This window comes from Intestinimonas massiliensis (ex Afouda et al. 2020), assembly GCF_001244995.1.
Lineage (GTDB): Bacteria > Bacillota > Clostridia > Oscillospirales > Oscillospiraceae > Intestinimonas > Intestinimonas massiliensis.
This window is the reverse complement of the sequence record NZ_LN869528.1, coordinates 415097-527635: the sequence shown is the minus strand read 5'-3', so window position 1 is coordinate 527635 and position 112539 is coordinate 415097. Positions and strand designations below refer to the sequence as shown.

Below are 112539 nucleotides of genomic sequence, written 5' to 3'. Positions count from 1 at the left end.
TCGGCGGTCTACGCCGTGCTGGGCCGGGATCTGGCCCTGGGGCTCCTGCCCGTCCGGGGCAGCGGCGAGGAGGGCGTGCGCGTGGAGGGCTTCGTCTCCCTGCCCGCCTGCTGCCGGGCCTCCCGCAACTACCAGTTCTTCTTCGTCAACGGCCGCTTTGTCAAGTCCCGCACCATGATGGCGGCCCTGGAGCAGGCCTATGCCAACCAGAAGATGGTGGGCAAATTCCCCGGCTGCGTCCTCCACATCACCACCCGGCCCAACGCCGTGGACGTGAACGTCCACCCGGCCAAGACCGAGGTGAAATTCGTCTCGGACAAGCGGGTGTTCGACGGGGTGTACCACACCGTGCTGGGGGGGCTCGACGCCGGCACCCAGCGGCCGGCAGCGGTGATAACCGCGGTCAAAACGCCTGCCGTGGCGCCCCACGACACCGTCACCCCCAACCAGACCCGGCTGGAGCCGGTTCCCCCCGCCCGGACGCAGGAGCTCCCCCCCGCTCCGGCTCCCGCATCCCGGGCGGAGCCCCGCCCGGAACCGCCTGCCCAGCCGGTGGTGCGGCCCAGTTCCCGCATCCCCGTCCGCACCAATTACCTGCGCTCGGCCCTGCTGGACCGATCAGGCAGCCTGCCCCTGAGCGACTTTGCAAAGCCCCGGGCCGCCGCGCCGGCTCCCGCTCCCGAGGCCAAGCCGGTCCCGCCCCCGCCGGTCTCTGCGCCCCCGGCGCCCGAGCCGGAGGCCGCCCCCGAGGCCGAGCCCTGGGCCGTCCGGGGGGAGCTGTTCCACACCTATATTCTGGTGGAGCAGGGGGAGCGGGCCTATTTCATTGACAAGCACGCCGCCCACGAGCGGATGAACTTTGACCGGCTCAAGGCTGGCGGGTATACCCCCATGGTCCAGCGGCTGCTGGCCCCGGTGGTGTTTACCCCGGCCCCGGAGGAGGGGGCGGCGCTGCTCCAGAACCGGGAGCTGCTGGGCCGCTTCGGCTTTGAGGCGGAGGACTTTGGCGGCGGGGCCGTTATTGTGCGCCAGGCCCCCGACTACGTGGATGCCGGGGACGTGGAGGCCACTCTGATCGAGCTGGCCGCCGGGCTGCTGAAGGAGGACCGGGCCGACCCGGAGGGAGCCCGAGACCATCTGATGGCCACCATGGCCTGCAAGGCGGCCATCAAGGGGGGGCAGAAGAACGGCCCCGCCGAGCTCCAGCGGGTGGCTGAGGCCGTCATGAGCGGGCAGGTGAAATACTGCCCGCACGGGCGGCCGGTGGCCATCGAATGGACCCGGGGACAGTTGGAGAAGCTATTCAGGCGAGCATAGCCAGCAGCAGGCGCAGCGAGGCCCCAAAGCCCTGCCGGAAAGCTTCGCGGAGCCCCTCGTCCATTGTCTCGTCGAAGAGGGCCCACAGGTTGTCGGCCAGGTCCGGGCCGGCGGCGGAGGCCAGGTCGGCGTGGATCGTCCGGCGGAGCCGCTGGAGGGAGTCGGAGGCTTGGATCTCCGGCATCTCATTCCAAAGAGCTTCCAGAAGAGGGTCCATGTTGCACCTCCCGTATCGTTTTTACCTATAAGTAGAGTATATTCTACTGAGAGGTAAATGTCAAGGAGGTACTATGGAATATCTGCAGATTTTTTCCCAGCGGGTCTATGAACTCCGAAAAAAGCGGGGATTAAGTCAGAAGGAGTTGGGGGAGGCCGTGGGCCTGTCGCATAAGGCGATTAGTACCATTGAAAGCGGGGCCCGGTCCACCACCATAGAAAAACTGATCGCCCTTGCAGACTTTTTTGGTGTTACAATTGATTATCTGATTGGAAGGGAACCGCCCTCCGGGGGGCCATCCTGTCCCACTCCAACCGACAGGCGGTGATCGTGTGCCGAATAAAATAGTCGTGGTCTGCGGCCCCACGGCCTCGGGCAAAACGGCCCTGGGCGTGGAGCTGGCCCTTCTCGCCGGGGGCGAGGTGGTCTCCGCCGACTCCATGCAGATCTACCGCGGCATGGACATCGGCACCGCCAAGCCCACCCCGGCGGAGATGCGGGGGGTCCCCCACCACATGCTGGACGTGGCGGACCCGGCCGAGGACTACTCCGTGGCCCGGTATGTAGCCGACGCCTCCGCCTGTGTGGAGGACATCCTGGCCCGGGGCAGGCTGCCCATCCTGGTAGGGGGCACGGGGCTGTATATCGACCACCTGGTCGCCGGACGGGAGTTTGCCCCCTTCTCCGGCCGCTGGCGGGAAAAGCTCCAGGCCCGGGCGGCGGCCCAGGGCGTCGCACCCCTCTATGACGAGCTCCGGCGGGTGGACCCCCAGCGGGCGGAAAAGCTCCACCCCAACGACGAGCGGCGCATCCTCCGGGCCCTGGAGGTCTGGTACGAGACCGGCGAGACCATCACCGCCCACGATCTCCGCACCGCCGCCCTGCCCCCCCGGTATGCGGCGGTGCGCATCGGGCTGAGCTTTGCCCGGCGCGCCGATCTGTGGGAGCGCATCGACCGGCGGGTGGACCAGATGGCGGCGGACGGTCTGACGGAAGAGGTGCGGGGGCTTCTGGCCTCCGGCGTGCCCCGGAGCTGCACCGCCATGCAGGCCATCGGCTATAAGGAGCTGGCCGCCGCCCTGGACGCAGGGGCTCCGGTGGACGGGGCCCTGGAGGAGATCAAGCTGCGCTCCCGGCAGTACGCCAAGCGCCAGCTCACCTGGTTCCGCCGGAACCCGGCGGTGAAGTGGCTTCTCTGGGAAAAAACGCCCGATCTTTCGCGGGCACGACGGGATGCGACAGCATATTTGGAAGAAAATGGATTACTATAAGTACACTTTACGGGGCCTGCGCCCCATAGAAAGAGGAGTGTACTTATGATGCAGAGACAGACAAGCCTACAGGATACCTTTTTGACCCGGGCCCGGAGGGCCAAAAGTCCGGTGACCGTTTTTCTGATGAACGGCTACCAGCTCCGGGGGATCATCACCGGGTTCGATTCCTTTGCCGTAGTCCTGGTGTCGGACGGCAAGCAGCAATTTATCTACAAGCACGCCATCTCTACCATCGCGCCCCTACAGCCTGTGCCGCTGGAGGGCGAGGAGGAGGGCTGACGGGAAACGAGGCGTGGCATGAAGCAGCCCACAATCATTACAAAAGTCGTCATGCTGGTGATCTTTCTGGCCAGTGTGGTCTACCTGGTGGGGGCCGCCTGGCAGATTTTCACCGACCCCTTTTCCACCATCATGACCTACGAGTATACGGTGGACGACGCGGCGGAGGCCACGGGCTGGCTGGTGCGCACCGAGCAGGTGATCCCCGGCCAGGGCTCCATTGTGGACGTGCTTCCCGACCAGGGGGAGAAGGTGGGGGCGGGCCAGACGGTGGCGGTGGTCTACCGGGACGAGACCGCCCTGGACCGCAGCCGCCAGCGCCGGGCCCTGGAGCTGAAGCTGCAGCAGCTCAACTACACCCTGCTGCGGGGGGAGGCCTCCTGGGACAACCAGCGGCTGGACCAGTCCATCACCGACGCCATGGCCCGCCTGCGCGCCTCGGCGGCGGCGGGGGACCTGACCGGCCTGGAGGAGCAGGCCCTGACGCTGAAGAGCCTGGTGCTCCAGCGGGAGGCCACCTATGACGGGGCGGCCTCCATTGACGCCCAGATTCAGGCCGTCCAGGCCCAGATCAACGCGTTGGACCAGGCCTCCGGCGCCGATACCACCGCGGTGAGGGCGCCGGTGGCGGGGACCTTCTCCGCCCTGGCCGATGGCTACGAGTCGGTGCTCACCCCCGCCGCGCTGAACAACCTGACCCCCCTGTCCCTGGAGACGCTCACCGCCCAGCCGGTCGCCGCGCCGGAGGGGGCGGTGGGCAAGCTCATCACGAAGGCCACCTGGTATTTCGCCGTCACCGTGCCGGAGGAGGTGGCCGCGCGGCTGGTGGAGGGCTGGTCGGTGCGCATCCGGTTTTCCCGGGACTGGTCGGGAGAGGTCGCCATGAAGACCGAGTCCATCAGCGCTCCCCAGGACGGGCGGACGGCGGTGGTCTTTTCCTCCGACCGGCATCTGGCTGACACCTCCCTGCTCCGCCGCCAGACGGTGGATCTCATCTTTGACAGCACCACCGGCATCCGGGTGCCCAAAAAGGCCATCCGCACCATCGACGTGACCCGGACCGACCCGGACACCGGCGAAAAGGTCCCCACCGGGGAGAAACAGGTGGGGCTGTATGTGCTGACCGGCGTCCAGGCGGAGTGGCGGCCGGTGGAGATCCTGGCGGACGACGGGGACTACTGCCTGGTGCAGAGCGTCCTGTCGGACAACCCCACCGCCACCGAACAGAAAAAGATGCTGCGGGCGGGGGACGAGGTGATTGTGGCCGCCGAGGATCTGTTTGACGGAAAAGTGGTGCGATAGCGTCGTCGCAAAGTCCGCTATGCTCCATTTCCGCCTAACGGCGAAAGCTGTGCCAGCTCCCTTGCTCCTCCTTTCCCCGGCGAACCCGCTTCGCTGGGCTTCGTCGGGGAGTGCCGGGCGGTGGGGGGTGAGCGCTTTTTATCAGTCCAGGTATGGAGGTGCTTACATATGTCGCTGTTGGAAAACATCGCAAAGGTAAAGAAGAACATTGCCGCCGCCGCCCGGTCGGCGGGCCGGGGCCCGGATGAGGTCACGCTGGTGGCCGCCACCAAGGTCCAGAGCTCGGACACCATCCGGGCGGCCATCGCCGCCGGGATCACCGTCTGCGGGGAGAACCGGGTCCAGGAGCTCACCGCCCATCTGGCCGACTACGCCTACGATGGGGCCCGGGTCCACTTCATCGGTCACCTCCAGACCAACAAGGTCAAGTATGTGGTGGGCCGGGTGGATCTGATCGAGTCGGTGGACTCCCCCCGCCTGCTGGAGGCCATCGACCGGCAGGCGGCCAAGCTGGGCATCGTGCAGGACATCCTGCTGGAGGTGAACATCGCCGGCGAGGAGAGTAAGGGCGGCTGTCCGGCGTCAGAGCTGCCCACTCTGGCCCGCCTGGCCCGGTCGGCGGGGCACGTGCGGCTGCGGGGATTGATGTGTATTCCGCCCGTTGCCGCCGCTCCGGGGGATAATTGTATGTTTTTCCGCAAAACCCGGCAGCTTTTTGTTGACATAAGAATGGAAATGGGCGATAATGATTCTGATATCGACTGTCTCTCCATGGGGATGAGCGGCGACTACGAGGACGCGGTTCGCGAAGGGGCCACTCTGGTGCGGGTGGGCACGGCCCTGTTCGGGCCCCGGCCGCCTGTGCACGCCGGAACGGTCTGACCGGCCGGGAGACGGAAAGGAAGTACATCTATGGGATTCATTGATGAATTGAAGCGTCTGGCCCGCCCCTATGAGGACGAGGAAGAGGACGAAGAGGCATTTGACGACTTTGAGCCCGTCTCCCGGGTGGAGCGCAAGGAGAAGCCCCGGGAGGCCACCGGCGCGCTGTACGCCGTGGACCCGGAGCCCCGCCGCAGCAATAAGGTGGTCAACATCCACACCACCACCCAGCTCCAGGTGGTGCTGGTGAAGCCCGACCGCTTCGAGAACGCCGCCGAGATCGCCGACCACCTGCGGGAGAAGCGCACGGTGGTGCTCAACCTGGAGTCCACCAACAAGGACATCGCCCGCCGCCTGCTGGATTTCCTGTCCGGCGTGGCTTACGCCAACGAGGGCAAGATCAAGAAGGTGGCCATCTCCACCTATATCATCACGCCCTACAACGTGGATATTTTAGGAGATCTGATCGACGAGCTGGAAAACAACGGGCTGTACTTCTAGGGCCGGGCGCACAGAACCGGTCCGTACAGAGAGAATGCCGCGGGCGGAGACGGCTCCGCCCTCTTGGGCTGAGAAACGGGGGAATGGCGTATGATGACTCCGCAGGAGGTCTCCCAGCACGCCTTTGCCAAGGCGTCCTTCGGGGGCTACAACATGGCGATGGTGGATGAGTTCTTGGATGTGCTCACCGAGGACTACTCCGCCCTTTACAAGGAAAACGCGGTCCTGAAGAGCAAGATGAAGGTGCTGGTGGAAAAGGTGGAGGAATACCGCTCCACCGAGGACGCCATGCGTAAGGCCCTGCTCACCGCCCAGCGGATGGCCGACGAGATGGTTCAGGATGCCCAGCGCAAGCAGGCCGAGCTGCTGGCCCAGGCGGAGGCCGAGGCCCGGAAGAAGGTAGAGGCCCTGCGGCAGGAGGTGGAGAACGAACAGCTCCGCCTGACCGCCGCCCAGAGCTCCACCGCCGCCTATGTGGGCAAGCTGAAGGAGCTCTACCAGCACGAGATGGAGTACCTGGGCGGTCTGTCCCAGCTCTCCGCCCCCGCTCCGGCCGCCGATCCGGTGGACGCCGCCGTCAGCGACATCGACGCCTCCATCCACAAGCTGATGGAGGAGAAGCCGGCGGAGGACCTGGAGGACACCAAGGAGCTGGAGCCCGTTACCACGCACGCCGGCGGCGAGAGCGGCGGGCTGTACGGGGATCTGACCGGCTATTCCGCCGCCCAGGCGGAGGCCGAGATGCCCGGCGAGAAGTCCGGCGCGCCGGAGGAGCCCGCCGCCCAGCGGGAGGAGGCCCCCGCCCGTCATCTCGACTTTAAGGGCCTGGAGCACCACTTCGGCAAGGACTACGAGATCAAGTGAGAAGGATTGGGCCTTGACAAAGGGCCTGGAAACGGATAAAATGCTTTGGCAATAGGTAAAACGCGTGGAAGAGGACGAGTAGCGCCCCCGGACCGCTCAGAGAGCCGCCGTTTTGGTGCGAGGCGGACGGGAGAGGGACGCGAAGGATCACCTCAGAGCGGCCCGGCTGAACCGAGTAAGCCGGGACGGGCGGCGGCCGTTATCCGTCTTTGAGCGGCCGCGGCATCCCCGCGGCAAGAAGAGTGGTACCGCAGAGGTTTCAGCGCCTTTGTCTCTTAGGGAGACAAAGGCGCTTTTTATCTTCCAGACAGGCAAAATGATTGATGATATAGAAGGAGAAACGCACCCATGGACTACAACCAGACCATCCATCTGCCCCAGACCGACTTCCCCATGCGGGCGGGTCTGCCCAAGCGGGAGCCCGAGATGCTCCAGGCCATGTACGACAAGGACCTCTACCACAAGATGGTGGGCCGCAACGACGGCAAGCCCCTCTTCGTCCTCCACGACGGCCCCCCCTATGCCAACGGCAGCATCCACATCGGCACGGCCCTGAACAAGATCCTCAAGGACATCATTGTCAAAGAGAAGAACATGACGGGCTACTGCTCCCCCTACGTGCCCGGCTGGGACACCCACGGCCTGCCCATCGAGTCCGCCATCCTGAAGGACAAGAAGGTGAAGCGGGACGAGCTGACCACCAGCGAGTTCCGGGAGAAATGCAAGGAGTACGCCCTGAGCTTCGTGGACAAGCAGCGGGAGCAGTTCAAGCGCCTGGGCGTGCTGGGCGAGTGGGACGACCCCTACCTGACCCTGAAGCCCGCCTTTGAGGCCAAGCAGGTGGAGATCTTTGGCAAGATGGCGGAAAAGGGCTTTATCTATAAGGGCATGAAGCCGGTGTACTGGTGCCCCCATGACCAGACCGCCCTGGCCGAGGCCGAGATTGAATACCAGGACGACCCCTGCACCACCCTGTTCGTCAAGTTCCCCGTCCGGGACGACCAGGGCAAGCTGGGCCGGTACGCCGACCTGAGCAAGACCTACTTCGTCATCTGGACCACGACGCCCTGGACCATCCCGGGCAACATGGCCATCTGCCTCAACGCCGAGTATGACTACGTGCTCCTCCAGGCCCCCAACGGCGAGGTCTATATCCTGGCCAAGGACCTGGCCGAGTCGGTCTGCAAGGCCGCCCACATTGACTTTGAGGCCTCCAAGGTGCTGGCCGTCCTCAAGGGCAGTGCGTTTGAACGGATGACCGCCAAGCACCCCATGTTCGACCGGGATTCCGTCATCCTCAACGGCGACCACGTCACGTTGGACGCCGGCACCGGCTGCGTCCACACCGCCCCCGGCTTCGGCGCCGACGACTTCAATATCTGCCGCCAGTACGACGCCGCCGGGCTGACCCATATCGGCACCCCCGTGCCGGTGAACGCCAAGGGCGTCATGACCGACGAGCGGTACAACGGCCAGTTCTACGCCAAGGCCAACGACATGGTGGTAGAGGATCTGGAGGCCGAGGGTTTCCTCCTGGCCAAGGAGGAGATCACCCACTCCTACCCCCACTGCTGGCGGTGCAAGCACCCCATCATCTACCGGGCCACCGAGCAGTGGTTTTGCTCCGTGGACGCCATCAAGGACGCTGCCGTGGCGGCCTGCGACGGCATCCGGTGGAAGCCGGACTGGGGCAAGGACCGCATGACGGGCATGATTACCGAGCGCAACGACTGGTGCATCAGCCGCCAGCGGGTGTGGGGCGTGCCCATCCCCATCTTCTACTGCGATTCCTGCGGGGCGGATATCGTCACCCCCGAGACCATCCGGCATGTGGCCGCCCTCTTCCGGGAGCACGGCTCCAACGTCTGGTTCGACCGGGAGGCCGATCGGCTGGTGCCCGCCGGGTTCCGCTGCCCCAAGTGCGGCCACACCCACTTCACCAAGGAGTCCGACATCATGGACGTGTGGTTCGACTCCGGCTCCACCCACGCCGCAGTGCTGGATGAGCGGCCCTACCTCCATTTCCCCGCCGATGTCTATCTGGAGGGCGGCGACCAGTACCGGGGCTGGTTCCAGTCCTCCATGCTGACCAGCATCGCCGCCAAGGGCGTGGCCCCCTATAAGCAGATCATCACCCACGGCTGGACCGTGGACGGCGAGGGCAAGGCCATGCACAAGTCCCTGGGCAATGCCGTGGGCCCCGAGGAGGTCATCAAGGACTACGGCGCCGACATGCTGCGCCTGTGGGTGGCCTCGGCCGACTATACCCAGGATATGCGCATCTCCAAGGACATCATGAAGCAGCTCTCCCAGGCCTATCTGAAGATCCGTAACACCGCCCGGTACATGCTGGGCAACCTGTGCGATTTCAACCCCGACGCCGACCAGACGCCCCTGGACCGGATGGAGGCGCTGGACCGCTTCGCCCTGGCCTCCTTCAACGACCTGGTCAAGACCGTCCGCGAGGCCTATGTCCGCTATGAGTTCCACGCCGTCTACCGGGCGGTGTACAACTTCTGCGTGGTGGATATGTCCAACTTCTACCTGGACATCATCAAGGACCGGCTGTATTGCGGGGACGCCCACGGCCGCCGCTCCGCCCAGACCGCCCTGTATACCATCCTGGACGGCATGACCCGGCTCATCGCCCCCATCCTGGCCTTCACCAGCGACGAGATCTGGAGCGCCATGCCCCACACCGCCGACGTGAACACTGAGAGCGTCCTGCTCAACGACATGCCCGGCTACGACGAGGCTCTGGCCCTGTCCGAGGCGGACCAGGTCCGCTGGGATAAGCTGATCTCGGTCCGCGACGCGGTGAACAAGGCCCTGGAGAACGCCCGGGCCGCCGGGGTCTTTAAAAAGGCCCAGGACACCGAGGTCACCCTCTCCGTGGCCGAGCAGAAGGACGCGGACTTCCTGTCCGGCGTGGACCTGGCCACCCTGTGCATCGTCTCCAGGGTCACCGTCACCACCGGGGCGGTGGAGGGGGAAAAGATGGCCGACTGCCTCATCCCCTGCACCATCGCGGTCAAGCTGTCCGAGGCCCCTAAGTGCGTGCGCTGCTGGAACCATAACGAGCACGTGGGGGAGGACCACGACCACCCCGAGCTGTGCCCCCGTTGCGCCGGGGTCGTGCGCGCCGAAGCATAAGCAGACAAGCTGAGCCCCCGCGGCCATACGTTGTATGGCCGCGGGGGCTTTTTTGTTCTACGTTTCCCGAGGCGCCCAGTGCGGGCAGGTCTGGTCCTTGGTGCGCTTTTTGATCCGGGGGTACTTGCAGTGCCCGCAGTCCACCTCGTGGTATCCCTTGCCCCACTTCCGGTAGTGCTGGGCAAAGTATTTGCAGGTCCCGCAGATTTTTTCCTGTTCCATATAAATCACCTCGCAATATTGATATCATATAGATATCAAATTGTCAATATCTATATGATATCTTTTTGTATCGTTGCGGCGATAATATCATACTGATATAATCTTGATATCAAACAGAGAGAGGTGGGTCACATGGGACAACAGGAGAATCCCTATCCGCTTCGTTTGGAACGGGAAGTCATGTCAAAATTACGAGTGGTAGCCAAAGAAAATGGCCGCTCGATCAACAAAGAGATTGAGATTTGTCTCAAAAGGTATTTGGAAGCCTACGAAAAAGAACACGGCGCCATCGCCGTCCCCAAGGAGTAACCGCTCATGCTCTATGCCATCCTCATCCTCGCGCTGGTGGTTCTGGATCAGGTCGTCAAGTTTCTGGTCCGCGCCCACATCCCCCTGGGAGGTTCCCTCCCCTTCCTGCCCCACATTCTGGAGCTCACCTATGTCCAGAACACCGGGGCGGCCTTTTCCATGCTCTCCCAGCATACCTGGCTGCTCACCATCGTCTCCGCCGTGGTGGCGGTGGTCATCGCCGCCGCCCTGGTCAAAAAAGTGGTGAAGCACCCCTTTGGGGTCCTGTCCCTGTCGGTGGTCCTGGCCGGGGCGGTGGGTAACCTCATCGACCGGCTGTTCCTGGGCTTTGTCACCGATATGTTCCAGACCCTGTTTATGCGCTTTGCCGTCTTTAACGTGGCCGACATCTGCGTGGTCTGCGGCGGCATCGCCTTCGTCGTCTACATCCTCTTCTTTGCCGAGAAGCTGGAGAAAAAGGAGTCCGGCCATGACACCCATCCGGCTGACGGCTGACCGGGCTGGGGAGCGGCTGGACCAGTTTCTGGCCCGCTCGGTGGAGGGGCTGACCCGCTCGGCGGCCCAGCGGCTGCTGGAGGAGGGGGCGGTGACCCGGTCGGGCCGCCCGGCCCGGAAAAACGACAAGACCTCCCCCGGCGACGTGCTGGAGGTGGTCCTGCCCGACCCCGCTCCGGTGGACCTCCTCCCCCAGAACATCCCGCTGGACGTGGTATACGAGGACGGCGACGTCATCGTGGTCAACAAGCCGGTGGGCATGGTGGTCCACCCCGCCCCCGGCCATCCCGACGGCACGCTGGTCAACGCGCTGTTATATCACTGCGGAAATAGCCTTTCAGGAATCAACGGAGCGCTGCGCCCCGGCATCGTCCACCGCATCGACCGGGACACCTCGGGGCTCATCATCGCCGCCAAGAACGACGCCGCCCATCTGGCCCTGGCCGAGCAGCTCCAGGACCACTCCCTGTACCGGGAATACGAGGCGGTGTGCGCGGGCAGCCTGAGGGAAGACGCCGGCACGGTGGACGCTCCCATCGGCCGCCACCCCGCGGACCGGAAAAGGATGGCCATCGACCGGAAAAACGGCCGCCGGGCGGTGACCCACTGGGCCGTACTGGGACGGTATCCCGGCTGCACCCACATTCAATGCCGTCTGGAGACCGGCCGCACCCACCAGATCCGGGTCCACCTGGCCTCCATCGGCCATCCCATTCTGGGGGACACGGTGTATGGGGCCAAAAAGCCCTATCCCGGCCTGGTCGGCCAGTGCCTCCACGCCCGGCGGCTGTCCTTCCTCCACCCGCGCACCGGGGAACGGGTGACCGTGGAGTGTCCCCTGCCGGACTACTTCACCGCGTTGCTTGACAAGCTGTCCAGGCTGAGATAAAATAGGACCCGACCGCAGGACAAATCGAATACAGGGGCGCTGGACGCAAGTCCGGCTGAGATGCGAGGCGTATGGCCGCCTCCGGTCCCTTGAACCTGATCCGGGTAATGCCGGCGTAGGAAGCTGATTCGACACCGTGTCGTTTCTCCTGTACCGCTTGCGCTAGCTCCGGTTTGCGCTGCGGTACATTTTTTAAAAGGAGAAATGATCGATGACCTCTGCAAAACCGACCCGCTCCGCCGTGTCCGGCCGCACCCGCACCCGCATGCTGTGCGAAGGCGCCATTATGGTGGCCCTGGCCCAGATCCTGAGCTATATCAAGATCATGGAGCTGCCCAACGGCGGCTCCCTCACCCCAGCCATGTTCCCCATCCTGCTCTTCGCCGTGCGTTGGGGCCTGAAGGACGGCCTGCTGGCCGGCTTTGTATTCGGCCTTTTACAGCTCATCTTCGACGGCGCATATGCCTGGGGCTGGCAGTCCATGCTGCTGGATTATCTGGTGGCCTTTCCCCCGTTGGGTCTGGCGGGCCTATTCAAAGGGAAAAAGTGGGGCATTTTTGCCGGCACCGTCCTGGGTTGCCTGGGGCGCTTTATCGTCCACTTCATCAGCGGCATTACCATTTACCGTATCTACGCTCCCACCGAAATTCTGGGCACGGTGTTCGACGAGCCCAATCTCTACTCGCTCGTGTATAACGGCTCCTACATGCTCCCCAACACCATTCTGGCCCTGGCCATCGCCGGGCTGCTCTACGCGCCTCTGAAGAAATTCTATGTGGGGGAGGATATTCCGAAATAAGAAGGTGTGATTGGATTGGGCAAATTTGAGGGCGTTCTCCTGGCCAGTGACTTTGACGATACCCTGGTGGGCGGAAGCTGCGAGCTGTCCCCGGGCAACCGGGCGGCGCTGGCGTATTTCATCCGCGAGGGCGGCCGCTTTACCGTGGCCACCGGCCGGGCCCGCCGCACCTTTGCCCCCTATGCGCACACCATTCCCCTCAACGCCCCCGTGATTTTGTCCAACGGCGCGCTGCTCTACGACTTTGCTGCCGGGCGCACGGTGGTGGACCTGCCCCTGCCCGAAACGGCGGCGGCCGACCTGGGGCAGCTCTGCGCCGTCATGCCCCAGATCGGAGTGGAGACCTACCACGGCGACGACGTGTATATCTTTCAGCCCAACGCCTTCACCCAGCGGCATGTGGAGCGGGTCAGGACCACCTGGACCCAGCGGGACCTGCCGGACATGCCCCAGCCCTGGAGTAAGGCGGTGATCCAGGCCGATTACCAAAGCCTGCTGACTGCCCAGAAGTACCTGCTGGACCGCTGGCCGGACCGCTATGAGGTCATCTTCTCCAACGCGGTGCTGCTGGAGTGCACCGCCAAGACCGCCACCAAGGGCGGCATGGTGCTGAAGCTGGCCCAGCGGCTGGGCGTCGGCCGGGAACACATCTACTGCGTGGGGGACAATCAGAACGACATCCCCATGCTGGCGGTGTCTGCCGTGCCCTTTGCCCCCGCCAACTGTGCCCAGGCGGTCCGGGACTGGGGCGCCGTCCTCCTGTCTTCCTGCGAGGAGGACTGCGTGGCCCAGGTGATCCAGACGCTGGACCGGCGCTATTAAAAAGTTACGAAACACCCCGGAACGCACATCGTTCCGGGGTGTTTTGTGTCGGAAGAAATTACTCTGACTTTATAAATCGTGCTTCTCAAGGCCGGTCAGGTCTGCTATAATAGAGGCAGAAACCAGTTCATGCTAATATTTCCCAGAGAGGGGGGCCGACATGGAACGGACGCAGGCGGTGGAGTTTATCATCCGACTGGAGCAGACCTATCTGGAGCAGCGTGACATGAAGGCCCTTCTGGCGGCGATGGCGCCCGGGGTCACCTGGATCGGCAGCGGCCGGGGCGAGGTCTGCTGCGGAAAGCAGGAGGCGCGCCGCCTGCTGGAGCAAGACCTGGCCGAATACGGAGGAGCGTTCTCCATCACCGAGCGCTGGCAGGAGGCGGAGCCCCTGCCCGGCGAAGGCTGGCTGATCTATGGCGGATTCCGCGCCGAGCCCGGCGACCCGTCTGCCGGACTGGCAGAGCTGGACCTGCGGTTCAGCGCGGTCTGCACGGAAACGGAGGACGGCCTCCAACTCTGCCACATCCACCTCTCCCAGCCGGACTTTGATCAGCGGCCGGGACGGCTCTATGTCCTGCAGGACAGCCGGGCCCGGACGGAGGAATTCCGCCAGCGGGCGGCGGAGAGCCAGCGTGAGCTGCTGGATGTGATGGAAAATCTGCCCGGAGGGGTGCTCCGCTGCCGCGATGACAGAGGTTTTACCATCCTGCAGATGAGCAGCGGCTTTCTGGATATGGTGGGCTATCGCCAGACGGAGCTGGAGGAGCAGTACCACAACCGCCTGATTGATCTGATCCACCCCGACGACCGGGAAAATGTGCGGAAGAATTTCCGCGCGCCGGTGATAAACTCCACGGTGGAACAGGAGTACCGCCTGATCTGCCGCGACGGCCACCCGCTCTGGGTGCTGGATCGGTCCCGCCTGGTGCGCAGCCCCGGCGGCGCGCCGGTGTTCAACACCATGCTGATGGACATCACCGAGCGTAAGCAGGCCCAGGAGGCCCTGCGCCTGTCGCTGGAGCGCCATCAGATCATCATGGATCAGACCAACGACATCATTTTCGAGTGGAATATCGTACAGGATACCCTGAGTTTTTCGAACAACTGGCAGAAAAAATTTGGCTACGCCCCCATCCGGCGGGAGATCAGTACCCGCATCCCCAGCTCCAAGGACGTCCACCCTGACGACATGCCCGCCTTCCGCCAGCTCCTGAAGGCCGCGTCGGCGGGGGCACCCTATTCATCGGCAGAGTTCCGCATCCGTAGCTGGGACGGCCGCTATCTCTGGTGCCGTATCCGGGCCACCACACAGTTCGACAGCGAGGGCAGGCCCATCAAGGCGGTGGGGGTCATCACCGACATCGACGCCGAGAAGAAACACGAACAGCGGCTGCTGGAGCAGGCCCAGAAGGATTCCCTTACCGGTCTGCTGAACCAGAGCGCGGCACGATCCCGGGCCGCCGAGCTGATCGAGGGGCGGCGGCCGGAGGAGATTCAGGCCCTGATGATTCTGGACCTGGACAACTTCAAGAACGTCAACGACCAGTACGGCCATCTGTGCGGAGACGCGGTGCTCACCGACCTGGCGGCCTGTCTGAAGCGGCAGTTCCGGGGCTCCGATGTCATCGGCCGCATTGGCGGGGATGAATTCGCGGTATTCCTGTCCAGTCTGAGCCAGGCGTCGGATGCCGGGGTCAAGGCCGGGGAAATCCTGGCCGCCATAGCCGCCCTGCCGCTGGAGGGCGCCCCCGACCTGCAGCTCTCCTGCAGCGTGGGCATCGCCCTGTGCCCGGCCGACGGCGCCGACTACCAGCGCTTGTACCAGTGCGCCGATTTGGCCCTCTACCAGGCCAAGAGCCAGGGGAAGGCGTGCTTTGCCTATTACAGCCAGGAGCTGAAGGACGGTCCCGGCCGCAGCGGCAGGAGCCGCTCCGCCGTCAGCTCCCCCATCGACTCCGACTCGGTGTGCGACGTCACCGAACAGCTTGCCCGGTACGCCTTCCGGATGCTCTACGACGCCGGCACCACCGAGGCCGCCATCGGCCAGATGCTGGAGGTCGTAGGCCGGGCCTATGACGTGAGCCGGGTCTATATCTTTGAAAACAGCGCGGACGACACCCTGTGCTATAACACCTTTGAGTGGTGCGGCGAGGGGGTCTCGTCGGAACGGGAGAACCTCCAGGGCCTGTCCTACCAGGAGGACCTGGGGGATTACCAGTCCAACTTCGACGCCAACGGCATCTTCTACTGCCGGGACATCTCCACCCTCCACCCCGACCTCTATGCGGTGCTGGCCCCCCAGGGGATCTGCTCCATGCTCCAGTGTGCGATTCTGGACGACGGGCGGTTCAAGGGCTATGTGGGCTTTGACGAGTGCCGGGCCAACCGCTACTGGACCCAGGAGCAGATCGAATCCCTGACCCTGGTGGCCCGGGTGTTGTCCACCTTCCTGATGAAGCAGCGGCTCAGGGAGCATGTGCAGGCGCTGGAGCAGCGCCTGGCGCAGGAGAAGGAGCAATGAAAACCAAACCGCGGGACAGCCATTCGGCTGTCCCGCGGTTTTTCTTGCCTCAGGAGGCTCGCCCCATGAAGGCATAGAGCATGACCGCGGCCTCGCCCCGGGTGGCGGTGCGGTTGGGATTCAGGCGGCCGGAGCCGTCCCCCCGAACCATGCCCAGCCCCTGGGCCAGGGCGGCGTATCCCAGCAGTCCGTCGGGAATGTCGGCCTGGTCGGAGAAGGCAGTGTGGTAGATCCCCTGGAGCCGCGCCGCCGGGCCATAGCCTCCGGCGTCCAGCAGCAGCTTGGCCGTCTCTAGACGGGTGAGCGGCCTGCCGTCCTCCCGCTCCGCCCGGGTGAGCAACCCCATGCCGTAGGCGGTGCGGTACAGGTCGTCGGCCCCGGCGTCGTCCAGAGCCCCGGGGTCCACCCGGTAGCCCCGGGTGCTGACCAGCAGGGCCACCAGGTCCCGCTGGGTCAGGGCCTGGGTGGGCGCGAAGGAATCCCCGGCGTAGCCGACGCCGTATCGGGCCAGGGCCTCCACGGCGGGCTTGGCCCAGGGAGCGTCGTCCAGGTCGCCGTACTGGACGGCGGCCTCCTCATAGCGGTGGACCACAGGTTCGCCGGTCTTGGCGTCGATGCCCAGGACGGGGTCGCCGCCGCTGACCAGGGTGTAGCCCAGTTTCAGCGTCGAGAGATAGGAGAACCCCATCTCGGCCAGCGGGCCGTAGTCGGGGTTGGACAGGTCCAGCTTCTCCGGCACGGCCACATAGCCGCCCTGTAGCTGGAAGGTGGCCAGATAGGCCTCCAGCGCAGCCTGGGGACCGATGATGCCTTCAGGGCTTTCAAAGGGGATCCCCTCAGTCCAGGCCTGGTAGAAGCCGGACACCGAACCGTCGGAGGAGTCGATCTCCGCGTAGAGGCAGTTGTCCGGGAAGAAATAGCCGTTGACCTGCTGCGCGTAGACGAAGGACCAGCTCTCGGGCTCGGCGTCATCCGGGGTGCGCCAGGCCGCCGGGCCGGAATCCCGTTCATAGGCTGCGCTCTCCCCGAAGAGCTCGCCCCGGTACTTGGACAGGAAGGCCTCCGCCTTCTTCCGGGCCTCGGCCTCGGAGACCGCCGCCCGGCAGTCCTCCCGCCAGGGCATGGAGCTGGATACGCTCTCCAACCCACCGGTCTTGGCGTCCAGGGTGACGTACCGCCGCCAGACGCCCTGGTCGGTCTGCCGGGCGTAGGTGAGCTGGGCGGTGACCTTGGCGTCCGCGGGAAGGGCGTCCTCGTCCGCGCCGGCCCGCTCCACCTGATAGGACGCGGCGGCCAGAGCGTAGGCGGTCAGACCCAGCTCCGATACCGCCCGGGCCCGCTGGTCCAGCTCTTCTTTGCTCAGCGCGCCGGTCAGCTTCTCCACCCCGGTCTGCTCCGCCTGGGTGAGGCTTTTGGCAATGTCCATGGCCGCCGCCGACTCGGCGGGGGCTGCGCTGTTCCCGTCCCCCAGCAGGGCGCCGCCCCGGCCCAGCTCCCGGTAGAGCGCGGTCAGGTCCACCAGTTGCCCGGAGACGTCATCCACATAGTATTCGTCGGTGGGGTTGGGCAGATAGCGCAGCACTGCGGCAGTCCCGTCCTCGGAGCGCACATACTCCAGCCGCAGCGAGAGGGTGTCCCGCAGCAGGGCCTTGGCGGCCTCCGCGCCGGTGCGGAACCGGGCGGCGGGGATGTCCCCCAGGTACGCGCCCTCCAGGCTGTCCCGGTAGAACCAGGTGACGGTGTTGTCGCTGCACCGCACGGAGAGGGAGAAGGACAGCGGAGAGGGCAGGCCGTTGAGCCGCAGGGCGCCGCGGCAGCGGTACTGGGTCCTCCCCAGCCAGCCGCCGGAGTCGAAGGGCTCCAGCTCCGCCGACTCCTCCTCGCCCAGCACCCGGTCCAGGAAGGCCTGGGCCGCCGCCTGGGCCTGGACCGGGTCTCCCTCGGGTAGGGACAGGGTGTCCCGGCGGTTGGAGACGTCCTCGTCGTAGCGGTCGTAGCGCAGAATCTTGCCGTCCTCGGTGGCGGTGACCTCCAGGGAGCCGGCCTCGCCGCTCCAGGACAGGTACCACGCCGGGGCCAGCTCGTTTTCCGTCAGGTCGCCGTAGAACTGGTCATAGACCTGGGTGTCGATGCCCAGCGTCTCCTTTACCCGCAGGGTGACGGCGGCCAGCCGGGCGTCGCTGTCCTCCTCCGCCGCCGCGGGCAGGGCCAGAGCACCCAGCAGGGCCAGGGTCAGCACGAGAGACAAAAGCCGTTTCATTACAAAACCTCCATTCGATCTGAAATGGTTCGCTCTGGTATCACTATACCTCTTAGACGTAAATTTTCCCATCCGGTTCCCCAAATTTTCCTTGACTTTTATCGAACATCCGTTGTATAATTTGATCGAACAAAAGTTCCCTAAACGTTGGGAGAAAAAAGACGTCCATATGTAAGAGCGGGCGGAGAAAAAGTCCGGTTTTTAGGACAGTACCTCTGGTAGACTGGCCACATCGACAGCGGGAGGGATCGGCATGCAGACCATTTACTATCAGACCAGCAGCTTTATTCGCCATGAGGGCAACGTGGTGGACCTGGGGGCATACCGCCGAAAGCTCTCGGCCGTGTCCGGCGGCGACTGGGAGGACGTGCCGGTCCAGGAGCCCGCGCCCACTCAGCCGGAGGCCGCCGCGCCCCTGCTGCGGCTGGTGCCGCCGGAGTCCCCCAAGGTCCGCGCCGCCCGCCGCCGGCGGAACGTGCGCCGGGTGGGCCTTGCCCTGGACCTGCTGGCCAGCCTGGCCGTGGTGGCCGTAACGGTGACGGCAATGGTGCAGTTCGTGCGTCTTGCCTGACCATACGTGGTATCCCCCATTCCGTGGGCCGCAAGATGTTGCGGCCCACGGAAATTTTGTTTGGAAAGGGGATTTTTTTCTTTACACAGGTGTTAAAATATGATAGTCTATTAAGGCACGTAAAGTGCCCATACCGGCCCTGGCGCTTCGTTTCGGGACACAGCCCGCTGTTCTGCGGGGGTCTCACCCGCCCGCTACGCAGCTCCATGGGCAATTGAAACAGAAAGGTGGACATCCCCATGATCCGTAAGGACGAAAAGACGGCCGTGATCGAGGCCAACCGCACGCACCCCACTGACACCGGCTCCCCCGAGGTGCAGATCGCCATCCTCACCGCCCGCATCAACGGGCTCACCGAGCATCTGCGGATGCACAAGCATGATAACCACAGCCGCCGCGGCCTGTATAAGATGATCGGCAAGCGCCGCAAGCTGCTGGACTACCTGGCCAACAAGGACGTAGAGCGTTACCGCGCCCTGATCGCGAAGCTCGGCATCCGTAAGTAAGAACCTGAATGAGGGGTGGCGCGGAACACCGTGCCGCCCCTTCTTCCCATGTACCAAAAATAGACGCCCACCAGAGCCCATCCACTTTTTTAGCAATTGAACCTGCCCTCGTCCCTGCCGCAGAGGAGGGCGCGTTCAAGTGCTAAAAGGGCTGAAGGCTCTGATGTGCGCCGATCAATGAAGGAGGACGCACATGTCAACCGTTATCACACACAAGCAGTTCCCCAACTACAAGGTCTTTGAGATGGATCTCTGCGGCCGGCCCCTGAAGATCGAGGTGGGCAAGGTGGCCGAGCTGGCCAACGCCTCGGCCATGGTCCACTACGGCGATACCACCGTGCTGGTGGCGGTCACCGCCTCCGCCCGGCCCCGGGACGGCATCGACTTCTTCCCCCTGAGCGTGGACTTTGAGGAGAAGCTGTACGCCGTGGGCCGCATCCCCGGCTCCTTCCTGCGCCGGGAGGGCCAGCCCTCCCTGCCCGCCGTGCTGGCCAGCCGGGTCATTGACCGGTCCATCCGGCCTCTGTTCCCCTACGATTTCCGCAACGACGTGGTGGTCACCGCCACCGTCATGAGCGTGGATTACGACTGCTCCCCCGAGGTCACCGCCATGATCGGCGTGTCGGCCTGCCTGGCCTACTCCAACATCCCCTGGGCCGGCCCCATCGGCTGCCTGGAGGTGGGCTATGTGGACGGCCAGATCGTGCTCAACCCCAATCAGGAGCAGAAGCACGCCTCCCAGCTCGACCTGACTGTGGCCGCCACCGAGGGCAAGGTCATCATGATCGAGGCCGGCGCCAAGGAGCTGCCTGACGACAAGATGTACGACGCCATCGTGACCGCCCATGAGGAGATCAAAAAGCAGGTGGCCCTCATCCATGCCATGGTCGCCGAGATCGGTCGGGAGAAGATGACCTACGACCACGCCGACTTCGACCAGGTGCTCTTCGACAAGATTGTGGAGGCCACTCTGGACGAGGCCAAGGCCGCCATGGACACCGACGACAAGAACGTGCGCGAGGAGCGCTGGAACAAGCTCATCGACCACTGGCACGAGCTCTTCCTGGAGGACTTCCCCGAGATGGACAAGTACCTGGAGGAGATCACCTACAAGTTCCAGAAGAAGATCGTTAAGGCCTGGCTGCTGGAGGGCCACCGGGTGGACGGCCGGGCCAAGAACGAGATCCGTCCCCTGTCCGCCGAGGTGGGGGTCCTGCCCAAGGTCCACGGCTCCGGCCTGTTCACCCGCGGCCAGACCCAGGTCCTGTCGGTCTGCACCCTGAACACCCTCTCCGCCTGCCAGAAGCTGGACACCATCTGGGAGGAAGAGGAGAAGCGGTATATGCACCACTATAACTTCCCCTCCTACTCCGTGGGCGAGGCCCGCGCCGCCCGCAGCGTCAACCGCCGCGAAAAGGGCCACGGCGCCCTGGCCGAGCGGGCCCTGGAGCCCGTCATCCCCAGCCAGGAGGATTTCCCCTACGCCATCCGCGTGGTCTCTGAGGTCCTGAGCTCCAACGGCTCCACCTCTCAGGGCTCCATCTGCGGCTCCACCCTGGCTCTGATGGACGCCGGCGTGCCCATCTCCGCCCCTGTGGCTGGCATCTCCTGCGGCCTCATCCAGGACGACGACGGCTCCTTCACCACCTTTATCGACATCCAGGGCGTGGAGGACTTCCACGGCGAGATGGACTTTAAGGTGGCCGGCACGAAGAAGGGCATCACCGCCATTCAGATGGACATCAAGAATGACGGCCTGAGCCACGCCATCATCCAGGAGGCCCTGGCCATCACCAAGGACGCCCGCTTTGCGATCCTGGACGAGGTCATGCTGCCCTGCATCGCCCAGCCCCGCCCCGACGTGGCCGACACCGCCCCCAAGATGGTGAAGATGAAGATCGACGTAGACAAGATCCGCGAGGTCATCGGCTCCGGCGGCAAGGTCATCCAGAAGATCTGCGCCGACACCGGCGCCAAGATCGACATCGAGGACGACGGCACCATCTATATCGCCGGCGTGGACAAGGCCTCCTGCGACGCCGCCAAGAAGACCATCGAGACCATCGTCTTTGTGCCCGAGGTGGGGCAACTGTATTACGGCAAGGTGGTCCGCATCCTGCCCTTCGGCGCTTTCGTAGAGCTGGCCCCCGGCAAGGACGGCATGGTGCACATCTCCAAGCTGGCCAACCGTCGGGTGGAGAAGGTGGAGGATGTGGTCAACATCGGCGACATGATTTGGGTGAAGGTCACCGAGATTGACGAGAAGGGCCGCGTGAACCTGAGCTACAAGGACGCCCTGAAGGAGCTGGAGAACAACCCCGGCCTGAAGAAGTAAGAAATATGAACGCATGGTTTGAGGCCGCTGGAGCGGCGGCGTGGGGCGCCGTCGGCTTCGGCGGCCTCTCCCGCTGGATGGACCCGCCTGCCCGGGCTCGGGCGGAGAGGCTGTGCCCCTCCCCGACCGGGGTCTTTGTGGCCGCCTTTCCCTATTACGCGGGGGATGATCCCGGCAACCTGTCCCGGTATGCCCGGGGAGAGGACTATCACGCCGCAGTGGTTCTGCGGCTGGAGCAGGTGTGCGCGCGGCTGCGGGCCCGTTGGCCGGAGCACATCTTCCGGCCCTCCGCCGACAGCAGCCCCATTCCCGAGCGGGCCGCCGCCCTGTGCGCCGGGCTGGGGGTGCTGGGGGACAACGGCCTGGTGCTGCTGGACAAATGGGGCTCCTGGATCTTTCTGGGGACCATCCTGACCAATCTGACCGGCTATCCCTGGCCGGAGCCCGTCCCCCTGCGCCGGTGCGTCCACTGCGGGGCCTGCGCCGCCGCCTGCCCCGGCGGGGCATTGGAGGCAGACGGGGTCCGGACGGACCGCTGCCTGTCCCATCTGACCCAGAAAACGGGGGAGCTGACGCCGGAGGAGGCCGCCCTTTTGTCGGCCCACCCGCTGATCTGGGGCTGCGACGTGTGCCAGCAGGTCTGCCCCTATAACCGGGCTGCGCCGGTCACCCCCCTGCCGGAATTCCGGGACGATCTGGTGCCCGCCCTGACGCTGCCGGACGTGGCGGGGCAAACCCGCAGACAGTTTTTGGAGCGCTACCCGGGGCGGGCCTTTACCTGGCGGGGACCGGGGCCGCTCCAGCGCAATCTGGAGCTGAAGGACGGGGAATAAAACGGCCGCCTTTCGCGGAAACTAACCGTGAAAGGCGGTGTATTTATGCAAGTACGCGATTTGATGAATCAGAGCGTGGTGTCCATCGACCCGTCCGAGTCGGCGGCCCTGGCGGCCCGGCTGCTGGCCCGGCATAACCTGGGCTCCCTGCCGGTGTGCGGCACGGACGGAGGCCTGCGGGGCATCGTCACCGACCGGGATATCGTGACCCGGTGTGTGGCGGCGCAGGAGGACCCCAGCAAGGTGCCGGTGCGGGACATCATGACCCGAAACTGCGCCGTGGTGGCCCCCGACGACGACGCTCACGAGGCGGCCCGCAGAATGGCGGCCCAGCAGGTCCGGCGTCTGCCGGTCATGGAGGGGGACAAGGTGGTGGGGATGCTCTCCCTGGGGGACCTGGCCTGTTGCCAGCAGTACGACATGGAGGCGGGCGCGGCCCTCAGCGAGATTTCCGACAACGTCCACCGGGTCCGCAGCATGGAGCATGTTCCTCAGAGCATCAAGCGCCACGCGGAAGAGGAGTAAAACGGGCCCCCGGCCAATGGACCGGGGGCCCGCTTCTCACTCCGGGACGTCGGCGTCCCGCTGGGCCGGGCCGTCCAGCAGACGCCCGCGGTAGTCGAACCGGGAGCCGTGGCAGGGGCAGTCCCAGCTCTTCTCATCCGGGTTCCACTCCAACTGGCAGCCCAGATGGGGGCAGCGGACCGAGACGCAGAAGACCTCCCCGCCGTCATCTTTGTAGACCCCCAGCTTTTCCCCGCGGTACTCCACCACGCCGCCATGGCCCCTGGGCAGGGCCTCCACCTCTGCCCTGGGGGGCGTGAACAGCCGTCGCCCCAGCCCCTTGGCGGCCTGGGCGCTCTCCTGGAGGAGGGCCTTCCCGGCGGCGGGGGGCTGGAAGCGCTGGGGGGTAAAGACCTCCTCCCAGGGGCTGGCGCCGGTTGTGATGAGGTCGGTGAGCAGCCGGGCGGCCACCATGGAGGAGGTCATCCCCCACTTCTGGAAGCCGGTGGCCACATACCAATTGGGTGTGGTGGCGGAGAACCGACCGATATAGGGCACACCGTCCAGGGGCATCCCGTCCTGAGCGCTCCAGGCGGCCATCTCCCGGCTCTCAGGCCAGAAGCTCCGGGCGGCCTGCCGCAGCTTCTGGTACTGCCCGCCCGCCGAATTTTCCCCGGTGCGGTGGCCCCCGCCGCCCAGCAGGAGCAGGTCTCCCTGGGGCCGGAAGGAGAGGCCGTCGCCGTCGGTGCCGAAGTACATCCCCTCCAGCCCGGCGGCGTTTTCCAGGGCCAGCACGTAGCTGCGCTCCTGGTGCATCCGGAGAAAATAGTATCCCGGGACGTTGCGGAAGGGGTAGTGACAGGCGAACACGACGTGCTCCGCCGTCACCGTCCCCCGGTCGGTGATCACCCGGTTTCCCTCCACGTCCCGTACCCGGGTCTGCTCATAGAGCTCCAGCGGCTCCGCCACGGCGTCCAGGAAGCGCAGCGGGTGGAACCGGGCTTGATTCCCGAACCGCAGGGCGGCGGCCACGGGGAAGGGCAGCTCGGTGTCGGCCGTGCAGGCCGCGTCGATGCCCAGGCTGTGGGCGGCCTCCGCCTCCCGGTGGATGGGCCAGGGGTCCCCGGTGGCGTAGAGGTAGGCCGGGCAGTCGGTAAAGTCGCAGTCGATGCCCCCCTCCCGGACCATACGGCGGTATTCCGCCACGGCCCACTGGTTAGCCTGGGCGTAGAGCACGGCCTTTTCCCGGCCGAGCTGGTCGATGAGCCGCTCGTAGATGAGGCCGTGCTGGGCGGTGATCTTGGCGGTGGTGCGCCCGGTCTGGCCACTTCCGGCCCGGGCGGCCTCCAGCACCACCGTCTCCAGCCCCGCCGCCCGGAGAAAATGGGCGGTGAGGATGCCGGCCAGCCCGCCGCCGATGACGGCGGCGTCTACCTTCCGGTCCCCCGACAGGGGCTCCCGAGGCCGCAGGGAGGCGGTCCTGTTCCAAATGGATTCCTGCATGGCATATCCCACCTTTGGGCGGGGGAGGGCCCCGCCGTTCTCGATGGTCTAGCATGCGCGATATTTTGGAAAATATGCGCCGTTCAGCCCTGAGCCTGCCAGAGAGGCTCCCAACTGGCGGAGTTTTCCCCCACCGAGACGTTCCGCTTGCGGGGCTGGGCCCCAAGGGTTTGCCGGTTCAGTCGGGAATATACTCCCGGATGCGCAGCACGGCCCCCAGCCCCTCGGCCAGGGCCCGGCAGGCGGCGATCTCGGCCGGGCTCTTGTCCTTGTTGACGATGGTCATCACCACCGTGGGCACATACCCTGCCGCCCGGCGGGTAAAGTCCAGCATGGCCTGCCAGGCCGCTTCCCCGTCCCGGGGATGGGTGACGGCGCAGTACTCCTCCGCCGTGGAACCGTTGAGGGAGATGGACAGCACGTCGATGCGGCCCTTTAGATCGGGGGTCACGTCCCGGCCCAGGATCAGATTGGCGTGGCCGTTGGTGTTGATGCGCACCGGCGGCAGGGCGGGAACGGCCTGTTTCAGCGCATCCACCAGCCAGCAGATGTCGTCGGTGCGGAACATGGGCTCCCCAAAGCCACAGAACACCAGCTCCCGGTAGCAGGAGAAGTCCCGGGAGAGCAGGTCGGCCAGGGCCTCCTCCCGGGTGGGCTCGTGGTCCAGCCACAGGTCATCGGCGTAGATACTGCCATTGTGGCCGTTGTGCCGCAGGCAGAACACGCAGGCGCAGTCGCACCGGTTGGTCAGGTTAACGTACAGCGCCCCTTCATACGCATAGGAAATGGTCTCCATACGGTTGTACCTCCTCACAGAATGTTGAAAAACCGTTTGCCGTTTTCCAGGGTGGCCCGGAGGACTTCTCCGGTCTCCAGCCCCTTGAGCTGGGCCACACGGGCGGCGGTCAGGGGGAGGAAGGAAGAGTCGCACCGCTCCCCCCGGTGGGGCTCGGGCGCCATGTAGGGGGCGTCGGTCTCCAGCATGAGCCGGTCCAGCGGGACCCAGCGCACCACCTCCGGAGCCCGCCTGGCGTTGGAGAAGGTGATGTTCCCGGTGAAGGAGAGCATCCAGCCCCGGTCCACCGCCACCTTGGCGTCCTCCAGGCTGAGGGCGCAGCAGTGGAACACGCCCCGGGCGTTGGGGTGGGAGCGGACGATATCCAGGCAGTCCTTGTGGGCGTCCCGGTCGTGGACGATGGCAGGCAGGTCCAGCTCCTCCGCCAGGGAGAGCTGGGCGTCGAAGAAGTCCCGGGAGAAGGCCCGGGCCTCGGGGGTCTTGACCCAGTAGTAGTCCAGGCCGATCTCCCCAATGGCCCTGACCCTGGGGTGGGCGGCCAGGGCGCGGACTTGGTCCAGGTCGGCCAGGGCGGCTCCCTCCAGGTTCTCCGGGTGGAAGCCCACAGCGGCGTAGAGGAAGTCGTACCGCTCGGCCAGGGCCACCGAGGCGGCGGAGGACGCCAGATCACAGCCGGGGCAGACCGCCAGCGCCAGTCCCCGGGCGGGCAGAGCGGCCAGCAGTGCGTCCCGGTCGGGCTCAAAGGCGCCGTCGTAATAGTGGGCATGGGTGTCGAAATACATGGTCTACAGCTCCTGTTGTCGGTTTGTTCCATGATACAATGTTTTTTGGCAGAAAGCAAGGCGGGCCCTGACGAAGGTCAGGGCCCGCCGTTGTTCGGAGGGTCAGAGAAGGGCCAGGGCCCGGCGGCAGGCGGGGCAGACGTTTTTGCCTCGGAAGAGAATCACGTCGGCGGTCTCGCCACAGAAGACGCAGGAGGGCTGGTATTTGGTCAGGAGGATGCACCCCTCGTCCACGGAGATCTCCAGCGGGTCTTTATCCTGGATGCCCATGGTCCTGCGGAGCTCGATGGGCAGGACGATGCGGCCCAATTCGTCTACGGTCCTTACGATTCCGGTTGCTTTCATAGCGGGAGGTCTCCTTCCATTTTTAAAATCCAAGTATTTTTGGAAACTGTAACCATTCTACAATGAGTTACAAATTATGTCAATCTTTTTTCGGTAAAAATTATTGGAAATTAGGTCAAAACATCAAAAGCCCCCCCACCTGGATATAATGCAATCATACAAAGGGGGCGATCCAGATGACATTTGGGGAAAAGTTGCAAGAACTGCTGGACTGGCGCGGCAAAAGTCAGTCCAAGGTGGCGGAGCTAGCAGAGGTCTCCCAAAGTGCAATCAGTGATTATGTCAACGGCAGGAGCACCCCTTCGATTGACGCCGCCCGGAGGATTGCCAAGGCGCTGGACGTCTCCCTCTGGACACTGCTCAACGGCGAAGCCCTGGCCGTTGTTTCCATGGACCTGACCGAGCGAGAGCGCCGGCTGGTCAGCGGCTACCGCCGCCTGAACGACGAACAGCGGGCGGCGGTGGACCAGTTGCTCCAGGCCATGGGTCCCGATCCCAAATAACAAAAGAGCCCGCCCCGGTCGGGGGCGAGCTCTTTCGTTGTCCGGTCAGCACAGCTCAAAGCCGGCGGGCACCTTGTCGTCCAGCATCAGCAGGTGGAGCTGCTCCTTGCCGTCGATCTCCTTCACGGCGGAAATGAGCATCCCGTTGGACTCCAGGCCCATCATCTTTCGGGGGGCCAGATTGACGCAGGCCACCAGGGTCTTGCCCACCAGGTCCTCGGGCTCGTAATACTCGTGGATGCCGGAGAGGATTTGCCGGGTCTGGCCCTCGCCGCAGTCCAGGGTGAAGCGGAGCAGCTTCTTGGACTTCTTCACCGCGTCGCACTCCAGCACCTTGCAGGTCAGGAACTTCACCTTGGCAAAGTCGTCGATGGTGATATACTCTGGCTCCTTGGCGTCCTGGGCTGCCTGCTTGGCCGCCTCAGACGCTTTCTCCAGCTCCTCCAGCTCCTTCTTCACGTCGATGCGGGGGAAGAGGTTGTCCCCCCGGCTGACCTGGGCGTCGGCAGGCAGCCGGCCCCAGGCGCCGGCGCTCTCCCAGGTCTGAAGAGAGGCGTCCGCCCCGATCTGGGCAAAGATCTTCTCACAGGTCTGGGGCATAAAGGGGGTGAGCAGCACGGCGGATATGCGGATGGACTCCAGCAGGTTATACATCACCCGGGCCAGACGGGGGCCGTTGGCCTCCAGGTCCTTGGCCAGCACCCAGGGCTTGTTCTCGTCGATATACTTGTTGGCCCGGCCGATGACGGTAAAGACCTCTATCAGGGCATTCTGGAAGGCGTATTTTTCCATCTGGGCCTCGTATTTCTCCCGCAGGCCGGCCCCCAGGGCCGCCAGCTCGTCGTCCAGAGGATCGGCGGTCTGGGCGGCGGGCAGCTTGCCGCCTGGGAAGTACTTGCCCACCATGGACACCGTGCGGGAGACCAGGTTGCCCAGGTCGTTGGCCAGGTCGGTATTGATGCGGGTGATAAGGGCCTCGTTGGAGAAGTTGCCGTCGGAGCCGAAGGGGAACTCCCGCAGCAGGAAGTACCGCAGGGCGTCCACGCCATAGCGCTCGGCCAGCAGGTAGGGGTCCACCACGTTGCCCTTGGACTTGCTCATTTTGCCGCCGTCCAGCAGCAGCCAGCCGTGGCCGTACACCTTCTTGGGCAGGGGCAGGTCCAGAGCCATCAGGATGGCGGGCCAGATGATGGAGTGAAAGCGGACGATCTCCTTGCCCACGAAGTGCACGTCGGCGGGCCAGAACTGGTCAAAGTCGTGGTACTTCTCATTGTCGTAGCCCAGGGCGTTGATGTAGTTCGACAGGGCGTCGATCCAGACGTACACCACGTGGCCCGGGTCGAAATCCACGGGCACGCCCCAGGAAAAGCTGGTCCGGGAGACGCAAAGGTCCTCCAGGCCGGGCTTGATGAAGTTGTTGACCATCTCGTTGACCCGGCTGCGGGGCTCGAGGAAGTCGGTATCCTCCAGCAGGTGCTGGATGCGGTCGGCGTACTTGGACAGCTTGAAGAAGTAAGCCTCCTCCTCGGCGTCCACCACCTCCCGGCCGCAGTCGGGGCACTTGCCGTCCACGAGCTGGGTCTCGGTCCAGAAGGACTCGCAGGGCTTGCAGTATTTGCCCACGTATTTGCCCTTGTAGATGTCCCCCTGCTCATAGAGCTGCTTAAAAATCTTCTGCACCGACTCCATGTGATAGTCGTCGGTGGTGCGGATAAAGCGGTCGTTGCTGATGTTCATCAGCTTCCACAGGTCCAGCACCCCACGGGGGCCCTCCACGATGTTGTCCACGAAGGCCTTGGGGGCCAGACCGGCCTCCCGGGCCTTGTCCTCGATCTTCTGGCCATGCTCGTCGGTGCCGGTGAGGAACATGACCTCGTATCCCTGCAGGCGTTTGTAGCGGGCCATGGCGTCGGTGGCCACGGTGCAGTAGGTGTGGCCGATGTGGAGCTTGTCGGACGGGTAATAGATGGGCGTGGTGATATAAAAGGTGTTTTTATCCTTCATCCGGGGTTCCCTCCCTATTGATTTCAGTCTCTCCGGTATCTTCCGGTTGCAGCCGGCGGGGCATTCGCGGGCCCTCCGGCCGGGCGGCGTTGTACTGCAGAAGGACGGTGGTGGCCAGCAGGTAGAGGGCGAAGGCCACAAACAGCAGCAGCATGGACACATCATGGCGGTCGGCCAGGGTCACCAGGCAGAAGTAGACGCCCAGCAGCGAGAAGAAGGAGGCCCGAAAGACCTTGGCGCGCTCAAAGGCAAAGCCCGCCGTAAAGTAGGTGCCCAGCACCGCGGCGATGACGGCAAAGAGCTGGTAGACGTAGTCCAGGATCACCGGGTCGGCGGAGCGGGCCTGATAGGCCGAGATGAGCCACAGACAGCAGGTGTAGGACGGCAGAAGCAGGGCGGCGCTGTACTTGCCGCGGCCCTCCATGCGGTAGTTGTTTTTGCCCACCACGAACAGGCACGCGGCGGATACCAGACTCATCAGGGCCAGCAGCACCCGGGAGAAGGCCGTCACGTCGTGCCGCAGGTAGAGCAGGAAGGTGAGCAGGCCGGAGGCGGCCATCAAAAAGGCGGCGGCCACCAGGACCGTCAGATACAGGGCGTTGTTGGGGGCGCCGAAGGCCTCGTCATAGCCGCCGGGGAAGACCCGATGGGTGCCCCGGCACAGCACGGCCAGCACGGCGGCCACCACCACGGTCAGGGCGATGAGGGCCCAGGTGGCGGGGGCTCCGGCCACGGGCAGGCCGGTGTCCGGCTCGAAGGCGGTGGAGAGCTCCCAACGGCGCAGGAGAAAGCCCGCCGCTCCGCCCGCCACGGCCACGCCGGGAAGCAGGATATCTTTCCGCATGTGTTCAAGTCCTCTCTGAAAAAAGAGTTCAGATCAGTATACCACGTTTTGGGAGGATGGAAAAGAGGTCCGGCCGACAAGGCGGTCCGGGGCCGCGTCGGAGTGTCCGCCGGGGCCATGGGCCCTGCGCCCGACGCGGGAGGCCCTCAGCCCTGCGCCTCCTGTGCCACCCGCTCCAGATACTCGTCGTAGGTCATCAGACGGTCGATGAGCCGGCCGTCGGCGGTGAAGTCAAAGATGCGGTTGGCCACGGTCTGGACCATCTGGTGGTCGTGGGAGGAGAAGAGCACGTTGCACTTCACCGCCTCCAGCCCGTTGTTGACGGCGGCGATGGACTCCAGGTCCAGGTGGTTGGTGGGCTGGTCCAGCAGCAGCACGTTGGCCCCGGAGAGCATCATCCGGGAGAGCATGCACCGCACCTTCTCGCCGCCGGACAGGACCTTGACGGGCTTGTACACCTCGTCGCCGGAGAAGAGCATCCGGCCCAGGAAGCCCCGCAGATAGGCTTCGTGCTTGTCCTCGGAGAACTGGCGCAGCCACTCCACCAGATTGTCCCCGCAGTCCTGGAAGAACTCGGTGTTATCCTTGGGGAAGTAGGAGAAGGTGGCCGTCTGGCCCCACTTCACGGTGCCCTCGTCGGGCTCCCACTCGCCGGTGAGGATCTTGAACAGGGCGGTGTGGGCGTTTTCGTTCTCGCCCACGAAGGCGATCTTGTCGCCGTGATTTACCGTAAAGGAGACGTGGTCCAGCAGCTTCACGCCGTCCACCGTCTTGCTCACGTCGGTGACGAACAGAATGTCCTTGCCCACCTCCCGGTCGGGGGAGAAGGCCACCCAGGGGTAGCGGCGGGAGGAGGCGGGGATCTCCTCCAGGGTGATCTTCTCCAGCAGCTTCCGGCGGGCGGTGGCCTGCTTGCTCTTGGACTTGTTGGCGGAGAACCGGGAGATGAACTCCTTGAGCTCCTGGGCCTTCTCCTCATTCTTCTTGCTCTGGTTCTTCATCAGGTTCTGCATGAGCTGGGAGGCGTCATACCAGAAGTCGTAGTTGCCCACGTACATTTTGATCTTGTTGTAGTCGATGTCCACGATGTGGGTGCAGATGGTGTTGAGGAAGTGCCGGTCGTGGCTGACCACGATGACGGTGCCCTCGAAGTCCAGCAAAAAGTCCTCCAGCCAGTTGATGGCGTTGATGTCCAGGTTGTTGGTGGGCTCGTCCAGCAGCAGGATATCCGGATTGCCGAACAGCGCCTGGGCCAGCAGCACCTTCACCTTCAGCCGGCCGTCCACGTTCTCCATCACGTCATAGTGCATGGACACCGGGATGCCCAGGCCCTGGAGGATACGGCTGGCGTCGGACTCGCTCTCCCAGCCGCCCAGCTCGGCGTATTCCTCCTCCAGCTCGCAGGCGCGGATACCGTCTTCCTCCGTCATGTCCTCCTTGGCGTAGAGGGCCTCCTTCTCCTTGCCGATGTCGTACAGGCGCTGGTTGCCCATGATGACCGTGTCCATGACGGTATAGGCGTTGTAGGCGTTCTGGTCCTGCTTGAGCACCGACATGCGGGTCTTGGGCAGAATGGACACCTCGCCGGAGGTGGGCTCCAGCTCGCCGGAAAGGATCTTCAAAAAGGTGGATTTCCCCGCGCCGTTGGCGCCGATGATGCCGTAGCAGTTCCCCTTGACGAACTGCAGGTCCACGTGGGAAAAGAGGGGCTGGCCGCTGTATTGGAGGCCCAGATCGGAAACAGTGATCATGTCGTACTCCTTTTTATATAGAAATCATCATTCGAAGAGGTATTATATCATAACGGCGGAGGAAATCCTAGAGAAAAATTGGACAAGTTCCGGGGATTGTGGTATATCTGAAAGCAGCTTTTTGAGAAAAGGAGGGGGGCATATGGAGAGCCTGTTCCGCTGCCCCGTCTGCGCCGCTCCCCTGGACCGGGGGGAGCGGGCCTACACCTGCCCCAACGGGCACAGCTACGACATCGCCCGGGAGGGATACGTGCACCTCCTCCCCGCCAACCGGAAGCACGCCCGGGCCCCCGGTGACGACAGGGATATGGCCGCCGCCCGGAACCGTTTTTTGTCCGGGGGGTGGTACGCTCCCCTGCGGCGGACCCTGTGTGAGCTGGCGCTGGAGTGCCTGGGGGAGACGGCGGCTCCGGCGGTGCTGGACTCCGGCTGCGGCGAGGGGTATTACACCGCCGGGGTGTACCGGGCCCTGATGGAGACCGGCCGTCCGGTCCGGATGGCGGGGGTGGACCTGTCGAAGCCCTCCCTGCGCTGGGCGGCCCGGCGGGAGAAGAACGCCGAGTTTGCCGTGGCGTCGGTGTACCATCTGCCGGTGGCGGACGCCTCGGCGGACCTGCTGCTCAACTGCTTCTCCCCCCTGGCTCTGGAGGAGTTTCGGCGGGTGCTGCGGCCCGGCGGGACCTACCTCTATGTGGTGCCCGCCGCCCGGCACCTGTGGGAGCTCAAGCAGGTGCTGTACGACGCACCCTATCGGAACCGGGAGGCCGAGACGCCCTATGAGGGCTTGGAATATCTCGACATCGTGCCCGTGACGGCGGCGCTGGACCTGCCCGACCGGGAGACTCTGGCGGACCTGTTTCGCATGACCCCCTACTACTGGAAGACCCCCAGGGCGGGAGCGGAACGCCTGGCCGTCCTGGACGGCCTGCGGGTGACGGCAGACTTCCGGGTCCACGTGTTCCGGCGGAGGAAAGAGGCCGGCCGTCGGTCCGGAGCCGGGCTTGCGCAACAGGCCGGACTGTGATATAGTGGTCGCGCGAACTGCGCCGGGCCGGGCCCGGCAGTTGGATTTGAGGTCGCGCCCCGGAGCGCGGGCGTTTGGGTACGAAAGGGAGTTTCGATGCCTGTGGGAGACCTTGAATCAGGCAAATCGAAATGGAAAGGACTTTTGCACCCATGGAAATCAACGGTGAGCAGGTCAACGAGGTCGTGCGCTACGACCAACTGGAGCTATCCCCCGAACTGATGAGGGCCATTGAAAAGAAGGGCTACGTCCAGGCCACCCCCGTCCAGGGCGGGGCCATCCCCTATTTTATGGAGTGGAGGGACGTGATCGCCAAGGCCCCTACCGGCACCGGCAAGACCTTTGCCTTCGGCATCCCCATGGTAGAGCACGTGGACCCGGCGTCGGACGCGGTTCAGGGCCTGGTGCTGGCCCCCACCCGGGAGCTGGCCATCCAGATTATGGAGGAGCTGCGGGACCTGTGTGAATTCAAGGAGGGGGTCCGGGCCGTGGTGCTCTATGGCGGACAGCCCATCGAAAAGCAGATCACCCAGCTCAAGAAAAAGCCCCAGATCGTGGTGGCCACCCCCGGCCGCCTGATGGACCACATGAAGCGCCGCACCGTCCGGCTGGATCAGGTCCAGACCGTGGTGCTGGACGAGGCCGACCGGATGCTGGATATGGGCTTCATCCACGACGTGACCCGCATCCTGGACCAGATCAAGTCCCGGAAGAACCTGGGCATGTTTTCCGCCACCATCTCCCGGGAGGTGATGGATATCTCCTGGGTATACCAGAGGGACCCGGTGGAGATCGTGGTCCGGGCCGACGAGCAGAACAAGCCGGACATCCAGCAGTACCGCATCGCCGTGGACCGGGGGGAGAAGGTGGACATCACCGTCAAGCTGCTGGAGGCGGGCAGCTACGAGCGGGCCATCGCCTTCTGCAACACCAAGAATATGACCGACCGGCTGGCCGGCCTGATGAAGATGAAGGGCATCTCCGCCGAGGCCATCCACGGTGACATCCAGCAGCGGGTCCGGGAGCAGACCCTGAACAAGTTCCGCAGGGGAGAGCTTCGGGTGCTGGTGGCCACCGACGTGGCCGCCCGGGGCCTGGACATTGACGACGTGGACGTGGTGTTCAACTACGACGTGCCGGACGAGAACGAGTATTACGTCCACCGCATCGGCCGCACCGGCCGGGCCAAGCGTCACGGCGTGGCCTACACCCTGGTGTCCACCATCACCGAAGAGATGCGCATGGACGACATCCAGAAGACCACCAAAAACGAGGTGGCCCGCCTGAAGTATGAAAAGGGCGTTCTGCTGGAGGTCGAGGGGAAATAGGGCTGGATTTTAAGGATTTTTAATCTTTTCTCTCTGGTTTTTTTCATCCTTGGGCCGTATACTGAATACAAATGAAGGAGGGGTTGCTATGAACGAACCGAAAAAGCTCTATCGCCTGGACCATGGGATGCTGGCCGGCGTCTGCGGCGGCGTGGCCGAATATTTTAACATGGACCCCAGCCTGGTGCGGCTGTTGTGGGTGGTGCTCACCGTCGTCAGCTTCTCGCTGGGCTTCTGGGTCTACCTCATCGCCGCCATCATCCTGCCCAGAAAGAGCGACGTCTACCCCGGCTATTGAGCGCCGGGGCCGGCTCCGGGCGCTGCATGCCAGCGCCCGGAGCTTTTTGCGCCCGGCCTGGTTTTTCACGGGCCAAACGTGTTATACTAATTTTCTATCGGACTGGAGCATGATGCGGAAGAAGGGAGCTGTCCTCAAAAGGGACGGGAGGAGGCCGGACGGTGAGCTATTATGACAAGGTATATGCCCTGGTGCGGCAGATTCCGCCCGGCCGGGCGGCCACCTACGGCCAGCTCGCCCTGATGACGGGCAGCCCCCGGGCCTCCCGGGCGGTGGGCTACGCCATGGCGGCCTGTACCGACTCCGCCATTCCCTGCCACCGGGTGATGGCCCGGGACGGCGTCATCCGGGAGCACGCCTTTGGCCCTGGGGTCCAGCGGGCCATGCTGGAGGCGGAGGGAGTCCCCTTCACCCCCGACGGGCGGGTGGATTTGGCCCGCTGCCGCTGGGACGGTCGGTGACCGGGTGAAATGCCGGGCAAAATCGGCGGGTTTTCCTTGCGTTGGGGAGGACTTCGTGATAGAATTTCGTATTAGAAAGCATTGCCAAGGAGAATGAAACCGATATGATCGACTTCCGAACGCCGCAGCCCTCGGACAAAGCCTGGGTGGACGCCCTGCTGGCCCAGGCGGACTACCGGGGCTGCGACTATAATTTTACCAATCTGTTTGTCTGGAGCCGGGCCTATGGCCAGGAGATCGCCCAGGTGGACGGGTTTCTGGTCACTCATCTGTGCGGACGGATGGGGTGCAGCTACATGTATCCGGCGGGCAGCGGCGACTTGGCCGCCGCCATCGACATCCTGGCCCGGGAGGCCGACGAGCGGCGGCAGCCCCTGCGGCTGGTCTGCCTCACCACCCGGCAGATGGAGGAGCTGGACCGGCTCATGCCCGGCCGCTTTGCCTATGAGGCCGACCGGGACGGCTTCGATTACCTCTACGACATCGACCGCCTGGCCGATCTGACCGGCAAAAAGCTCCACGCCAAGCGCAACCACATCAACCGCTTTATGGACAATAACCCCTCCTGGGTCTATGAGGAAATCACCCCCCAAACCCTGCCCGAGTGCCTGGAAATGGATCAGGAGTGGTATCGGCGCAGCATGGTCCGGGAGGGCGCCGCCGAAGAGCGGGACCTGGGCGACGAGGGCATCGCCCTGCGCACCGCCATGGACCATTACCACGCTCTGGGCCTGGAGGGGGGGCTCATCCGGGTGTACGGGGAGGTAGTGGCCTTTACCATGGGGGACCGCCTCAACTCCGACACCTACGACGTCCACTTTGAGAAGGCCTACGGCGAGCTCCAGGGGGCCTACGCCATGATCAACCGGGAATTTGCCCGGTGGGTCCGGGCCAAGCACCCCAACGTCCGGTACCTCAACCGGGAGGACGACATGGGGGTGGAGGGCCTGCGCAAGGCCAAGGAATCCTACTACCCCGACCGGATGGTGGAAAAATACGCCGCGACCCAGCGGTAGAGCGCGGCAGAGAAAGAAGGTGACCCCATGATCGAGATCAGACCCGCCCGCCCCGGGGAGGAGACCCGGCAAAAGGAGCTGTGGAAGCTGTCCTTTGGGGACGACGACGCCTATATCGACTATTTCTATACCCACCGGCCAGCCGGTGTGGAGACCCTGGTGCTGCTGGAGGACGGGGCCCTGGAGACCATGGTGGCCCTCTTCCCCGTCACCCTGTCTCTGCCGGACGGAGCCCAGGCCAGCTCGGCGTACATCTATGCTCTGGCCACCCACCCCGGGGCCCGGAAGAAGGGCTTCGGCCGGTTTATCCTCAACTATGTAGATTTTTACCTCCAGGAGAAAAAGCTGGACTGCGTCACCATCGTTCCCGCCGAGGCCAGCCTCCACCGCTTCTTCGCCGCCGCCGGCTTCTCCGAGTGCTTTGCCACCCGGAAGGTGGAGCTGCTACAGTACATGGCCCGGCGGAACTGCGCGGGGGACACCCTCGCCCCCGCCGATCCGGAGACGTATAACCGGGTGCGGGAGCGGCTGTTGGAGGGGACCTTCCGGGTCTCCTATGCCGACGGCGCCATCGGCTACCAGGAGGGGTTGTCCCGGATGGCCAACAGCGGACTTTATCTGCTGAACGTGAACGGCACGCAGGGCTGCGCCGCCGCCGAATACCTCAACGAGGACTCGGTGCTGGTCAAGGAGCTGATTATCCCAGCTCCCGCCATGGCCGGGGCGGCCGCCCTGTTGGCCCGGGAGCTGCCCGCCGTCCGCTATCATCTGCGCACGCCTCCCTTCTGGGATGGGCTGCCCGGCAGCTATTTGCAGGCGTTTGGCATGGTCAAGTGGTACAACCCGGAGCTGGAGGCCGCTTGGCGCAACGAGCGGAAGGGCTATATGGGCCTGGGATTCGACTGAGAGGCCCCCGGCGGCCGGAAACGGGCATACGGACGGAAGGGCAGCGGCGGACCGACGCAAGGGCGTAGGTCCGCCGCTTTTGCAATGTAAAGCGTCAAAAAATGCGCTGCCCTCAAAAGTGCCTCTGACACGAGGACAGAAGACTGGTTTTGTGTTTTCAAACAGAAAACCATTGCAGGACATGAAGGATTTAGCATCAATTTGAAAAGCACAACACCTTGACGGAGAAGTAAGAATAGTATAAAATATGAAAATCGGAAACACTTTGACAGCCGCCCGCGGACCCCTGCCCAGACGTCCGGTGCGCGGCTGTCCGCTTGTGGAGGCATGGGCGCGGAGCGTCCAAACAGAAAGAACGAATTGTAGGAAGTGAAAAAATGGCAAAATATCTGGTGAAACGGGTATTGATGGCGCTGCTGACGGTATTTCTGGTGGCGACGCTGACCTTTTTCCTGATGAACGCGGCGCCGGGTAATCCGTGGCTGGCGGAGAAAACGCCGCCGCAAAGCGTCATCGACGCGCTGAACGAGAAATACGGGCTGGATAAGCCGCTGCCGGAGCAGTACATCCGGTACATGAGCAACCTGCTGCAGGGAGACTTCGGCACGTCGATCAAGATGTCGAAGAACCGGCCGGTGCTGGAGATGATTATGGAGAAGTTCCCCATCTCCGCCAAACTGGGCATCGTGGCGGTGGCCTGGGCCACGCTGGTGGGGGTGCCGTTGGGGTGCCTGGCGGCGTACCGGCGGGGGAAGCTGACGGACAGCATCCTGCGGGTGGTGTGCACGCTGGGCGTGTCGCTGCCGGCCTTTGTGGTGGCCAGTACGCTGATGGTGGTGTTCTGCGGGGGTGTGGAGGCGCTGCACTTCTTCCCGAACACCTTCTCGGAGGCCAACGGCATCCGGGGCTATATCCTGCCGTGCCTGTGCCTGGGGCTGTATCCCATGTGCTACATTGCGCGGCTGACCCGGTCGTCCATGCTGGACGCCATCAACCAGGAGTATATCAAGACAGCGCGGGCCAAGGGCCTGAAGACGGCGCCCATTATCTTCAAGCACGCGCTGCGCAACGCGCTGATCCCAGTCATTACTTACCTGGGCCCCCTGACCGCCTTTACTCTGTGCGGCGGCTTCGTGGTGGAGAAAGTGTTCAACATCCCCGGTCTGGGCCGGTCCTTCGTGCAGTCGATCACGGCGCTGGACTACCCGATGATTATGGGGACGGTCATTTTCCTGGCGACCTTTATCGTACTGATGAATCTGGCGGTGGACATCCTTTATAAGGTGGTAGACCCGCGTATCAATCTGGCCAAGGGGGTAGACTGACCAATGGCGGACCATAAAAACAAGCCTCGCTTTGGCTCTCTGCAGCCCGACGTGGAGGATATCCTGCACTGGAACGACCTGACCGACTCTGACTTCTCCAAGGCCAGCGCGGCGGAGAAGGAGGACTTCATTCAGCAGCGCAAAAGCGTGTCGTACTGGGCGGACGCGTGGCGGCGGCTGCGGAAGAACACGGTGGCCATGGTGGCGCTGTGCGTGCTGGTGGCCATCATGCTGTTCGCCTTTGTTGGCCCGATGGTGGTGCCCTACGGCTATGACCAGTTCAACAAGGGCGCGGAAAACCTGCACCCGTGGCATACGAGCCTGGAGGACCAGGCCAAGCTGGCGGAGGCGCTGAACACCAAGGACCCGGAGCAGGCCGTGGAAGAGGCCCGGGCCAAGGCGGAGGCGGAGGGCAGGCCCTTTACCGCGGTGGACGCGGCGGTGGTGCGCGCCAACGCCAAGGCGTCCAGCACCTACACGGACGAGGAGGGCAATGTGCTGTCCGGAGACGAGCTGGAGTCTTATCTGCGGCATGAGCTGGGAATCAAGACCCACCTGTTCGGCTACTCCAACAAGGAGCTGGAGCGGAAGGCGGCGGGGGAGTCGGTGTTCCCCCACGTGTTCGGCACGGATAAATTCGGGCGGGACATCATGGTGCGCGTGATGGTAGGCACCCGGGTGTCCATGCTGGTGGGTGTGTGCGCGGCGCTGCTGGTGCTCATCATCGGGGCGACGTACGGGTCCATTTCGGGCTACTTCGGCGGCAAGGTGGACGCGGTGATGCAGCGGATCGTGGAGGTCATCTACTCGGTCCCCGAGGTGCTGGTTATCCTGCTGCTGTCGGCCATGCTGGGCGAGGCCATCAAGGCCTACAGCGGGCCGGGCTCGGCCTTTGTGGCCACCATGGGGGCCAACCTGATCTCCATGTTTATGGCCTTCGGCATGCTGTACTGGGTGGGCATGAGCCGCATCATCCGCGGCCAGGTCCTCCAGGTGAAGCAGCAGGAGTACGTCACCGCCGCCCGGGCCCTGGGCGCCTCCAGCGGCCGGATCATCAAGCGGCACCTGCTGCCCAACTGCATCGGGCAGTTGGTGGTGACCACCTGCCTGCAAATTCCCTCCGCTATCTTCCTGGAGTCCTTCCTGTCCTTCCTGGGCGTGGGCGTTTCGGCGCCCATGACCAGCCTGGGGTCCATGGCATCGGAGGCGCTTCAGGGCATGTATTCCTATCCATACCGGCTGTTTTTCCCGGCCATCATCCTCAGCGTCATGATCCTCTCCTTCAACCTGTTCGGAGACGGCCTGCGGGACGCTCTGGACCCGAGACTGAAGAAATAAGGAAGGAGGAGACGACATGGAATCGAATATCAATACAACGCAGGAGCAGAAGTCCGGCAAGCTGCTGGAGGTCCAGGACCTGCGGGTCTCCTTCTTCACGCCTGCGGGCGAAGTGAAGGCGGTCGGCGGGATCAGCTATGATCTGAACTATGACGAGGTCATGGGCATTGTGGGCGAGTCAGGCTCGGGCAAGAGTGTGGAGGCGTACTCCATCATTGGCCTTCTGCAGTCCCCGGGCAAGGTGATCGGCGGGTCCATCACCTTCGAGGGCCAGGATGTGCTGGCCAAGACGAAGGAGGAGATGACGGACTTCCGGGGCCGGGAGGTGGCCATGATCTTCCAGAACCCCATGACCTGCCTGAACCCGGTGTATACGGTGGGCAACCAGCTCATCGAGGCGCTGCGGGCCCACGACAAGAGCATCTCCAAGGAGGACGCGTCGAAGCGCGCCATGGAGATGCTGGAGCTGGTGGGGATCAACAACGTGGCCAAGCGGATGAAGCAGTACCCCCACGAGTTTTCCGGCGGCATGCGGCAGCGGGTGATGATCGCCATGGGGCTGATCTGCCACCCCAAGCTGCTGATCGCGGACGAGCCGACGACGGCGCTGGACGTGACCATCCAGGCACAGATCCTGGAGTTGATGAAGGACCTGCAGAAGAAGACCCACATGGGGATCATCTTCATCACCCATAACCTGGGCGTGGTGGCGGAGATCTGCGACAAGGTGAGCGTGATGTACGCCGGCAAGATCGTGGAGCAGGGTCCGGTGGACGACATCTTCTACCGGCCCAGCCATCCGTATACGGTAGGGCTGCTGCGGTCCATGCCCCGTGTGGACGCGGAGAGCTACGAGCGGCTGATCCCCATCGAGGGCACGCCGGTGGACATGCTGAACCCGCCGGAGGGGTGTCCGTTCGCGCCGCGGTGCGAGCACTGCATGAAGATCTGCCTGAAGCAGATGCCTCCCTATGTGGAGATCGGGGAGGACCACCGGTCGGCCTGCTGGCTGCGGGTGCAGGAGCGCAAGAAGGGTGAAAAGCTGGGCGCCGAGGGCGGCGCGCTGGATAAGACGGCCCCCGATACCAAGGCAGAGGAGGGCACGGACCATGAGTGAGAACAAGATCCTTCTGGAGGTCCAGGACCTCAAGAAGTATTTCCCGGTGAAGGGGACGAAGGGCCCCGGGGTACAGGCGGTGGAGAGCGTGTCGCTGTTTATTCACCGCGGTGAGACGCTGGGCTTGGTGGGCGAGTCGGGCTGCGGCAAGACGACCCTGGGCCGCACCATCCTGCGGCTGCATGAGCCCACGTCGGGCAAGATCATCTACGATGGGGAGACCATCTTTGAGCGGACGCTGGACGCTGCCGGCAAGCCGGTGGGACAGAAGGTGGCGGTGAACATGCTGCCCTACCGGCGGAAGATGCAGATCATCTTCCAGGACCCGTCGGCCTCCCTGGACCCCCGCATGACGGTGGGAGAGATCATCGGCGAGGCCCTGGATATCCACAAGCTCTACGGCAGCAAGCAGGAGCGGACCGACCGGATCAAGGAGCTGCTGGGGCAGGTGGGCCTGAACACGGAGCACGCCAACCGCTACCCCCACGAATTCTCCGGAGGCCAGCAGCAGCGGGTGGGCATCGCCCGCGCGCTGGCGGTGAAGCCGGAGTTCATCGTGTGCGACGAGCCCATCTCGGCGCTGGACGTTTCGATCCAGTCCCAGGTGGTGAACATGCTGGAGGACATGCAGCAGGACCTGGGCCTGACGTATCTCTTCATCGCCCACGACCTGAGCGTGGTGCGGCACATCTCCAACCGGATCGGCGTGATGTATCTGGGCTGTCTGGTGGAGCTGGCGGAGAGCTATGAGCTGAACCGGCACCCCCTGCACCCGTATACCAAGACGCTGCTGTCTGCGGTGCCGGTGCCGGACCCGGAGGTCTCCCGGTCGCGGCAGCGGATCGTGCTGGAGGGCGACATCCCGTCTCCCATGAACCCGCCTACGGGCTGCCGGTTCCATACCCGGTGCCCGTATGCCACGGACAAGTGCAAGCAGGCCGTTCCCGAATTCAAAGAGCACGCGCCGGGCCATTGGGCGGCCTGCCATCTGCTGGGGTAAAGCGGCGGGAGCTCCTGCGGACAACCTCCATGTAACACTTTTGAAACATTTGCTTTACAAGTGCGTCACATGTGTGCTATAATGCCAATACTCCCGGGAGTCTGATTTTTCCAGGAGTCAATGGCGTATACGCCATTTTTCTGTCCTGTCAGACAGGACAGAAGCCCTTTCCCCGCGGTATCACGCCTGCATAGGCTTATAGATGATACAAAATCAATCAGGAGGTATTGAAATGAAGAACCGTAAGAGACTGCTTGCCCTGGCTCTGGTAGGCGTCATGTCTCTGGGCATGCTGCTGTCCGGCTGCGGCGGCACCAGCGCTCAGAGCCCCTCGCCCTCTCCGTCCGCCTCGGCTCCCGCCGAGAGCACCCCGGCCGAGGGCTTCGACATGGCGGTGTGCATCGCGTCCGAGCCCCAGACCATCGACCCCGCTCTGAACTCCGCCGTGGACGGCGCCATCATGACCCAGCATATGTTTGAGGGCCTGATGAAGTGGGTCGACAGCGGCAACCCCGTCAACGAAAAGGGTAACATGAACTACGCCGCGCTGGCGGCCGGCCAGGCCGAGAGCTATGAGAAGACCGACAACGGCGACGGCACGGTGACCTACACCTTCAAGATTCGCTCCGACGCCAAGTGGTCCGACGGCCAGCCCGTCACCGCCAACGACTTCGTGTACTCCTGGCAGCGCCTGGCCAACCCCCTGACCGCCGCCGATTACTGCTACATGATCGACATGGTGCAGGGCTACGCCGCGGTCAACGCCGGTGAGGCCGACCCCACCACCCTGGGCGTCTCCGCTCCCGACGAGAGCACCTTCGTGGTCAACCTGACCTACGACTGCCCCTACTTCCTGGAGATCTGCGCCTTCCCCGCCGCCTTCCCTGTCCGTCAGGACATCATTGAGGCCTATGGCGATACCTGGACCACCGACGACAACTCCAGCCACTATATCTCCAACGGCCCCTGGAAGCTGGCCGAGTGGGTTCATGATTCCTACATCAAGATGGTGCCCAACGAGTACCACTATGATGCCGCTAACCTGGGCCCCAACTCTCTGACCTTCCAGCTCATGGAGGATCAGAACTCCATGCTGGCCGCCTACCGTTCCGGCGACCTGCAGTTCATCGAGGATATGCCCGTGGATGAGATCGCTGGACTGCTGGCTTCCGGCGAGCTGAACATCGTGGATTATATTGGCACCTACTATGTCTGCTATCAGACCCAGGCCGCGCCCTTTGACAACGCCCTGGTCCGCCAGGCCTTTACTCTGGCCATCGACTCCAAGTATATTGTGGAGCAGGTGACCCAGACCGGCCAGGTGCCCGCCACCGGCTTCGTGCCCGCCGGCATCTATGACGCCGATCCCAACGGCGATGACTTCCGCACCGTGGGCGGCGACTACTGGGACGCCCCTGTGGACGACGCCACCTACCAGGCCAACTGTGAGAAGGCCCGCCAGTTGCTGGCTGAGGCCGGCTATCCCAACGGCGAGGGCTTCCCCACCGTGACCTACCTGTATAACACCTCCGACGCCCACAAGGCCGTGGGCGAGGCCCTGCAGCAGATGTGGCAGGAGGAGCTGGGCGTCACCGTGCAGCTCCAGAACCAGGAGTGGAACGCCTTCCTGGAGACCCGTAAGAAGGGCGAGTACCAGATCGCCCGCAACGGCTGGATCGCCGACTACAACGATCCCTGCTCCTTCCTGGATATGTGGTACACCGGCGGCGGCAACAACGACGCCCAGTACTCCAACCCCGAGTACGACGCCATGATCGACGCGGCCAAGGCCACGTCTGATCCCGCCGAGCGCATGAGCTACTTCCACAAGGCCGAGGACATCATCATCGGTCAGGATTGGGCGCTGGGCCCCATCTACTTCTACACCCAGAAGTATATGATGGCCGACGACATCAGCGGCGCCTTCTACACCCCCCTGGGCTACTTCATCTACGGCTACTGCACCAAGGGCTGAGCCTTTACCGACAAAACGAGACCGCGCCGAACGGCGCGGTCTCGTTTTGCCTTTATGCAGGGTGACCATTTTATACGGACATTCATGCATATTCCTTTGCATTTGCATAAAATTGCAGTAATATGAAAAAAGGCTTGAATATTTGCGAGAGATGCTGTATAATCATCCGCATAGGAAAAGCCAAAGGCTGAAAGGAAGAGGATAGGAATGAAACAGATGAAAAAGGTGCTCTGCCTGGCTCTGGGCCTGGCTATGAGCCTGTCTCTGCTGGCCGCCTGCTCCGGCGGCGGCAGCGCATCTCCCTCCCCCAGCGCCAGCGCCCCCGCACCCTCCGCCAGCGCTCCCGCCGAGAGCGGCTTGACCACCGTGGAGGCCGGCAAGCTTCACATGTCCACCAACGCCGCCTTCCCTCCCTATGAGATGGTGAAGGACGACGGTACCTTCGAGGGCATTGATGTTGAGGTGGCAGGCGCCATTGCCGAGAAGCTGGGCCTGGAGCTGGTGGTGGACGACATGGGGTTTGACGCCGCCCTGCTGGCCGCTCAGAACGGCCAGAGCGATATCGTCATGGCCGGCGTCTCCGTTACTCCGGACCGTCAGGAGGTCATGGACTTCTCCGACAGCTACGCCACCGGCATTCAGGTGGTCATTGTCAAGGAGGGCTCCGACGTGACCATGGACAATCTGGGCGAGAAGATGATCGGCTGCCAGAAGGCCACCACCGGTTACCTCTACGCCTCCGATACCCCGGAGAACGGCGGCTACGGTGAGGACCACGTCATCGCCTATGAGACGGGCGCTCTGGCCGTGGAGGCCCTGAAGAACGGCCAGGTGGACTGCGTCATCATCGACAACGAGCCCGCCAAGGCCTATGTGGCCGCCAACGAGGGCCTGACCATCCTGGAGACCCCCTGGGTGGAGGAGGACTACGCCATCGGCATGAAGAAGGGCAACACCGCCCTGCTGGAGGCGGTGAACGCCGCCATGACTGAGCTGAAGGCGGATGGTACCTTCCAGGCCATCGTGGATCGGTATATCACTGCGGACTAAAAGGGAACGTTGAGGCGGCGACTCCCGGGCTGCGTTCCGGGAGCCGCCTTTCTCACGTTTCTTCCACTGCTGAGGAAGAGAAAGGAGAGCGTCTATGGGTACTCGGTTCATAGAGTTCCTGGACTGGTTCAGCAGGGGGTTCAGCCGGGCCTTCCTTGAAGGGGACCGCTGGAAGCTCTATCTTAAGGGAATGGGAATCACCCTGGAACTTACCATTACCGCCCTGGTTATCGGCGTCATTCTGGGCGTGCTGGTGGCGGTGATCCGTACCGCCCACGACCAGCAGCGCGTGGGCAGCAAGAATCTGGCGCTGGGGATTTTGAACGCTTTGTGCAAAGTGTATACCACTGTCATTCGGGGCACCCCCATGATGGTCCAACTGCTCATTTGGGGCTTTGTCATTTTCAAGACCAGCCGGAACCACACCATGGTGGGGATTCTGGGTCTGGGGATCAACTCGGGGGCCTATGTGGCGGAGATCGTCCGGGGCGGCCTCATGTCCGTGGACGTGGGGCAGAGCGAGGCGAGCCGATCTTTGGGGCTGGGATACGTTGACACCATGCGCTTTATCGTCATCCCCCAGGCGTTCAAGAACATTCTGCCTGCCCTGGGCAACGAGCTGATCACCCTCTTTAAGGATACCTCCTTGGTCTCGGCTATCGGCGGCACCGAACTGGTCTACTTTGCCGAGGCGGTGGGCGCAAAGACCTATGAGTACATGTTTCCCTATGTGGGCATTGCGGCGATGTATCTGATCATCGTGATGCTTCTGACCTGGCTCCAGGGCAAGCTGGAAAGGAGGCTGCGTCAAAGTGATCGACGTTAAACACCTCTCCAAGTCCTTTGGGGCCAACCTGGTCCTGGACGATATTTCCGAGCACATCTATCCCGGGGAAAAGGTGGTGGTCATTGGACCCTCCGGCTCGGGAAAATCCACCTTCCTGCGCTGCCTCAACCTGCTGGAAGAGCCTACGGCCGGGACCATCACCTTTGACGGCACCGACATCACCGACCCCAAGGTGGACATCAACGCGGTCCGGCGTCAGATGGGGATGGTGTTCCAGCACTTCAACCTGTTTCCCAACATGACCATCCGAAAGAACATCACCCTGGCCCCGGTGCGGACCGGCCTGATGAAGCAGGAAGAGGCCGATTGCGAGGCGGTTAAGCTCCTGCGCCGGGTAGGCCTGGAGGAAAAGGCGGACGCCTACCCTGCTCAGCTCTCCGGCGGCCAGAAGCAGCGGATTGCCATCGTGCGGGCCCTGGCCATGAAGCCCAAGCTGATGCTCTTTGACGAGCCCACCTCCGCCCTGGACCCCGAGATGGTGGGCGAGGTGCTGGACGTCATGAAGGAGCTGGCCCGGGAGGGCATGACCATGGTGGTGGTCACCCATGAGATGGGCTTTGCCCGGGAGGTGGGCTCCCGGGTGCTGTTTATGGATGGCGGGCACATCCTGGAGCAGAACACCCCCGCGGAGTTCTTTGCCAGCCCCAAGGAACCGCGTACCATCGAGTTTTTGTCGAAGGTGCTGTAAGAAACAAAAAGGCCGCATGTCGTACGACATGCGGCCTTTTTTCCACAATTTGCGGTTAATACGCCACGCCCCAGTAGATCATATGCTTGGCGGGCTTGCCGCAGATGGGGCATACGTCGCTCAGGTGCTCCTGCTCAAAGGGGATGCAGCGGGAGGACATGCCGGCCTCCTCCTTCATCTTCAGCTCGCATTCCAGATCGCCGCACCACATGGTCTTGATGAAGCCGCCCTTCTCCTCCTGAATGGCCTTGGCCTCCGCCAGAGAGTAGGCGGGATAGGTGTTTTCCTCCAGATTCTTCCTGGCCTTGGCGTACAGCCCGTCGTGGATGGCGTCCAGTGTGCCGGCCACGGTCTGCTCAATGCCGTCCAGGGAGACGAACACCTTCTCGCCGGAGTCCCGGCGGACCAGCACGCACTGGTTCTTCTCCAGGTCCTTGGGGCCCAGCTCCAGGCGCAGGGGCACGCCCTTCATCTCGTACTCGGCGAACTTCCAGCCGGGGGACTGCTCGGAAGCATCCATCTTTACCCGGAAGCCCGCCTTTACCAGCCGGTCCATCACGGCGGCGTTGGCCTCGAGGACGCCAGGCTTGTGCTGGGCCACGGGGATGATGACCACCTGGATGGGAGCTACCCGGGGGGGCAGCACCAGGCCGTTGTTGTCGCCGTGGGTCATGATGATGCCGCCGATCATGCGGGTGGATACGCCCCAGGAGGTCTGGTGGGGGAAATGGGGCTGGTTGTCCTTGCCGGTGAAGGTGATGCCGAAGGCGCGGGCAAAGCCGTCGCCGAAGTAGTGACTGGTGCCGCCCTGGAGAGCCTTCTTGTCGTGCATCATGCACTCCACGGTGTAGGTGGCCTCGGCGCCGGAAAACTTCTCCTTGTCGGTCTTGCGGCCCTTGACCACGGGCATGGCCAGTACGTTTTCCATAAAGTCGGCGTAGATGTTCAGCATCTGCTCGGTCTCGGCCACGGCCTCCTCGGCGGTGGCGTGCATGGTGTGGCCCTCCTGCCACAGGAACTCCCGGTGGCGGAGGAAGGGGCGGGAGGTCTTTTCCCAGCGCAGGACGGAGCACCACTGGTTGTAGAGCTTGGGCAGGTCCCGCCAGGAGTGGATGATGTTGGCGTAATGCTCGCAGAACAGGGTCTCGGAGGTGGGGCGGATGCAGTAGCGCTCCTCCAGCTTGTCGGCCCCGCCGCAGGTCACCCAGGCGCACTCAGGGGCAAAGCCCTCCACGTGGTCCTTCTCCTTCTGAAGCAGAGACTCGGGGATGAGCATGGGCAGGTACACGTTCTCATGGCCGGTCTTCTTGAACTCCGCGTCCAGGATGTGCTGGATGTTTTCCCAGATGGCGTAGCCATAGGGCCGGTAGATGAACATGCCCTTGATGCTGGAATAGTCGATGAGCTCGGCCTTTTTGCACACGTCGGTGAACCACTTGGCGAAGTCCACCTCCATGTCGGTGATCTGCTCCACCTGCTTCTTGTCCTGTGCCATAGTCACTCTCAATCCTTTACGAAGTAAATTCATCGTTCATTTTATGATTTCAGGCGGAAAAAGTCAAGGGGAAGCGGGGTCCCACGCCCGGAAAACCGGAGCTTTTTGCATATTCCGGTGGGGAATACCGCAAACTGTAGCAAAGGAGTGAGGCTTTGTGGTGCAAATTGGCGTCTGGGAGCGGGAAGAGGGCGTGGCCGGGGCCGTGGAAGCCGCGCTGGCGGCGGCGGGCCGGGCGGGGCTTCGGCTGCTGACCGGGGCCCACCCGGCGGCTCTGGCGGGGGAGGCGCTCTCCCTGCTCACCGTTTCACCGGGAGCGGTAGGCTGGGCAGGGGCCGGCGCCATCGCTTGCCGCACGGTGCTGTTGCCCGGCTCCGCCGGACCCCTGGCCCGGCATTTGAAGGCCGACCGGGCGGTGAGCTACGGCCCCTCCCCCAAAGACAGCATTACCCTGTCCAGCCTGGAGGGGGATCAGATCTGCGTGGCCCTTCAGCGGGAGTTGGTGACGGTGACCGGCCGGGTGCTGGAGCGGCAGGAGCTGGTGCTTCCCTTCCCAACAGGGCGGGACCCCCTGCCCTGGCTGGCGGTGACGGGGACTCTGCTGCTGCTGGACGTGCCGCCGGAGGAGCTCTGGCGGGGGTAGGGGAAAAAGCATGGGCCCGCCGGGATGTCCCGGCGGGCCCATGCTGTGGGAACCATGGAAAGGAGGGGCGGGCCGGACTGGAACACGGCCCGCCCTGCGGGGGAGGAGGGAGTGAAATATGCGGTGGGCTTATGGTGATTTAGTGAACCTAAGAGATGGCCTCTTGCCTATTTGTTATTTTTTGAGATGCTTCCATGCTGAAACAGCCATACTTATTTCAGTAACGACAAAGAGGATAACTCCGAGGATAAATAATGCTTTGGGGATAGGTGCGGACAACATATTTACGTAACACAAAGAAGTTACAGTCGCCGCAATGATACAGATTCCACCTAGGACTCGACCCAAGATGCGCCACTTCAGAGCATTCATAATAGTATCGTCCTTATTTCCGCACCCTAACGAACGACCAGCGAAATTGTTGACAAAGATATGTTGCCTAAAGAGACGGTAGAGGAAACTCCGCCATTGGAATTATAGGAAACTAGAGTAACGAGTATGATTCTGCATGGGAATCCGTCCTCCTCTGTATTTGGCCCATCTGTGGAGGCCTCCTGCTCTCATTACGAACGAGCACAGGATTTTGAAAAACTTTTAAAAAGAGCGGGCCCACGCTGTGGGAACCATGGAAGGGAGGGGCGGGCCGGACCGGAACACGGCCCGCCCTGCGGGGGAAGCAGTAAGGATGGTCACGATGCGGGGAAGGGCGCCCAGACGTCGCGCAGGCCCGCGAGCAGGAGCCCCGCTGACGCGTCGTGCCCGGCGGAGCTGAAATGATAGCAGATATCCCGGACCACATTGACGCGCAGGGGTTCCGCCGCGTCCGGCGCGTAGAAAATCAGCGCAAGGGAGGACCCGCCGTAGCGTACCAGGGTGGGGCGCACCTTGACGCCGGAGAACCAGTCCAGGATGTCATTGATTTCCTCCGGCGCGGTAATTTCGCGCTGTGGATCGCCGGAGCCAGGGCGTGGGATTAACACCACCCGGTGAACGCCGTGGGCGGCGTAATCATCCAGCCCGGTGGCCTGGGCGGCAGAGGGCAGAAACAGCCAGAGCCCGGCGAGCAGGGCGAACAAGCCTAGGAGTAGACACAAAATAATTTTGCACCTTTTCATAGCCTCACTACTCCAATTTTTTTGTCAGGGCTCAAAAAGTCCCCACGCATATTCTGCAAAGCCGCTAGAGTCTAAAGAAATATAGCAATCTCCGTCACCCACATGTGTAGTATGGACAATGATATAATCTCCATCAACATCGGAAAACATATAACCGACACCGGTCATAACATGATCTCCAAAGCCACCCGTATATCCCTCTTCTGATCCGTCGGTAGCATTGTATACAGATACTAATACAGGATTGCCAGCATCAATATATGAACCGTACTTGCTTTTTGTATTATACGTGGCACCCATTCGTGGATCTCCCAAAAAGGTTTTGCTTGCCCATTGGCAGGTAGTTGGTGTTATCCCACGTTCTTCAACGAGATAATCATAAGCGCCTACCATGGTGGATCTACTTGTGGTAAAACCGTGCGAGTCTGTACTCATATATTCAGCAAGACCTGATAAGATAGACGACTTGCTTCCCCCATAATGATAGCTGATAATCATGCCCATGGAGGTTGGGGCGCAGCCGTATGTCCATTGCCAGTTCGGAACACTGGTCAAATTACGCTCCCGTCTGACAGAACGTAGGTTATCATTTGGGAAAGTTCCATCTATATACATTTGCCGAATCGTCGAAAAATCTTCTCCGTTGTCAAGAAGTTCAGCACTATTGGATATAACATCTGACGGTAATTCTGATTTTTCAATGGAATTACCGTTAACTAAAGAAGTGTAATGACTACCGGTATCAATATAAAAATCTCCGGCAGACAAAAAAACGGCTATATTTTCTGTAGACATGTCATAATAAGGTGATACACCTTGAGGAGAGTACATGATGATAGGAAAATCATCATTGGATAGGGAAACAACGATGTATGCGGTTTGTTCGGTTGCCTGGTTTTTTAGGTCAAAGCAAAAGGCATACAACGACTCATTGACATCATAAAGAGGAGTTTCTTTTGCAATGATTATATCATTTTCGTCCCAATCATCGGTGGGAGAAAAACGAGCAGGAGCGTGTAGTGCAATGGCCCTGGCATCTACAACACCAGTATTAGCTGTGGCATTGGTGGCGAGAATAGTTATTAAAGAAATTAGGCATAAAACAATAGATATCACACATGTCTTTTTCATAAAAAACCTCCAATTCTTAAAAACTAGAAAACATGAAGGGTTTAAGGCATAGGGCTCACCCGCAGTACGCCGACGCCGATTTGGTGATGTAGTCGCTGCCGCTGTCGCCTACCACAGTGACATCAACCTCCAGCAGATAGTCGTACCCCGGGAGCAGGACACCGTGTCGGAGAACGCCAGGGAGGTGGCGCCGCTTTCACTCCAGGAGGCCACCTCGATCTGCCGGGAGCCGTTGAGGCGGTACAGGGTGAGGTCGGCCTCGATGGACGCGCCGGCCTGGGCCTTTACAACTAAGCTGGCGGTGGCGGTGGTCCCGGAGAAGGTAAGGCGGGGCGTACACTCCCGGGTAACGTTGTACCGGGCGAAGGCCGCCGTGGCGAGCGCCAGGGCCAGGACCAGGGACAGCACGGTGCATCTTGCCGTTTTTCTCTTCATGGGAATCAATCCTCCTTCGTATGGGGGCCCTCTGCGGGGCCTCCTACTTTCATAACGAACGAGCACATGATTTTCATACAGGATTTTGAAAAACTTTTAAAAAGCGCGGGCCCGCCGGGTGACCGGCAGGCCCGCGCTGTGGGAACCATGGAAAGGAGGGGCGGGCCGGACCGGAACACGGCCCGCCCTGCCTCATTGCTGTATCTGCGCCCGCACGGCGTCCAGCATACGCAGGCCCTCCGCGATGCTGAAACGCATCCGATAGAGTTTTTGCGTCATGATGCGTGAAAAGCTGCTGTCGCCTTTCAAATCATTAAAATGCGCCGCTCCGCGCTCGACGGAGGAGATGAATTCATTCGTACCATAGGTTCGCAGGTCCTGCGCGTTGGTGAGGATGGCCCGATACTGAGCGATCATAAATGCCGCCTCCGGCTGAGGCAGTTGGGCGAAGTCGTCCGCATAGTTGCCGATCCTGCGCAGACGGGCAATACAATCGTCATCGCTCAGGCTCTCACAGGCCAGAAGTTCCCTCAGATCGTTGACAGGACCCTCGTACATCAGCCGCTCAGCCTCGTCGAGGAACGCCTGCGCCCCGTCCAGTTGAGCCGTTGTCGGCTTGTCGTACAGGAAGATCTTTGCGGCGCGGCCATCGGAGAGGACCGGCTCAAAGAGCAGGGGGAAATCGGTCACGGAGCCTCCCTCGACGCCCGGCGAGGCGGGCTTGCTGGGAAGATAGGTGATCTCCTTCCCGCACATCTGGGCCGCGCCGCGCACCGGAAGAAGGAGTACGCCGCGGGACGCTGCCGGGGGGATACGGTTCCCGGCAGCGTCGGTAAATGTCTGCTTTTCTCCATCCAGATAGATTTGGATGTCGGGCCGCAGCTCCATCTCTACGCCCTCCGCCTTGTCGGCGTCACATTGGGCGAGCTCTTCCTCCGTCCATGGAGCGGGCTGGTCCAGCGTGTAGTGGCGGTAATAGGGATCTCCGGTCTTGGTCAGGGTCACGGTATTGGCGGTCTCATCCCAGTCGAACCGGGCTCCCAGCCAATCGCTGACCGTTTGGAGCGGGATATAGACGGAGCCGTTGTAGGCCAGCGGATATTGGAAGCGGTCGTACTCGTTGACCGTGCAGATGGGGGTTTCGTCCACGGTGATAGGCCACGCATCCCACAGCGTGGCGCGGACCGTTTGGACTTCCGCCCCGGAGGCCAGGCAGACAGAGCCGGAGAGAATGGCCAGAGACAAGAGCAGGGCCGGAACGCCCTGGCGGATCACTTTCATGGTTTGCCTCCCTCTTACATATCATATTGGCTGGCGAGAAACGTGCACACTCCCACGTCGATCGCCCCGGAATCCAGCGTGGCCTCGTCAACCTTAGTCGCAGTTGCTGCATTTACTGGGACACATTGTATCGTATCGTACCCGTGACCGCACGAGTACCATTATTTTTTACATATACCCTGTAGTCCCCATCGGGAAGATGGTAAGAACTGATGTCGAAGTCTGAAACTTCACCGCCTGTAAATCGGACGAAGTAGTCCACACCGGTATCTATATTATACCAGCCGACCAAAAGCTCCTGGGCGCCAAAATCCCATGTCATGGATGTGATAGTAAGGGTTGCATCCTCGTCTTGGATATTGTAAGTCTCGCTGGATTGCTTCATCTCGTTCGCAGCAAGTTGAAAGGAAAAACTGGTGGCGCGGCGTTGGACCCCATCATTATCTGCTGAGGTTGTATCCACCGATGCGGGCTGAAAGGCAAAGGCTGTGGTGAGGGAGCACATCAGGGCAACGGACAAGGCAAAGCCGAAAAACCTCTTGGACTTCTTCATAAAAACGCACACCTTTCATAAGTAAAATGAGTTGTTGGTTGGTTAGCTACAGTACGCCGACGCCGACTGGGTGATGTAGTCGCTGCCGCCGTCGCCTACCACAGTGACATCAACCTCCAGCAGATAGTCGTACCCCCGGGAGCAGGACACCGTGTCGGAGAACGCCAGGGAGGTGGCGCCGCTTTCACTCCAGGAGGCCACCTCGATCTGCCGGGAGCCATTGAGGCGGTACAGGGTGAGGTCGGCCTCGATGGACGCGCCGGCCTGGGCCTTTACAACTAAGCCGGCGGTGGCGGTGGTCCCGGAGAAGGTAAGGCGGGGCGTACACTCCCGGGTAACGTTGTACCGGGCGAAGGCCGCCGTGGCGAGTGCCAGGGCCAGGAGCAGGGACAGCGCGGTGCATCTTGCCGTTTTTCTCTTCATGGGAATCATTCCTCCTTCGTATGGGGCCCCTCTGCGGGGCCTACTACCCTCGTAACGAACGAGCACATGATTTTCATACAGGATTTTCAAAACTTTTTCGAAAAAGTTTTGGGTATCAGCGGACAGGCACACTCTCCGCGATTTGCAGCAGAAGGTCCGGGTCTGCCTCCCCGTCCAGCATGAAAAGGACATCCCCCGCCTCGCTGAACCACAGCAGGGTACTGGGCCAGCCTTCGGTGTTTGAGCGGAAAAGCTGACCGCCCAAGTTCCCGATCATCACATATTCCCGCTTGCTGTGCTCGTTGTCCAGCATCAGGACCATACCGCTGTGCAGCACTTCATAGTTAAGCTCCAGCCGCTCACCGGCTGCATTTTGATAGGTGATGTGCCATCTGTGGCCCAAGTCATTGGCCGAGGTCTCGACATATCCCTCCGGCAGCCAGCCGGGCCGCATATATGACAGTTCGGGGTTCCCTTTGCGGAAGAAGGTAAATTCCACATGGTCGTCGTACCACACCTCCGTTACGTCGGCGCTCCAGATCGCGCGGGCCCGCACGGTGGGGCTGGAGGTATACAGACCCCACAGGGTAAGGGAACACAGCAGCGCCAGGCAGGCGGCGGCCAGAAAGCGCTGCCACCGGGGACGGCTGTGCCGTTTGGCCCGGCGGAAGGGGTCGGCCAGCAGTCGGGCCATCCGGCGCTCCCGCTCCGGCGTCCAGACCAGCTCCGGCCCGTCCTCCAGGGCGAGGGTCCAGCGCTTCGCGGCCGACTCCAGGAGGGCGGCGCGGAGCATTGGGTCAAAATCATGTTCTGTCATAATCGTATCCCTCCTCCTTCAGCCGATGGATCAGCATGGCCCGCCCCCGGGAGATGCGGGTGTTGACCGCCCCCACAGAGAGGCCCAGGGTCCGGGCGATCTCCTTGCTGGACCACTCCAGCACAAAGCGCAGGGTCAGGACCTCCCGGTAGGTCTCCGGCATGGAGTCCACGAGGGCCACCAGGCGGCGGTAGCCCGCCTCGTCCTCGGCGCCGGAGGGGGCGGGGATGTCCCAGTCCTCGTCCCAGTCCAGACGCCGCTTTTCCTTGCGCAGGATCTCGATACAGCGGTTTTCTACTATAGTAACGATGTAGGAGCCCATTTCCATACAGGAAAGCGCAGAAATTTTTTGAAAATGCAGAGCAATTTTTACAAAGGCGTCGTGGACCGCATCCTGGGCCCGGCCCTCGTCCTTCAAATAACGCAGCGCCGTCCGGTACATGGGGCCCCGGTATTGTTCGTAGAGCTGCTGGAAGCGGGCCTTGTCGGCATCCTCCTCCAGCAGCATGAGATACGTCAGCACAGGGCGCACCCCCTTCCCGCTCCAGTATAGCAAAAAAGACGCGGCGCGGGAAGAAGTTCCCATGGTTCCGCAAGCGGGAAAGAGCGCGGGCCCGCCGGTGCGTCCCGGCGGGCCCGCGCTGTGGGCACCATGGAAAGGAGGGGCGGACCGGACCGGAACACGGCCCGCCCTGCGGGGGAAAATGCGAAAAGCGGGTCAATTTTGGACGGAATCCCTGCGCTCAAACAAATAGCGGTAGGCGAACAGGGCACTGCCACAGCATAGGATTGCGCCAAAGATGCGGATACCCGAGGCAGCGGCCTCAAAATACGGATGAATCAATTTGGAATTCATGCCTTCACGGAGCCTGGATGAGAGGTAGAACTCCCCAAGCTGAGGGGAAGTGAGCAGAAGCGCCGTACCCAAACAGAATGTTAGTGCGAGGATAAAAAGAACCTGTCTGGACCACTTTTTCTGAAACATAAGAGTACCCTCCCACTCAATTTTGCGGTTTATCGACCCTCTCAATAACGAATAGGCTCATCTTTCAGCGTAGATAAAAATGCAGCATGAGTTTGCCAAACGCCAACGGATCTCTTGGTGCTATCTGCACTGTTCATATAAATCTTTCCGTTACTGTCAATGCAGGCACGAGTCACATATGGTGTGAGGCTGGCGGTATTGCCATCCACGACGATTTGCACGTGATGCGATCGCACAGCACCTGTTGAATGATCATACAAATCCCACCCATTTCTTACACACGAAGGGACGGTTCTTTTGCGTTTACAATCACCCTCCGTCGAAAAAACAGGGTGCTTCCATTCACCAAACTTCACAGCTAACCGGATAGCCGTTCGGAATCGTACGAAGCGGATAACACATAAGAACCGTCCCTGCGTGCTGTAGGCATCGTATTTGAGATTTCTCGCTTTATTTTAGGTAACTTTGTCCCCTTTTCACTGTGAATACACGTTGTTTTGAGAATTTTTGCACGCACACAGCAATATGATACAATGGACTTATCGCTATTAGTACCGAAATACTCTGATAGTGTTGCAAAGGCTTTCGCGCCATTGTCTGTTTGCAAATAACTGTCCAAATCATCTAAATAGAGCCACAGATCACCGGAAAAATCCACCTTTAAAAAAGGGCCTGTGCACATATCAAACAATTCAACATCCTCAAGCACATCAACAAGAATAAATCTATATAAATCCTCAAGATATAAAAGGCTTGGCCGAATATGATCCAATGATTCGCATTGGTAAATATCTTGAGCGTGTTCTCTACTTTGATTCATGTGGTTTGCAGTATTTTTAGGTGAAAAATGTAGGAAGTCACGGCCCGCGTGCATATCATTGTGTGTGCGTAGCAGGGATTGCTGACATATGTATATATATTGCCCAAATTCGGCAATTGCCCTGTGCCGTTCAATACCTGTATATATAGCCATCGTAATAAGCGAACTGATAATTGCCGATACAATAGCAAAAATAATCTTTGTGCGTATTGTCTTATTCAGCATATATTTCCTCATCTCCCGTTGCTTTGTATTCGGATAAAGCCACGGCTGACGGCCGTGGCTTTATCCTTCTTGGTGCATTCCTTAATTTACTGAAAAATCTACAATTTCAAAGAATTCCGCTAATAGAGTTCTTTCGTTTTTGTCGGGACGCTACACCATCAGGGGACTTTTTTGCTTCTTTTTTCCTGCTTGCTTCCTGTTTTGCATTCGACTCTGTAGCTTCCATTTGTTGATTAATCTACATTTGTCACACTAATATAAACTTCTGCAGTTTCAGTAGGAATGTAAAACACCGTGTCATATACATCTGCCACATAGGTAAGAGAGGCATAGCCAATTCCGGTAAAGGTTTTGGGTGATGTTGAGGAGTTGGCAAGTTGGAATTCAATGGGGAGGGGGGCATCATCCAAGTTAATTTCACTCCATGTACCACCATCGACCCGTATTCTTTGATGATCAAAACGGTCTAAGTACTCAAATGTAGCGGGAGACGATAGTTGCAAAATACTAAGGATAATACTCGCTCCTGCATTATATGGCGGCGGTAACAATCCAAGCAAGGTATCTGCTGTACTAAATACAAAATCTAAATCAGCAGTGTCTCCATCACCCGGAATCTCAACATCCCTAATTCCGCTGATATAACACGCGCTTGATGTTTGTTCCAATCCGATTTCAAAATCCTGAACATAAGCAGAGAGAAAAGTGCCCATGGAGAAACTCGAACGATCAAAACGGTGACAGTAGGATGATAGTGTAAGAATAACTCTTTTGTTCTCATTATCTACAAATCCACCGAGCCTATTTCCGTCTCCACTCAACGAAGTTTGATTTGTAGGCCCGATAGCTCCGTAATCAGAACCAATGTACACATAATCACTACTTGCTCTGGTGTCCGTAGGGGAAGCATTTGCATCAGACATATCGCCCAGAGCAGTTGCATGCTGGGAGCGATACTCAGTCCAAGCAGTGTGGACATCTTCAGTCATGACGAACATCCCAAAGCTGTACATCTTCTGATATGTAAAATCGGTTGATGTAATGACCAAGCCAATATTTACGTCGTCACTTCCCTCTAATTTGGTAAAACTGGCAGAGAAGCTATATTCCATATCATTAGACATAAATGTTCCATACAGCGGACCTCGTAGCATAACAGTGGTATCATTCAGTTCCATACGTGCTACGTCACCATCAGTGGAAAAACTATAAGCCAGCGCATCCTCACCAACTGTAAAATGCAGATCAACACCTACCCGAGAAGTATCATTTTCATAATAAGTCAGTTGATAAGTGTATTGTACAGGAGTATTGTCTGCGAAGTCAAGTGATTCAGAGGCAAGCGGCATAGCTTTATTCTCAGAATCTTCTGGTGAATAATTCGTAATTTGGGATTGGCCAGATACAGCCGCACACGGAAATTCAGTGTCTTCCGCAACAGCAAGAGCTGTCAATGGAAGGCAAGTGAGTAGTAGACATAAAACTGAAAACAGCGCAAATGCTTTTTCCTTCATAGTTTAAGTCCTTTCTTTGTGATATTATTAAAAAATTAACGTATTTGCCACTACAACTCAATACTGTGAAACAATAAGTCATCAATAAGGGATAATGATTTCGATGCCAAAGGACAAGTTTATATGATTTCGAATTCTTATATACTTGTTACTGCACCGAACTCACTCCTTTCGAATTGTACAGAAGGGGGGCGGCTCTGTAAACTTTGCAACAGGTCACCGTTATCTCATTCTCACTATGGCCTTCTCCGAACCCCCAATTTTTTACCCTATTCCTCCCCATGGGACTCACCCTTTCCCCACCATCATTCTGCAAGTGTGTGCAGTCAACCAGATAGTGTTTACACGAAACACACGGAACCGGCCCCGTGTGTCATGTAATAAGGAGGATGCCTGATACGCTACGAGGGTTTCATGATGTATACCTTCGCTTTCAAAACAGAAAAATTAAAGGTTATACACAACTTGCGGTTACCGACTTGGTGATGTAGTCGCTGCCGCTGTCACCCACCACAGTGACATCAACCTCCAGCAGGTAGTCGTACCCCCGGGAGCAGGACACCGTGTCGGAGAACGCCAGAGAGGTGGCGCCGCTTTCACTCCAGGAGGCCACCTCGATCTGCCGGGAGCCATTGAGGCGGTACAGGGTGAGGTCGGCCTCGATGGACGCGCCGGCCTGGGCCTTTACAACTAAGCTGGCGGTGGCGGTGGTCCCGGAGAAGGTAAGGCGGGGCGTACACTCCCGGGTAACGTTGTACCGGGCGAAGGCCGCCGTGGCGAGCGCCAGGGCCAGGAGCAGGGACAGCGCGGTGCATCTTGCCGTTTTTCTTTTCATGGGAATCATCCTCCTTCGTATGGGGGCCTCTGCGGGGCCTTCTACCCTCGTAACGAACGAGCACATGATTTTCATACAGGATTCTCAAAACTTGTTCGAAAAAGTTTTATCCGTCCTCTGGCCCGGCGCGGAACGGCAAAAAGAGGCGGCGCGGGAAGAAGTTCCCGCGCCGCGCGCTCTGCTTCTATTCGCTCAGGTCCCGAATTTCCTCTGCGGTGTACCCCAGGCCGGTCAGCACCGCTTCGGTGTGCCAGCCCTCCGGGTACCCCGCGTGACGGTACGCGGCGGGACAGTCGGACAGCTTGATGGGGCAGCCGAGCTGCCGCACGGTCCGGCCCTCCGCCAGGGGCAGAGGGACGTCGGGCACCAGTCCGCGGGCGTTGATGTGCGCGTCCGCCGCCGCCTCCGCCAGCGTCAGCACCGGCTCCACGCAGGCGTCGTAATGGGAGAAGAGCTCCGTCCACTCGTCCCGGCTCTTGGTCCGGAAGATGTCCCGGAAGGTCTCTTTTACCAGGGGCAGGTCGGCCTTCCGAATCCGCCCATCGGCCCACTCAGGACGGCCCAGCCCCCGGCACAGGTCGGCAAAAAACTTGGGCTCCAGGGAGCCTACGCTCATGTAGCCGCCGTCGGAGGTCTCATAAAAGTCGTAGACCTCCCCGCCGTTGAGCATCTGGCTCTCCCGCTCCGGGGCGGGGGCGCCGGCCAGGAAGCAGGCGCCGTCCATGGAGTTGAAGGGCACCATGCCGTCCAGCATGGCCACGTCGATGTACTGGCCCCGGCCGGTGACGTCCCGGTGGTGGACCGCCGCCAGGATGCCCACCACGCTGTTCATGGAGCCCACAGCCACATCAGCCACCTGCATGTTGGTGAGCACCGGGCCGGTGGCCTTCCGGCCCGCCGAGGCCATGACCCCCGAGCGGGACATGTAGTTGATGTCGTGCCCGGCCCGGGGGCTCAGGGGGCCGGTCTGTCCGTACCCGGTGAGGGAGCAGTAGATGAGCCGCGGGTTGACCCCCCTGAGAGTCTCATAGTCCAGGCCCAGCTTGGCCATGACGCCGGGGCGGAACTGCTCCACCAGGATGTCATACTCCAGAATGAGCCGCTTTACCGCCTCTACGGCGGAGGGCTTCTTCAAATTCAAAAAGATGGTCTTTTTGTTGCGACCCAGCCAGGCCGCCGCCGCGGTGGTGCCGGAGCCCTCGATCTCCGGGGGCCAGTGGACCACCAGGTCGTATTTGTCCCGGCCGCTGACCTTGAGGACCTCGGCTCCCAGGTCCGCCAGCAGCAGGGTGGCGTAGGGGCCGGGGAGAAGTGTGGAAAAGTCCAGAATCTTGAGTCCGTCCAGAGCACCCATAAAAAAGCCTCCCTTTTCTTGATGCTTCCAGTATACGAAAAGTTTCAGCCCGCGTCAATCCGGCGGAGCAAAAGAAAAGAGGACAGCCCCCCATCAAAGCCCAGTGCAGCGGGTTTGATGGGGGGAGGAGGAACGGAAGGAGGAAGCGACAAATTTTCAATAAAAAAGTCGCCGTGGACAATGGAAAGTCCGCGGCGACGTGGAGCAGGTGACGAGGCTCGAACTCGCTACCTCCACCTTGGCAAGGTGGCGCTCTACCAGATGAGCTACACCTGCAAGCGACGTGATATATTATAAGAAAATACGCCGCAATTGTCAAGGGGTAAATTCAATTTTTTTCGCCGCAGGCGGGGTAATCCTCTGCGCTCCACTCGGCCCCGGAGAGGGCCAGGTAATCCTGGTCGGTCAGATAGAAGCCGTCCCGGCCCAGTGAGGCGTCCACATGGCGGTGGCTTCCGTCCACGGTGACGATGTTCCAGAAGTGCTCCTGTCCGTCCAGAGTGCCCCGGACCACGGTGCATTCGGCCCCCGCTGTGTCGCACAGCAGTTGGAAGGCCAGGGCAAGCGCCTCGCTGTCCGGGGCGCCCTCCACCAGGGCGGCGTAGGGCCAGGAGGACGGGACAAGGGAGCCGCTCTCCTCCGGCGCGGCGGCTTCCAGGGCAGCCCGGTGGTCCAATAGAGCTCCAAACAGGGCAGAGAGCAGCAGCCGGCCCCGGAAATTCCGGCTGACGGCGGGCTGGGCCACCTCCCGGGCGGCCTCTTGGAGCTGGGCGCTTTTAAGGCGCAGGGCCTCCACCGGCTCGGCGTAGGTAAAGGAAATCTCCACAATACGCTGGTAGCCCGCGTCCGGGTAGATGGCCACGGACAGCTCCGGCATGCCGAAGGCGGCCGCCGGGGTGTCATAATAGGCCTGGAGGGCCAGGGCGCGGATGTAGTCCTCGTCCTCATTGAAGTAAGTCACCCGCAGTACCGCCTCCGGCTGAAATTGGGCCAGGGCCCCCTGGACCTCGCTGCGGATGGCGCTGGAGCCGGTGACGGGGACGACGCTGCGGATCTGCTCCAGGGTACGGCGGTAGCCGATGGTGATGGTGGCCTGATAGTAGGTGAGGATGCGAGAGAATTCGTGCTTGATGTAGTCCACCGCATAGGCTCCCAGTGGGTCCTCATGGCTTACCTCCAGACAGGCGGCGGTCAGGTCGGCCTCCACATCCCGGGTGTTGTAGTTGCTGAGCTGGATGACGCCCTGCTCCTGACAGGCGGAGACCAGGCTGAGGATGCCACTGACCAGCTCCTGGTAGTTCTCCACCCGGATGACCGAGGAGTCGTCCTCGGCGGCGGAGAGCATGCTGTGGGGCTCCACCGTCAGGTACTCCCCGTGGAGCATGGCCTCGCAGCCCGTCAACAGCAGAGACAGGCAGAGTGCCAGGGCCAATATCCGCGTTTTCAAGGGCTCTGCCTCCTCTTATGTATCGGGTGGGCCCGGGCCTCAGTAGCCCAGGGGCTCGTCCACCAGCACAACCTCAAAATCCATGGACGTGGGCTTTTTCCAATAGACCACCAGGGCCGCGCAGATGCGCTCCGGGCTGGAGCAGTTGTAGCACCGGTCTCCCTTGGCGGCGCAGGGGGTCTTGCGCTGCAGGCGCTGGGCATTCTTGGGGGCGGCAATGTTCCGTGCCCGCCACAGGGCCGATTCGTAGTCCGGAGCCACCTTGTTGACGCCGATGATAAAGTAGACCTTCTCGTGCCCGTACAGTCCGGAGGAGACCCGGTTGCCGTTGCCGTCGATGTTGATGAGCTCGCCGGTCTCCGCCGCGCCGTTCACCGAGGACAGGTATACCTGGCAGGTGGCGGCGGCGGCCTGGTCGCCGTCCCCAGTCCAGTGCCAGTGCAGGGTATTGTGGGTGCGCAGCCGCTCGGCCAGGCCCATCTCCAGCACGGTGATGGAGCCGCCCACGCCCACCGTCTTGCCGTCGATCTGGTCGTCCAGATAGTCGGCGGCCTGGGCGGCGGTGGCGAAGTGGGTCACTTCAAAGCCGTTTTTCTGCAGGTTCTGCTTCAGTTTTTCCAGATCAGCCATAGTCATGTTCCTCCTGGATTAAGATCAGATGTCGTTTTGCTTGTAGTCCCGAAAGCCGTCGCCCAGGACCTCGTGGGCCTCGCACACGATGATGAAGGCGGCGGGGTCCAGCTCCTTCACCAGCCGCTTGATGGCCACGATCTGCCGCTGCTTGAAGGCCACCAGCAGCACCTTCTTCTCCGCCCCGGAATAGGCGCCCTCCCCGTGCAGGATGGTGACGCCCCGGTCGATGTCCCGGATGATGGCGTCGGAGATCTCCCGGTGGCGGTCACTGATGATGTAGGCCACCTTGGCGTTGTCCAGCCCGTAGAGCACCATATCCATGACCAGCGTGGAGATATACAGGGCCACCAGGCCGTACAGGGCGCTGTTCAGGTTGCCGAAGGCGACGGCCACCGCCACGATGACCACCAGGTCGATGACCATCAGCAGCTTGCCCATGGGCAGCCAGGCCAGACGGAGCTTCAGGAGGCGGGCGATGAGATCGGTGCCCCCGGTGGTAGCCCCCTGAAGGAACACCACACCCAGGGAAGCGCCCATGAGCACGCCGCCGTAGATGCAGGCCAGCAGGGGCTCCATGGGTCGGAAGGGACCCGCCAGAGCGGTCATGCCGTCGATCATCAGGGAGGAGACAAACATGGCGTACAGGCTGGTCACCAGCAGGTGGCCGCCGATGAACCGCCAGCCCAGCAGGAACAGGGGGATGTTCAGCAGGATAACCACCGTGCCGATGGGGGCCCAGGGCAGAGCCGAATGGATGATCTGAGCCACGCCGGTGATGCCGCCGAAGCCGATGAGGTTGGGGGCATAGCACCAGTTGAAGCCCAGCGCGTAGACCGCGCTGGCCAGGGTGAGCCAGAGATAGGCGGTGAAAGTCTTGTATACACGCTGCTTCATGGGTTACCTCGGTTCTGAATGTGTTACAGCAGGGTCATCTGCTCCTCGCCCCGGTCCTCCTCCTTCAGCAGGGCTCCCGCCACCGGGAGGGAGCGGGCCCGGTAGCGGGCGGCGTTGACGATGGGCGTGTCGGCCAGGGGGCGGGCGTCAGCCACCTGATACTTGGGCTTGAGGGTCATCACGTTGACCCCCTGGGTGGCGCGGGTGGATTTGGGCGCCAGGGAGGCGGTGTGGAAGATGAGGCACCGGCCCTCCGTGGAGGTAACGGCCATCTCCAGATCCTCCTTGAGCAGCAGGGCGGTGACCAGAGGGCTCTTGTCGGAGTAGGCCCCCGTCAGCTTTTTTCGCTTGGTCTGGGTCTGATAGGCGGACAGCTCCACCCGGGCCGCCTTGCCGTTTTCGAAGAAGAAGAGGATGTGGCCGGCGAAGTCGCCGGTGACCACCGCCCACAGGGGACTCTCCCCCTCGTCAAAGCCCAGCTTGGTGGGCAGGTAGTCCCCCAGTACGCTGGCCTTGGCGTCGTCAAAGTCGGACAGCCACGCCTTGTAGCACTGCTGGCGGTCGGTAAAGACCAGCAGCTCGTCCCGGTTGCTCCCTTCCCACTGGAGGAAGGGGCCGTCCCCCTCCTTGTACTTCTGCTCCGAGGACATGCGCAGGGAGGCGGGGGTGATCTTTTTAAAGTAGCCCTCCCGGGAGAGAAAGATGTGGACGGGGTAATCGGGCACGTCGGCCTCCGGCTCCGCCGTCTCGGACTCGTGCTCGTAGACGATCCCGGTCCGGCGGGGCTGGGCGTACTTCTTCTTGACGGCCTCCAGTTCCCCGATGATGACCTGTTTGATGCGGCCCGGGTCGTTGACCAGGTCCCGCAGGTCGGCGATCTCGTCCTCCAAGGAAGAGGTTTCCTCGGTCCGCCGCAGGATATACTCCTTGTTGATGTTGCGCAGGCGGATATCCGCCACGTATTCGGCCTGGACCTGGTCAATGCCGAAGCCGATCATCAGGTTGGGGACGACCTCGGCGTCCTCCTCGGTCTCCCGGATGATCCGGATGGCCCGGTCGATATCCAGCAGGATCTTTTGCAGGCCCTGGAGCAGGTGGAGCTTTTCCTCCCGCTTTTTCAGGACGAAATAGGTCCGGCGGCGCACGCCCTCCATGCGCCAGGCGGTCCACTCTTCCAAGATCTCTCGCACCCCCATGACCCGGGGCATCCCGGCGATGAGAATGTTGAAGTTGCAGGAGAAGGAGTCCCGCAGGGGGGTCATGCGGTAGAGCTTCTGCATCAGCTTGTCCGGATCGGTGCCGCGCTTGAGATCAATGGTCAGCTTCAGACCGTTCAGGTCGGTCTCATCCCGCATATCGGCGATTTCCCGCAGCTTGCCCGTCTTGACCAGCTCGGCCACCTTGTCCATGATGGCCTCGGCTGTGGTGGAGTAGGGGATCTCGTAGATCTCGATGAGATTCTCATCCTTCACATACCGCCACTTGGCCCGGACCTTGAAGGACCCCCGCCCGGTGCGGTAGATGGCGGACAGCTCGTCTGCGTCGTAGAGCAGCTCGCCGCCGGTGGGGAAATCGGGGGCCTTCAGGGTGGACATGAGGTCGTGGCCGGGGTTTTTCAGGTAGGCCACGGTGGTGTCACACACCTCGCCCAGGTTGAAGCCGCAGATGTTGGAGGCCATGCCCACGGCGATGCCCATGTTGGAGGACACCAGCAGGTTGGGAAAGGTGGTGGGCAGCAGGGTGGGCTCCATCAGGGAGCCGTCGTAGTTGGGAGTGAAGTCCACCGTGTCCTGGTCGATGTCCCGGAACAGCTCGGCGCAGATGGGGTCCAGCCGGGCCTCGGTGTACCGGCTGGCGGCCCAGGCCATGTCCCGGGAGTAGACCTTGCCGAAGTTGCCCTTGGAGTCCACCAGAGGGTGCAGCAGGGCCCCGTAGCCCCGGCTGAGGCGGACCATGGTGTCGTAGATGGCGGCGTCGCCGTGGGGGTTGAGCTTCATGGTCTGGCCCACGATGTTGGCGCTCTTGGTCCGGGCGCCCCCCAGCAGCTTCATGGTGTACATGGTGTACAGCAGCTTGCGGTGGGAGGGCTTGAAGCCGTCGATCTCCGGGATGGCCCGGGAGACGATGACGCTCATGGCGTAGGGCATGTAGTTGATTTCCAGGGTCTCGGTGATGGGCTGCTCCAGCACCTCGGGATGCAGGCCCATCACATTGGGATCGGCCGGGCGGTGCTTGACCTCGTCGTCCGGCTTCTTTTTCTTAGCCATTGGTATCAATTCCTCGTTCGGTGGATTTCCGGGCGCGCGGGGGCCGGAGGCTCACTCCAGGTTCCACAGGTCCTCCGCCGGGAGGACGGCGGCGCCCTCGGGCGGGGTGACGGCGGGCGCGGCGGAGGTGGTCTTGGTGGAAGCGGTGACGGTCAGGCGGAGCACGCCCTCATTCTTGACGTGGTACTCCAGCTCGATCTCACTGCCGGAGAGGGCCAGGGACCAGCCCGCGGTGATGCGGCCCTCGGTGGAATAAGCGGAGTAGGGCTCGGGGCGGTAGACCAGACTGCCGGTGACGGTGCCATCGGCTTTCACGGTGAGAGTGAGGGCAAACTCCCGGATATCCTCCGCGGTGGAATAGGAGCCGCTCTCCGCCAGCAGGTCGCCCAGGTCCTCCTTGCTCAGGGTGAGCACGGAGTCCCGGCCCTTCTGTACAAAGCGGTCGTCGCCCACCAGGGCGGCCAGGGTGTCGGCGGCCTCGGTCAGATACTGGTAGCTGCGGGCATAGGAGTACCCGTTGGCGTCGGGGCCGCTCAGCAGGTAGAGATAACCGCCCACGGTGGGGGTAACGTCCGGACTCAGGTCCAGATAGCCCTCCAGGGACTGGGAGATCCACACGTCCTTGGGGTACGGCTTGCCCAGGATGGAGAACAGGGAGGAGAACAGGGACATACGCAGATAGAGCATCTCGTTCTCCTGGTCCAGCCGGGCGCCGAAGTCCCCCTTCAGCAGGGCGCTGTACTGCCCCGGTAGGGCGTCGTCCGTGGATTGGGTGAGAGAGGGATTGGCGGCCTTCAGAATGTCCATCAGAGAGGACAGGTCATAGGAGCCGCTGAGCTCCACGCCGGCGGCACCGGACAGGGCGGTGAGCGCGGCGCTCATGGTCCAGGTCTGGTCCCCGTCCAGGGAGTTGAACTTGGTATATCCGGCGGTGATGTCCACGGCGGACTGATAGTTCTTCCCATCCTCCGGGGCCCAGGCGGCCAGGGCGCGGTTCAGAACGGTAAAGCGGGCGTCGGTCTCCGCGATAAAGCCTGCCCGATCAAGGAGGACCACGGTCTGATAGGCGTCGTCCCAGAACACCTCGTAGCCCGCGGCCACGGCCGCGTCGCGCAGGGGGACATACCCGTCCGCGCCGCCGCTTGCCGACGAGCCGATGGCGGCGTTCAGCGCGTCGGCGTAGACGTAAGTGACGCCGTCCACCGCATAGGGCGGTTTGTCCTGAGGGAAGGAGAGGTAAGTACCGTCCACCATGACGCCCAACTGGCCGGGCACCCCGCCCATGGCGAGGATCTCCTCGTTGCGGGTGTCCTCCCAGGACTGGCTCCAGGCCATGCTGTAGATCATATCGTCCAGCATATCCTGCCGGAAGTCCTCTTCGGCGGCCAGGTCCATCCAGCGCATGTAGTCCTCCTTGCCGCCGGACCACCAGCTATAATTTTCCTCAAAATAGGCGTCGGCATCGAAGGCGGCGATGACGCCGGGATGGGCGGCCTCGAATTCGTCCAGCATGGCCTGGCGCTCCTCCTGGGCGATGAGGGTGTCCACGTAGTCGTCCAGCATGAAGTCCTTGAAGGCTTCCTGGGTCTCCAGTCCCCACTCCGCCATGAACGCCTGCTTCGGGTCCTCATAGTAGTGTGCCTGGAACCAGGCGTCGGGGTCAAAGGCGCTGAGGGCGCCGGGATGGGCGGATTCGTACTGGTCCATCCAGGTCTGACGCGCCTCGTCGGCCTGCATACCGGCCAGCCAGTCGTCCCGCATGAAATCGCAGAAATCCTGCTCGGTCTCCAGACCCCAATCGGACATAAACTCCTCCTTGGAGGAGTACCACCAGTCGGACAGGTACTCGTTTTCAAAATAGGCGTCGGCATCGAAGGCGGCCGCCTCCTCAGGGTGAGCGGCCAGCCACTGGGTCTTCCAGGCCACCCATTCCGGGTCGGTGTTTTCGCCCTCGTAAGCCAGGGCGGGCACGGCCAGGGAGAGGGTCAGGGACAGGGCCAGCAGCAGGGACAGGAATGTTTTTTTCATAAGTAAGCCTCCTTTGTTAAAATGAGACGGCCGGAGCTGCCGCTTTCAGCGGCCCGATTTCCATGGATGACCGCTATCTTCATCCGGGGAGGGGGACGACGCCGGCCTGGAACAGATTGTCGTCCAGAAGGCGGGCCATATCCGGGGTGGTGCGCATTTCCCGATAAAGCAGGCCGCGGCTGGTCTGCCACACGTCGGCGGCGTCCTGACCGCTCCAGGCACACCAGCCCTCCAGATAATTTTCATAGGCCGCTTCCCAGGCAGAGAACTGGTCGCACAGGGCCTGCGCGGCGGGCTCCACCAGCTCCAGGGCTTCATAATAGGTCACGTAACCGGCCAGATAGCCCCACTGTGCCAGATGGCTTACCCGGAACAGGTCCCAGGCGGGGTAGGTCTGGTCGAGCGACTGGACCAGGGTCCCGACGGCAGCGATCAGGGCCTCCCGGTCGGTGATGCCCCAGCTATCGGCCAGGATCCGCCGGCCAAAGTCGGGCCCGGTGGTCTCCAGCCGGTTGGATACCACGCCCCCCACGGGGTTGGCGCCAAAGCGGCGCTTGCCGCCGAAAAGGTGCGCCTCCTGGGGGTTATTTTCATAGTTGAGCAGCGCACCCATGGCCAGGGCCCAGGCCTCCAGATTCGAGTCGCCTGCCACAGACTTGTCCTCCTGTATGACCACATGCTGCTGGCCGCCGTTCCACTCCACGCTCTGGCCGAAACATTCGGCGATATACCGGATGGGGATGTATGTGCGGTTGTTCTCGGCGTAGGGAGCCACATCCATCTGGAAGGGCTCGCCGTTGCGCAGGGCCTCCGTGCGGTCCAGGGTCATGACGAAGGTGTCGGCGGCCCGCCGAATGGTGATCTGCCGGGAGCTGGCGTCATAGTCCACTGTGGCTCCCATGAGCTCGGCCAGGCGACGAATCGGGACCATGGTGCGCTGGTTCCGGGTCTGGGCGGTGGTGGTGTCCACAGCGTCGGCGCTGATGCGGACGGAACGGGGATGGACCAGGTCGCCGTCCAGGGTGACGAAAAGGAGGCTTTTGGCATAGGCCAGTCGCTCGGCGGACACGCCGTTGGCCTGCCCCCAGTTCAGGATCTGGTCCATGGTGAATGATTCGTAGGGGAAGAGATATGCCACCGAGGCCGCATAATGGCCAAGGGCTCCTTCCAGCCCGGTGGTCAGGTCATGGGTCCACAGCTTGGACCGGGCGTTCCAGAGGTAGGCCAGATAGCAGGCGGGCTCATCTCCCTTGCCGTAGTAGGCGGCCATCTCGAAATCGGAGGAGATCCCGACGGCCTTCCCCTGGGCTGCGGCGTTGAGGGCGTACTTCACGTCGATGAGCCCCAGCTCGAAGCGCACGCCGGGGTCGTTGGATTTTTTCAGCTCCCTCTGGCGGTTGTACAGCACGGTGCTGGAGCTGCTGGTGGGAGCCAGATTGCCCGCCGCCGCGTCCTCCCGCAGGGAGAGGATCTTGCTCCAGGTATCCCCTTTGTAGGCCTGGCTGTTTGCAAACACCGCATATTCCTCTGCCGGACACCAGGTGGGGGGCGTCGGGCCGGCGGCTCCTGCGGCAAAGGAGGGAATGGCCAGGGAGAGGGACAGAGCCAGCAGCAGGGACAAAAATCGCTTTTTCATGGGGTGCCTCCTTATGGATCGTGATCGTAGGGACGGAAGCGGTGCGGGGGTTCAGGAAATATCGGCCAGCTCCAGGTATTTGTAGCCGTTGTCGGCGATGTGGGTTTTACGGCCGGTGAGGTTGTCGCCCAGCAGCAGGTCGAAGACCTGGGCGGTACGGGTTACGTCCTCGGGCATGACCCGGATGAGCCGCCGGGTGGCCGGATTCATGGTGGTCAGCCACATCATCTCCGGCTCATTCTCACCCAGACCCTTGGAGCGGTTGATGATGCACTTCTTATCCCGGAGCTCCCCGCCGAGGATATCGTTTTTCTCCTTGTCCGAGTAGGCAAACCAGGTCTTTTCCTTATAATTGATCTCGTACAGGGGGGATTCCGCAATGTAGACGTACCCCCGCTGGATCAGGGTGGGGGTGAGCCGGTAGAGCATGGTGAGAATCAGGGTGCGGATCTGGAAGCCGTCCACGTCGGCGTCGGTGCAGATGACGATCTTGCTCCAGCGCAGGTTCATCAGGTCAAAGGCCGCCATGTCCTTGGCGTGGCGGTCGTTGACCTCCACCCCGCATCCCATGACCTTCAGAAGGTCGGTGATGATCTCACTTTTGAAGATTTTGGCGTAGTCGGCCTTGAGGCAGTTGAGGATCTTGCCCCGGACGGGCATGATGCCCTGGAACTCCGCGTCCCGGGAGAGCTTGACGCTGCCCAGAGCCGAGTCGCCCTCCACGATGTAGAGCTCCCGTCGCTCGGTGTCCTTGCTGCGGCAGTCCACAAATTTCTGCACCCGGTTGGCGATGTCCAGACTGCCCGACAGCTTCTTTTTGATGTTGAGGCGGGCCTTCTCCGCCGACTCCCGGGAGCGCTTGTTGATGAGCACCTGCTCGGCGATCTTCCCCGCGTCGAAGGGGTTTTCAATGAAGTAGACCTCCATCTGGCTCTTGAGGAACTCGGTCATGGCGTCCTGGATGAACTTGTTGTTGATGGCCTTCTTGGTCTGATTTTCATAGGAGGTTTGGGTGGAAAAGTTGTTGCTGACCAGCACCAGGCAGTCCTGGATGTCGTTCCAGGTGATCCTGCTCTCGCTCTTCTGGTACTTGCCCTGGGCCTTCAGATAGCCGTCGATGGCCGAGACGAAGGCCGATTTCACCGCCTTCTCCGGACTACCGCCGTGCTCCAGCCAGGAGGAGTTGTGGTAGTGCTCAATGACCTGCACCGTGTTGGAGAAGCAGAAGGACACCGACAGCTTTACCTTATATTCCGGCTTGTCCGCCCGGTCCCGGCCCTTCCGCTCGGCCTGCCAGAACACCGGGGAGGTGAGGGGATTTTCCCCCGCCAGCTCGGAGACGTAGTCCACAATGCCGTTTTCATACCGGAATTCGGTGGTCTCGAACTTGCTGCCGGCCTGATTGCGGAACCGGAAGGTGACTCCGGCGTTGACCACCGCCTGCCGCTTGAGAACGTCCCGATAGTAGTCCACCGGAATGTCGATGTCGGTAAAGACCTCCAGGTCCGGCTTCCAGCGGAATTTCGAGCCGGTCTTTTTCCCGCTGTGGGGGGCCTTCTGCAGCCCGCCGATGTTCTCTCCCTTCTCGAAGTGGAGGGTGTACTCCAGGCCGTCCCGGTGGATGACGGCGTCGAAGTACTCCGAGGCGTACTGGGTGGCGCAGGAGCCCAGACCGTTGAGGCCCAGGGAGTATTCATAGTTGTCGCCGTCGTTGGTGTTGTATTTGCCGCCGGCGTACAGCTCGCAGAACACCAGCTCCCAGTTGTACTTCTGCTCCTTCTCGTTCCAGTCCACCGGGCAGCCCCGGCCGAAGTCCTCCACCTCGATGGACTTGTCCTCGTAGCGGGTAACGGTGATGAGGCTGCCGTGGCCCTCCCGGGCTTCGTCGATGGCGTTGGACAAAATCTCGAATACGGCGTGCTCGCACCCCTCCAGCCCGTCGGAGCCGAAGATGACCCCGGGCCGCTTGCGGACCCGGTCGGCCCCCTTCAGGGCGGAGATGGATTCGTTGCCGTACTGCTTGGCGCTTTTTGGCATGGGACTCTCCTCACATTTCCATAATAACTCAAGATATAGTGTATCCCATTTGACAGCAATGTGTCAAGGAAAGGCGGGCTACAAAAAAACCACGGCTTCGCGGAAGGCGGGACGAAAAAGCGCGCCGCAGGAATCTTCCTGCGGCGCGTTGCGGTCCTGCGTCCTTCCGCCTGACAAAATCGTCTCGCGGGGGAGGACCTCTTAAATCCGGACAGGCGTGCGGCTGCTTTGGGGTTGGGTTTTCAAAAACGTCTCCCAATGCGCCGGCCGTCCTTCCGCCTTTCGCCTGAGGGCGGTCTTTGGATTCCCTCCGCCCGTCAGAGCGGCGGTTCCGTGTCGCCCGGCACCGGCTTAGAAGGAAATGCGGCTGCGGGGCAAAGCGCGTTCGACTTTCAGCCCCGACTGTCCTGCCCGGATCTAGTATGCGCGGGGCGCGCAAGAGCATGCCCGGATTTTTCTGGTATGGGACATGGCATAATTGTCCAAACTTACCATAGACTATATTGAAACAGAAGGGAGGCGGTCCAAATGGCGGAGGCGGCGCGGGTCTTTTCCTTCCGCAGACGGGCGGAGAGCGAGCAGGAGTCGGAGAAACGAGCCCTGAAGGAGGGACTGGCCCAGACCCGGACCCTCATCAGCCAAGCGTATGCCGGCTTCAACAGCACCCACGACCCGGACCTCATCGAATCCTATGTCTTTGAGATCAATTCGCTCCAGGCCCGGTATTCCTACCTGCTCCGGCGGGTCAAGGAGATGGAGAGCTGCGGGGAGGGGTGAGGCATGACGCTGATGACCGATACCCTGCCCTGGCTCCTGGTGGGCCTGCTGGCGGTGGGGGTGCTGGCCCTGCTGGGCCGCCCCCTGAAGCATCTGCTCCGGCTGTGCCTGCGGACCGGGGTGGGGCTGGCCGCGCTGGCGGCCTTCAGCCCCGTGGGCGGCCTTATCGGGGTGAGCCTGGGGGTCAATCTGGCCAACGCCCTGGTGATGGGGCTGCTGGGTGTGCCCGGCTTCGGCCTGCTGCTGATGCTCCACTGGGCCCTGGCCCTGTAAAAAACAGGACCGGTCCCGGACGCAAAAAGTGGGCCGGCGTTCACAGTTTTGTAAAATCCCTGTCGTAAAATGGGTGCACTGATTCAGAAATGAGGTGCATCCCATGCGACAGGGATTTTTTACGGCGCTTTTTGCCCTGGCCCTCACGGCCGGATTGACGGTGGGGGCGGCCGCAGCCTCCTACACCGACGTGGCGACGGGGGCCTGGTACTACGACGCGGTGACCAAGGTCACCCGGGACGGGCTGATGAACGGCACGTCGGAGACCACCTTCTCCCCCGAGACCCCGGTGACCCGGGGTATGGTGGCGGCAGTGCTCTGGCGGCTGGCCGGCAGCCCCGCCCCGGCGGACCGGAGCTCCTTCCCCGATGTGGAGGGCTGGTACTATTACGCCGACGCGGCGGCCTGGTGCGCCCAGCAGAGCATCGCCGCAGGGTACGGCGACGGCTCCTTCGGCGGCGGCGACATCGTCACCCGGGAGCAGCTCGCCGTTTTTCTGTGGCGGTACGCCCAGTATGCCGGCCTGGAGCTGGCCGCCGGTGTGCTGGACATCTATCCCGACCGGGACGGCATCCACACCTGGGCCCGGGAGGGCATGGCCCACGCCGTGGGCGCGGGCCTTATCACCGGCAGGGACGGCAACCGCCTGGACCCCGGCGGACCGGCCAGCCGGGCCCAGCTAGCCGTCATCCTCCGGCGGCTGACCACCCCCGCGGTGGGATAAGGAGGGGCGCTTCCGCTTTATTAACTTTTCATGAATCTTTTTAGGCCTGAATTGACGAAGCGCCCCCAAAGCGATATGATTTGTTCGTATTTGAAGCAGTCGGCCAGAAGGGAGCGGCAGACATGAAGGGTTCCGGCGATATTCTGATGCGATACCTCAAGGTGACACAGCACATGTCCCGTCTCTTTCGGGAGCATTTTGGACGGCTGCACCTGACCTTTCCACAGGCGCTGGTGCTCACCGTGCTGGGTGAGGAGGGCCCCATGCCCATCAGCGCTCTGGCCGAGCGGACGGGCAGCGCCAATTCCACCGTCTCCGGCATCGTGGACCGGCTGGAAAAGCTGGAGCTGGCCCGCCGGGAGCGCTCCGGTGAGGACCGCAGGGTCATCTACGTGGCCGCCACCGCCCGGTATGAACAGCTCCGGAAAAAGACCGAGACCGACGTGGGGGGATACTTTTCCTCTGTGATGGATACCCTGACGGAGAGGGAAAAGGACCAGATCATCGCGGCGCTGTCTCGCCTGGATGAGGCCCTGCTGGCCTGGGAGGCCACAGAATAGCCGCCGGGAAGAGCCTTCTCTTTCCTTTTGCGGCTCGCCGTGATATACTGCTTCCGCCCGACCGATGAACATCCGCTTGCGATCAAAGGATGAAGTTGAGATGAGAAAGAATTACGGCTATGATTCTTACCGCGGCCGCTCTCCCCTCCGCAGCGTACTGAAATGGATCATCGCCCTGTTGGCGGCGGTGCTGGTGCTGACGGTAGCTGCATTGCTCTGGCTACAACAATTTATGGTTTACTCGTCTGAGGGGGGAAGGCTAGTGTTCCCGTGGACGGAACAAAATACCCCTTCTGCAAGCCCCTCTGCAGAATGGGAGTCCCCGGCGGTCAGCCCCACAGTGGTGGTGGTCACCCCGGAGGCCCCTGCGCCGGAATACCTCCACGCCGCCCTGCTGCCCCGGGAGGCCCTTTCCGACGGCACTGCGGAGGACCGGCTGGCGGAGGCCGGGGCGCAGGCCGCCCTCTTTGATATGAAAGGGGACGATGGCTCCCTGGCCTATGTTTCGGCGCTGGATCTGGCCGTCCGTGCCGGGGCCTCTTCGGCGGACCCGGACCGCAACGCCGCCATCCGGGAGCTCAACGGCCGGGAAGGGCTCTATACCGTGGCACGGGTCTCCTGCTTTAAGGATGACAAGCTCTCCGACGCCGACCGGAGCCTGAATATCACCACCAACAGCGGCTATCGCTGGACCGACCCCGAGGGGCTCAAGTGGTCCAGCCCCACCAGCCAGACGGTGCGGCAGTATGTGGCCGGGGTGTGCGCCGAACTGGCCGCCCTGGGCTTTGACGAGATCCTGCTGGACAACGCCGGCTACCCCACCCAGGGCAACCTGGGCTATATCAAGCCGGGCGCCGCCTATGACAGAGCGCAGTTCTCGACCGTCATTGGTGAATTCTACAAGGAAGTAGAGGAAGCCCTGAGCGACTACCCGGAAGTCCGGCTCTCCGTGGCTACCGATCGGGACACGCTGGAGAAGGGCAAGGACGAGCGGTCGGGTCAGACCGTGGCCGCCCTGGCGCAGAGCGCCGACCGCCTCTGGGTGCGCGGAATCGGAGCCGGCTGGGCACAGTGCGTGGAACGCTTGGAAACCGTGGGCTTCGAGGAGCCGGAGGTCCATTTGGTGTCCGTGCAGGACGAGCCCGGTGCCAAGGATCGGAGTTGGGTGTGCTGGCCGTGAAAAAAAGAGGGCCAGATTTGTATGAGTTAAACAAAAAATGGAATCCTAAAAAAGGGCGCGCGGGGCATCCCGTGCGCCTTCTTTTCAAAACCGGTACTGCTGTTCCATAAAGTAGAACGAAACAACTGAGTGCGAAGAAAAAATGCACAAAACTGCACAAGAGCCTGCAAAAGGCAAGGTTGCAATTCCGAAAGGAATAAGGTATGATGCTAATTATCATGGGAGGCATTATACCATGGAAGCGAGATTGAAAGGCGGTGATAACATGTCCCTGGAAGCAGTCCAAATGGTGACGGAGACCGAGCAGAGAGCTCTTCAACGCAAGGCAGAGGCGGTGGAGGCGGCCAAAAAGCTGGTGTCCGACGCCGAGCGGGCGGGCAAGGAGCGGGTGGCCGCGGCGCGGACCGATGCCGAGGCCCAGGCCAGACAGATGATGACCCGGGCAGAGGAGGCGGCTGCCAAACACACAGAGACCGTCATGGAGGAAACGCGGCGGTCCTGCGATGACCTTCGCCGGGCGGCGGAAGGAAAGTTGGAGGACGCGGCGGCACTCATTATCAGAAGGGTAGTGGGAGTCTAATATGTCCATCGTCAAAATGAAACACATTCGCCTGTTCGGCATGGCCGCGGACCGGGAGACCCTTCTCCGGCAGCTCCAGCACCTGGGCTGCGTGGAGATCAGCGAACCCACCGACAAGCTGGCGGACCCCGACTGGGCGGCCCTGACCCGGGTAGACGACGCGGGCCTGGCCCGGGTCAAGGCGGACGCCGCCCTCCTGAACGCCGCCCTGAACACGCTGAAGGGGATCGGCAAGGAGAAGGGGGGGCTGCTACAGGCCCGGCCGGAGGTCACCGAGGGGCAGCTCTTCGACGAAGGGCTGCGCGCCTCCGCCATGGAGGCGGCCCAGGCGGTCAACGCCCAGGAAAAGCGGATCTCCGCCATCCAGAACGAACAGGGCAAGCTCCGGGCACAGAAGGCCGCCCTGACCCCCTGGCTGGAGCTGGACATCCCCCTGGAGACCACCGGTACCCGGGAGGTGTCCGCCACCTTCGGCGCGGTGATGTCCACCGTCGCCCTGGATACGGTGAAACAGGCGCTGGAGGAGGCCACGGAGCTGGTGGAGGTGATCCCCGCCGGCAAGGACCGGGAATTCCAGTACGTATTGATCCTATGCCACCGCAGCGCCGAGGAGACCGCCTTCGAGACGCTGAAAAAATTTGGCTTTTCGCGCTCCTCCCTGCGGGGCTGGACCGGCACCGCCCGGGAGAACACCGACCGGCTGGAGGGGGAGTTGCGCCGGCTGGAGGGCGAGCTGGAGGAGGCGAAAAGCGCCATCGCGGCCCTGGTCCCCCATCGGGAGGACATCAAGCTGTGCATTGACCGCATGACCCAGGAGATCCAGCGGGAGGAGTACAAGGGCCGGCTTTTGCAGTCCCAGGCCACCATCTTCTTCGAGGGCTGGGTCCCGGCGGAAAATCTCCCCGCCCTGGAAAAGGTGCTGGGGCAGTACCCCGCCGCTTGGGAGGCCAACGACCCCGCGCCGGAGGAGTACCCTCAAGTCCCCATCAAGCTCAAGAACAACAAACTGACCAGGCCCCTGAACATGGTCACCAACATGTATGTGCTCCCCGCCTACGACGGCGTGGACCCCAACCCGCTGATGGCCCCCTTCTTCATCTTCTTCTTCGGATTGATGATGGCGGATATGGGCTACGGCATCCTGATGGTGGCCGCCGCCCTGGTGGTCATCTACAAGATGAAGCCCAAGGACGGCATGGCGGACTTCGCCGGACTGCTGCTGCTGTGCGGCATCAGCACCTTCCTCATGGGCGCGCTGACCGGCGGCTTCTTCGGGGACTTCATCCCCCAGATCGCCAAGATCATCAATCCGGCCAGCACCCTTGCGCTGCCCGCTCTGTTCACCCCGCTGAACGACACCCTGGCGATCCTGATCGGCTCGCTGGTGCTGGGCCTGATCCAGATCATCACGGGTATGATCATCAGTGTGGTGCGGAAGGTCCAGACCGGGGACGTGGCCGACGCCATCTGGAGCGAGGTCACCTGGTGGATCATCCTGGGCGGCGCGGCCCTGGCCATCCTGGGCATCGGCAGCGTGGGCGGCTACCCCGTGGTGCTGATCGTGGGCCTGGTGATGCTGGTCATCGGTTCCACCCGCAACGCCAAGGGCTTCGGCAAGCTGACCGCCCTCATCGGCGCGGTCTATAACGGCGCCACCGGCTTTTTCAGCGACATCCTGTCCTACGCCCGCCTGATGGCCCTGATGCTGGCCGGCAGCGTCATCGCCCAGGTGTTTAACACCTTGGGCTCCGTCACCGGCAATGTGGTGGGCTTTGTCATCATCTCCTTCATCGGCAATATGCTCAACTTCGCCCTCAACCTGCTGGGCTGCTACGTCCATGACCTGCGGCTCCAGTGTCTGGAGTTCTTCGGACGGTTCTACAAGGAGGGCGGAAAGCCCTTCCGACCCCTGTTCATTCACACCAAATATGTTGATATTAAGGAGGAATAATAACATGTTGGAATTTTTTGAGGCGTTTGGCGGAATTGGCCTGGCTTTCCTGGGCGCGGCGCTGGCGGTGGGCCTGTGCTGCGTCGGCTCCGCAAGGGGCACCGGCATGGTGGGCGAAGCGGCCACCGGCCTGCTCACCGAGGCTCCCGAGCACTTCTCCAAGTGCCTGATCCTGCAGGTGCTCCCCGGCACTCAGGGCCTGTACGGCCTGGTCATCTGGTTCTTCGCCCTGTTCACCATGGGCGCCTTCTCCGGGGGGATCGTGCCCCTGACCGTGACCCAGGGCCTGACCATCTTTGTCTCCTGCATCCCCATGGCCATCGGCGGCTGGCTGTCCGCCAAGTACCAGGGCCGCGTGGCCGCCTCCGCCATCAATGTGGTGGCTAAAAAGCCCGACGACTGGGCCAAGGGCATCATTCTCTGCGGCATCGTGGAGTTCTACGCCATCCTGTCCCTGCTGGCCTCCGTGCTGCTGCTGATGAACGCCCTTTAATGGGGAAAGGCGGTAACCGAATGAACGGAATCGAAAAGATCACAGGTCAGATCGACGCCGATGTCCAGAAGGAGATCGACGAGCTGACCGCCCAGGCCCAGGCCCAGGCGGCGGAGATCTCCGCCAAATATGAGGAGCAGGCCAAAAGCGACTCCGGCGCCATCCTCCAAAAGGGGACGCAGGACGCCGCGCAGCGGGAGGAGCGGCTGGCCAGCGTGGCCCAGCTCGAGGCCCGTAAGCTGGTCCTGGCCGCCAAGCAGGAGATGGTAGGCAAGGCCTTTGACAAGGCCCTGGCCGATCTGGCGGCCCTGCCCGACGAGCAGTACGTGGCTCTGCTGGCCGATCTGGCCGTCAAGGCCAGCCGCACGGGCCGGGAGCAGGTCATCTTCTCCCAGAAGGACCGGTCCCGCTTCGGCAAGGCGGTGGTCACACGGGCCAACGAGATCCTAGCCCGGCAGGTGGCCCCCAAGCTCCCCGACGAGCTGACCGAGACCAAGGCGGGCGCCGTGCTGGACAAGGTGGTCACCGGAGCCTCGGCCGTGCTGGCCGGTACCGGGATGCTCACCATGGCCGAAGAGACCCGTCCCATGGCGGGCGGCCTCATCCTCCGGGACGACAAGGTGGAGACCAACTGCTCCTTCGAGGTGCTCATCCACCTCCAGAAGGAGGACCTGGCCGCGGAAGTGGCAAGGGCGCTTTTTGAATAACGGTCCCTCACCGGACGGAAAGGAGGGCGCCAAGTGGCGAAAAAAAGAAGCGAATACGACTATCTCTACATCTCCGCGCGCATCCACGCCATGGAGAACCGGATGCTGACCCGGGAACGGATGGAGCGGATGCTGGACGCCCGTACCGCCGAGGACGCGGCCAAGGTGCTCACGGAGTGCGGCTATGAGGACTTCCCCGCCCTCACCCCCGCCGCCATCGAGCACCTGCTGGACCAGGCCCGGCTGGAGCTCTTTGCTGATCTGCGGAAGGCGTCGCCCGACCCGGGCATCGTGGACGTGTTCTGCATCAAGTATGATTATCACAACGCCAAGGTGCTGCTCAAGGCGGCCGCCATGGGGACCGACCCGGCCGGACTCTTCATCGACGCCGGGCGCTGCCCTGTCCGGCAGCTCCGGGAGGACTTCGAGCGGGAGGACCTGGACCACTGCACTCCAGTGTTCCGGCAGGCCGTGGCCGAGGCCCGGGGCGTGCTGGCCTCCAGCGCCGACCCCCAGGCCGCCGACCTGATCCTGGACCGGGCTTACTACGAGGAGATGCTCCAGGCCGCCCGGTCGGTGAACAGCCGGTTCCTGGAGGGCTATGTGCGCCTGAGCATCGACAGCGCCAACCTGCGCTCGGCGGTCCGCTCGGCCCGCATGGGCCGGGGCGCTGATTTTCTCAAACGGGTGCTCATTCAGGGCGGCAATGTGAAGCTGGACAGCCTCATCGCGGCGGCCACCGGTGGCGCCGACCTGGCGGGCGTCTTTGCCCGGACCCCCCTGGAGGGGGCGGCGGAGGCCGGAGCCAAGGCCATGGAGGGCGGACCCCTCACCGAGTTTGAGCGGCTGTGCGACAACGCCGTCACCGCTTATCTGACCCAGGGCAAGCGGGTGGCCTTCGGGGAGCACCCCCTCATCGGCTACCTCTATGCCCGGGAGGCAGAGCTCACCACCATCCGGATCATCCTGACCGGACGGCTGGCGGGCCTGGATACGGACGCCATCCGGGAAAGGCTGCGTGATAGCTATGTCTGACCACTATAAGATCGCCGTGCTGGGCGATCAGGACAGCGTCCTGGGCTTTAAGGCCCTGGGCCTGGACGTGTTCCCCGCCGAGACGGTGGAGGAGGGCCGCGAGACCCTCCACCGGCTGGCCCGGGAGAGCTATGCCATCGTCTACCTGACCGAGCAGCTGGCCCAGGGGCTCGCCCCCGAGATTGCCCGTTACAAGGACGACCTGACCCCTGCCATCATCCTGATCCCCGGCAAGAGCGGCAGCCTGGGCATCGGCATGGACAACGTGAAGAAATCCGTGGAGCGCGCGGTGGGCGCAGACATTTTATAGGAAGTGCGGCGTGAGCCGCCCCCGATTTTAAGAATGGGACCCCCGGCGAAGCCACGAGATTTCGTTGGGGAGAGGAGGGGCAGCCGGGCGAATGAGCCTTGGCGTCTGCGCCGAGGCGAGGGATGCACAGCCTGCCCTGACGAGAAAGAAGGTCGATATATTTGAGCGGAAAGATTGTCAAGGTTTCGGGACCGCTGGTGGTAGCCACGGGCCTGGAAGACGCCAATATGGCCGACGTGGTCCGCGTGGGTGAGCAGCGCCTCATCGGCGAGATCCTCACCATGAACGGCGACTCCGCCTCCATCCAGGTCTACGAGGAGACCTCCGGCCTGGGGCCGGGCGCGGCGGTGGAGTCCACCGGCTCTCCCCTGTCGGTGGAGCTGGGCCCCGGCATCATCGAGAACATCTACGACGGCATCCAGCGCCCGCTGGAGGTCATCATGAAGCAGACCGGCAAGAACACCCTGGAGCGCGGCGTGGAGGTCCCCGCCCTGGACCGGGAGAAGCTGTGGGACTTTGTGCCCGTGGCCAAGCCGGGCGACAAGGTCACCGGCGGCGACATCCTGGGCACCGTCCAGGAGACCGCCGTAGTGCTGCACAAGATCATGGTGCCCCCCCGCCTGTCCGGCACCGTGGAGTCCATCCAGGCCGGCAAGTTCAACGTGACCCAGACTGTGGCCGTGCTGAAGAAGGACGACGGCTCCAAGGTGGAGCTCACCATGACCCAGAAGTGGCCCGTCCGCGTGGGCCGGCCCTATAAGCACAAATATCCCCCCAAGGCCCCCCTGCTGTCCGGCCAGCGCATCGTGGACACTCTGTTTCCCGTGGCCAAGGGCGGCACCGCGGCCATCCCCGGCCCCTTCGGCTCAGGCAAGACGGTGATGCAGCACCAGCTAGCCAAGTGGTCCGACGTGGACATCGTCATCTACATCGGCTGCGGCGAGCGCGGCAACGAGATGACCGACGTGCTCCGGGAGTTCCCCGAGCTCCAGGACCCCCGCACCGGCGAGTCCCTGATGAAGCGGACCGTGCTGATCGCCAACACCTCCGACATGCCCGTGGCCGCCCGTGAGGCATCCATCTACACCGGCATCACCATCGCCGAGTACTTCCGCGACATGGGCTACCACGTGGCCGTCATCGCCGACTCCACCTCACGCTGGGCCGAGGCTCTGCGCGAGATGTCCGGCCGTCTGGAAGAGATGCCCGGCGAGGAGGGCTACCCCGCCTACCTGTCTTCCCGCCTGGCCCAGTTCTACGAGCGGGCCGGCATGGTGGAGTGCCTGGGCTCCGACGACGAGCGCCGGGGCTCCCTGACCGCAGTGGGCGCGGTCTCCCCTCCCGGCGGCGACCTGTCCGAGCCCGTCAGCCAGGCTACCATGCGCATCGTCAAGGTGTTCTGGGCCCTGGACGCCTCTCTGGCCTACCGCCGCCACTTCCCCGCCATCAACTGGCTGAACTCCTATTCCCTGTATCTGGACTCCCTGAAGCCCTGGTTCGACGAGCACCTGGGCAAGGAGTTTTTGCAGAACCGGGAGCGGGCCATGAACATCCTCCAGGAGGAGGCCAGCCTGAACGAGATCGTGCAGCTCGTCGGTAAGGACGCCCTGTCCCCCAACGATCAGCTCACCCTGGAGACCGCCAAGATGCTGCGGGAGGACTTCCTCCAGCAGAACTCCTTTATGGACATTGACAACTACTCCTCCTATGACCGGCAGGAAAAGCTGATGGCCATGATTCTGGAGTACGACAAGCTCTGCCGGGCCGCCATTGCCAAGGGGGCCGCTGCCTCCGCCCTGTTCGACATCCCCGCCCGGGAGCGCATCGGCCGGGCCAAGAGCGTGCCCGAGGCGGAGTACCCCATGGTCTATGAGGCCATCCGCAAGGACATGGCCGACCAGATCGACGCCGCAGCCGCGAAGGGAGGGGAATTCTGATGATCCGTGAATACCGCACCATACAGGAGATCAACGGCCCTCTGATGATGGTCAAGAAGGTCCAGGGCGTCACCTACGACGAGCTGGGCGAGATCGAGCTCCCCGACGGCACTCTGCGCCGCTGCAAGGTGCTGGAGGTCAACGGCGACAACGCCGTGGTCCAGCTCTTCGAGCCCTCCGCCGGCATCAATCTGAAGGACTCCAAGATCCGCTTCCTGGGCCACCCCCTGGAGCTGGCCGTGTCCGGCGACATGCTGGGCCGGGTCTTCAACGGCATGGGCAAGCCCATCGACGGCGGCCCTGACATCCTGGCCGAGGAGCACCGGGACATCAACGGCCTGGCCATGAACCCCGCCGCCCGGGACTACCCCAACGAGTTCATCCAGACGGGCATCTCCACCATCGACGGCCTGAATACCCTGGTCCGCGGCCAGAAGCTGCCCATCTTTTCCGGCTCCGGCCTGCCCCACGCCTCCCTGGCCGCCCAGATCGCCCGCCAGGCCAAGGTGCTGGACGGCGCGTCCAACTTTGCCGTGGTCTTTGCCGCCATCGGCATCACCTTCGAGGAGTCCGACTTCTTCATCCAGGACTTCCGCCGCACCGGCGCCATCGACCGCACCGTGCTGTTTACCAACCTGGCCAACGACCCGGCCGTCGAGCGTATTGCCACCCCCCGCATGGCCCTGACCGCCGCCGAGTACCTGGCCTTTGAGAAGGGCATGCACGTGCTGGTCATCCTCACCGACATCACCAACTACGCCGAGGCCCTGCGCGAGGTCTCCGCAGCCAAGAAAGAGGTCCCCGGCCGCCGCGGCTACCCCGGCTACCTCTACACCGACCTGGCCACCATGTACGAGCGGGCCGGCCGCCGCCTGGGCTGCGAGGGCTCCATCACTATGATCCCCATCCTCACCATGCCCGAGGACGACAAGACCCACCCCATCCCCGACCTGACCGGCTACATCACCGAGGGACAGATCATCCTGTCCCGGGAGCTGTACCGCAAGGGCATCAACCCGCCGGTGGACGTGCTGCCCTCCCTGTCCCGTCTGAAGGACAAGGGCATCGGCGAGGGCCGTACCCGAGAGGACCACGCCGGGACCATGAACCAGCTCTTCGCCGCCTACGCCACCGGCAAGGAGAACAAGGAGCTGATGAGCATCCTGGGCGAGGCCGCCCTGTCCCCCACCGACCTGCTGTACGCCAAGTTCGCCGACGAATTCGAGAAGCGCTATGTCAACCAGGGGAGCGAGGAGAACCGCTCCATCCAGGAGACCCTGGACCTGGGCTGGGAGCTCCTCTCCATCCTGCCCACCTCCGAGCTCAAGCGCATCAAGCCGGAGATGATCGAGAAGTACCTCCCGAAAAAGGAGGGGTAAGGTATGCCGGCGATCAACGTAAACCCCACCCGGATGGAGCTGACCCGGCTGAAGGGCCGCCTGAAAACGGCCCGCCGGGGCCATAAGCTCCTGAAGGATAAGCGGGACGAGCTGATGAAGCAGTTCCTGGACGTGGTGCGGGAGAACCGGGCCCTGCGCGCCAAGGTGGAGGAAGCTCTGATGCGGGCCCACGGGTCTTTTACCGTGGCCTCCGCCCTCATGTCCACCGAGATGCTGGAGCAGTCCCTCATGTACCCCAAACAGTCCGTGGACCTGACCATGAGCTTCCAGAACATCATGTCGGTCAACGTGCCCGAGTACCACTTCAAGACCAAAAACGAGGACCAGGGGGACATCTATCCCTATGGCTTCGCCGCCACCTCCGGCGCCCTGGACGACGCCGTGGACGCGCTGGCGGGGGTGTTCCAGGATATGCTGCGCCTGGCGGAGGTGGAAAAGACCTCTCAGCTTTTGGCGGAGGAGATCGAAAAGACCCGCCGCCGGGTCAACGCCCTGGAGTATGTGAAGATCCCCCAGATGGAGGAGTCCATCAAGTATATCTCCATGAAGCTGGACGAAAACGAGCGCGCCGCCACCATTCGCCTGATGAAGGTGAAGGATATGCTCCTCCAGCAGGCCATTGAGGAGAAGCGCGAGGAGGACCAGGAGGCCCTGGAGGCATTCCAGTCCAATGAGGCGAAGATCTGAATGAAAAAAGGAGGGCGCTCAGTCGAGCGCCCTCCTTTTTTCGTATTTTTTGAGCAGGTCCTCAATGGCCTCGTCCAAAAGGCGGGATTTTGGTACTCTGGTATCCGCAGAAAGCTGGTTAAACAGAGGCACCAGCTCATTTTTTAAGGAAGAAACAAATTTGGTCCGGTTCACTAATTGAGCTTCACCCATTATGTAGCCTCCCCCTGTACTATATATGTACTATATCATGCCCACTTTTTTGCAACAAGTGGTTTACATATGGTACATACATGGTATATACTTATGGCGGAGGTGGTGTATATGGAAAAGACCTGCGGGACCTGCAAATACTTTGCCCAGCACTACCGTAAATGGGGCAAGGGATACCACGAGGTGGACTGCGGACACTGCAAGTACCCCCGGATCAAAAAGCGCACCAAGGACCAGACCTGCCCGCACTGGACGCCTCGGGAGGGGTAGCCTCCGGCGGCGCCCCTTTTCCGGAAAAGGGGCGGGAAAAGCGCCGGGGAAGGGGGCTTTCGAGTTCCCCCTTCCCCGGACCCAACCCCTTAAAGCGACCAATCAGGGGGACTGCGGTCCCCCTGATTGGATGCACCCCCCAGGGGGACGCGGGGCCGGGCCTACATGGCCTCCAGAATCCCCCGCAGGAGCCAGGCGTGGGAATTTTCATCCTCCGCCAGCTCTATGTAGAGCTCCTGCAGGCAGGGGTCCGCCGTGGCGGCCGCCGCCGCCCGGTAGGCGGCTTCGCCCTCCTGCTCCTCCCAGAAGCGCCGCCGCAGCAGGGCGGCCAGCGGCAGGTCCAGGGAGACCACCGCCTGCTCTACCGGCCAGTAGCGCACGCCGGAGATGAGGAAATAGGCGGTGGACAGCCGCTTGGCGTGCCGCCTTTCATCGGCGGAGATACCGGACAGGGTCCGGGCGGCAGAGCGGTCAGCCCGCCGGGCCATGGCCTGGTAGGTCCGGGCGTCCATCAGCTCGTGCAGGATGAACGACTGCAGCTCGGCCCCGTGGACGGCGGAGGCCGTCCCCAGGCAGGGCACGTTGCCGCCGGACGGCTCCATCGGCCCCGGGTTGGCGCAGATGGACACCCCCGGCAGCGGCGGCGGCAGGGTGGGGCACGGCATCGGTGAAGCCGGCGGCGCCGCCGCCGGGACGGCGGGGGCTGGACACGGCGCCTCTTCCCCCAGGAGCATTACCGGGGAGTCATATCGGTCTTCGGGCATGACCCGCCGCCACACCCGTTCAAAAATCTCGCGGTCGCTGCCGCACAGGCCCGGTCCGGGTTCGGGCCGGAACCCCTGATCCCATTCCATTCAATCAGCCCTCCTAAATCATAGAAATTCAGTCCATACTATGCGGGAAAGAGCGCCGCTGCCATGGAGGTCCCGATTTTGAAGCAAAAAATCCCGGTGCGGGAGAGGGGAAAAGAGAATTTATCCTACTGAACCGCTTGTATTAGCGGGCGGACCGTGGTACAATTTACACTTACGAAAGATAAAAATAGAAGGAGCAGACGTATATGCTTGAAATCAGGCATCTATCCTATCAGGTGACGGACGAGGCCGGCGGCGAGCTGGGCATCCTCAACGACGTGTCTCTCACCATCTCCGACAACCGATTTGTGGTCATCACCGGCCCCAACGGCGGCGGCAAGACCACCCTGGCCAAGGCCATCATGGGCCTGGTACAGCCCACCTCCGGACAGATCCTGTGGAACGGGGAGGATGTGACCGGCCTTTCCGTCACCGAGCGGGCCCGCAGGGGCATCAGCTACGGCTTTCAGCAGCCCCCCCGGTTCAAGGGCCTGAAGGTGAAGGACCTGCTGGAGCTGGCCTCCGGCAAGGGCCTGACTCACGAGGAGGAGTGCCAGTTCCTCACCCGTGTGGGTCTGTGCGCCAACGACTATATTGACCGGGAGGTGGACACCTCCCTCTCCGGCGGCGAGGTCAAGCGCATCGAGATCGCCACCATCCTGGCCCGGAAGGCCGGACTCATGATCTTTGACGAGCCCGAGGCCGGCATCGACCTGTGGTCCTTTGCCCGGCTCACCGAGACCTTCCAGCAGCTCCATGACGCGAAGGACGCCACGCTGGTGGTCATCTCCCACCAGGAGCGCATCATTAACCTGGCCGACGAGATCGTCATGGTCTCCGGCGGCCAGATCACCCAGTACGGGCCCAAGGAGGAGATTTTCCCCTTGATCCTGGCCAACACTGTCACCGGGTGCAGCTATATGAACGAGGGGGCGATGAAGTGAACAACGTGGACTGGAAGCTCCTCAAGGAGATCGCGGACCTGGAAAAGACCCCGATGGGGGCCTACAACATCCGGAAGAACGGGCGGCTGGACGGGCGGTCCAACACCGCCCACATCGTCATCGACACCAAGACCGACAAGTCGGGCATCGACATTCACATTGCTCCGGGCACCAAAAACGAGTCGGTCCACATCCCGGTCATCATCACCGAGACCGGCCTGAACGACCTGGTCTACAACGATTTTTACGTGGGCGCGGACTGCGATGTGGACATCATCGCCGGCTGCGGCATCCACAATTCCGGCTGCGAGACCAGCCAGCACGACGGTGTGCATACCTTCCACGTGGGGAAAAACGCCAAGGTGCGCTATGTGGAGAAGCATTACGGCGAGGGCGAGGGCACCGGCGAGCGCATCATGAATCCCCAGACCATCGTCTACTTGGAGGAGGGGGCCTCCATCCACATGGAGACCACCCAGATCCGGGGCATCGACTCCACCAAGCGGTACACCAAAATTGTGGTGGGCGCCGGCGGCGAGGGGGTCATCACGGAAAAGCTGCTGACCCACGGCAGGCAGACGGCCGAGTCCGAGATGGACATCGTCCTGGCCGGGGAGGATGCCAGCGGCCGGGTCATCTCCCGCTCCGTGGCCCAGGACGAATCCCGCCAGGTCTTTTATCCCCGGATGATCGGAGAGGCCCGGTGCTTCGGCCATGTCCAGTGCGACTCCATCCTCATGGGAAACGCCAAAATCAAGTCCATCCCGGCCATTGCCGCCGAGAGCCCTGACGCCCAGCTCATCCACGAGGCCGCCATCGGGCGCATCGCCGGTGATCAGATCCTGAAGCTCATGACCTTGGGACTCACCGAGGAGGAAGCGGAGGAAAAGATTCTCGATGGATTCCTGCAGTAAACGGGGGTATGAGCGACGGCGAGCTGGTCCGGGTGTTTAACGAGCTCCACTACAGCAACGGCGGCGAGCCCATGTTCGACAAATACAATGGCATCTCCATCGTGGCGGCGGGCGACGGCTGGGCCGAGGGAGAGCTGGAGGTCAGTCGGCACAGCCTGAACCCCCACGGCATCGTCCACGGCGGCGCTCTGGCCGCCCTGGCGGACACGGTGGGCGGGGCGGCCACCTTTGCCGCCTACCGCAGAGGCTGCGTCACCGTAAACTACAGCATGAACTTTCTCCGGCCCGCATGGGGCAGCAATCGAAAGATCCGCTGCCGGGCCCAGGCCGTCAAGCTGGGCAGGACCCTGAGCGTATTCGGCATGTCCCTGACCGACGACGAGGGGGTGGAGGTGGCCAGCGGCAACTTTACCTTCTACATTACCGGCTGGATGAAGTCCGAAGAAGAAAAAGAGCCCGGAGCCATTTGACTCCGGGCTCTTTTTGCCCTGATTTACTCGTCCCAGTCTGCGTAGTCGTCGTACTCCGAGGGGTGGCAGCAGCAGGAGCTGCGCTCCGCGACCTTCTCCTTCACGCCGCAGCAGAATCCGGCGATCTTGTCCCAATAGGCCACGATGCAGCACACGGCGGCCGCAGCGGCCAGGGAGAACCCGACAATCTTCAGCACAAAGCGGGCAACTTTCATTCCTGTCGCCTCCTGATGATAGAGATACCCATAGTTTACACGATTGCAGGGCAAATTACAATCACCCCAAACAACTTTTTATCTTGTAATTTACGGGGAAATAGAATACAATATATGAACTGTAAAAGTATAGTTTCCTGCACAAGGAGGTTTCCAATGAAGCTGCAGACAGAAAAAGGCGCCATCACCATCGGCAGCGATGTGTTTACCAACATCACCGGCGCCGCCGCCACCAACTGCTTCGGCGTCAAGGGCATGGCGGTCCGGTCCAAGACCGACGGGCTGGTGCATCTCCTGCGCCGTGAGTCCATGGCCAAGGGCGTGAAGGTGCGCTTCAATGAGGACGACACCGTCTCCATCGAGCTGCACATCATCGTGGACAACGGGGTCAACCTGACCGCCGTCAGCCGCTCGATCATGAGCGAGGTGCGCTATATGGTGGAACGCATCACCGGCACCAAGGTCAAGAGCGTGGACGTATGCGTGGATTCCATGGTCATCGGCTGACTGACCACAGCAGCCGGAACCATTGACAGAAAGGAACATCGACATGAGAGGAACCATTGACGGAGCGTCTCTGGCGCAGATGGTCATCCACGCCGCGGCCTCCATCAATTCACAGAAGCAGCAGATCAACGAGCTCAACGTCTTCCCTGTCCCCGACGGGGATACGGGCACCAATATGAGCCTTACCATCGGCACCGCCGCCGCCGAGCTGAAGAAAAAATCCTGGGCCTCGGTGGGGGCCGCCGCCAACGCCAACGCCTCCGCCCTGCTGCGGGGAGCCCGGGGCAACTCCGGCGTCATCCTCTCCCTGCTCTTCCGGGGCTTTGGCAAGGCCCTAAAGGACAAGGATACCGCCGACGGTGCCGATTTCGCCATCGCCCTGGATTACGGCGTGGCCACCGCCTACAAGGCGGTGATGAAGCCCGCCGAGGGCACCATCCTCACCGTCTCCCGGCTGTGCGCGAGAAGGGCCGCCGAGGCCGCCCGGGAGGACCGGAATGTGGAGTATGTGCTGGAAGAGGCCATCAAGGAGGGCCACGTGGCCCTGGCTGACACCGTCAACCAAAACCCGGTGCTGAAGAAGGCCGGGGTGGTGGACGCCGGCGGCAAGGGCTTCCTTATCATCCTCCAGGGAATGCTGGACGAGCTGCGGGGCGAGCCCATGCCCGAATCGGACGGCGAGGCCGCGGCTCCGGTGAAGGAGCACGCCGACTTCGGCAGCTTCGACACCGCCGATATCAAGTTCGGCTACTGCACCGAGTTCATCTGCTCCCGGGATACCAAGAAGGACCCGGAGGCCCTGCGGGGCTTCCTCAATGCCCTGGGCGACTCCCTGGTGCTGGTGGACGACGACGAGATCATCAAGGTCCACGTCCATACCAACCATCCCGGCAAAGTGCTGGAGGAGGCCATCACCTACGGCGCGCTTCAGACCGTGAAGATCGAGAATATGCGCAATCAGCACACTGAGATCCTGGCCGAGGCCGCCCAGGAGGGCGAGGCGGACCAGACCCGGAAAATCGCGCCGGCGGAGAAGCCCTTCGGCTTCGTGTCGGTCTGCGCCGGCACCGGCCTGGCCGAGGTCTTCCATGACCTGGGAGTGGACGGCATCATCTGCGGCGGACAGACCATGAACCCCTCCACCGAGGACATCCTCAAGGAGATCGACAAGACCCCCGCCGAGGTGGTCTTTGTCCTGCCCAACAACAAAAACATCATCATGGCGGCCGAGCAGTGTATCCCCCTGGCCGAGGGAAAAAAGGTGGTGGTCCTGCCCACCAAGACGGTGCCGCAGGGCATCTCAGCCATGCTGGCCTTCGACCCAGACGCCTCTGAGGCGGACAATGTCTCCGGCATGACCGAGGCTTTCGGCAACGTCCACACCAGCCAGATCACCTATGCCGCCCGGAATTCCGACTTTGACGGCTTTGATATCCAGCAGGGGGACTATCTGGCTCTGGCAGAGAGCGCCCTGTTCGGCACCGACAAGGACCTGACGGCCCTGCTCAAGCGCCTGGCCGGCGCGGAGCCCCAGCAGGAGGCCGAGTTCATCACCATCTTCTACGGCGAGGACGTCAGCGAGACCCAGGCCCAGACCGCCCTGGAGATCTTCACCGCCGCCTGCCCCAACGCCGAGATCACTCTGCTGGCCGGGGGCCAGCCGGTCTATTACTATATGATCTCTGCGGAATGAGCGCGGAACAGACGGGGGCGGCCGCGGCCGCCCCCGCTTTTGCGGTCCAGGAACCCACAGGGAAAGAGGGCCGAATGCCCATGAAAATCAGGATGGAAGGCAAGACGGAACGAAAGATTGACCCCCGGGCGGTGCTCTTCCTGGGGGTGCTGGGGGCGGTCCTCCTCTATACAAAGGTGGAGGAGGCCTCCGGAGACCCGCCTGAGTGCAGCTAGTGTATCAGCAGGCTGCCCGCCATCACCGAGACAAAGGCCGCGATAAAGGACGCCCAGAGATACCCCGTCCACTTCTGGACCAGGAGGGCATCCGTTCCCCAGAGGTGCTGCTTTTCCACCCTGTTTCCCACCACGATGTTGGAGCCGATGAACCAGAGCGCCACCGGCATGATGCCGATGGAGAGGCTGGCTGAGTGGAACCCCAATACCGCCGTCAGGTTGACCGCCAGATAGGCGAGGTCCACGGCCACAGTGATCCGGGCGTGCTTGAGGAAGGCCCTTGCCCCCTGGCTCTTGGGGTAGATCTTCTCCTCCGCTCCCCGCTCCTGCCGGGCCTGTTTCAGCGCCAGCTTGGGCAGGCGGATGTGCTCCAGAAGGAAGAGGGCCACGCCGGAGGAGAACCCCAGCAGCCAGATATTGTGGAAGTACAGGAGCTCCCACCAGCGACTGTGAGAGATGACTGGGACAAAGCCCCCCGACGTGTCCCCACGCAGCACTTGCAGATGCTTGAAGTATAGCGTCCCAGCCGTCGCCTCCCCGTCCTGTACGGGGCGGGTCTGATAGCCGCCGCCCGGGAACCGCTCCGCCTCCGCCTCCTGGTCGAAGCTGCCCAGAAACCGACCGTCCGTGCAGCGATACTCATAGACCTGGTGCCTGACCTGATAGAGAAACAAACTCCCGCCCTCCACCTTCATTTTGGCGTCCTCGTTGTGGTCGTGGTAGGGGACAGACACCGCCCACAAAAACTGCCCGGCGGAGTCGTACACGTCTACCACCGCGGTGCCGCCGTACAGCACATAGATCTGCCCCTCCCGCTCCATGACCGCGTCGATGGGCTCGGGAGGCAGCAGCTCCCGCGTCTTGGGTGTTTTGTAGCCGATCCCCCGCGCCAGCGGGTCCACCAGCAGCAGCCGCAGGACGAACAGTCCGGCCGCCAGAAGTGCCAGACCCATGAACAGTGTGTGCAGGACACGGCAGATCCACGCACTGACGGTACGTCTCTTGGCTCCCATCTCGCAGCCCCCCTTGTGGCCCCCATTATACTACCTTTTCTTTTCCGCTTCAACGCATTAAAATTTCCCCTTGCCTTTTCCGCCGGTTGGGTGTACAATGCCCTTAACCATTCAAAGTGAGGCTGCCAGTATGCGATACGATCTCCTCACAACTGCATCCCGCTGCTTTCCCTATTTTGGCTGGGCTCGATTTATGGGCGCCGGCTTTTTTGGCGTGGAGAAATACAGCGGGATAAAGTGAATGGGCGGGCCCCGCAAGGGGGCCCATGGGCATGTTTTGAGCTGCGCTCATTGATTTTATCGTCAATGGGCGCATTTTTTATATCTGTTCCGCGCCCATTGCGGAAAGGGAGTCAACAGTTATGGTAGTCGTTATGAGACCCGGTACCCGGCAGGAGGACATCGCCGCCCTGGCCGAACAGTTCAAGGCCCAGGGCCTGGAGGTGGGCGTCACCAACGGCGTGGGCTGCACCATCCTGGGCCTGGTGGGAGACACCACCGCCGTGGACATGGACAAAATCAGCATCAATCCCCATGTGGAGCGGGTGATGCGGGTCCAGGAGCCCTACAAGAAGGCCAACCGCAAGTTCCACCCCGAGGACACCGTGGTGGAGGTGGGCAAGGCCCGGATCGGCGGCGGCAGCTTCTCGGTCATCGCCGGCCCCTGCTCTGTGGAGTCGGAGGAGCAGATCGTGGAGGTCGCCAAGGACGTGAAGCGCTCCGGCGCGGCCCTGCTGCGGGGCGGCGCTTTCAAGCCCCGCACCTCCCCCTACTCCTTCCAGGGCATGGGCACCCCCGGCCTGGACCTGCTGATGGAGGCCCGCCAGGCCACCGGTCTGCCCATCGTCACCGAGATCATGGACCCCCGCATGGCCGACCTGTTCGAGCGGGAGGTGGACGTGGTCCAGGTGGGCGCCCGGAACATGCAGAACTTCGAGCTGCTCAAGGAGGTGGGCAGGATGTCCAAGCCCATTCTCCTCAAGCGGGGCCTGTCCAACAGCTACGAGGAGTGGATCATGTCCGCCGAGTACATCATGTCGGAGGGCAACGAGAACGTCATTCTCTGTGAACGGGGCATCCGCACCTTCGAGACTTACACCCGCAACACCCTGGACGTGTCGGCCATTCCGGCGGTGAAGAAGATGAGCCACCTACCCGTCATCGTGGACCCCTCCCATGCCGCCGGCATGTACTGGATGGTGGAGCCCCTGGCCATGGCGGCCATCGCCGCCGGGGCCGACGGACTGATTGTCGAGGTCCACAACGACCCGCCCCACGCCAAGTGCGACGGACAGCAGTCCCTGACGCCGGAGAAGTTTGACGCGCTGATGAAAAAAGTCAAGACCATGGTACCCATGATGGGCAAGAGCCTGGTGCTGTAAGCCGGGCCCAAACTCGCCGGAAAGGCTGGTGCGCAGAAATGAAATTGCTGCCTGTTTCCCTGGGAGATCGCTCCTATGACATCCACATCGCCCCCGGACGGCTGGACGACACGGGCAAGCTGTGCCAGCATGTGCTGCCCAGGGCCACTCGCCTGGCAGTGGTCACCGACGACACCGTGGGGGGCCTGTATGCCCATCGGCTGCTCCAGAGCCTCTGGGCCAGGGGGTACACCGCCTCGGTAATCTCCCTGCCCGCCGGGGAGCAGACCAAGAGCCTGCACAACCTGGGGGTGCTCTACGACTCCTTTATGGAGATGGGCCTCACCCGCACCGACGCCGTGGTGGCCCTGGGCGGCGGCGTGGTGGGCGACCTGGCGGGCTTTGCCGCCGCCACCATCCTGCGGGGGGTAGACTTTGTGCAGGTCCCTACCACCCTGCTGGCCCAGGTGGACTCCTCCGTGGGGGGCAAGGTGGCCATCGACCTGCCCGCCGGCAAGAATCTGGCCGGGGCCTTCTGGCAGCCGCGCCTGGTGGTCATGGACCCGGAGGTGTTGGACACGCTGGAGGACAAGACCTTCTCCGACGGCATGGCCGAGGTCATCAAATATGGCTGCATCCGGGACGCCGCCTTCTTTCGGGCCCTGGAGAAGACGCCCAGCCGCCGGGCGGTGATGGAGAACATCGAATCGGTCCTGTATACCTGCTGTGATTTGAAGCGGGCGGTGGTGGAGAAGGACGAGCGGGACACCGGCGAGCGGATGGTGCTCAACTTCGGCCACACTCTGGGCCACGCCTATGAGAAGGCGGGACACTATGAGACCTGGACCCACGGCCAGGCCGTGGCGGCGGGCATGTGCCTGGCCGCCCGGCTGGGAGCGGCGCTGGGGGTGACCCCGGCGGGGGTGCCGGAGCGCGTCGAGGCCCTGGTCTCCGCCTTCGGCCTGCCGACCCGAATTCCCTGTACCCAGGCCGACTACGCCGCCGCCGTCGGCCTGGACAAGAAGGGGACGGGAGAACAGATCACCCTTGTCCTTCTGGAGGACCTGGGCAGGGCCGTCCTGCACCGGATGTCCAAGCGGGAGCTGCTGGGACTGCTGGAGGGCTGCGCGGAATGAATGTGACCATCACCCCCGGCCTGCTGAGGGGGGCCATCACGCCGCCCCCCTCCAAGTCCCAGGCCCACCGGCTGCTCATCGCCGCCGCCCTGGCGGACGGGGAGAGCCGGATCGAACATCTGGCGGACTCCCAGGACATCCAGGCCACCCGCCGCTGCATGGCCGCGCTGAAAGCGCCGGGGGAGGACCTGCCCGTCCTGGACTGCGGCGAGTCGGGCTCCACACTGCGCTTTCTGATCCCGGTGGCCCTGGCCCTGCGGGGCGGCGGGCGCTTCACCGGCCGGGGGCGGCTCATGGCGCGGCCCCAGAAGCCCTACTTCGATCTCTTTGACGAGAAGGGGATCGCTTACCGGCAGGAGGACGGAGTCCTTACCGTCCAAGGGAGGCTCACGCCGGGGACCTTTGCCCTGCCCGGGGACGTATCCTCCCAGTTTGTCACCGGCCTGCTCTATGCCCTGCCCCTGCTGGAGGGGGACTCCCGGATCACGCTGACCACTCCGCTGGAGTCCCGGGGCTACGTGGACATGACCCTGGAGGCCCTGGAGCGCTTCGGCATCCGGGCGGAGTGCCCCGACGGGCGGACCCTACGGGTCCCCGGCGGGCAGACCTACCGCCCCTGCCGCGCCGCGGTGGAGAGCGACTACTCCCAGGCCGCCTTCTATTACGCCGCCAACGGTCTGGGCGGTCAGGTGGAGATTCTGGGGCTCAACCCCCGCTCCGCCCAGGGGGACCGGTGCATCGTGCCCTACCATATGCAATTGTGCAGTCCCGGCGAGGCGGAGCTGGACGTATCCCAGTGCCCCGACCTGGTCCCGCCTCTGGCGGCCCACGCCGCCCTGCGGCAGGGGATCACCCGGATCGTCAACGCCGCCCGGCTGCGCATCAAGGAGAGCGACCGGCTGACCGCCGTCACCCAGGTGCTCACCGCCCTGGGGGCCGACGTGGTTGAGGGGGCGGACCGCCTGACCATCACCGGACAGCCGGAGGGCCTGGCCGGGGGCGTGACGGTGGACAGCCACAACGACCACCGCATCGCCATGATGGCCGCTGTCGCGGCCACCCGCTGCGCCGCCCCCGTCACCATCACCGGGGCGGAGTGCGTGGCCAAGTCCTACCCCGACTTCTGGGAGGACTACGAGCGCCTGGGCGGACAGATACAGAGGAGCTGAACACTATGCGACACATCATCTTCGGAGAGTCCCACGGCCCCGCCATCGGCGTCACCCTGGAGGGGGCGCCCTCCGGCGTGGCGTTGGACTGGGACTTCATCCGGGCCGAGATGGCCCGCCGGGCTCCGGGCGGGAGCGCCATGTCCACCGCCCGGAAGGAGGCCGACGAGGTCCAGATCCTCTCCGGCGTCTTTGAGGGAAAGACCACCGGCACCCCCCTGTGTGCCGTCATCTCAAACACCGACACCCGCAGCGGGGACTACGCCCAGCTCAAGGCGCTGCCCCGGCCGGGCCACGCCGACTACAGCGGCGGCGTCCGCTACGGCGGCCACAACGACTACCGGGGCGGCGGCCACTTCTCCGGCCGGCTCACCGCCCCCCTGGTGTTCGCCGGGGCGGTGGCTAAGCTGATCCTGCGGGAGTGGGGGGTGGCGGTCGCCGCCGCCGTCTCCAACGTGGCGGGCATTCCCGACCCCACCCCGGAGCAGATGGAGCAGGCCGTCCTGGCCGCCAAGGCCGACGGGGACTCGGTGGGGGGGTGCATCCGCTGTACCGTCACCGGCCTGCCCGCCGGGCTGGGGAGCCCCGACTTCGGGTGTAACGTGGAGGGCCTGTTCGCCCAATACCTGTATGCCGTCCCCGCCGTCAAGGCGGTGGCCTTCGGCGCAGGCTTCGGCTTCGCCGCCCTCCGGGGCAGCCAGGCCAACGATCCCTTCTATATGGAGGGAGAGACCGTCCGGACCCGGACCAACCGCTCCGGCGGGGTCAATGGCGGCATCACCAACGGGATGCCGGTGGAGTTCGAGGTCTGTATCCGGCCCACTCCCTCCATTTCTCTGGAGCAGGACACCGTGGACCTAGAGCGGGGCTGTGACGCCAGGCTGTCTATCCACGGCCGGCACGACCCCTGCATCGTGCCCCGGGCGGTGGTGGTCATCGAGGCGGCCGCCGCCCTGGCGAGCTGCGCACTGCTGGACCTGTGAGGTGACGGTATGACGGAACTGGAAGCGTACCGCAGAGAGATCGACGCCATCGACGGAGAGTTGACCCGCCTGTTTCTCCGCCGGATGGAGGTGACGGGCCGGGTGGGGGCCTATAAGCAGGCCCACGGCCTCCCGGTGCTGGACGCCGCCCGGGAGAAGGACGTACTGGCCCGGAAGGCGGCGCTGGCCGAGGGACAAGCGGCCAAGGCCGACGTCACCGCCCTGTACGAGACCATCCTGGGCCTCTCCCGGCGGCAGCAGCGTAAGCTGGTGACCGAGGCGGGGGACGAGGGCTACGCCCGTATCCGCGCCGCCCTGGCCGGGGCACGGCCGCCCCTGACACAGCCCAGGGTGCTCTATCAGGGGGTGCCCGGCGCCTACGCCGAGGAGGCCACCGCCCTCTTCTTCGGGGAGGAGCGCCCCCGGCAGGCGGCGGAGACCTGGGAGGAGGTCTTTCTGGCCCTCAGGGAGGGCCGGGCGGACTACGGCGTGGTGCCCATCGAGAACAGCTCCACCGGCTCCATCAGTCAGGTCTACGACCTGCTGGCCAAGTACGGCCACTATATCGTGGGGGAGCAGGTGGTCAAGGTGGAGCACTGCCTGCTGGCCCCCAAAGGGGCCACCCTGGACACCGTCCGGGAGGTCTACTCCCACGAGCAGGGCCTGCGTCAGTGCGCGGATTTTCTGAAGGCCCACCCGGCCTGGAAGGGCATCGCACGGCTCAACACCGCCGAGGCGGGCAGGTACGTGGCCGGCAGCGGCGACGTGACGAAGGCCGCCATCTGCTCCCGGCGGGCGGCCGCCCTCTACGGCCTGGAGATCCTGGCCGAGCACATCAGCCTCAGCGAGAGCAACTACACCCGCTTTGTGGTGGTCTCGCCGGTGATGGAGCGCCGGTCGGGCAGCGACAAGGTCAGCGCCCTGTTTGTCCTGCCCCACCGCAGCGGTGCGCTCCACGAGATCATGACCCTCTTCGCCGTCAACGGTCTGAACATGATGAAGCTGGAGTCCCGCCCCATTGTGGGCCGGAGCTGGGAGTACCTGTTCTTTGTGGATTTCACCGGCGACCTGGCCGATCCGGCCATGGATGGGGTGCTCCGGGAGCTTTCCCAGACCGCTGAGAGCCTCCGGGTCCTGGGCAACTACCGGACGTGCGGAGGCTGATATGAAAAACATCATACTCATTGGCATGATGGGCTGCGGCAAGACCACCTGCGGCCGCCTGCTGGCCCGGCGCCTGGGGCGGGAGCTGGTGGATACCGACGCCCTCATCGTGGAGCGGGAGGGCCGCTCCATCCCGGACATCTTTGCCCAGAGCGGGGAGGACTATTTCCGCGCCCGGGAGGTGGAGGCGGCGGGGGAGCTGGCCCGGCGGGAGGGACTGATCGTCGCCTGCGGCGGAGGACTGCCCCTGCGCCCTGCCGCCATGGACCCTCTGCGGGAGACGGGGACGGTGATCTTCCTGGCCCGGGACCCGGGGGAGACCTATGACGCCGAATCCATGGCGGGCCGGCCCCTGGCCCAGGACGGCCGGGCGGCTTTTCTGGCGCGCTTTCGCCAGCGGGAGCCGGTGTACCGGGCGGCCGCCCATCACACCGTCACCAACTTTTCCGACCCGGAGACCACGGTGCAAACGATTTTGGAGGTGCTGGACATATGAAATTCCTCATCATCAATGGGCCCAACCTGAACCTGCTGGGCCAGCGTGAGCCGGGGATCTACGGCCGGGAGAACTACGAGTCCTTGTGCCGGCGGCTCAAGGACTTCGCTGCCGCCCACGGCGCCGCCGCCGACTGCTTCCAGTCCAACCACGAGGGCGCCATCATCGACGCCATCCACGCCGCCCAGGGGGTCTACGACGCCATCGTCATGAACCCCGGCGCCTTTACCCACTATAGCTACGCCCTTCTGGACGCCCTCAAGGCGGTGCGGGTGCCCTGCGTCGAGGTCCACATCTCCAATGTCCACCAGCGGGAGGAATTCCGCCACACCTCGGTGACCGCCCCCGCCTGTGTGGGGCAGATCTGCGGCTTGGGCCTCTACGGCTATGAGGCGGCGATGTCCTACTTTCTCTTGCAAGAGAAGGCAGGCAAAGAGAACGTTGACTGACGGGATGTGGACGAAGGCATGCAGGTAGAATTGAAGAATACCACCAAGAAGCTCTGCGTCATCGGGGACCCGGTGCTCCACTCCAAATCCCCTCTGATCCAGAACACCATGATCCGGGCGCTGGGACTGGACTATGTTTATTTATGTCAACCGGTGAAGGCGGGGCGGGCGGCGGCCTGGCTGGATGCTGCCCGGGAGGCGGGGTACGCCGGATTCAATGCCACCATGCCCCATAAGCTGGACCTCGTGCCCCGCATGGACGAACTGGACCAGGACGCGGCGCTGTACCAATCGGTGAATACGGTTTGTATAAGAAATGGTAAATTATACGGATGCAACACGGACGGACGGGGCTTTATCCGGGCTTTGGCCGACGCAGGCGTGGACCCGGCGGGCCGGCGGGTCCTGCTGTTGGGCTCCGGCGGCGCGGCCAAGGCCGTGGCTTTGAAGCTGGTTCAGCAGGGGGCGGCCTCGGTGACGGTGTGCAACCGGACTGCGGCCAAGGCAGAAGAATTATGTCAACATGCCCCGGCTGTGATGAAGGCGGCAGGCTTCGACCAGGCCACTCTGCGGCGGGAGGCGGCCCGGGCCGAGCTGCTGGTCAACTGCACCAGCCTGGGCATGGCCGGGACCGGCGGGCAGTTTGAGGACCTGAGCTTTCTGAAGGAGTTGCCCCCGGCGGCGGCGGTGTGCGACCTCATCTACCACCCGGCGGAGACCGAGCTGCTGTGCCGGGCCCGGGAGGCGGGGCATCCCGCCCTCAACGGTCTGGGCATGCTGATCTATCAGGCGGTATACGCGCTGGAGCACTTCGCGGACGTGGCGCTGGACGCCGGAGCCATGCGGGCCCTGGTGGAGCAGGCCCTCAAGGAGCTGTAAGCGGAACGGGAAACGCCCGGACGGACTGGGGTCCGCCCGGGCGTTTTTAGTTGCCTTTGTACTTCTTGCGGGTGGCGATGCCGCCGCGGATGTGCCGCTCGGCCTTGTTTTCATCCAGGACGCTTTTGACCTGGTGGTACAGAGACTGGTTAAAGGCGGGCAAACGCTCGGAAAGGTCCTTGTGTACGGTGGACTTGCTGATGCCGAACTTGTGGGCCGCCGCGCGCACCGTCGCCTTGTTCTCGATTATGTAAAGGGCCAACTGGCAGGCCCGCTCCTCGATGTTCCCTTTCACGCTGACAACACTCCCCGCATCTGAATCTCACTGTCGGATGTATATGCGCGCGGGGGCATTGTTATGAAGAGAGAATCTGGAAAGGCGGCAGGACGGATTGAAACGTGATTCGGATCAACAAACGCGCGCCGCAGAGTCAAAATCTCTGGGCGCGCGTTTGTTTTGCACGTATTTTCGGACCGAACGGCCCAGGTCTCCGCCCTCCAGCGGCAGGTTTTGCCGGGCCTGCACCCCGCTGGCCGGGTCGAGCACCAGCCCGTCCTGAATCAGTGTGCGTCCCGCGCTCATTGCAGAGACTCCGGAATGACGGCGGTGGCCAGCAGATCGGCGTAGCTCTGCCGCCGGACGATGAGCTCGCTGCGGCCCTCCTTTACCAGCACTACGGCGGGGATGGGGCTGGAATTGTAGTTGCTGGCCATGGAAAAGCCGTAGGCCCCGGTGGAGAAGACCGCCAGCAGGTCGCCGGGCCGGGCCGGGGGGATGCGGGCGTCCCGGATGAGGATGTCGCCGGACTCACAGCACTTGCCGCAGATGGTGGCCGTGTCGGTGGAGGCCTCCTCCGCCCGGTTGGCCAGCAGCCCCCGGTACACCGCGCCGTAGAGGGAGGGGCGGATATTGTCGGTCATGCCGCCGTCTACCGACACATACTTACGTACGCCCCGGATGTCCTTGATGGAGCCCACGGTGTAGAGGCTCAGACCGGCCTCCGCCACGATGCTGCGGCCGGGTTCTATCACCACGGCGGGACGGGTCATGCCCTCGTCCTGGCAGAATGCCTCCAGCCGGGCCATGAGGGGGTCCAGAAAATAGGCGTAGGGGGGGCGCGCCTCGTCGGTGTAGGTGACGCCGAAGCCGCCGCCCAGGTTCAGCTCGGCCACCGTGTGTCCGAACCGGCGGCGGACCTCCCGCACCAGGCCCAGCACCACCTCCAGGGCGGCCAGATAGGGGGCGTTGTCAAAGAGCTGGGAGCCCACATGGAAGTGGAAGCCCAGGAAGTTGACCCACTTGGAGTCCAGGGCTGCACGGACGGCGGGATACAGCACGTCGTCATCCAGCGGGATGCCGAACTTGGAGTCCTTCCGGCCGGTGACGATATAGTCGTGGGAGTCGGCCTGGATGCCGGGGGTGACCCGATAGAGAACATTCATCTTTTTGCCCCGTGCGGCGCAGATCTCCTCCAGCAGGGGCAGCTCCTGCAGACCGTCCAGGATGACCCGCCCGATGCCGTAGTCTACCGCCAGCTCCAGCTCGGCGCGCAGCTTGTTGTTGCCGTTGAATTCGATGCGCTCGGCGGGGAAGCCCGCCTGGATGGCGGTGTACAGCTCACCGCCGGAGACCACGTCGATGCACAGGCCCTCCCGCTGGACCAGGCGAAGCATGGCGGGGGTGCAGAACGCCTTGCAGGCATAGGCCGCCCGGGTGTTGGGCCAGACCGTCAGAAAGCAGCGGCGCAGCTCGGAGCAGCGGCGGACGATCTCGCTTTCGGAAAACACGTAGAGAGGGGTGCCGTATTGGCGGGCCAGCTCCACCGTAGAGCAGCCGTCGAAATAGAGGGTGTTGTCTCGGACCTCGTTGAGCATGGTGATGCGCCTCCGCTTTGGTTTTCTCCCAGTTTAACAAGTTTTCCGCCCGAAATCAACCGCTGTGCCGGTCGGAGCAAAAAGAACAAAAAATAGTTGACAGGAGAGGGCGGTCTCTCTATAATTATGACAGCTTGTCACATGGGGAGGAATTGCATGCCGACCGGGACTTTTTTCCGTCTGCCGGAGGAGAAGCAAAGGCGCCTGATGGAGGCCGCCTGGGAGGAATTTGTCCGCACCAGCTATACGGAGGTATCCATCAACAAGATCATCCAGATCGCCGGCATCCCTCGGGGGAGCTTTTATCAGTATTTTGAGGGCAAGGAGGACCTGTTTTTCTACCTGCTGGACGATGTGCACCGCCACTTCATCCAGGTTTTCTGCAAGCTGCTGGACCGGGCGGGGGGCGATCTGTTCCAGATGCACCTGCTGGCGTATGACGATCTGGTGCAGTGGGGGGACAACCAGGACCCGTCCATGTACCGCTGCATCCAGTTTATGCGCGCCAATCCCGGGATGGATTTTTTGCAGACGATGTCCAAGGAGCCGGAGTTTTTGCCGGAGGAGCTCTATCAAAAGATTGATGTCAGGCGGTTCCGGAAAAAGGACCGGATGTTTGTGGAGTCCGTCTTTTCCCTGACCGTCATGTCGCTGGTCTCGGCCGTGGTGGAGGCCCTTACACATCCGGGCGAGACGGAGCGGCAGCGCAGGAGGCTGGAGGAACGCATTAAGATCCTGGAGTACGGCAGCCTGGACAGCCGGCCAGAGGCCGCACGAACCCAACAAGGAGGAATACAAGCATGAATCGAAGAGCCATCGCGCTGCTGCTGGCAGTGGCCATGACGATCTCCCTCTGCGTTCTGTCCGCCTTCGCAGCGGGGCAGACGGAGGACGGGACAGCGGTCCCGGCGGAGGAGGCCTCCGCCGTACAGGCGCCGGAGGAGACCGGGGAGGCGGAAGCGGCCCTGCCGACGGCTCCGGCCCAGCCGGACCCGGTGGGCGTCCTGTCCTTTGAGAACCTGGAGGGCCGCCTGCGGGAAAACAACTACAACCTGCTGGCCCTGGAGGAGAACATTGCCTCCATCGAGGTGCTCGACTACGACAAAATGTACGACAGCCTGAAAAAGCAGCTCAACGAGATCGCCGATTACCAGTGGATGCTCATCCAGTTCGGCCAGGGAAACTCCTATTCCTCCGCCATGCTGGCGCAGAACTACAGCGCCGTGCGGGACACCTTTGACGCCATCAAGGATGGCGAGCTGCAGCAGGACAACGCCGACATCGTCCGCCAGCTCCGGGCGGCGGAGAACCAGGTGGTCATGGCGGCGGAGTCCCTGTACGTGGCGCTGCTGGAGATGGACCTGACCGACGCCTCCCTGGGCCGCAGTCTGGACACGCTGGAGCGCTCCATTCAGGAGATGGAGCTGCGCTATGACCTGGGACAGATCTCCGCCCTGACCCTGCAGCAGGTGACGGCCGGCCGCACCTCGCTGGTCAGCGGCCGCCAGACCCTGGCCATGAACCGGACCAACTACACCATGCAGCTGGAGCTGATGGTGGGCGCCGAGCTGACGGGAGAGATGAAGCTGGGCGAGCTGCCGGAGGTGAGCGACGAGGCGCTGGCGGCCATGGACCTGGAGACCGACCTGGCCGAGGCCAAGGCGGCCAGCTACAGTCTGTATGCCGCGGAGCTGACCCTGCAGGACGCTGAGGAGGACTACAAGGACGCCGCCAAGAAATACCACTACGACACCAGCCGCTACCAACTGGCTTCCGCGCTGCATACCTGCCAGGCCGCCCAGTATACATACAGCGCCACGGTGCAGAACTTTGAGATGGCCTTCCGGACCCTGTACTTCCAGGTGAAGGATTACCAGCAGGTCCTGGCGGCTGCCTGGACGGCCCTGTCCTGCGAGCGGGACACCTATGCCTCCATGGAGCTCAAATATCAGCAGGGCAGCATCTCCCACAACGCCCTGCTGGATGCCGCCGACAAGGTGAGCGCCGCCGAGGAGACGGTGGAACAGGCCCGGCTGGACCTGTTCTCCGCGTACAATACCTACCGCTGGGCTGTGGAGCACGGCATCCTGAACTGACAAGGAGGACCTACATCGTATGAAAAGCCATCGTATTCCGGCACTGCTGCTCTGCGGCGCGCTGCTGGTTTCCCTCAGCGCCTGCGGCGGGGGAGGCGCGCAAAACAGCCCGGCCGAAAGTGAGCCCCCCGCCGGCACCGCCGTCCAGGTGGAGACCGTAAACGCCAACACCATCTCCACGGAGAACAAGGTCTCCGGCAAGGTGGAGTCCGACACGGACGCGTCGGTCTTTGTAGCCACCGCGGCCAAGTGCACTGCGGTCTATGTGGAGGTGGGCGACACCGTCCGGGCGGGGCAGGCCATCTGCACCCTGGATCTGGCCAGTACCCTGTCCTCCTACCAGGCGGCCAGCATCAGCTATGATTCCACCGTGAAGAGCTATCAGGACCAGGCCGCCCTGTTTGAAAAGCAGATTGCCCTGTACGAGAAGAACCTCAGCGATCTGAGGGCCCTTCAGGAGATCGGCGCCGCCTCCCAGGCGGAGATCGACGGGGCGGAGCTGACCCTGCTGTCCGCCCAGGTGACCCGGGACTCCACCCTGGCCCAGCTCGAGGCGGGAATCCAGAGCTCCAAGGCCAACGTGGAGCAGCTTGCCACCGCTCTGGAGAACGTGGACGGAAGCGGAAATGTCATCGCCCCCATTTCCGGCGTGCTGCTGTCCCTGTCGGCGGTGCAGGATGCCTTCGTCTCCAGCGCCACGCCGGTGGCCGTCATCGACGGGGTGGATCAGCTCAAGATCACCGTCACCGTCTCTGAGGCCCTGGTGCCCAAGTTGAAGATCGGGGACGCGGTGGACGTGACCGTCAGCTCCGTGGGCGCCGCCTTTACCGGCGCCATCCGCTCCGTGGACAAGGCCGCCAGTCTTCAGACCAAGCTGTATACCGTGACGGTATCCATTCCCGCCGAGGTGGAGGGCCTGCTGTCAGGCATGTTTGCCGACGTGACCTTCCATACCGACACCTCTGCCGATACCATCGTGATTCCCACCCAGGCCATCCTGACCAGCGGCAGCACCCAGTATGTCTACGTGGTGGAGGGGGACACTGCCCGGTATGTGGAGGTGACCACCGGCCTGACCGGAAACGGTGTCACCGAGATCACCTCGGGCCTGGAGGCCGGGCAGCAGCTGGTCACCGTTGGGCAGGCCTACCTCTCCGACGGAGCCCTGGTCCGGATCGTAACCGGGGAGGGCTGATGCCGGATGACCATCTCAAAATTTTGCATCAAGCATAAGGTGACCACCCTTCTGGCGGTCATCCTGATCCTGGTCTTCGGCGTGGTCTTTACCACCCAGCTCCAGATGTCCCTGTTGCCCAATATGTCCTACCCGGCGGCCTATGTCTATTGCTACTACAACGGCGCCGGCCCCAGCGACATGGAGGAGCTGGTTACCCGCCCCCTGGAATCGGCCATCATGTCGGTCTCCGGCGTGGATGAGGTCCAGTCCAGCTCCGCCGACAGCGTCACCACCGTGCAGATCCTCTATGTGGACGGCACCGACGTGGATATCGCCGCCGCCAAGCTGCGGGAGCAGTTCGACGCCCTCTCCCTGCCGGACGGCTGCTCCGACCCGGTCATCATCAACCTGAACATCAGCGATATGATGCCCGCCGCCATGGTGGCCCTGATGGGCGACGACCTGTCTGAGCTGCAGGCTCTGGCGGAGGACACCGTGGGGCCGGCCCTGGAGCGCATCGGAGGTGTGGCCGCCGTGGACATCTTTGGCGGCGTGGGCCAGCAGGTCGCCGTACAGCTCGACCCCACCCGGGCGGCGGGCTACGGCCTGTCCAATGCCTATGTCTGTAATTTCCTGGCTGCGGAAAATCTGCTCTACCCCGGCGGCGACATGCAAAACGGCTCCAAGACCCTGACGGTCTCCACCGACGCCAAGTTCCAGACGGTGGACGACGTGGCCAATATGCTCCTGGCCCTGCCCGCCGGCGGTACCATCCGCCTGTCCGAGGTGGCGGACGTGGCGCTGGAGACTACCGATCCGGACACCATCGCCAAGGTAGATGGCACGGCCTGCGTACTCCTTCAGGTGACCAAGCAATCCGGCGCCAACGAGGTCACGACCGCCAACGCCGTAGAGGCCAAAATGGCCGAACTTCAGGCCAAGGCCCCCTCCATCCGCTATACCCTACCCTATCTGGCCACCGACTACATCAACATGGCAGTGGAATCCGCCATCCAGAATATCGTTTTGGGCGTGGTGCTGGCCGCTATCGTGGTGTTCCTCTTCCTGCGACGGCCGGACGCTACCATGACCATCGCCATCTCCATGCCCGTGTGTATCCTGTCGGTCTTCGTGCTCATGAACGTGTTTGACCTGACCTTGAACATGATGAGTCTGGGCGGCATCGCCATGGGCGTGGGCATGATCGTGGACAACTCCATCGTGGTGCTGGAGAACGTCTACCGCTACGCCGGAGAGGGCCATGACCGGATGACCTCCTGCGTGGAGGGGACCCGGGAGGTCATGCTCTCCCTGACGGCTTCTACCCTGACCACCGTGGCCGTGTTCCTGCCCCTGGGTCTCACCGGCGGCCTGGCGGGTATGATCTTCAAGGATTTCTGCTTTACCATCGCCTTCCTGATCCTGGCCTCTCTGGCCATTGCCGTGACCCTGGTGCCGCTGCTGTGCTACTTCCTGCTGGACGAGGAGAAGGTCCGGCGGCAGAGGCTGCGCCGGGAAGCCCGGGACGCCAAGCGGGCGGGCCGGCCGTCCCTGGTGCAGCGGGCCCGGAAGGCCTATACCGGGGTGCTGCGGTTCTTCGTGCGGCATTTGGGCCTGGGCATGGCGGCCTCCATCGCCCTGGTGGCGGTGTTCGTGGGCGCCTGCCTGTCCACCAACATGGTCCTCATGCCCGAGATGGATCAGGGCCAGGTCACCATCCAGGTCAGTACGCCCGTCGGCTCCGAGCTGGAGGAGACCGCCGCCATCGCCGACCGGGTGGTGGCCGTGGCCCAGGACCACTGTCCGGAGCTGAACGACCTGTATTATCAGACCCAGGCGGAGTCGGCCACCATCATGCTCAATCTGGTGGATAAGACCGAGCGGACCCGCAGCAGCGCCCAGGTGGCGGCGGACCTGCGGGAGTATCTCCGGGATATCGCCGGGTGTGAGATTACCACCAGCGCCTCCGACATGACGGCCATGATGGGCAGCAGCAGCGACATCAGTGTGGCGGTTACCGGTGAGGATTATCAGGTCCTCAGCCAGATTGGTGAGGACCTGGCTGCGCGCATCGCCTCGCTGGAGGACGCCATTGACGTGTCCAGCTCGGTGTCCGAGCAGGTGCCTCAGGTTGCGGTGACCGTGAACCGCCAGGCGGCCGCCCAATACGGCCTGACCGCCGCCGCCATCGGCGCGGCGGTGCGCGCCGAGCTCACCGGCACCACTGCTACCACTGTTACCATCGACCATAAGGAGCTGGACGTGGTAGTCCGGGGCGACGGCGTGGCCGCCCGGAGTCTGGACGCGCTGCGCTCCATGCCGGTGGCCTCCGCCTACGGAGGCTATGTACCGCTGTCCTCCGTGGCCGAGGTGAACGTGGAGCTGGCGCCCCAGAGCATTACCAGGGTCAATCAGTCCCGCCAGATCACCGTCACCGGCGACACCATCAGCGGCAATACTACCGCCATGACCAAGCAGATCAAGGAGATTCTAGCCGAGTATCCGATGCCGGAGGGCTACACCGCCGAGAGCGGTGGCAGCTACGCCGACATGATGGACAGCTTCAGCGACCTGCTGCTGGCTCTACTGGTGGCCCTGGGCCTGGTGTATTTCATTTTGGCCTCCCAGTTTGAGTCCTTTCTCATGCCGGTCATCGTCATGATGATCCTGCCGGTGGCCTTTGCGGGAGCCCTGTTTGCCCTGCCGCTCACCGGACGGGACCTGTCGATGATTTCCCTGGTGGCGCTCATTATGCTGGCCGGCACCGTGGTCAACGCCTCCATCATCCTGGTGGACTACATCCAAACCCGGCGGGCCCGGGGCGAGAGCCGCGAGGAAGCCATCCTCAACGCCTGTCCCCTGCGGATTCGTCCTGTGATGATGACGACACTCACCACCATCCTGGCCGTGGTTCCCATGGCTCTGGGTATGAGCGGCGCGGCTGAGATGATGGCGGATATGGGTGTCACTATGATCAGCGGCATGGTGGTTTCGACCGTTATCACCCTGCTGTTTACCCCGGTGTATTATTCAGTCATTGACAATATCAGCCATATATTCCACCGCAGAAAGCGGGAGAGCGAGACCTCCACCCCGGTTGCGGCGGAGTAAGCGGAGTAAAAGGTGGGAAGCGGGACAGCCTGTGGCCGTCCCGCTTCCCGCTGCTCTAGCCCACGCACCCCGCGAGGGGTGCGACTCCTGCCACTCCTGGGTAATCTCCTGCTTCTGCGATTTCAATCCACGCACCCCGCGAGGGGTGCGACTACAATATCGCCAAGAAGCAACTTGGCAATGCAGGATTTCGATCCACGCACCCCGCGAGGGGTGCGACTAGGAGGCGAGACAAATGATTTGTCCATATAACCATTTCAATCCACGCACCCCGCGAGGGGTGCGACGGCAGCTTGAGGCGGAGCTGGCCGCCGAGCGCCAATTTCAATCCACGCACCCCGCGAGGGGTGCGACATGCTTACCGGGGGTGATATGATTGGGCCAGGAGATTTCAATCCACGCACCCCGCGAGGGGTGCGACGGCAACACACAGTGCATCCTCATTAAGTACGTCGGATTTCAATCCACGCACCCCGCGAGGGGTGCGACAGAGCTGCGCGGCTCCCCCCTGGTCCACGACATTATTTCAATCCACGCACCCCGCGAGGGGTGCGACTTGCGCTCTTCACTGTGGGCATAAAGGATGCATTTATTTCAATCCACGCACCCCGCGAGGGGTGCGACAGCAAAACTGCATAAAAACTTCTTAAAATTTTTTATAAATTTCCTAAAAGAAGAAAAATACCGAGGGTCAAACTCCATAAGAACCCATGCAAATAGGATTGGATGACACGAGAAATGGCACCGGTCTGGTGCGAACTATGCCGTTTTTTTCAACCCACCGGCCCCTCGCACCGGATCAGATCATCAGGACGCCTTCGGGTTCGTAGCTCTGCTTGGCGCCGAAGTGCTCGATCCTGGTTTGATACTTGTTGCCCAGATAATAAAAGCGCAGACTGCCCTTTTCAGAGTCCATAAGTGCCAGCAGCTTGGCCTGTAGCAGCCGGCACTGGGCCCCATCCAGGAGGCATTCAAAGACCGAGTTTTGCACCCTTTGGCCGTAGTTGACGCACTGCCTGGCGATCTGCCGCAGCCGCCTGCGCCCGGCGGCATCCCCGGTGTTGACGTCATAGGTGATGACTACCAGCAAAAGGACCGCCTCACTTCCACAGAAACGGCGGATAGCCGTCCAGATCCCCCCGCAAGTAGCGGGCCAGCAGCAGTGCCTGAATGTAGGGCACCAGGCCCCAAGGCAGCTTTTCCTTTAGATAGGGATGGGTGATGGACTCCTGTTTCTTGGCCTGCCACGCCTGCAAAAAGGCCCGGCGGGCCTCGTCGCGTATGAATACAGCGCCGCTCTCCAGAAATTCAAAATCAGTGGAGGCGATCATTCGATTGTTGAAGAGCGTCAGGACAAAACGATCCGCCATGCAGGGACGTAGCTCCTCCATCAGATCCAGCGCCAGTGAGACCCGACCAGGCCGGTCCCGGTGGAGAAACCCCACATAGGAGTCCAGACCCGCCGCCTCCAGGGCGGCGGCGCAGTCATTGGCCAGCAGGGAATAGGCGAAGGAGAGCAGAGCGTTGAATGGGTCCAGAGGTGGACGGCGGCTGCGTCCGTGGAAGAAGAAGGCATCTTTCCCGTTCAGGATCATATCGTCCAGAACGCCGAAATAGAGGGCGGCAGCCGCGCCCTCCAGGCCCCGCAGAGAGCCCGGATCGGTCTCAGCCGCCAGGCGGGGGAGAGTTTCCCGGAGCTGGAGGGAGGCCTCCTTCAGCCGGGGCGCGTCCACCCGCAGAGCGTGATCCCGGAGGGTGCGCTCGATGCTCCAGCGGGCGTTATAGACCATGCCGAAGAGGAAATTCCGGGCTACCTGCCCGCTTTGCGCGGGGTCGTCTGCAAAGCGGTACTGGGTCCGGCGCAGCAGGACGCTGCCGTGGCTGGGGCCCACGGCCCGGGCCAGAAAGCGGCCCCTGGGGGTGCAGAATGCCAGGTTGACCCCACGCTGGGCACAGGCACCCATCAGGGCGGGGGAGGCGCCGGCGTAGGAGAAGGAGAGAATGCCGCTGAGGGTATGGAGGGGAAAGCGTCCGGCGGCCTGCTTTTCCCGGTAGACCACCACGGTCTCTCCCTCCAGCGCCAGGTAGGCGTCCTGGCTGGTGACAAACAGGGTGTTGAGCAGATGTTTCATGGGCGCACCTCCAGGCTCTCGCGCAGATAGTCGGACACCGACCGGGCGGACAGAAGCCTTGGCAAGCACAAATCCTTTAGGGAGCAGGCGCTGCAGGCCCGGGCGGGCTTGACCTTCGGCGTGTGCCCCCGGCGGAACAGATCGTGCATTTCGGTGAGGCAGGCGCGCACCTCGGCCCGGAGCGGCTCGGAAAAGGAGACCGGCACCCGGCGGCGGGTCTCGCCGTAATAGAGCGCGCCGTCGGGAACGGCGGTGCAGAGCATTTCCTCCAGGCACATGGCCTGGGCGCAGAGCTGCAGTTCATCCGCATCGTGGGGCTTGGGAGCTCCCCGCTTGTACTCCACCGGGAAGGGCCGCCACCGGCCGGCCCGACCCGAAAGGGGGACGCCCTCCGGGTCCGGATGGAACTCCACCACATCACAGGCTCCGGAAATGCCCAGACGGGCGGAAAAGACGGACATGCCACGGGTGATGACGGCGCCGCCCCGAACCTCCTTCCGGTCCCGGTCGTGGGCGCGCTGGTGCATCAGCGTGCCGTCCACCGTGCGCTCGTTTTCCGCCCACTGCTGCTCGATGTGGATCAGGGCCCACTGGCGGCGGCAGAACCGGAAGTGCTGCAGGCCGGAGAGGAGGAGCCACTGCTCCTCGGGATAGTCGGTCACCCCATCCGGGTGCAGGTGACGCCGGCGGGAATGGCGCCTTCCTCCACGGTGATCTGGTAGTCGGCAAAGGAGCGGGCGGGGCCGGGGGCGCTGGAGGCGGCCCGGGTTACCTGGACGGCGTCGAAGAGCTTATAGGCGGGGGCGTTGCCCAGCTCGGAGTCGTGCCGGAAGACGATGAGTTCCCGGACGGCCATCTTGCCCCGGGCGGCGGAGTGATCATGCTCAAACAGGTTCAAAATGGCCTGCCACAGCAGATCCAGATCCTCCTGGCTGAAGCCGGTGGTTTTCCGGGCCAGATTGGCGGAGACATAGCCCTCGGCCCGGTAAAGGCCGTAGGGGATGATGTACTTGCGGCCCATCTCGGTGCTCTTCTTCTCCGCGTCGGCCTCGGTGGCGATGGCCACCCGGGTAATGGTGATCTCCTGGGGCACCACGGGCTCTACACTGCGGGCAAACCCGAGCTGAACAGGACCCCGGACCTGACCACAGTTGAGCGCGGCCTTGACAAAGGTGGTCATCACCGCCCCAAAGGTACGGATGTCGTAAAAGTTTTCGCACATCCAGTCCCGAAGCTTGCGGTCCAGGTCCGGGTCCTTCTTTTTGGCGTTCTTAATGGTCTTTTCATCCACCTGATATGCGGTATAGGCCTCCCCATCGCTGCGGTTGAGGGGTACGCTGTCCTTGATGTAGATGCGGTAGCCGGGGGCATTGTCCTTTACAGTCTCCACATAGTTGCGGATTTTCCGCTTGAGGCACACGTCGGTGACCAGGCCCAGGCCAGTTTCGGGGTCGATGCGGGGCATGTTGCCGGCGTCGGGATCGCCATTGGGGTTGCCGTTCTCCACGTCGAAAAGGATGACGAATTCATAGCGGTTTTGAATGGCGCTCATCTCAATTTTCCTCCTTATTTACTGTATCGCTTTTGTGTCTGGTGATAGTAGCCCAGGTCGAAGGACGCCTGCTCCGGAAGGGACAGCCGTCCGGGCAGCGTCTCGCCCAGCAGCTCCTTGATCTGGCCGAGCTGACGGTCATAATGGATGCGCAGGCCGGTATCCAGCTTTTTTAAATGCTTTTGGGCCAGGTTGTTGAGGATGGGAAAAATGGTGGCGGGGGTGGCCGATGCGGAGTTAAAATACTTGTCCTTGATGGTGGGGTTGATGCCGGGGTTGGCCGCCTGCTGGATGGCCTCCAGCACGGAGAACAGACGGCCCAGGTTATAGGGGACAATGGAGCTGGTTTCGTTCAGGCTCACGGTCAATACCTCCTTCGGACACTCAGTGTGCGGATTTTTCAGGTAATAGGCTTTCAGAATGGCGGCTCGTCCACGGGTGATTTTGCGGTCGGCGCGGATACGGAGCATCACGCCGTTGAGCAGCGCCGCGGGATAGTCGGTGTTGGACAGAATGGCCCGGGCGGTCGCGCCGGCCAGGACGGGAGAAGGGGACTTGTCCCTGACGGTTTGAGGAACGGTCTCCTGGAGAAGAGCCCACAGCGAGATGGTCTCGTAGGGGTCGTTGGCAGGACGGACGATCTCCATGCGGGCATGGTGGGCGTTGACATGGGACAGAAAGCCGCCGAAGCAGTCGCGCAGGAAGAACCGCACCGACAGGCGGGCGGCGTTGGGGGACAGACCCAGAATATAGAAGGGGCGGGCGGGGTCCAGGGGCACCTCGGCGCAGCGCTCCATGCGGGATAGTTTTTTCAGAGCGGCCCGCAGCGTGGCTTCCTCCAGCCCGGCGGGGGGCGGGCCGCCGAAGAGGGCGGCGGCGGAGAAGGCCTGGTAGGCCGGATCGGCCCCCGCCGCCCAGAAGACCACCGTGGTGTCCCCGAGGCGCTGCACATGCGCCCGGTCGGAGAGCAGGTGGTTCAGAGCGGCGGTGTAGGCGAAGGCGGCGTACTTGCCGGTGGGGGCGTTCAGGCTCTGCTCCCTGCCGTAGGAGCAGAAGGCGGGGGCGTTGAACGACACCAGGGACGCGCCGCTGGACTGGGCGCCCCGCACCCCCTTGACGGCGGGATGGAGCCTGGCGACAGGCCCCATCTGTCCGGTGACGAGACACTGCATGTCGGGGCCGTCGCCACCGCTGTCATAGTGGTTCTGCCAAGCTGCGCGGATGGCGGCGTCCTCCTGGGCGAAACGGCCCTCCACACGGAAGACCAGATTGGCGCCCTTTCGCACCTCCTCCAGACAGTCGGACAGAGCGGGGTGCTCTGCCGCCCGCGCCGGCTGCCACTGTGAAAAATAGGCGAGGATGGCCCTTGATATGGGAGAGTCCACGCCGTCCAGGACCTGCTCATGCAGCCTGCGGCAGGCGTCAAAGCACTGCCGGCTGCGCTCTGGCTTTCCCTTGGCGTCGATGCCCAGCAGATAACCGGAATGGTCCCACAGGAAATTTGAATCAATGTTGACCGACCGTGCCACCGGAGTGGGAAGCTCCATGCTCTGTGCGGTGCTCCCCCCGTTTTTCTGCCCCTCCAGAAGGGGAATGACCTGGATCAGACGGCCGCCGGCATCCAGGCACAGGGCCCAGCTCACCTGGACGGGGCTCCAGCCCGGCCGGGCAATTTTGCCCTGAGCCGCCAGGTCCTCATAGAGCTTTACCAGCGCCTGCAGGATCATCGGACCACCCCCTCGCAGCCCAGGGGCGGGACAACCAGCACGCCGTCTTGCAGGACGGCCCGGAAGAACATGGGGCGGATGTCCTGGGGGTCGGAGTAGTCCATGTCCAGCAGCATCCAGCCCAGGTCGCGCTCCCCCAACAGTTCCTCGGGGCAGGGCGGAACATCCTGGCAGGGCGCGAACTGGGCGGGGAACTCCCGCACGCCGAAGCAGGGCTGGTGGTAGTGCTGCCCCCGGCTGAGGCGGCGCTTCACAATGTCCTGGAACTTGCCGGGGTTGTCGCCGGGGGCGGCCTGCTGGGGCACCAGGTCAAAATGGGCGTCAATGACGTAGCGCACGTTCCGCAGCACCATGGCGGCCCGCTGCTGGATGCTCTCCGGGGTGGCCAGATAGAGCTCCCCCTGCCGCCGCTCCATCACGGCGCGCACCTTCTGGGCGCTGATCACGTCCTTGACCTCGTTGCGCCGGATGTTGGTAAAGCGGATGGGGGCGCAGACATGGATGCGGTCGATGACCCAGCGCAGACCCGGATGCCAGTAGACGGCTTCGATCAGGCCGCGGGCGGCCGAGGGGGTCATCACGTCGTAGCTGACCCGCTCCACCTTCATCTCCGGGCGGGAGAAGCAGGCATAGTCACCCCAGACCTCTACACGAATGGACATGAGGCTCACTCCTTTCGATTGGATGATCGCAGAATACAGCAAGAAATGTCCCAAAGAACGGACCTTTCAGACAAACAGCCCTTTTCCAAAATCGGCGTCCAGGGAGAGGCCGGTCTCCCGGCTGTAGAGAGACAGGTTGGCCAGCACTGCCGTGCCGTCCTCCAGCTCCTCCAGGTCTCCGGCGGACCGCAGGGCCCGGTAGTGCTGGTCGTAGAGGCTGACGCCATACTGGCCCAACTGGCGGAACAGGGCCCGGGAGCGCTCCCCGGCGCGGAGCCGGTCCGTCAGCGGGACGCCCCCGTCCAGGGGGATGTAGACCGTCTTTGTGGGGCTGTCGATCAG

General features: G+C 62.9%; 114 protein-coding genes, 1 tRNA gene, 1 CRISPR repeat array, 1 riboswitch and 1 other annotated feature (2 of these 118 only partly in view). Of the genes, 69 read left to right on the top strand and 46 right to left on the bottom strand.

Annotated elements, in window-relative coordinates:
• Positions 1–1317, top strand: partial view of a DNA mismatch repair endonuclease MutL gene (gene mutL / locus BN2154_RS02725; protein WP_050617330.1) — the 3' portion only. Its footprint begins 618 nt before the window's first position; 1317 of the gene's 1935 nt are visible here — the last part of the coding sequence; its start codon lies beyond the left edge, outside the window; its stop codon occupies positions 1315–1317.
• On the opposite strand, the gene BN2154_RS02720 is transcribed toward mutL, so the two are convergent.
• Complete coding sequence (locus BN2154_RS02720; RefSeq protein WP_050617329.1) at positions 1304–1534, bottom strand: hypothetical protein; 231 nt, start codon at positions 1532–1534, stop codon at positions 1304–1306. The genes mutL and BN2154_RS02720 overlap by 14 nt on opposite strands.
• 73 nt (positions 1535–1607) lie before the next feature.
• Between BN2154_RS02720 and BN2154_RS02715 the strand changes: the two genes are divergently transcribed.
• The 8 genes from BN2154_RS02715 (at position 1608) to ileS (ending at position 9789) form a co-directional block, all read left to right on the top strand.
• On the top strand, positions 1608–1862 hold the full coding sequence (locus BN2154_RS02715) for a helix-turn-helix domain-containing protein (protein ID WP_050617328.1): 255 nt from the start codon (positions 1608–1610) through the stop codon (positions 1860–1862).
• Positions 1863–1866: 4 nt separating this feature from the next.
• Positions 1867–2805 carry a tRNA (adenosine(37)-N6)-dimethylallyltransferase MiaA gene (gene miaA / locus BN2154_RS02710; protein WP_050617327.1) on the top strand — a complete coding sequence of 313 codons (939 nt, stop codon included), beginning with the start codon at positions 1867–1869 and terminating at the stop codon, positions 2803–2805.
• 48 nt (positions 2806–2853) lie between these two features.
• On the top strand, positions 2854–3087 hold the full coding sequence (gene hfq / locus BN2154_RS02705; protein WP_207641538.1) for an RNA chaperone Hfq: 234 nt from the start codon (positions 2854–2856) through the stop codon (positions 3085–3087).
• Between the two features lie 18 nt (positions 3088–3105).
• Positions 3106–4389, top strand: a complete 1284-nt coding sequence (locus BN2154_RS02700) for a biotin/lipoyl attachment domain-containing protein (RefSeq protein ID WP_050617325.1) — start codon at positions 3106–3108, stop codon at positions 4387–4389.
• A gap of 168 nt (positions 4390–4557) precedes the next feature.
• Entirely contained in the window at positions 4558–5271 is a 714-nt protein-coding gene (locus BN2154_RS02695; protein ID WP_050617324.1) for a YggS family pyridoxal phosphate-dependent enzyme, read from the top strand.
• Between the two features lie 30 nt (positions 5272–5301).
• The gene (locus BN2154_RS02690) at positions 5302–5772 is read left to right on the top strand and encodes a cell division protein SepF (protein ID WP_050617323.1); all 471 of its coding nucleotides are present in this window, start codon (positions 5302–5304) and stop codon (positions 5770–5772) included.
• A gap of 90 nt (positions 5773–5862) precedes the next feature.
• Positions 5863–6636: a DivIVA domain-containing protein gene (locus BN2154_RS02685; RefSeq protein ID WP_050617322.1), complete on the top strand. Its 774-nt coding sequence runs from the start codon at positions 5863–5865 to the stop codon at positions 6634–6636.
• A gap of 56 nt (positions 6637–6692) precedes the next feature.
• Positions 6693–6915 (top strand) — a binding site (T-box leader).
• Between the two features lie 69 nt (positions 6916–6984).
• On the top strand, positions 6985–9789 hold the full coding sequence (ileS, locus tag BN2154_RS02680) for an isoleucine--tRNA ligase (RefSeq protein WP_050617321.1): 2805 nt from the start codon (positions 6985–6987) through the stop codon (positions 9787–9789).
• 57 nt (positions 9790–9846) lie between these two features.
• On the opposite strand, the gene BN2154_RS15655 is transcribed toward ileS, so the two are convergent.
• On the bottom strand, positions 9847–10011 hold the full coding sequence (locus BN2154_RS15655) for a hypothetical protein (RefSeq protein ID WP_154666626.1): 165 nt from the start codon (positions 10009–10011) through the stop codon (positions 9847–9849).
• Between the two features lie 132 nt (positions 10012–10143).
• Between BN2154_RS15655 and BN2154_RS15060 the strand changes: the two genes are divergently transcribed.
• The 6 genes from BN2154_RS15060 (at position 10144) to BN2154_RS02655 (ending at position 15849) form a co-directional block, all read left to right on the top strand.
• The gene (locus BN2154_RS15060) at positions 10144–10320 is read left to right on the top strand and encodes an Arc family DNA-binding protein (RefSeq protein ID WP_094762324.1); all 177 of its coding nucleotides are present in this window, start codon (positions 10144–10146) and stop codon (positions 10318–10320) included.
• A gap of 6 nt (positions 10321–10326) precedes the next feature.
• Positions 10327–10815 carry a signal peptidase II gene (gene lspA, locus BN2154_RS02675; protein WP_050617320.1) on the top strand — a complete coding sequence of 163 codons (489 nt, stop codon included), beginning with the start codon at positions 10327–10329 and terminating at the stop codon, positions 10813–10815.
• Complete coding sequence (locus tag BN2154_RS02670; RefSeq protein ID WP_050617319.1) at positions 10790–11704, top strand: RluA family pseudouridine synthase; 915 nt, start codon at positions 10790–10792, stop codon at positions 11702–11704. The genes lspA and BN2154_RS02670 overlap by 26 nt, the downstream gene beginning before the upstream one ends.
• Before the next feature lie 22 nt (positions 11705–11726).
• Positions 11727–11844: riboswitch (TPP riboswitch) on the top strand.
• A gap of 71 nt (positions 11845–11915) precedes the next feature.
• On the top strand, positions 11916–12503 hold the full coding sequence (gene thiT, locus BN2154_RS02665; RefSeq protein ID WP_238073712.1) for an energy-coupled thiamine transporter ThiT: 588 nt from the start codon (positions 11916–11918) through the stop codon (positions 12501–12503).
• A gap of 6 nt (positions 12504–12509) precedes the next feature.
• Entirely contained in the window at positions 12510–13325 is an 816-nt protein-coding gene (locus BN2154_RS02660) for an HAD-IIB family hydrolase (protein ID WP_094762323.1), read from the top strand.
• A 160-nt stretch (positions 13326–13485) separates the two neighbouring features.
• Positions 13486–15849, top strand: a complete 2364-nt coding sequence (locus BN2154_RS02655; RefSeq protein WP_094762322.1) for a diguanylate cyclase — start codon at positions 13486–13488, stop codon at positions 15847–15849.
• A 49-nt stretch (positions 15850–15898) separates the two neighbouring features.
• On the opposite strand, the gene BN2154_RS02650 is transcribed toward BN2154_RS02655, so the two are convergent.
• A complete protein-coding gene (locus tag BN2154_RS02650; protein WP_050617317.1) occupies positions 15899–18109 on the bottom strand; it encodes an S-layer homology domain-containing protein in 2211 nt (736 codons plus the stop codon).
• Positions 18110–18362: 253 nt separating this feature from the next.
• On the opposite strand from BN2154_RS02650, the gene BN2154_RS02645 reads away from it, so the two are divergent.
• The 5 genes from BN2154_RS02645 to BN2154_RS02625 all read left to right on the top strand — a co-directional run bounded on the left by BN2154_RS02645 (position 18363) and on the right by BN2154_RS02625 (position 22879).
• Complete coding sequence (locus BN2154_RS02645; protein ID WP_050617316.1) at positions 18363–18680, top strand: hypothetical protein; 318 nt, start codon at positions 18363–18365, stop codon at positions 18678–18680.
• A gap of 239 nt (positions 18681–18919) precedes the next feature.
• Complete coding sequence (gene rpsO, locus BN2154_RS02640; protein ID WP_050617315.1) at positions 18920–19186, top strand: 30S ribosomal protein S15; 267 nt, start codon at positions 18920–18922, stop codon at positions 19184–19186.
• A gap of 193 nt (positions 19187–19379) precedes the next feature.
• On the top strand, positions 19380–21521 hold the full coding sequence (locus BN2154_RS02635; RefSeq protein ID WP_050617314.1) for a polyribonucleotide nucleotidyltransferase: 2142 nt from the start codon (positions 19380–19382) through the stop codon (positions 21519–21521).
• A gap of 5 nt (positions 21522–21526) precedes the next feature.
• Positions 21527–22354, top strand: a complete 828-nt coding sequence (locus BN2154_RS02630) for an epoxyqueuosine reductase (protein ID WP_050617313.1) — start codon at positions 21527–21529, stop codon at positions 22352–22354.
• Between the two features lie 45 nt (positions 22355–22399).
• A complete protein-coding gene (locus BN2154_RS02625) occupies positions 22400–22879 on the top strand; it encodes a CBS domain-containing protein (protein ID WP_050617312.1) in 480 nt (159 codons plus the stop codon).
• Between the two features lie 36 nt (positions 22880–22915).
• Here BN2154_RS02625 and BN2154_RS02620 read toward each other — a convergent pair whose 3' ends face one another.
• The 4 genes from BN2154_RS02620 to BN2154_RS02605 form a co-directional block, all read right to left on the bottom strand.
• On the bottom strand, positions 22916–24361 hold the full coding sequence (locus BN2154_RS02620) for an FAD-dependent oxidoreductase (protein ID WP_050617311.1): 1446 nt from the start codon (positions 24359–24361) through the stop codon (positions 22916–22918).
• Between the two features lie 178 nt (positions 24362–24539).
• Positions 24540–25157: a TatD family nuclease-associated radical SAM protein gene (locus BN2154_RS02615; RefSeq protein ID WP_050617310.1), complete on the bottom strand. Its 618-nt coding sequence runs from the start codon at positions 25155–25157 to the stop codon at positions 24540–24542.
• Between the two features lie 14 nt (positions 25158–25171).
• Positions 25172–25939, bottom strand: coding sequence for a TatD family hydrolase (locus tag BN2154_RS02610; RefSeq protein WP_050617309.1), 768 nt, complete (start codon positions 25937–25939; stop codon positions 25172–25174).
• A 102-nt stretch (positions 25940–26041) separates the two neighbouring features.
• Entirely contained in the window at positions 26042–26284 is a 243-nt protein-coding gene (locus BN2154_RS02605; protein WP_050617308.1) for an AbrB/MazE/SpoVT family DNA-binding domain-containing protein, read from the bottom strand.
• A gap of 176 nt (positions 26285–26460) precedes the next feature.
• Here BN2154_RS02605 and BN2154_RS02600 point away from each other — a divergent pair, with 176 nt between their 5' ends.
• Entirely contained in the window at positions 26461–26787 is a 327-nt protein-coding gene (locus BN2154_RS02600) for a helix-turn-helix domain-containing protein (RefSeq protein ID WP_050617307.1), read from the top strand.
• Between the two features lie 45 nt (positions 26788–26832).
• Here the strand turns inward: BN2154_RS02600 and metG are convergent, their stop codons facing one another.
• From metG to BN2154_RS02585, 3 genes are all read right to left on the bottom strand, one after another.
• A complete protein-coding gene (metG, locus tag BN2154_RS02595) occupies positions 26833–28791 on the bottom strand; it encodes a methionine--tRNA ligase (protein WP_050617306.1) in 1959 nt (652 codons plus the stop codon).
• Entirely contained in the window at positions 28781–29635 is an 855-nt protein-coding gene (locus BN2154_RS02590; RefSeq protein WP_050617305.1) for a hypothetical protein, read from the bottom strand. Before BN2154_RS02590 ends, metG begins: the two co-directional genes overlap by 11 nt.
• A 146-nt stretch (positions 29636–29781) precedes the next feature.
• Positions 29782–31386, bottom strand: coding sequence for an ABC-F family ATP-binding cassette domain-containing protein (locus BN2154_RS02585; protein WP_050617304.1), 1605 nt, complete (start codon positions 31384–31386; stop codon positions 29782–29784).
• A 142-nt stretch (positions 31387–31528) separates the two neighbouring features.
• Between BN2154_RS02585 and BN2154_RS02580 the strand changes: the two genes are divergently transcribed.
• The 14 genes from BN2154_RS02580 (at position 31529) to BN2154_RS02515 (ending at position 45759) form a co-directional block, all read left to right on the top strand.
• Positions 31529–32410 carry a putative RNA methyltransferase gene (locus BN2154_RS02580; RefSeq protein ID WP_050617303.1) on the top strand — a complete coding sequence of 294 codons (882 nt, stop codon included), beginning with the start codon at positions 31529–31531 and terminating at the stop codon, positions 32408–32410.
• A 152-nt stretch (positions 32411–32562) separates the two neighbouring features.
• A complete protein-coding gene (locus tag BN2154_RS02575) occupies positions 32563–33738 on the top strand; it encodes a DEAD/DEAH box helicase (RefSeq protein WP_050617302.1) in 1176 nt (391 codons plus the stop codon).
• Positions 33739–33826: 88 nt separating this feature from the next.
• On the top strand, positions 33827–34036 hold the full coding sequence (locus tag BN2154_RS02570; protein ID WP_050617301.1) for a PspC domain-containing protein: 210 nt from the start codon (positions 33827–33829) through the stop codon (positions 34034–34036).
• Positions 34037–34197: 161 nt separating this feature from the next.
• A complete protein-coding gene (locus BN2154_RS02565) occupies positions 34198–34497 on the top strand; it encodes an MGMT family protein (RefSeq protein ID WP_050617300.1) in 300 nt (99 codons plus the stop codon).
• Between the two features lie 104 nt (positions 34498–34601).
• A complete protein-coding gene (locus BN2154_RS02560; protein ID WP_050617299.1) occupies positions 34602–35513 on the top strand; it encodes a DUF2156 domain-containing protein in 912 nt (303 codons plus the stop codon).
• A gap of 27 nt (positions 35514–35540) precedes the next feature.
• Positions 35541–36419, top strand: a complete 879-nt coding sequence (locus BN2154_RS02555) for a GNAT family N-acetyltransferase (RefSeq protein WP_050617298.1) — start codon at positions 35541–35543, stop codon at positions 36417–36419.
• Between the two features lie 377 nt (positions 36420–36796).
• Positions 36797–37744 carry an ABC transporter permease gene (locus tag BN2154_RS02550; protein ID WP_050617297.1) on the top strand — a complete coding sequence of 316 codons (948 nt, stop codon included), beginning with the start codon at positions 36797–36799 and terminating at the stop codon, positions 37742–37744.
• Between the two features lie 3 nt (positions 37745–37747).
• Complete coding sequence (locus tag BN2154_RS02545; RefSeq protein ID WP_050617296.1) at positions 37748–39082, top strand: ABC transporter permease; 1335 nt, start codon at positions 37748–37750, stop codon at positions 39080–39082.
• Positions 39083–39098: 16 nt separating this feature from the next.
• Positions 39099–40199: an ABC transporter ATP-binding protein gene (locus BN2154_RS02540; RefSeq protein WP_050617295.1), complete on the top strand. Its 1101-nt coding sequence runs from the start codon at positions 39099–39101 to the stop codon at positions 40197–40199.
• Positions 40192–41199: an ABC transporter ATP-binding protein gene (locus BN2154_RS02535; protein ID WP_050617294.1), complete on the top strand. Its 1008-nt coding sequence runs from the start codon at positions 40192–40194 to the stop codon at positions 41197–41199. The genes BN2154_RS02540 and BN2154_RS02535 overlap by 8 nt, the downstream gene beginning before the upstream one ends.
• 232 nt (positions 41200–41431) lie before the next feature.
• On the top strand, positions 41432–43174 hold the full coding sequence (locus BN2154_RS02530; RefSeq protein ID WP_050617293.1) for a peptide ABC transporter substrate-binding protein: 1743 nt from the start codon (positions 41432–41434) through the stop codon (positions 43172–43174).
• A 207-nt stretch (positions 43175–43381) separates the two neighbouring features.
• The gene (locus BN2154_RS02525) at positions 43382–44224 is read left to right on the top strand and encodes a transporter substrate-binding domain-containing protein (protein ID WP_368013981.1); all 843 of its coding nucleotides are present in this window, start codon (positions 43382–43384) and stop codon (positions 44222–44224) included.
• A 94-nt stretch (positions 44225–44318) separates the two neighbouring features.
• Positions 44319–45050, top strand: coding sequence for an amino acid ABC transporter permease (locus BN2154_RS02520; protein ID WP_050617292.1), 732 nt, complete (start codon positions 44319–44321; stop codon positions 45048–45050).
• On the top strand, positions 45037–45759 hold the full coding sequence (locus BN2154_RS02515; protein WP_050617291.1) for an amino acid ABC transporter ATP-binding protein: 723 nt from the start codon (positions 45037–45039) through the stop codon (positions 45757–45759). Before BN2154_RS02520 ends, BN2154_RS02515 begins: the two co-directional genes overlap by 14 nt.
• Before the next feature lie 55 nt (positions 45760–45814).
• Here BN2154_RS02515 and proS read toward each other — a convergent pair whose 3' ends face one another.
• Positions 45815–47254, bottom strand: coding sequence for a proline--tRNA ligase (proS, locus tag BN2154_RS02510; RefSeq protein WP_050617290.1), 1440 nt, complete (start codon positions 47252–47254; stop codon positions 45815–45817).
• Positions 47255–47411: 157 nt separating this feature from the next.
• On the opposite strand from proS, the gene BN2154_RS02505 reads away from it, so the two are divergent.
• Positions 47412–47897 (top strand): hypothetical protein, encoded by a 486-nt coding sequence (locus tag BN2154_RS02505; RefSeq protein ID WP_242853672.1) that lies wholly within the window; start codon positions 47412–47414, stop codon positions 47895–47897.
• 689 nt (positions 47898–48586) lie between these two features.
• Here BN2154_RS02505 and BN2154_RS02500 read toward each other — a convergent pair.
• From BN2154_RS02500 to BN2154_RS02415, 21 genes are all read right to left on the bottom strand, one after another.
• Positions 48587–49012, bottom strand: a complete 426-nt coding sequence (locus BN2154_RS02500; protein ID WP_154666625.1) for a hypothetical protein — start codon at positions 49010–49012, stop codon at positions 48587–48589.
• A gap of 24 nt (positions 49013–49036) precedes the next feature.
• Positions 49037–50143, bottom strand: coding sequence for a C39 family peptidase (locus tag BN2154_RS15055; protein WP_094762321.1), 1107 nt, complete (start codon positions 50141–50143; stop codon positions 49037–49039).
• Positions 50144–50251: 108 nt separating this feature from the next.
• Entirely contained in the window at positions 50252–50578 is a 327-nt protein-coding gene (locus BN2154_RS02495; protein ID WP_050617288.1) for a hypothetical protein, read from the bottom strand.
• A 192-nt stretch (positions 50579–50770) separates the two neighbouring features.
• Positions 50771–51859 (bottom strand): stalk domain-containing protein, encoded by a 1089-nt coding sequence (locus BN2154_RS02490; RefSeq protein WP_050617287.1) that lies wholly within the window; start codon positions 51857–51859, stop codon positions 50771–50773.
• A gap of 112 nt (positions 51860–51971) precedes the next feature.
• Entirely contained in the window at positions 51972–52412 is a 441-nt protein-coding gene (locus BN2154_RS02485) for a hypothetical protein (protein ID WP_050617286.1), read from the bottom strand.
• A 42-nt stretch (positions 52413–52454) separates the two neighbouring features.
• Entirely contained in the window at positions 52455–52835 is a 381-nt protein-coding gene (locus BN2154_RS02480; protein WP_050617285.1) for a hypothetical protein, read from the bottom strand.
• A 115-nt stretch (positions 52836–52950) separates the two neighbouring features.
• Positions 52951–53652, bottom strand: a complete 702-nt coding sequence (locus BN2154_RS02475) for a DUF4367 domain-containing protein (RefSeq protein WP_094762320.1) — start codon at positions 53650–53652, stop codon at positions 52951–52953.
• Complete coding sequence (locus tag BN2154_RS02470; RefSeq protein ID WP_050617283.1) at positions 53639–54175, bottom strand: RNA polymerase sigma factor; 537 nt, start codon at positions 54173–54175, stop codon at positions 53639–53641. The genes BN2154_RS02475 and BN2154_RS02470 overlap by 14 nt, the downstream gene beginning before the upstream one ends.
• A 195-nt stretch (positions 54176–54370) precedes the next feature.
• Positions 54371–54637 carry a hypothetical protein gene (locus tag BN2154_RS02465; protein WP_050617282.1) on the bottom strand — a complete coding sequence of 89 codons (267 nt, stop codon included), beginning with the start codon at positions 54635–54637 and terminating at the stop codon, positions 54371–54373.
• 358 nt (positions 54638–54995) lie between these two features.
• Positions 54996–55682 carry a hypothetical protein gene (locus tag BN2154_RS15650; protein WP_154666624.1) on the bottom strand — a complete coding sequence of 229 codons (687 nt, stop codon included), beginning with the start codon at positions 55680–55682 and terminating at the stop codon, positions 54996–54998.
• A gap of 233 nt (positions 55683–55915) precedes the next feature.
• Positions 55916–57196, bottom strand: coding sequence for a hypothetical protein (locus BN2154_RS15645; protein ID WP_154666623.1), 1281 nt, complete (start codon positions 57194–57196; stop codon positions 55916–55918).
• 454 nt (positions 57197–57650) lie between these two features.
• Entirely contained in the window at positions 57651–58031 is a 381-nt protein-coding gene (locus BN2154_RS02460) for a hypothetical protein (protein WP_050617281.1), read from the bottom strand.
• Positions 58032–58215: 184 nt separating this feature from the next.
• Positions 58216–59385, bottom strand: coding sequence for a CaiB/BaiF CoA transferase family protein (locus tag BN2154_RS02455; protein ID WP_050617280.1), 1170 nt, complete (start codon positions 59383–59385; stop codon positions 58216–58218).
• Positions 59386–59585: 200 nt separating this feature from the next.
• Positions 59586–59661: transfer RNA gene (locus BN2154_RS02450), tRNA-Gly, on the bottom strand.
• Between the two features lie 52 nt (positions 59662–59713).
• On the bottom strand, positions 59714–60832 hold the full coding sequence (locus tag BN2154_RS02445) for a hypothetical protein (RefSeq protein WP_050617279.1): 1119 nt from the start codon (positions 60830–60832) through the stop codon (positions 59714–59716).
• Between the two features lie 39 nt (positions 60833–60871).
• Positions 60872–61462 carry a lactate utilization protein gene (locus BN2154_RS02440; RefSeq protein WP_050617278.1) on the bottom strand — a complete coding sequence of 197 codons (591 nt, stop codon included), beginning with the start codon at positions 61460–61462 and terminating at the stop codon, positions 60872–60874.
• A 24-nt stretch (positions 61463–61486) separates the two neighbouring features.
• Positions 61487–62359: a YitT family protein gene (locus tag BN2154_RS02435; RefSeq protein WP_050617277.1), complete on the bottom strand. Its 873-nt coding sequence runs from the start codon at positions 62357–62359 to the stop codon at positions 61487–61489.
• Positions 62360–62382: 23 nt separating this feature from the next.
• On the bottom strand, positions 62383–64626 hold the full coding sequence (locus BN2154_RS02430; RefSeq protein WP_050617276.1) for a DNA gyrase subunit A: 2244 nt from the start codon (positions 64624–64626) through the stop codon (positions 62383–62385).
• Between the two features lie 51 nt (positions 64627–64677).
• Positions 64678–66654 carry a hypothetical protein gene (locus BN2154_RS02425; protein WP_050617275.1) on the bottom strand — a complete coding sequence of 659 codons (1977 nt, stop codon included), beginning with the start codon at positions 66652–66654 and terminating at the stop codon, positions 64678–64680.
• A 79-nt stretch (positions 66655–66733) separates the two neighbouring features.
• Entirely contained in the window at positions 66734–68290 is a 1557-nt protein-coding gene (locus BN2154_RS02420; protein WP_050617274.1) for a stalk domain-containing protein, read from the bottom strand.
• 51 nt (positions 68291–68341) lie between these two features.
• Entirely contained in the window at positions 68342–70327 is a 1986-nt protein-coding gene (locus BN2154_RS02415; protein WP_050617273.1) for a DNA gyrase/topoisomerase IV subunit B, read from the bottom strand.
• A 528-nt stretch (positions 70328–70855) separates the two neighbouring features.
• Here BN2154_RS02415 and BN2154_RS02410 point away from each other — a divergent pair.
• The 14 genes from BN2154_RS02410 to BN2154_RS02345 all read left to right on the top strand — a co-directional run bounded on the left by BN2154_RS02410 (position 70856) and on the right by BN2154_RS02345 (position 82941).
• Positions 70856–71104 (top strand): DUF2508 family protein, encoded by a 249-nt coding sequence (locus BN2154_RS02410; protein WP_050617272.1) that lies wholly within the window; start codon positions 70856–70858, stop codon positions 71102–71104.
• A gap of 3 nt (positions 71105–71107) precedes the next feature.
• On the top strand, positions 71108–71377 hold the full coding sequence (locus BN2154_RS02405) for a pro-sigmaK processing inhibitor BofA family protein (RefSeq protein WP_050617271.1): 270 nt from the start codon (positions 71108–71110) through the stop codon (positions 71375–71377).
• Positions 71378–71480: 103 nt separating this feature from the next.
• On the top strand, positions 71481–72101 hold the full coding sequence (locus BN2154_RS02400) for an S-layer homology domain-containing protein (protein WP_050617270.1): 621 nt from the start codon (positions 71481–71483) through the stop codon (positions 72099–72101).
• 80 nt (positions 72102–72181) lie between these two features.
• Positions 72182–72661 (top strand): MarR family winged helix-turn-helix transcriptional regulator, encoded by a 480-nt coding sequence (locus tag BN2154_RS02395; RefSeq protein WP_242853671.1) that lies wholly within the window; start codon positions 72182–72184, stop codon positions 72659–72661.
• 100 nt (positions 72662–72761) lie between these two features.
• Positions 72762–73841 carry a putative glycoside hydrolase gene (locus BN2154_RS02390; protein ID WP_195892299.1) on the top strand — a complete coding sequence of 360 codons (1080 nt, stop codon included), beginning with the start codon at positions 72762–72764 and terminating at the stop codon, positions 73839–73841.
• A 235-nt stretch (positions 73842–74076) separates the two neighbouring features.
• Positions 74077–74421 carry a hypothetical protein gene (locus BN2154_RS02385; RefSeq protein WP_242853670.1) on the top strand — a complete coding sequence of 115 codons (345 nt, stop codon included), beginning with the start codon at positions 74077–74079 and terminating at the stop codon, positions 74419–74421.
• 1 nt (position 74422) lies between these two features.
• Entirely contained in the window at positions 74423–76372 is a 1950-nt protein-coding gene (locus BN2154_RS02380; protein WP_050617267.1) for a V-type ATP synthase subunit I, read from the top strand.
• Positions 76373–76376: 4 nt separating this feature from the next.
• Positions 76377–76865, top strand: coding sequence for a V-type ATP synthase subunit K (locus BN2154_RS02375; protein WP_050617266.1), 489 nt, complete (start codon positions 76377–76379; stop codon positions 76863–76865).
• Positions 76866–76885: 20 nt separating this feature from the next.
• A complete protein-coding gene (locus tag BN2154_RS02370; protein WP_050617265.1) occupies positions 76886–77572 on the top strand; it encodes a V-type ATP synthase subunit E in 687 nt (228 codons plus the stop codon).
• Between the two features lie 33 nt (positions 77573–77605).
• On the top strand, positions 77606–78607 hold the full coding sequence (locus BN2154_RS02365) for a V-type ATPase subunit (protein ID WP_242853669.1): 1002 nt from the start codon (positions 77606–77608) through the stop codon (positions 78605–78607).
• Entirely contained in the window at positions 78600–78917 is a 318-nt protein-coding gene (locus tag BN2154_RS02360; protein ID WP_050617264.1) for a V-type ATP synthase subunit F, read from the top strand. The genes BN2154_RS02365 and BN2154_RS02360 overlap by 8 nt, the downstream gene beginning before the upstream one ends.
• A gap of 161 nt (positions 78918–79078) precedes the next feature.
• On the top strand, positions 79079–80854 hold the full coding sequence (locus BN2154_RS02355) for a V-type ATP synthase subunit A (RefSeq protein ID WP_094762317.1): 1776 nt from the start codon (positions 79079–79081) through the stop codon (positions 80852–80854).
• The gene (locus BN2154_RS02350) at positions 80854–82233 is read left to right on the top strand and encodes a V-type ATP synthase subunit B (protein WP_050617262.1); all 1380 of its coding nucleotides are present in this window, start codon (positions 80854–80856) and stop codon (positions 82231–82233) included. Before BN2154_RS02355 ends, BN2154_RS02350 begins: the two co-directional genes overlap by 1 nt.
• Positions 82234–82236: 3 nt before the next feature.
• The gene (locus BN2154_RS02345) at positions 82237–82941 is read left to right on the top strand and encodes a V-type ATP synthase subunit D (RefSeq protein ID WP_050617261.1); all 705 of its coding nucleotides are present in this window, start codon (positions 82237–82239) and stop codon (positions 82939–82941) included.
• 18 nt (positions 82942–82959) lie between these two features.
• Here BN2154_RS02345 and BN2154_RS15050 read toward each other — a convergent pair whose 3' ends face one another.
• The gene (locus tag BN2154_RS15050; protein WP_094762316.1) at positions 82960–83133 is read right to left on the bottom strand and encodes a ribbon-helix-helix domain-containing protein; all 174 of its coding nucleotides are present in this window, start codon (positions 83131–83133) and stop codon (positions 82960–82962) included.
• A 111-nt stretch (positions 83134–83244) separates the two neighbouring features.
• On the opposite strand from BN2154_RS15050, the gene BN2154_RS15640 reads away from it, so the two are divergent.
• Positions 83245–83403: a hypothetical protein gene (locus BN2154_RS15640; protein ID WP_195892305.1), complete on the top strand. Its 159-nt coding sequence runs from the start codon at positions 83245–83247 to the stop codon at positions 83401–83403.
• Between the two features lie 161 nt (positions 83404–83564).
• On the opposite strand, the gene BN2154_RS02340 is transcribed toward BN2154_RS15640, so the two are convergent.
• Positions 83565–84257 (bottom strand): ferritin family protein, encoded by a 693-nt coding sequence (locus BN2154_RS02340; protein ID WP_050617260.1) that lies wholly within the window; start codon positions 84255–84257, stop codon positions 83565–83567.
• 206 nt (positions 84258–84463) lie between these two features.
• On the opposite strand from BN2154_RS02340, the gene BN2154_RS02335 reads away from it, so the two are divergent.
• From BN2154_RS02335 to BN2154_RS02325, 3 genes are read left to right on the top strand one after another with little or no spacing between them, the layout of a single operon-like run.
• Positions 84464–85201: an ABC transporter ATP-binding protein gene (locus tag BN2154_RS02335; protein WP_050617259.1), complete on the top strand. Its 738-nt coding sequence runs from the start codon at positions 84464–84466 to the stop codon at positions 85199–85201.
• On the top strand, positions 85198–86115 hold the full coding sequence (locus BN2154_RS02330; RefSeq protein ID WP_050617258.1) for a SufB/SufD family protein: 918 nt from the start codon (positions 85198–85200) through the stop codon (positions 86113–86115). The genes BN2154_RS02335 and BN2154_RS02330 overlap by 4 nt, the downstream gene beginning before the upstream one ends.
• A gap of 8 nt (positions 86116–86123) precedes the next feature.
• The gene (locus tag BN2154_RS02325; RefSeq protein ID WP_050617257.1) at positions 86124–86585 is read left to right on the top strand and encodes a PaaI family thioesterase; all 462 of its coding nucleotides are present in this window, start codon (positions 86124–86126) and stop codon (positions 86583–86585) included.
• A gap of 23 nt (positions 86586–86608) precedes the next feature.
• Here BN2154_RS02325 and BN2154_RS02320 read toward each other — a convergent pair whose 3' ends face one another.
• Positions 86609–86800: a hypothetical protein gene (locus BN2154_RS02320; protein WP_050617256.1), complete on the bottom strand. Its 192-nt coding sequence runs from the start codon at positions 86798–86800 to the stop codon at positions 86609–86611.
• 156 nt (positions 86801–86956) lie between these two features.
• Here BN2154_RS02320 and BN2154_RS02315 point away from each other — a divergent pair, with 156 nt between their 5' ends.
• From BN2154_RS02315 to BN2154_RS16420, 3 genes are all read left to right on the top strand, one after another.
• Positions 86957–87307 (top strand): Asp23/Gls24 family envelope stress response protein, encoded by a 351-nt coding sequence (locus tag BN2154_RS02315; protein WP_050617255.1) that lies wholly within the window; start codon positions 86957–86959, stop codon positions 87305–87307.
• Positions 87308–87350: 43 nt separating this feature from the next.
• Entirely contained in the window at positions 87351–89000 is a 1650-nt protein-coding gene (locus tag BN2154_RS02310) for a DAK2 domain-containing protein (RefSeq protein ID WP_050617254.1), read from the top strand.
• Between the two features lie 80 nt (positions 89001–89080).
• Complete coding sequence (locus BN2154_RS16420) at positions 89081–89215, top strand: hypothetical protein (protein ID WP_278319997.1); 135 nt, start codon at positions 89081–89083, stop codon at positions 89213–89215.
• Here BN2154_RS16420 and BN2154_RS02300 read toward each other — a convergent pair.
• Positions 89212–90228 carry a hypothetical protein gene (locus BN2154_RS02300; protein WP_050617252.1) on the bottom strand — a complete coding sequence of 339 codons (1017 nt, stop codon included), beginning with the start codon at positions 90226–90228 and terminating at the stop codon, positions 89212–89214. The genes BN2154_RS16420 and BN2154_RS02300 overlap by 4 nt on opposite strands.
• 362 nt (positions 90229–90590) lie before the next feature.
• Here BN2154_RS02300 and aroF point away from each other — a divergent pair, with 362 nt between their 5' ends.
• From aroF to aroE, 8 genes are read left to right on the top strand one after another with little or no spacing between them, the layout of a single operon-like run.
• Positions 90591–91610, top strand: a complete 1020-nt coding sequence (gene aroF / locus BN2154_RS02295; protein WP_050617251.1) for a 3-deoxy-7-phosphoheptulonate synthase — start codon at positions 90591–90593, stop codon at positions 91608–91610.
• 38 nt (positions 91611–91648) lie between these two features.
• Positions 91649–92725 (top strand): 3-dehydroquinate synthase, encoded by a 1077-nt coding sequence (gene aroB, locus BN2154_RS02290; protein WP_050617250.1) that lies wholly within the window; start codon positions 91649–91651, stop codon positions 92723–92725.
• Positions 92722–93894, top strand: coding sequence for a 3-phosphoshikimate 1-carboxyvinyltransferase (locus BN2154_RS02285; protein ID WP_050617249.1), 1173 nt, complete (start codon positions 92722–92724; stop codon positions 93892–93894). Before aroB ends, BN2154_RS02285 begins: the two co-directional genes overlap by 4 nt.
• 5 nt (positions 93895–93899) lie before the next feature.
• Positions 93900–94877 (top strand): chorismate synthase, encoded by a 978-nt coding sequence (locus BN2154_RS02280; protein ID WP_050617248.1) that lies wholly within the window; start codon positions 93900–93902, stop codon positions 94875–94877.
• Between the two features lie 9 nt (positions 94878–94886).
• Positions 94887–96041, top strand: coding sequence for a bifunctional chorismate mutase/prephenate dehydratase (locus tag BN2154_RS02275; RefSeq protein ID WP_050617247.1), 1155 nt, complete (start codon positions 94887–94889; stop codon positions 96039–96041).
• 1 nt (position 96042) lies between these two features.
• Complete coding sequence (locus BN2154_RS02270; RefSeq protein ID WP_050617246.1) at positions 96043–96537, top strand: shikimate kinase; 495 nt, start codon at positions 96043–96045, stop codon at positions 96535–96537.
• Complete coding sequence (gene aroQ / locus BN2154_RS02265; RefSeq protein WP_050617245.1) at positions 96534–96986, top strand: type II 3-dehydroquinate dehydratase; 453 nt, start codon at positions 96534–96536, stop codon at positions 96984–96986. Before BN2154_RS02270 ends, aroQ begins: the two co-directional genes overlap by 4 nt.
• An 18-nt stretch (positions 96987–97004) precedes the next feature.
• Complete coding sequence (gene aroE, locus BN2154_RS02260; protein ID WP_154666620.1) at positions 97005–97865, top strand: shikimate dehydrogenase; 861 nt, start codon at positions 97005–97007, stop codon at positions 97863–97865.
• A gap of 46 nt (positions 97866–97911) precedes the next feature.
• On the opposite strand, the gene spoIIID is transcribed toward aroE, so the two are convergent.
• From spoIIID to lysA, 3 genes are all read right to left on the bottom strand, one after another.
• A complete protein-coding gene (gene spoIIID, locus BN2154_RS02255; protein WP_050617243.1) occupies positions 97912–98160 on the bottom strand; it encodes a sporulation transcriptional regulator SpoIIID in 249 nt (82 codons plus the stop codon).
• Positions 98161–98274: 114 nt separating this feature from the next.
• On the bottom strand, positions 98275–98448 hold the full coding sequence (locus BN2154_RS15635; protein ID WP_154666619.1) for a hypothetical protein: 174 nt from the start codon (positions 98446–98448) through the stop codon (positions 98275–98277).
• On the bottom strand, positions 98445–99740 hold the full coding sequence (gene lysA / locus BN2154_RS02250) for a diaminopimelate decarboxylase (protein ID WP_050617242.1): 1296 nt from the start codon (positions 99738–99740) through the stop codon (positions 98445–98447). The genes BN2154_RS15635 and lysA overlap by 4 nt, the downstream gene beginning before the upstream one ends.
• A gap of 156 nt (positions 99741–99896) precedes the next feature.
• On the opposite strand from lysA, the gene BN2154_RS02245 reads away from it, so the two are divergent.
• Genes BN2154_RS02245 through BN2154_RS02230 form a run of 4 tightly spaced genes read left to right on the top strand, consistent with a single transcriptional unit; the run spans position 99897 to position 106124 of the window.
• Positions 99897–100544, top strand: coding sequence for a TetR/AcrR family transcriptional regulator (locus BN2154_RS02245; RefSeq protein WP_050617241.1), 648 nt, complete (start codon positions 99897–99899; stop codon positions 100542–100544).
• Complete coding sequence (locus tag BN2154_RS02240) at positions 100541–101836, top strand: TolC family protein (protein WP_050617240.1); 1296 nt, start codon at positions 100541–100543, stop codon at positions 101834–101836. The genes BN2154_RS02245 and BN2154_RS02240 overlap by 4 nt, the downstream gene beginning before the upstream one ends.
• A gap of 19 nt (positions 101837–101855) precedes the next feature.
• Positions 101856–103031: an efflux RND transporter periplasmic adaptor subunit gene (locus BN2154_RS02235; protein ID WP_050617239.1), complete on the top strand. Its 1176-nt coding sequence runs from the start codon at positions 101856–101858 to the stop codon at positions 103029–103031.
• A 6-nt stretch (positions 103032–103037) separates the two neighbouring features.
• On the top strand, positions 103038–106124 hold the full coding sequence (locus BN2154_RS02230) for an efflux RND transporter permease subunit (protein ID WP_050617238.1): 3087 nt from the start codon (positions 103038–103040) through the stop codon (positions 106122–106124).
• 52 nt (positions 106125–106176) lie between these two features.
• Positions 106177–106748: direct repeats of the CRISPR family, unit length 33 nt; unit sequence ATTTCAATCCACGCACCCCGCGAGGGGTGCGAC.
• A gap of 175 nt (positions 106749–106923) precedes the next feature.
• On the opposite strand, the gene cas2 is transcribed toward BN2154_RS02230, so the two are convergent.
• The 7 genes from cas2 to BN2154_RS02195 all read right to left on the bottom strand — a co-directional run.
• Positions 106924–107214: a CRISPR-associated endonuclease Cas2 gene (gene cas2, locus BN2154_RS02225; protein ID WP_050617237.1), complete on the bottom strand. Its 291-nt coding sequence runs from the start codon at positions 107212–107214 to the stop codon at positions 106924–106926.
• 10 nt (positions 107215–107224) lie between these two features.
• Complete coding sequence (gene cas1c, locus BN2154_RS02220; protein WP_050617236.1) at positions 107225–108256, bottom strand: type I-C CRISPR-associated endonuclease Cas1c; 1032 nt, start codon at positions 108254–108256, stop codon at positions 107225–107227.
• A complete protein-coding gene (gene cas4 / locus BN2154_RS02215) occupies positions 108253–108918 on the bottom strand; it encodes a CRISPR-associated protein Cas4 (protein ID WP_050617235.1) in 666 nt (221 codons plus the stop codon). Before cas4 ends, cas1c begins: the two co-directional genes overlap by 4 nt.
• Entirely contained in the window at positions 108915–109808 is an 894-nt protein-coding gene (gene cas7c, locus BN2154_RS02210) for a type I-C CRISPR-associated protein Cas7/Csd2 (RefSeq protein WP_050617234.1), read from the bottom strand. The genes cas4 and cas7c overlap by 4 nt, the downstream gene beginning before the upstream one ends.
• A 14-nt stretch (positions 109809–109822) precedes the next feature.
• Entirely contained in the window at positions 109823–111535 is a 1713-nt protein-coding gene (gene cas8c / locus BN2154_RS02205) for a type I-C CRISPR-associated protein Cas8c/Csd1 (RefSeq protein ID WP_050617233.1), read from the bottom strand.
• Positions 111532–112197, bottom strand: a complete 666-nt coding sequence (gene cas5c, locus BN2154_RS02200; protein ID WP_050617232.1) for a type I-C CRISPR-associated protein Cas5c — start codon at positions 112195–112197, stop codon at positions 111532–111534. Before cas5c ends, cas8c begins: the two co-directional genes overlap by 4 nt.
• Before the next feature lie 66 nt (positions 112198–112263).
• On the bottom strand, positions 112264–112539 hold the 3' portion of the coding sequence (locus tag BN2154_RS02195; RefSeq protein ID WP_050617231.1) for a CRISPR-associated endonuclease Cas3''. The gene runs 1872 nt beyond the window's last position; 276 of the gene's 2148 nt are visible here — the last part of the coding sequence; its start codon lies off the right edge, out of view; it ends in the stop codon at positions 112264–112266.

Bases quoted from the DNA above. Each gene is read 5' to 3' on its own strand.
- BN2154_RS02360 (WP_050617264.1), top strand. From the start codon at position 78,600: ATGTCTGACCACTATAAGATCGCCGTGCTGGGCGATCAGGACAGCGTC.
- hfq (WP_207641538.1), top strand. From the start codon at position 2,854: ATGCAGAGACAGACAAGCCTACAGGATACCTTTTTGACCCGGGCCCGG.
- BN2154_RS02685 (WP_050617322.1), top strand. From the start codon at position 5,863: ATGATGACTCCGCAGGAGGTCTCCCAGCACGCCTTTGCCAAGGCGTCC.
- BN2154_RS02580 (WP_050617303.1), top strand. From the start codon at position 31,529: ATGGAGAGCCTGTTCCGCTGCCCCGTCTGCGCCGCTCCCCTGGACCGG.
- thiT (WP_238073712.1), top strand. From the start codon at position 11,916: ATGACCTCTGCAAAACCGACCCGCTCCGCCGTGTCCGGCCGCACCCGC.
- BN2154_RS02575 (WP_050617302.1), top strand. From the start codon at position 32,563: ATGGAAATCAACGGTGAGCAGGTCAACGAGGTCGTGCGCTACGACCAA.
- BN2154_RS02430 (WP_050617276.1), bottom strand. From the start codon at position 64,626: ATGGCTAAGAAAAAGAAGCCGGACGACGAGGTCAAGCACCGCCCGGCC.
- BN2154_RS15055 (WP_094762321.1), bottom strand. From the start codon at position 50,143: ATGAAAAAGACATGTGTGATATCTATTGTTTTATGCCTAATTTCTTTA.
- BN2154_RS02645 (WP_050617316.1), top strand. From the start codon at position 18,363: ATGCAGACCATTTACTATCAGACCAGCAGCTTTATTCGCCATGAGGGC.
- BN2154_RS02715 (WP_050617328.1), top strand. From the start codon at position 1,608: ATGGAATATCTGCAGATTTTTTCCCAGCGGGTCTATGAACTCCGAAAA.
- BN2154_RS02525 (WP_368013981.1), top strand. From the start codon at position 43,382: ATGAAACAGATGAAAAAGGTGCTCTGCCTGGCTCTGGGCCTGGCTATG.
- BN2154_RS02455 (WP_050617280.1), bottom strand. From the start codon at position 59,385: ATGGGTGCTCTGGACGGACTCAAGATTCTGGACTTTTCCACACTTCTC.
- aroE (WP_154666620.1), top strand. From the start codon at position 97,005: ATGCAGGTAGAATTGAAGAATACCACCAAGAAGCTCTGCGTCATCGGG.
- BN2154_RS02420 (WP_050617274.1), bottom strand. From the start codon at position 68,290: ATGAAAAAGCGATTTTTGTCCCTGCTGCTGGCTCTGTCCCTCTCCCTG.
- BN2154_RS02230 (WP_050617238.1), top strand. From the start codon at position 103,038: ATGACCATCTCAAAATTTTGCATCAAGCATAAGGTGACCACCCTTCTG.
- BN2154_RS02570 (WP_050617301.1), top strand. From the start codon at position 33,827: ATGAACGAACCGAAAAAGCTCTATCGCCTGGACCATGGGATGCTGGCC.
- BN2154_RS02590 (WP_050617305.1), bottom strand. From the start codon at position 29,635: ATGCGGAAAGATATCCTGCTTCCCGGCGTGGCCGTGGCGGGCGGAGCG.
- BN2154_RS15050 (WP_094762316.1), bottom strand. From the start codon at position 83,133: ATGGGTGAAGCTCAATTAGTGAACCGGACCAAATTTGTTTCTTCCTTA.
- BN2154_RS02630 (WP_050617313.1), top strand. From the start codon at position 21,527: ATGAACGCATGGTTTGAGGCCGCTGGAGCGGCGGCGTGGGGCGCCGTC.
- BN2154_RS02345 (WP_050617261.1), top strand. From the start codon at position 82,237: ATGCCGGCGATCAACGTAAACCCCACCCGGATGGAGCTGACCCGGCTG.
- BN2154_RS02380 (WP_050617267.1), top strand. From the start codon at position 74,423: ATGTCCATCGTCAAAATGAAACACATTCGCCTGTTCGGCATGGCCGCG.
- BN2154_RS02500 (WP_154666625.1), bottom strand. From the start codon at position 49,012: ATGAAAAGGTGCAAAATTATTTTGTGTCTACTCCTAGGCTTGTTCGCC.
- ileS (WP_050617321.1), top strand. From the start codon at position 6,985: ATGGACTACAACCAGACCATCCATCTGCCCCAGACCGACTTCCCCATG.
- BN2154_RS02635 (WP_050617314.1), top strand. From the start codon at position 19,380: ATGTCAACCGTTATCACACACAAGCAGTTCCCCAACTACAAGGTCTTT.
- BN2154_RS02385 (WP_242853670.1), top strand. From the start codon at position 74,077: ATGGAAGCGAGATTGAAAGGCGGTGATAACATGTCCCTGGAAGCAGTC.
- BN2154_RS02695 (WP_050617324.1), top strand. From the start codon at position 4,558: ATGTCGCTGTTGGAAAACATCGCAAAGGTAAAGAAGAACATTGCCGCC.
- BN2154_RS02405 (WP_050617271.1), top strand. From the start codon at position 71,108: ATGACGCTGATGACCGATACCCTGCCCTGGCTCCTGGTGGGCCTGCTG.
- BN2154_RS02615 (WP_050617310.1), bottom strand. From the start codon at position 25,157: ATGGAGACCATTTCCTATGCGTATGAAGGGGCGCTGTACGTTAACCTG.
- BN2154_RS02605 (WP_050617308.1), bottom strand. From the start codon at position 26,284: ATGAAAGCAACCGGAATCGTAAGGACCGTAGACGAATTGGGCCGCATC.
- BN2154_RS02555 (WP_050617298.1), top strand. From the start codon at position 35,541: ATGATCGAGATCAGACCCGCCCGCCCCGGGGAGGAGACCCGGCAAAAG.
- BN2154_RS02720 (WP_050617329.1), bottom strand. From the start codon at position 1,534: ATGGACCCTCTTCTGGAAGCTCTTTGGAATGAGATGCCGGAGATCCAA.
- BN2154_RS02655 (WP_094762322.1), top strand. From the start codon at position 13,486: ATGGAACGGACGCAGGCGGTGGAGTTTATCATCCGACTGGAGCAGACC.
- BN2154_RS02240 (WP_050617240.1), top strand. From the start codon at position 100,541: ATGAATCGAAGAGCCATCGCGCTGCTGCTGGCAGTGGCCATGACGATC.
- rpsO (WP_050617315.1), top strand. From the start codon at position 18,920: ATGATCCGTAAGGACGAAAAGACGGCCGTGATCGAGGCCAACCGCACG.
- BN2154_RS02315 (WP_050617255.1), top strand. From the start codon at position 86,957: ATGAAGCTGCAGACAGAAAAAGGCGCCATCACCATCGGCAGCGATGTG.
- BN2154_RS02530 (WP_050617293.1), top strand. From the start codon at position 41,432: ATGAAGAACCGTAAGAGACTGCTTGCCCTGGCTCTGGTAGGCGTCATG.
- BN2154_RS02495 (WP_050617288.1), bottom strand. From the start codon at position 50,578: ATGAAGAGAAAAACGGCAAGATGCACCGTGCTGTCCCTGGTCCTGGCC.
- BN2154_RS02340 (WP_050617260.1), bottom strand. From the start codon at position 84,257: ATGGAATGGGATCAGGGGTTCCGGCCCGAACCCGGACCGGGCCTGTGC.
- BN2154_RS02480 (WP_050617285.1), bottom strand. From the start codon at position 52,835: ATGAAGAGAAAAACGGCAAGATGCACCGCGCTGTCCCTGCTCCTGGCC.
- BN2154_RS02475 (WP_094762320.1), bottom strand. From the start codon at position 53,652: ATGACAGAACATGATTTTGACCCAATGCTCCGCGCCGCCCTCCTGGAG.
- BN2154_RS02425 (WP_050617275.1), bottom strand. From the start codon at position 66,654: ATGAAAAAAACATTCCTGTCCCTGCTGCTGGCCCTGTCCCTGACCCTC.
- BN2154_RS02320 (WP_050617256.1), bottom strand. From the start codon at position 86,800: ATGAAAGTTGCCCGCTTTGTGCTGAAGATTGTCGGGTTCTCCCTGGCC.
- BN2154_RS02310 (WP_050617254.1), top strand. From the start codon at position 87,351: ATGAGAGGAACCATTGACGGAGCGTCTCTGGCGCAGATGGTCATCCAC.
- BN2154_RS02375 (WP_050617266.1), top strand. From the start codon at position 76,377: ATGTTGGAATTTTTTGAGGCGTTTGGCGGAATTGGCCTGGCTTTCCTG.
- BN2154_RS02670 (WP_050617319.1), top strand. From the start codon at position 10,790: ATGACACCCATCCGGCTGACGGCTGACCGGGCTGGGGAGCGGCTGGAC.
- BN2154_RS02270 (WP_050617246.1), top strand. From the start codon at position 96,043: ATGAAAAACATCATACTCATTGGCATGATGGGCTGCGGCAAGACCACC.
- aroB (WP_050617250.1), top strand. From the start codon at position 91,649: ATGAAATTGCTGCCTGTTTCCCTGGGAGATCGCTCCTATGACATCCAC.
- BN2154_RS02280 (WP_050617248.1), top strand. From the start codon at position 93,900: ATGCGACACATCATCTTCGGAGAGTCCCACGGCCCCGCCATCGGCGTC.
- BN2154_RS15635 (WP_154666619.1), bottom strand. From the start codon at position 98,448: ATGAGCGCGGGACGCACACTGATTCAGGACGGGCTGGTGCTCGACCCG.
- BN2154_RS02545 (WP_050617296.1), top strand. From the start codon at position 37,748: ATGGCGGACCATAAAAACAAGCCTCGCTTTGGCTCTCTGCAGCCCGAC.
- cas8c (WP_050617233.1), bottom strand. From the start codon at position 111,535: ATGATCCTGCAGGCGCTGGTAAAGCTCTATGAGGACCTGGCGGCTCAG.
- BN2154_RS02585 (WP_050617304.1), bottom strand. From the start codon at position 31,386: ATGATCACTGTTTCCGATCTGGGCCTCCAATACAGCGGCCAGCCCCTC.
- BN2154_RS02460 (WP_050617281.1), bottom strand. From the start codon at position 58,031: ATGAAAAGAAAAACGGCAAGATGCACCGCGCTGTCCCTGCTCCTGGCC.
- BN2154_RS02620 (WP_050617311.1), bottom strand. From the start codon at position 24,361: ATGCAGGAATCCATTTGGAACAGGACCGCCTCCCTGCGGCCTCGGGAG.
- BN2154_RS02285 (WP_050617249.1), top strand. From the start codon at position 92,722: ATGAATGTGACCATCACCCCCGGCCTGCTGAGGGGGGCCATCACGCCG.
- lysA (WP_050617242.1), bottom strand. From the start codon at position 99,740: ATGCTCAACGAGGTCCGAGACAACACCCTCTATTTCGACGGCTGCTCT.
- BN2154_RS02370 (WP_050617265.1), top strand. From the start codon at position 76,886: ATGAACGGAATCGAAAAGATCACAGGTCAGATCGACGCCGATGTCCAG.
- BN2154_RS02390 (WP_195892299.1), top strand. From the start codon at position 72,762: ATGAGAAAGAATTACGGCTATGATTCTTACCGCGGCCGCTCTCCCCTC.
- BN2154_RS15650 (WP_154666624.1), bottom strand. From the start codon at position 55,682: ATGCTGAATAAGACAATACGCACAAAGATTATTTTTGCTATTGTATCG.
- cas1c (WP_050617236.1), bottom strand. From the start codon at position 108,256: ATGAAACATCTGCTCAACACCCTGTTTGTCACCAGCCAGGACGCCTAC.
- BN2154_RS02465 (WP_050617282.1), bottom strand. From the start codon at position 54,637: ATGTTTCAGAAAAAGTGGTCCAGACAGGTTCTTTTTATCCTCGCACTA.
- BN2154_RS02415 (WP_050617273.1), bottom strand. From the start codon at position 70,327: ATGCCAAAAAGCGCCAAGCAGTACGGCAACGAATCCATCTCCGCCCTG.
- BN2154_RS02400 (WP_050617270.1), top strand. From the start codon at position 71,481: ATGCGACAGGGATTTTTTACGGCGCTTTTTGCCCTGGCCCTCACGGCC.
- BN2154_RS02690 (WP_050617323.1), top strand. From the start codon at position 5,302: ATGGGATTCATTGATGAATTGAAGCGTCTGGCCCGCCCCTATGAGGAC.
- BN2154_RS15640 (WP_195892305.1), top strand. From the start codon at position 83,245: ATGGAAAAGACCTGCGGGACCTGCAAATACTTTGCCCAGCACTACCGT.
- BN2154_RS02520 (WP_050617292.1), top strand. From the start codon at position 44,319: ATGGGTACTCGGTTCATAGAGTTCCTGGACTGGTTCAGCAGGGGGTTC.
- cas5c (WP_050617232.1), bottom strand. From the start codon at position 112,197: ATGTCCATTCGTGTAGAGGTCTGGGGTGACTATGCCTGCTTCTCCCGC.
- BN2154_RS02350 (WP_050617262.1), top strand. From the start codon at position 80,854: ATGATCCGTGAATACCGCACCATACAGGAGATCAACGGCCCTCTGATG.
- aroQ (WP_050617245.1), top strand. From the start codon at position 96,534: ATGAAATTCCTCATCATCAATGGGCCCAACCTGAACCTGCTGGGCCAG.
- BN2154_RS02540 (WP_050617295.1), top strand. From the start codon at position 39,099: ATGGAATCGAATATCAATACAACGCAGGAGCAGAAGTCCGGCAAGCTG.
- aroF (WP_050617251.1), top strand. From the start codon at position 90,591: ATGGTAGTCGTTATGAGACCCGGTACCCGGCAGGAGGACATCGCCGCC.
- BN2154_RS15655 (WP_154666626.1), bottom strand. From the start codon at position 10,011: ATGGAACAGGAAAAAATCTGCGGGACCTGCAAATACTTTGCCCAGCAC.
- BN2154_RS02550 (WP_050617297.1), top strand. From the start codon at position 36,797: ATGGCAAAATATCTGGTGAAACGGGTATTGATGGCGCTGCTGACGGTA.
- BN2154_RS02300 (WP_050617252.1), bottom strand. From the start codon at position 90,228: ATGGGAGCCAAGAGACGTACCGTCAGTGCGTGGATCTGCCGTGTCCTG.
- BN2154_RS02325 (WP_050617257.1), top strand. From the start codon at position 86,124: ATGAGCGACGGCGAGCTGGTCCGGGTGTTTAACGAGCTCCACTACAGC.
- BN2154_RS02440 (WP_050617278.1), bottom strand. From the start codon at position 61,462: ATGGCTGATCTGGAAAAACTGAAGCAGAACCTGCAGAAAAACGGCTTT.
- BN2154_RS02700 (WP_050617325.1), top strand. From the start codon at position 3,106: ATGAAGCAGCCCACAATCATTACAAAAGTCGTCATGCTGGTGATCTTT.
- BN2154_RS16420 (WP_278319997.1), top strand. From the start codon at position 89,081: ATGAAAATCAGGATGGAAGGCAAGACGGAACGAAAGATTGACCCCCGG.
- BN2154_RS15645 (WP_154666623.1), bottom strand. From the start codon at position 57,196: ATGAAGGAAAAAGCATTTGCGCTGTTTTCAGTTTTATGTCTACTACTC.
- BN2154_RS02245 (WP_050617241.1), top strand. From the start codon at position 99,897: ATGCCGACCGGGACTTTTTTCCGTCTGCCGGAGGAGAAGCAAAGGCGC.
- metG (WP_050617306.1), bottom strand. From the start codon at position 28,791: ATGAAGGATAAAAACACCTTTTATATCACCACGCCCATCTATTACCCG.
- BN2154_RS02335 (WP_050617259.1), top strand. From the start codon at position 84,464: ATGCTTGAAATCAGGCATCTATCCTATCAGGTGACGGACGAGGCCGGC.
- BN2154_RS02535 (WP_050617294.1), top strand. From the start codon at position 40,192: ATGAGTGAGAACAAGATCCTTCTGGAGGTCCAGGACCTCAAGAAGTAT.
- proS (WP_050617290.1), bottom strand. From the start codon at position 47,254: ATGGCACAGGACAAGAAGCAGGTGGAGCAGATCACCGACATGGAGGTG.
- BN2154_RS02485 (WP_050617286.1), bottom strand. From the start codon at position 52,412: ATGAAGAAGTCCAAGAGGTTTTTCGGCTTTGCCTTGTCCGTTGCCCTG.
- BN2154_RS02435 (WP_050617277.1), bottom strand. From the start codon at position 62,359: ATGAAGCAGCGTGTATACAAGACTTTCACCGCCTATCTCTGGCTCACC.
- BN2154_RS02410 (WP_050617272.1), top strand. From the start codon at position 70,856: ATGGCGGAGGCGGCGCGGGTCTTTTCCTTCCGCAGACGGGCGGAGAGC.
- cas7c (WP_050617234.1), bottom strand. From the start codon at position 109,808: ATGAGCGCCATTCAAAACCGCTATGAATTCGTCATCCTTTTCGACGTG.
- lspA (WP_050617320.1), top strand. From the start codon at position 10,327: ATGCTCTATGCCATCCTCATCCTCGCGCTGGTGGTTCTGGATCAGGTC.
- BN2154_RS02625 (WP_050617312.1), top strand. From the start codon at position 22,400: ATGCAAGTACGCGATTTGATGAATCAGAGCGTGGTGTCCATCGACCCG.
- BN2154_RS15060 (WP_094762324.1), top strand. From the start codon at position 10,144: ATGGGACAACAGGAGAATCCCTATCCGCTTCGTTTGGAACGGGAAGTC.
- BN2154_RS02600 (WP_050617307.1), top strand. From the start codon at position 26,461: ATGACATTTGGGGAAAAGTTGCAAGAACTGCTGGACTGGCGCGGCAAA.
- BN2154_RS02490 (WP_050617287.1), bottom strand. From the start codon at position 51,859: ATGAAAGTGATCCGCCAGGGCGTTCCGGCCCTGCTCTTGTCTCTGGCC.
- BN2154_RS02610 (WP_050617309.1), bottom strand. From the start codon at position 25,939: ATGTATTTCGACACCCATGCCCACTATTACGACGGCGCCTTTGAGCCC.
- BN2154_RS02275 (WP_050617247.1), top strand. From the start codon at position 94,887: ATGACGGAACTGGAAGCGTACCGCAGAGAGATCGACGCCATCGACGGA.
- BN2154_RS02560 (WP_050617299.1), top strand. From the start codon at position 34,602: ATGATCGACTTCCGAACGCCGCAGCCCTCGGACAAAGCCTGGGTGGAC.
- BN2154_RS02650 (WP_050617317.1), bottom strand. From the start codon at position 18,109: ATGAAACGGCTTTTGTCTCTCGTGCTGACCCTGGCCCTGCTGGGTGCT.
- BN2154_RS02235 (WP_050617239.1), top strand. From the start codon at position 101,856: ATGAAAAGCCATCGTATTCCGGCACTGCTGCTCTGCGGCGCGCTGCTG.